The 115,343-nt window shown below is 67.0% G+C and carries 98 protein-coding genes and 2 tRNA genes (2 of these 100 running past the window's edge); 38 read left to right on the top strand and 62 right to left on the bottom strand.

The annotated features are described in order from the left end of the window. Positions 1-425 carry the 3' end of a biotin carboxylase N-terminal domain-containing protein gene (locus tag MJ603_RS09455; RefSeq protein ID WP_243063462.1) on the top strand. Its footprint begins 1,336 nt before the window's first position, so only the last 425 of its 1,761 coding nucleotides appear in the window; its start codon lies beyond the left edge, outside the window; the stop codon is at positions 423-425. Positions 426-600: 175 nt separating this feature from the next. Here MJ603_RS09455 and MJ603_RS09450 read toward each other — a convergent pair whose 3' ends face one another. Further along, the gene (locus MJ603_RS09450; RefSeq protein WP_243063461.1) at positions 601-1,458 is read right to left on the bottom strand and encodes a hypothetical protein; all 858 of its coding nucleotides are present in this window, start codon (positions 1,456-1,458) and stop codon (positions 601-603) included. A gap of 305 nt (positions 1,459-1,763) precedes the next feature. Continuing rightward, positions 1,764-3,197: an NAD(P)H-quinone dehydrogenase gene (locus tag MJ603_RS09445; protein ID WP_243063460.1), complete on the bottom strand. Its 1,434-nt coding sequence runs from the start codon at positions 3,195-3,197 to the stop codon at positions 1,764-1,766. Between the two features lie 141 nt (positions 3,198-3,338). Here MJ603_RS09445 and MJ603_RS09440 point away from each other — a divergent pair, with 141 nt between their 5' ends. Beyond that, positions 3,339-4,175, top strand: a complete 837-nt coding sequence (locus MJ603_RS09440) for a purine-nucleoside phosphorylase (protein ID WP_243063459.1) — start codon at positions 3,339-3,341, stop codon at positions 4,173-4,175. After that, positions 4,172-5,908, top strand: a complete 1,737-nt coding sequence (locus MJ603_RS09435; RefSeq protein ID WP_243063458.1) for a phospho-sugar mutase — start codon at positions 4,172-4,174, stop codon at positions 5,906-5,908. Before MJ603_RS09440 ends, MJ603_RS09435 begins: the two co-directional genes overlap by 4 nt. 55 nt (positions 5,909-5,963) lie before the next feature. Here MJ603_RS09435 and MJ603_RS09430 read toward each other — a convergent pair whose 3' ends face one another. The 10 genes from MJ603_RS09430 to MJ603_RS09385 form a co-directional block, all read right to left on the bottom strand. Continuing rightward, positions 5,964-6,236 carry a PTS sugar transporter subunit IIB gene (locus tag MJ603_RS09430; RefSeq protein WP_243063457.1) on the bottom strand — a complete coding sequence of 91 codons (273 nt, stop codon included), beginning with the start codon at positions 6,234-6,236 and terminating at the stop codon, positions 5,964-5,966. A 69-nt stretch (positions 6,237-6,305) separates the two neighbouring features. After that, the gene (locus MJ603_RS09425; protein WP_243063456.1) at positions 6,306-6,782 is read right to left on the bottom strand and encodes a PTS sugar transporter subunit IIA; all 477 of its coding nucleotides are present in this window, start codon (positions 6,780-6,782) and stop codon (positions 6,306-6,308) included. 106 nt (positions 6,783-6,888) lie between these two features. Beyond that, positions 6,889-8,034 carry an adenosine deaminase gene (locus MJ603_RS09420; RefSeq protein ID WP_243063455.1) on the bottom strand — a complete coding sequence of 382 codons (1,146 nt, stop codon included), beginning with the start codon at positions 8,032-8,034 and terminating at the stop codon, positions 6,889-6,891. A gap of 42 nt (positions 8,035-8,076) precedes the next feature. Continuing rightward, a complete protein-coding gene (locus tag MJ603_RS09415) occupies positions 8,077-9,360 on the bottom strand; it encodes a thymidine phosphorylase (protein ID WP_243063454.1) in 1,284 nt (427 codons plus the stop codon). Then, entirely contained in the window at positions 9,353-9,778 is a 426-nt protein-coding gene (locus MJ603_RS09410) for a cytidine deaminase (protein ID WP_243063453.1), read from the bottom strand. The genes MJ603_RS09415 and MJ603_RS09410 overlap by 8 nt, the downstream gene beginning before the upstream one ends. A gap of 65 nt (positions 9,779-9,843) precedes the next feature. Beyond that, on the bottom strand, positions 9,844-11,139 hold the full coding sequence (locus tag MJ603_RS09405; protein ID WP_243063452.1) for an ABC transporter permease: 1,296 nt from the start codon (positions 11,137-11,139) through the stop codon (positions 9,844-9,846). Further along, complete coding sequence (locus MJ603_RS09400) at positions 11,136-12,467, bottom strand: ABC transporter permease (protein ID WP_374230886.1); 1,332 nt, start codon at positions 12,465-12,467, stop codon at positions 11,136-11,138. The genes MJ603_RS09405 and MJ603_RS09400 overlap by 4 nt, the downstream gene beginning before the upstream one ends. Further along, positions 12,464-14,035: an ABC transporter ATP-binding protein gene (locus MJ603_RS09395; protein WP_243063451.1), complete on the bottom strand. Its 1,572-nt coding sequence runs from the start codon at positions 14,033-14,035 to the stop codon at positions 12,464-12,466. Before MJ603_RS09395 ends, MJ603_RS09400 begins: the two co-directional genes overlap by 4 nt. A 135-nt stretch (positions 14,036-14,170) precedes the next feature. Further along, positions 14,171-15,259 carry a BMP family protein gene (locus MJ603_RS09390; RefSeq protein WP_243063450.1) on the bottom strand — a complete coding sequence of 363 codons (1,089 nt, stop codon included), beginning with the start codon at positions 15,257-15,259 and terminating at the stop codon, positions 14,171-14,173. A gap of 149 nt (positions 15,260-15,408) precedes the next feature. Further along, on the bottom strand, positions 15,409-16,206 hold the full coding sequence (locus MJ603_RS09385) for an SDR family oxidoreductase (RefSeq protein WP_243063449.1): 798 nt from the start codon (positions 16,204-16,206) through the stop codon (positions 15,409-15,411). A gap of 77 nt (positions 16,207-16,283) precedes the next feature. Between MJ603_RS09385 and MJ603_RS09380 the strand changes: the two genes are divergently transcribed. After that, positions 16,284-17,168, top strand: a complete 885-nt coding sequence (locus MJ603_RS09380) for a sigma-70 family RNA polymerase sigma factor (RefSeq protein WP_243063448.1) — start codon at positions 16,284-16,286, stop codon at positions 17,166-17,168. 64 nt (positions 17,169-17,232) lie between these two features. Here the strand turns inward: MJ603_RS09380 and MJ603_RS09375 are convergent, their stop codons facing one another. Next, positions 17,233-18,351 (bottom strand): mannose-1-phosphate guanylyltransferase, encoded by a 1,119-nt coding sequence (locus MJ603_RS09375; RefSeq protein WP_243063447.1) that lies wholly within the window; start codon positions 18,349-18,351, stop codon positions 17,233-17,235. Positions 18,352-18,469: 118 nt separating this feature from the next. On the opposite strand from MJ603_RS09375, the gene MJ603_RS09370 reads away from it, so the two are divergent. Together MJ603_RS09370 and MJ603_RS09365 are read left to right on the top strand one after the other, a co-directional pair. After that, a complete protein-coding gene (locus tag MJ603_RS09370; RefSeq protein WP_243063446.1) occupies positions 18,470-19,615 on the top strand; it encodes a glycosyltransferase family 1 protein in 1,146 nt (381 codons plus the stop codon). A gap of 147 nt (positions 19,616-19,762) precedes the next feature. Further along, positions 19,763-20,893: a magnesium and cobalt transport protein CorA gene (locus MJ603_RS09365; protein ID WP_243063445.1), complete on the top strand. Its 1,131-nt coding sequence runs from the start codon at positions 19,763-19,765 to the stop codon at positions 20,891-20,893. Between the two features lie 3 nt (positions 20,894-20,896). On the opposite strand, the gene MJ603_RS09360 is transcribed toward MJ603_RS09365, so the two are convergent. The 3 genes from MJ603_RS09360 to MJ603_RS09350 all read right to left on the bottom strand — a co-directional run bounded on the left by MJ603_RS09360 (position 20,897) and on the right by MJ603_RS09350 (position 22,666). Further along, complete coding sequence (locus MJ603_RS09360) at positions 20,897-21,691, bottom strand: LLM class flavin-dependent oxidoreductase (RefSeq protein WP_243063444.1); 795 nt, start codon at positions 21,689-21,691, stop codon at positions 20,897-20,899. Positions 21,692-21,785: 94 nt separating this feature from the next. Beyond that, the gene (locus MJ603_RS09355; protein ID WP_243063443.1) at positions 21,786-22,244 is read right to left on the bottom strand and encodes an SRPBCC domain-containing protein; all 459 of its coding nucleotides are present in this window, start codon (positions 22,242-22,244) and stop codon (positions 21,786-21,788) included. Positions 22,245-22,285: 41 nt separating this feature from the next. Continuing rightward, positions 22,286-22,666, bottom strand: coding sequence for a helix-turn-helix transcriptional regulator (locus MJ603_RS09350; RefSeq protein WP_243063442.1), 381 nt, complete (start codon positions 22,664-22,666; stop codon positions 22,286-22,288). 282 nt (positions 22,667-22,948) lie between these two features. Between MJ603_RS09350 and sdhC the strand changes: the two genes are divergently transcribed. From sdhC to MJ603_RS09330, 4 genes are read left to right on the top strand one after another with little or no spacing between them, the layout of a single operon-like run. Continuing rightward, positions 22,949-23,377: a succinate dehydrogenase, cytochrome b556 subunit gene (sdhC, locus tag MJ603_RS09345; protein ID WP_374230885.1), complete on the top strand. Its 429-nt coding sequence runs from the start codon at positions 22,949-22,951 to the stop codon at positions 23,375-23,377. Next, the gene (locus MJ603_RS09340) at positions 23,374-23,826 is read left to right on the top strand and encodes a succinate dehydrogenase hydrophobic membrane anchor subunit (RefSeq protein WP_243063441.1); all 453 of its coding nucleotides are present in this window, start codon (positions 23,374-23,376) and stop codon (positions 23,824-23,826) included. The genes sdhC and MJ603_RS09340 overlap by 4 nt, the downstream gene beginning before the upstream one ends. A gap of 60 nt (positions 23,827-23,886) precedes the next feature. After that, positions 23,887-25,704, top strand: coding sequence for a succinate dehydrogenase flavoprotein subunit (gene sdhA, locus MJ603_RS09335; protein ID WP_243063440.1), 1,818 nt, complete (start codon positions 23,887-23,889; stop codon positions 25,702-25,704). Next, entirely contained in the window at positions 25,705-26,469 is a 765-nt protein-coding gene (locus tag MJ603_RS09330; RefSeq protein WP_243063439.1) for a succinate dehydrogenase iron-sulfur subunit, read from the top strand. Between the two features lie 70 nt (positions 26,470-26,539). Here the strand turns inward: MJ603_RS09330 and MJ603_RS09325 are convergent, their stop codons facing one another. Together MJ603_RS09325 and ptsP are read right to left on the bottom strand one after the other, a co-directional pair. Further along, positions 26,540-27,838, bottom strand: a complete 1,299-nt coding sequence (locus tag MJ603_RS09325) for a GNAT family N-acetyltransferase (RefSeq protein ID WP_243063438.1) — start codon at positions 27,836-27,838, stop codon at positions 26,540-26,542. A 34-nt stretch (positions 27,839-27,872) separates the two neighbouring features. After that, a complete protein-coding gene (gene ptsP, locus MJ603_RS09320) occupies positions 27,873-29,522 on the bottom strand; it encodes a phosphoenolpyruvate--protein phosphotransferase (protein ID WP_308220581.1) in 1,650 nt (549 codons plus the stop codon). Positions 29,523-29,671: 149 nt separating this feature from the next. Between ptsP and MJ603_RS09315 the strand changes: the two genes are divergently transcribed. The 10 genes from MJ603_RS09315 (at position 29,672) to MJ603_RS09270 (ending at position 38,885) form a co-directional block, all read left to right on the top strand. Then, positions 29,672-31,072 carry a YihY/virulence factor BrkB family protein gene (locus tag MJ603_RS09315; protein ID WP_243063437.1) on the top strand — a complete coding sequence of 467 codons (1,401 nt, stop codon included), beginning with the start codon at positions 29,672-29,674 and terminating at the stop codon, positions 31,070-31,072. A gap of 10 nt (positions 31,073-31,082) precedes the next feature. After that, complete coding sequence (locus MJ603_RS09310) at positions 31,083-31,919, top strand: exodeoxyribonuclease III (protein ID WP_243063436.1); 837 nt, start codon at positions 31,083-31,085, stop codon at positions 31,917-31,919. Between the two features lie 126 nt (positions 31,920-32,045). Then, the gene (gene trpS, locus MJ603_RS09305) at positions 32,046-33,056 is read left to right on the top strand and encodes a tryptophan--tRNA ligase (protein WP_243063435.1); all 1,011 of its coding nucleotides are present in this window, start codon (positions 32,046-32,048) and stop codon (positions 33,054-33,056) included. Positions 33,057-33,066: 10 nt separating this feature from the next. Then, positions 33,067-33,657, top strand: coding sequence for a GNAT family N-acetyltransferase (locus MJ603_RS09300; RefSeq protein WP_243063434.1), 591 nt, complete (start codon positions 33,067-33,069; stop codon positions 33,655-33,657). Then, entirely contained in the window at positions 33,654-34,385 is a 732-nt protein-coding gene (locus tag MJ603_RS09295) for an HAD family hydrolase (protein WP_243063433.1), read from the top strand. Before MJ603_RS09300 ends, MJ603_RS09295 begins: the two co-directional genes overlap by 4 nt. Positions 34,386-34,761: 376 nt before the next feature. After that, positions 34,762-35,883, top strand: a complete 1,122-nt coding sequence (gene ribD / locus MJ603_RS09290; RefSeq protein WP_243063432.1) for a bifunctional diaminohydroxyphosphoribosylaminopyrimidine deaminase/5-amino-6-(5-phosphoribosylamino)uracil reductase RibD — start codon at positions 34,762-34,764, stop codon at positions 35,881-35,883. A gap of 1 nt (position 35,884) precedes the next feature. Beyond that, positions 35,885-36,541 carry a riboflavin synthase gene (locus MJ603_RS09285; RefSeq protein WP_243063431.1) on the top strand — a complete coding sequence of 219 codons (657 nt, stop codon included), beginning with the start codon at positions 35,885-35,887 and terminating at the stop codon, positions 36,539-36,541. Then, complete coding sequence (ribA, locus tag MJ603_RS09280) at positions 36,538-37,923, top strand: GTP cyclohydrolase II (RefSeq protein WP_243063430.1); 1,386 nt, start codon at positions 36,538-36,540, stop codon at positions 37,921-37,923. The genes MJ603_RS09285 and ribA overlap by 4 nt, the downstream gene beginning before the upstream one ends. Further along, complete coding sequence (gene ribH / locus MJ603_RS09275) at positions 37,920-38,399, top strand: 6,7-dimethyl-8-ribityllumazine synthase (protein WP_243063429.1); 480 nt, start codon at positions 37,920-37,922, stop codon at positions 38,397-38,399. The genes ribA and ribH overlap by 4 nt, the downstream gene beginning before the upstream one ends. 60 nt (positions 38,400-38,459) lie before the next feature. Then, complete coding sequence (locus MJ603_RS09270) at positions 38,460-38,885, top strand: hypothetical protein (protein WP_243063428.1); 426 nt, start codon at positions 38,460-38,462, stop codon at positions 38,883-38,885. A 12-nt stretch (positions 38,886-38,897) separates the two neighbouring features. Here the strand turns inward: MJ603_RS09270 and MJ603_RS09265 are convergent, their stop codons facing one another. The 4 genes from MJ603_RS09265 to MJ603_RS09250 are packed head-to-tail and all read right to left on the bottom strand — an operon-like array spanning position 38,898 to position 42,031. Next, positions 38,898-39,383: a DUF2269 family protein gene (locus MJ603_RS09265; RefSeq protein ID WP_243063427.1), complete on the bottom strand. Its 486-nt coding sequence runs from the start codon at positions 39,381-39,383 to the stop codon at positions 38,898-38,900. 55 nt (positions 39,384-39,438) lie between these two features. Continuing rightward, positions 39,439-40,272: an ABC transporter permease gene (locus MJ603_RS09260; protein ID WP_243063426.1), complete on the bottom strand. Its 834-nt coding sequence runs from the start codon at positions 40,270-40,272 to the stop codon at positions 39,439-39,441. Beyond that, a complete protein-coding gene (locus MJ603_RS09255; protein ID WP_243063425.1) occupies positions 40,269-41,108 on the bottom strand; it encodes an ABC transporter permease in 840 nt (279 codons plus the stop codon). The genes MJ603_RS09260 and MJ603_RS09255 overlap by 4 nt, the downstream gene beginning before the upstream one ends. Continuing rightward, complete coding sequence (locus MJ603_RS09250; protein ID WP_243063424.1) at positions 41,105-42,031, bottom strand: ABC transporter ATP-binding protein; 927 nt, start codon at positions 42,029-42,031, stop codon at positions 41,105-41,107. The genes MJ603_RS09255 and MJ603_RS09250 overlap by 4 nt, the downstream gene beginning before the upstream one ends. 428 nt (positions 42,032-42,459) lie before the next feature. Between MJ603_RS09250 and MJ603_RS09245 the strand changes: the two genes are divergently transcribed. Next, entirely contained in the window at positions 42,460-44,502 is a 2,043-nt protein-coding gene (locus MJ603_RS09245; protein ID WP_243063423.1) for an ABC transporter ATP-binding protein, read from the top strand. A 43-nt stretch (positions 44,503-44,545) separates the two neighbouring features. Here MJ603_RS09245 and MJ603_RS09240 read toward each other — a convergent pair whose 3' ends face one another. Further along, positions 44,546-46,573, bottom strand: a complete 2,028-nt coding sequence (locus MJ603_RS09240) for a phosphoenolpyruvate carboxykinase (GTP) (RefSeq protein ID WP_243063422.1) — start codon at positions 46,571-46,573, stop codon at positions 44,546-44,548. 82 nt (positions 46,574-46,655) lie between these two features. Here MJ603_RS09240 and MJ603_RS09235 point away from each other — a divergent pair, with 82 nt between their 5' ends. The 3 genes from MJ603_RS09235 (at position 46,656) to MJ603_RS09225 (ending at position 49,495) form a co-directional block, all read left to right on the top strand. Further along, positions 46,656-48,107 (top strand): helix-turn-helix transcriptional regulator, encoded by a 1,452-nt coding sequence (locus MJ603_RS09235; RefSeq protein ID WP_243063421.1) that lies wholly within the window; start codon positions 46,656-46,658, stop codon positions 48,105-48,107. A gap of 84 nt (positions 48,108-48,191) precedes the next feature. Further along, positions 48,192-48,533, top strand: a complete 342-nt coding sequence (locus MJ603_RS09230) for a PadR family transcriptional regulator (RefSeq protein WP_243063420.1) — start codon at positions 48,192-48,194, stop codon at positions 48,531-48,533. Continuing rightward, positions 48,530-49,495: a hypothetical protein gene (locus MJ603_RS09225; protein ID WP_243063419.1), complete on the top strand. Its 966-nt coding sequence runs from the start codon at positions 48,530-48,532 to the stop codon at positions 49,493-49,495. The genes MJ603_RS09230 and MJ603_RS09225 overlap by 4 nt, the downstream gene beginning before the upstream one ends. 49 nt (positions 49,496-49,544) lie before the next feature. On the opposite strand, the gene MJ603_RS09220 is transcribed toward MJ603_RS09225, so the two are convergent. The 14 genes from MJ603_RS09220 to topA form a co-directional block, all read right to left on the bottom strand. After that, positions 49,545-50,330 (bottom strand): 3-hydroxyacyl-CoA dehydrogenase, encoded by a 786-nt coding sequence (locus MJ603_RS09220; RefSeq protein ID WP_243063418.1) that lies wholly within the window; start codon positions 50,328-50,330, stop codon positions 49,545-49,547. Between the two features lie 75 nt (positions 50,331-50,405). After that, on the bottom strand, positions 50,406-51,605 hold the full coding sequence (locus MJ603_RS09215) for a thiolase family protein (RefSeq protein WP_243063417.1): 1,200 nt from the start codon (positions 51,603-51,605) through the stop codon (positions 50,406-50,408). A 23-nt stretch (positions 51,606-51,628) separates the two neighbouring features. Continuing rightward, positions 51,629-52,495: a CHAD domain-containing protein gene (locus tag MJ603_RS09210; protein WP_243063416.1), complete on the bottom strand. Its 867-nt coding sequence runs from the start codon at positions 52,493-52,495 to the stop codon at positions 51,629-51,631. A 49-nt stretch (positions 52,496-52,544) separates the two neighbouring features. Continuing rightward, on the bottom strand, positions 52,545-53,834 hold the full coding sequence (locus tag MJ603_RS09205; protein WP_243063415.1) for an RNA polymerase sigma factor: 1,290 nt from the start codon (positions 53,832-53,834) through the stop codon (positions 52,545-52,547). A 1-nt stretch (position 53,835) separates the two neighbouring features. Beyond that, the gene (locus MJ603_RS09200) at positions 53,836-54,213 is read right to left on the bottom strand and encodes a YciI family protein (protein ID WP_243063414.1); all 378 of its coding nucleotides are present in this window, start codon (positions 54,211-54,213) and stop codon (positions 53,836-53,838) included. 105 nt (positions 54,214-54,318) lie between these two features. Continuing rightward, positions 54,319-56,547, bottom strand: a complete 2,229-nt coding sequence (locus tag MJ603_RS09195; RefSeq protein WP_243063413.1) for an MMPL family transporter — start codon at positions 56,545-56,547, stop codon at positions 54,319-54,321. A 112-nt stretch (positions 56,548-56,659) separates the two neighbouring features. After that, positions 56,660-59,005, bottom strand: a complete 2,346-nt coding sequence (locus tag MJ603_RS09190) for a D-alanyl-D-alanine carboxypeptidase/D-alanyl-D-alanine-endopeptidase (RefSeq protein WP_243063412.1) — start codon at positions 59,003-59,005, stop codon at positions 56,660-56,662. Positions 59,006-59,062: 57 nt separating this feature from the next. Then, positions 59,063-60,055 (bottom strand): Gfo/Idh/MocA family protein, encoded by a 993-nt coding sequence (locus MJ603_RS09185; RefSeq protein WP_243063411.1) that lies wholly within the window; start codon positions 60,053-60,055, stop codon positions 59,063-59,065. 118 nt (positions 60,056-60,173) lie between these two features. Further along, a tRNA-Thr gene (locus tag MJ603_RS09180) sits at positions 60,174-60,246 on the bottom strand. A 150-nt stretch (positions 60,247-60,396) separates the two neighbouring features. After that, positions 60,397-61,050 carry a TetR family transcriptional regulator gene (locus MJ603_RS09175; RefSeq protein WP_243063410.1) on the bottom strand — a complete coding sequence of 218 codons (654 nt, stop codon included), beginning with the start codon at positions 61,048-61,050 and terminating at the stop codon, positions 60,397-60,399. Positions 61,051-61,104: 54 nt separating this feature from the next. Beyond that, positions 61,105-62,637 (bottom strand): alpha/beta hydrolase, encoded by a 1,533-nt coding sequence (locus tag MJ603_RS09170; RefSeq protein ID WP_243063409.1) that lies wholly within the window; start codon positions 62,635-62,637, stop codon positions 61,105-61,107. Next, positions 62,634-63,821: a DNA polymerase III subunit delta' gene (locus MJ603_RS09165; protein WP_243063408.1), complete on the bottom strand. Its 1,188-nt coding sequence runs from the start codon at positions 63,819-63,821 to the stop codon at positions 62,634-62,636. The genes MJ603_RS09170 and MJ603_RS09165 overlap by 4 nt, the downstream gene beginning before the upstream one ends. A gap of 9 nt (positions 63,822-63,830) precedes the next feature. Next, positions 63,831-64,574, bottom strand: coding sequence for a dTMP kinase (gene tmk / locus MJ603_RS09160; protein ID WP_243063407.1), 744 nt, complete (start codon positions 64,572-64,574; stop codon positions 63,831-63,833). Further along, positions 64,571-67,492, bottom strand: coding sequence for a type I DNA topoisomerase (topA, locus tag MJ603_RS09155; RefSeq protein ID WP_243063406.1), 2,922 nt, complete (start codon positions 67,490-67,492; stop codon positions 64,571-64,573). Before topA ends, tmk begins: the two co-directional genes overlap by 4 nt. 313 nt (positions 67,493-67,805) lie before the next feature. Between topA and MJ603_RS09150 the strand changes: the two genes are divergently transcribed. Beyond that, positions 67,806-68,051 carry a hypothetical protein gene (locus tag MJ603_RS09150; RefSeq protein WP_243063405.1) on the top strand — a complete coding sequence of 82 codons (246 nt, stop codon included), beginning with the start codon at positions 67,806-67,808 and terminating at the stop codon, positions 68,049-68,051. 72 nt (positions 68,052-68,123) lie between these two features. Here MJ603_RS09150 and MJ603_RS09145 read toward each other — a convergent pair whose 3' ends face one another. From MJ603_RS09145 to MJ603_RS09125, 5 genes are all read right to left on the bottom strand, one after another. After that, positions 68,124-68,492: an Rv3654c family TadE-like protein gene (locus MJ603_RS09145; protein ID WP_243063404.1), complete on the bottom strand. Its 369-nt coding sequence runs from the start codon at positions 68,490-68,492 to the stop codon at positions 68,124-68,126. Next, positions 68,489-68,896 (bottom strand): TadE/TadG family type IV pilus assembly protein, encoded by a 408-nt coding sequence (locus MJ603_RS09140; protein ID WP_243063403.1) that lies wholly within the window; start codon positions 68,894-68,896, stop codon positions 68,489-68,491. Before MJ603_RS09140 ends, MJ603_RS09145 begins: the two co-directional genes overlap by 4 nt. 10 nt (positions 68,897-68,906) lie before the next feature. Further along, the gene (locus tag MJ603_RS09135) at positions 68,907-69,125 is read right to left on the bottom strand and encodes a DUF4244 domain-containing protein (RefSeq protein WP_243063402.1); all 219 of its coding nucleotides are present in this window, start codon (positions 69,123-69,125) and stop codon (positions 68,907-68,909) included. 148 nt (positions 69,126-69,273) lie between these two features. Beyond that, on the bottom strand, positions 69,274-70,242 hold the full coding sequence (locus MJ603_RS09130; RefSeq protein ID WP_243063401.1) for a type II secretion system F family protein: 969 nt from the start codon (positions 70,240-70,242) through the stop codon (positions 69,274-69,276). Between the two features lie 44 nt (positions 70,243-70,286). Continuing rightward, complete coding sequence (locus MJ603_RS09125) at positions 70,287-71,594, bottom strand: TadA family conjugal transfer-associated ATPase (protein WP_308220580.1); 1,308 nt, start codon at positions 71,592-71,594, stop codon at positions 70,287-70,289. Positions 71,595-72,007: 413 nt separating this feature from the next. On the opposite strand from MJ603_RS09125, the gene acs reads away from it, so the two are divergent. After that, positions 72,008-73,981, top strand: a complete 1,974-nt coding sequence (gene acs, locus MJ603_RS09120; protein ID WP_243063400.1) for an acetate--CoA ligase — start codon at positions 72,008-72,010, stop codon at positions 73,979-73,981. A gap of 23 nt (positions 73,982-74,004) precedes the next feature. Here acs and MJ603_RS09115 read toward each other — a convergent pair whose 3' ends face one another. Together MJ603_RS09115 and MJ603_RS09110 are read right to left on the bottom strand one after the other, a co-directional pair. Then, the gene (locus tag MJ603_RS09115) at positions 74,005-74,472 is read right to left on the bottom strand and encodes a RidA family protein (RefSeq protein ID WP_243063399.1); all 468 of its coding nucleotides are present in this window, start codon (positions 74,470-74,472) and stop codon (positions 74,005-74,007) included. After that, positions 74,472-74,630 (bottom strand): DUF4177 domain-containing protein, encoded by a 159-nt coding sequence (locus tag MJ603_RS09110; protein WP_243063398.1) that lies wholly within the window; start codon positions 74,628-74,630, stop codon positions 74,472-74,474. The genes MJ603_RS09115 and MJ603_RS09110 overlap by 1 nt, the downstream gene beginning before the upstream one ends. A gap of 305 nt (positions 74,631-74,935) precedes the next feature. Here MJ603_RS09110 and MJ603_RS09105 point away from each other — a divergent pair, with 305 nt between their 5' ends. The 5 genes from MJ603_RS09105 to MJ603_RS09085 all read left to right on the top strand — a co-directional run bounded on the left by MJ603_RS09105 (position 74,936) and on the right by MJ603_RS09085 (position 83,636). Next, on the top strand, positions 74,936-77,587 hold the full coding sequence (locus tag MJ603_RS09105) for a transglycosylase domain-containing protein (RefSeq protein ID WP_243063397.1): 2,652 nt from the start codon (positions 74,936-74,938) through the stop codon (positions 77,585-77,587). 12 nt (positions 77,588-77,599) lie between these two features. Beyond that, the gene (locus MJ603_RS09100) at positions 77,600-78,565 is read left to right on the top strand and encodes a metallophosphoesterase (RefSeq protein ID WP_243063396.1); all 966 of its coding nucleotides are present in this window, start codon (positions 77,600-77,602) and stop codon (positions 78,563-78,565) included. 104 nt (positions 78,566-78,669) lie between these two features. Then, the gene (locus MJ603_RS09095; RefSeq protein WP_243063395.1) at positions 78,670-81,021 is read left to right on the top strand and encodes a transglycosylase domain-containing protein; all 2,352 of its coding nucleotides are present in this window, start codon (positions 78,670-78,672) and stop codon (positions 81,019-81,021) included. Positions 81,022-81,119: 98 nt separating this feature from the next. After that, positions 81,120-83,462 (top strand): transglycosylase domain-containing protein, encoded by a 2,343-nt coding sequence (locus MJ603_RS09090; RefSeq protein WP_243063394.1) that lies wholly within the window; start codon positions 81,120-81,122, stop codon positions 83,460-83,462. A 100-nt stretch (positions 83,463-83,562) separates the two neighbouring features. Next, a tRNA-Pro gene (locus MJ603_RS09085) sits at positions 83,563-83,636 on the top strand. Between the two features lie 453 nt (positions 83,637-84,089). On the opposite strand, the gene MJ603_RS09080 is transcribed toward MJ603_RS09085, so the two are convergent. The 6 genes from MJ603_RS09080 to MJ603_RS09055 all read right to left on the bottom strand — a co-directional run bounded on the left by MJ603_RS09080 (position 84,090) and on the right by MJ603_RS09055 (position 91,338). After that, positions 84,090-84,710 (bottom strand): PadR family transcriptional regulator, encoded by a 621-nt coding sequence (locus MJ603_RS09080; protein WP_243063393.1) that lies wholly within the window; start codon positions 84,708-84,710, stop codon positions 84,090-84,092. Between the two features lie 13 nt (positions 84,711-84,723). After that, positions 84,724-86,685 (bottom strand): FAD-dependent monooxygenase, encoded by a 1,962-nt coding sequence (locus MJ603_RS09075; protein ID WP_243063392.1) that lies wholly within the window; start codon positions 86,683-86,685, stop codon positions 84,724-84,726. Between the two features lie 266 nt (positions 86,686-86,951). Then, positions 86,952-87,458 carry a GNAT family N-acetyltransferase gene (locus MJ603_RS09070; protein WP_243063391.1) on the bottom strand — a complete coding sequence of 169 codons (507 nt, stop codon included), beginning with the start codon at positions 87,456-87,458 and terminating at the stop codon, positions 86,952-86,954. Between the two features lie 213 nt (positions 87,459-87,671). Continuing rightward, positions 87,672-88,712 (bottom strand): LLM class flavin-dependent oxidoreductase, encoded by a 1,041-nt coding sequence (locus MJ603_RS09065; RefSeq protein ID WP_243063390.1) that lies wholly within the window; start codon positions 88,710-88,712, stop codon positions 87,672-87,674. A gap of 102 nt (positions 88,713-88,814) precedes the next feature. Next, positions 88,815-89,324 carry a hypothetical protein gene (locus MJ603_RS09060; RefSeq protein ID WP_243063389.1) on the bottom strand — a complete coding sequence of 170 codons (510 nt, stop codon included), beginning with the start codon at positions 89,322-89,324 and terminating at the stop codon, positions 88,815-88,817. A gap of 103 nt (positions 89,325-89,427) precedes the next feature. Next, the gene (locus MJ603_RS09055) at positions 89,428-91,338 is read right to left on the bottom strand and encodes a DUF4012 domain-containing protein (RefSeq protein ID WP_243063388.1); all 1,911 of its coding nucleotides are present in this window, start codon (positions 91,336-91,338) and stop codon (positions 89,428-89,430) included. Positions 91,339-91,642: 304 nt separating this feature from the next. Between MJ603_RS09055 and MJ603_RS09050 the strand changes: the two genes are divergently transcribed. Genes MJ603_RS09050 through MJ603_RS09035 form a run of 4 tightly spaced genes read left to right on the top strand, consistent with a single transcriptional unit; the run spans position 91,643 to position 96,159 of the window. After that, positions 91,643-92,857 (top strand): glycosyltransferase, encoded by a 1,215-nt coding sequence (locus MJ603_RS09050; protein ID WP_243063387.1) that lies wholly within the window; start codon positions 91,643-91,645, stop codon positions 92,855-92,857. Beyond that, a complete protein-coding gene (locus tag MJ603_RS09045) occupies positions 92,854-94,020 on the top strand; it encodes a hypothetical protein (protein ID WP_243063386.1) in 1,167 nt (388 codons plus the stop codon). The genes MJ603_RS09050 and MJ603_RS09045 overlap by 4 nt, the downstream gene beginning before the upstream one ends. 10 nt (positions 94,021-94,030) lie before the next feature. Then, a complete protein-coding gene (locus MJ603_RS09040) occupies positions 94,031-95,140 on the top strand; it encodes a glycosyltransferase (protein WP_243063385.1) in 1,110 nt (369 codons plus the stop codon). Next, positions 95,137-96,159, top strand: a complete 1,023-nt coding sequence (locus MJ603_RS09035) for a glycosyltransferase family 4 protein (protein WP_243063384.1) — start codon at positions 95,137-95,139, stop codon at positions 96,157-96,159. The genes MJ603_RS09040 and MJ603_RS09035 overlap by 4 nt, the downstream gene beginning before the upstream one ends. A 40-nt stretch (positions 96,160-96,199) precedes the next feature. On the opposite strand, the gene MJ603_RS09030 is transcribed toward MJ603_RS09035, so the two are convergent. The 4 genes from MJ603_RS09030 to MJ603_RS09015 form a co-directional block, all read right to left on the bottom strand. Beyond that, positions 96,200-97,900: an ABC transporter ATP-binding protein gene (locus MJ603_RS09030; protein ID WP_243063383.1), complete on the bottom strand. Its 1,701-nt coding sequence runs from the start codon at positions 97,898-97,900 to the stop codon at positions 96,200-96,202. Positions 97,901-97,967: 67 nt separating this feature from the next. Beyond that, positions 97,968-99,461: a sugar transferase gene (locus MJ603_RS09025; RefSeq protein WP_243063382.1), complete on the bottom strand. Its 1,494-nt coding sequence runs from the start codon at positions 99,459-99,461 to the stop codon at positions 97,968-97,970. 77 nt (positions 99,462-99,538) lie between these two features. Beyond that, positions 99,539-100,165: a low molecular weight phosphatase family protein gene (locus MJ603_RS09020; RefSeq protein WP_243063381.1), complete on the bottom strand. Its 627-nt coding sequence runs from the start codon at positions 100,163-100,165 to the stop codon at positions 99,539-99,541. Beyond that, positions 100,162-101,631: a polysaccharide biosynthesis tyrosine autokinase gene (locus MJ603_RS09015; RefSeq protein ID WP_243063380.1), complete on the bottom strand. Its 1,470-nt coding sequence runs from the start codon at positions 101,629-101,631 to the stop codon at positions 100,162-100,164. The genes MJ603_RS09020 and MJ603_RS09015 overlap by 4 nt, the downstream gene beginning before the upstream one ends. Before the next feature lie 169 nt (positions 101,632-101,800). Between MJ603_RS09015 and MJ603_RS09010 the strand changes: the two genes are divergently transcribed. Further along, complete coding sequence (locus MJ603_RS09010; RefSeq protein WP_243063379.1) at positions 101,801-102,661, top strand: class I SAM-dependent methyltransferase; 861 nt, start codon at positions 101,801-101,803, stop codon at positions 102,659-102,661. Positions 102,662-102,690: 29 nt separating this feature from the next. Here the strand turns inward: MJ603_RS09010 and MJ603_RS09005 are convergent, their stop codons facing one another. The 6 genes from MJ603_RS09005 to MJ603_RS08980 form a co-directional block, all read right to left on the bottom strand. After that, a complete protein-coding gene (locus tag MJ603_RS09005) occupies positions 102,691-103,371 on the bottom strand; it encodes a thymidine kinase (RefSeq protein WP_243063378.1) in 681 nt (226 codons plus the stop codon). A 26-nt stretch (positions 103,372-103,397) separates the two neighbouring features. Next, positions 103,398-104,018 (bottom strand): response regulator, encoded by a 621-nt coding sequence (locus tag MJ603_RS09000; protein WP_243063377.1) that lies wholly within the window; start codon positions 104,016-104,018, stop codon positions 103,398-103,400. Next, on the bottom strand, positions 104,005-105,165 hold the full coding sequence (locus MJ603_RS08995) for a hypothetical protein (protein WP_243063376.1): 1,161 nt from the start codon (positions 105,163-105,165) through the stop codon (positions 104,005-104,007). The genes MJ603_RS09000 and MJ603_RS08995 overlap by 14 nt, the downstream gene beginning before the upstream one ends. Continuing rightward, positions 105,165-106,367, bottom strand: a complete 1,203-nt coding sequence (locus MJ603_RS08990) for a sensor histidine kinase (protein WP_243063375.1) — start codon at positions 106,365-106,367, stop codon at positions 105,165-105,167. Before MJ603_RS08990 ends, MJ603_RS08995 begins: the two co-directional genes overlap by 1 nt. Before the next feature lie 117 nt (positions 106,368-106,484). After that, on the bottom strand, positions 106,485-107,576 hold the full coding sequence (locus tag MJ603_RS08985; protein WP_243063374.1) for an Rv2578c family radical SAM protein: 1,092 nt from the start codon (positions 107,574-107,576) through the stop codon (positions 106,485-106,487). 101 nt (positions 107,577-107,677) lie between these two features. Beyond that, positions 107,678-108,697, bottom strand: a complete 1,020-nt coding sequence (locus MJ603_RS08980) for a LacI family DNA-binding transcriptional regulator (RefSeq protein ID WP_243063373.1) — start codon at positions 108,695-108,697, stop codon at positions 107,678-107,680. Positions 108,698-109,148: 451 nt separating this feature from the next. On the opposite strand from MJ603_RS08980, the gene MJ603_RS08975 reads away from it, so the two are divergent. Further along, positions 109,149-110,882 (top strand): glycoside hydrolase family 13 protein, encoded by a 1,734-nt coding sequence (locus tag MJ603_RS08975; protein ID WP_243063819.1) that lies wholly within the window; start codon positions 109,149-109,151, stop codon positions 110,880-110,882. A 1-nt stretch (position 110,883) separates the two neighbouring features. Beyond that, positions 110,884-112,257 (top strand): ABC transporter substrate-binding protein, encoded by a 1,374-nt coding sequence (locus MJ603_RS08970; protein WP_243063372.1) that lies wholly within the window; start codon positions 110,884-110,886, stop codon positions 112,255-112,257. Positions 112,258-112,328: 71 nt separating this feature from the next. On the opposite strand, the gene MJ603_RS08965 is transcribed toward MJ603_RS08970, so the two are convergent. Continuing rightward, complete coding sequence (locus MJ603_RS08965) at positions 112,329-114,119, bottom strand: ABC-F family ATP-binding cassette domain-containing protein (RefSeq protein ID WP_243063371.1); 1,791 nt, start codon at positions 114,117-114,119, stop codon at positions 112,329-112,331. Between the two features lie 341 nt (positions 114,120-114,460). Beyond that, positions 114,461-115,343, bottom strand: partial view of a malate:quinone oxidoreductase gene (locus MJ603_RS08960; protein WP_308220579.1) — the 3' portion only. The gene runs 590 nt beyond the window's last position; the window shows 883 of its 1,473 coding nt (coding positions 591-1,473); its start codon lies beyond the right edge, outside the window — the gene reads right to left on this strand; the stop codon is at positions 114,461-114,463.

The raw sequence follows: 115,343 nt of genomic DNA, 5'->3' as shown, positions 1-115,343 counted from the left end.
TCGAGACGGAGTTCTCGAACGACCTCGAGCCGTGGAGCGGCGAGGCCGAGGACCAGCCAGATGCGGAGTCGCGGCACAGCGTGATCGTCGAGGTGGGCGGCAAGCGCGTCGAGGTCAGCCTGCCGACGAGGTTGCTGATCGCGGGCGGGCAAGCATCCGTCGGACACGCTCCGAAGCGTAAGTCGGCGTCTCACTCGATTTCCACCGCGACCGGCGATTCGATCACGGCACCGATGCAGGCGACCGTGGTGAAGCTCGCCGTCGGGGAGGGGGATCAGGTCGTCAAGGGCGATCTCGTGCTCGTGCTCGAGGCGATGAAGATGGAACAGCCGCTGACCGCACACAAGGACGGCACCGTCTCAGGCATCAACGCCGAGGTCGGCACGACCGTCTCGAGCGGTCACCTGCTCCTGAACATCGTCTGACCCGTCGCCGGCGTCGGTTCCCGGGCCCGCAACAGCGCCATTTGCGCTTAACTGCGCCACTCGTGCTGGCGCAGTTAAGCGCAAATGGCGCTGTTGCTGGGCGAGCGGACGCCGACGCCGACGCCGACGCGAGAACACGAACCGACGATCGAACGCTCGGGGTCGAAGAGCCGACTCAGCGGATCGTTCTGGGTCGACGCACGATGGGCAAGCCTGCATCCAGAAGGATGCGCCGCAGCGGTTCGCGATCCCAGGCGTCCGACCACTCCCAATGAGCCGGCGTCAGGCCGGTGCGGCGAATCGCATTGTCGCGTCGCTTCTCCGCCCGCACTCGCTCCTCGAGCGTGGCCGAGGACGGATGCTTCGGGTCGATGTACTTTCCCCACCCGTCGGCCTCGCCGACGGCCCGATAATCCGGCCAGCCGAAGTCTGAGTACACGGTCTTGCCGTCATTGAGCACGATCTCGAATTGCAGCTCGGGCTCCGGAAAACCGAGCTCGTCGATAGTGACGCGGCTCAGCGTTTCGAATGCACTCTCAGCAGCGGTTGTTGCAGCTACGAGTACGCCACGCACTCGGACGGACCCCCGATACGGCATTCGCTCCTGATGGGCCGCCATCAATTCGTCGAACGAGACGAGTGGAGGTTCCTTACCGAACCGATCGACGAGAAGCGCAGCGTCGATCATCGCCAGTGCGGTGACGAACGGTACCGTTCTACAGACCTCGATGAGAGTGTCGGCGATGGACGTCGTGCGTAATCCGTCGAGCTCGATGACCGTTTCGCGGCCGCGACGCGGGAGTTCGATCACACCATTTCGTTTGCGCCCGTTGTTCGCCGGTGACAGCAGATACACGTATTGCGGGACCGAACCAACGAGCGGCAGGCCGAGCCACACCGCGGCGGAGAGCCCTGCAAGCACCGGATCATTGCGAATCGAAGCAGCACCAGCCACCCGAGTCAGGTATTTGTCTTCACGGGAGAGCCCGCGATATTCCTCGACGCTTGCGTACACGCCACGTCGAAGACGCACGAGAGCTCCTTGGCGACTCGCGCCGCGCACTGCCGGATACGCGCCGACCCGATCGCGTTGTTCCGACACGACCAACGGCAAGCCGGAGTGATCTGATGGAAGCCTCATATCCCGAGCCTGGCCGACGAGGGGCGTCCCGAATCGAGTCACGCTCTTGGTCGTGGAATCCGCGACGTGCCGGCATCCTGTGGATGCAATGACGCCGAGACTGTATGCGCCCGCACGTCAACAGCGCCATTTGCGCTTAATGGCGCCACTCTGGCTGGCGCAGTTAAGCGCAAATGGCGCTGTTGTGAGCGGAGCGCTCACAACACGATGTGCATCGCGCGCGCGGCATCCGTGATGGAACTCGACAGCGACGGATACACCGAGAATGCCCGCGCCACCTGGTCGACGGTGAGGCGGTGCTCGACCGCCAACGTGACCGGCAGGATGAGCTCGCTGGCGCGAGGGGCGACGATCACCCCGCCGATCACGGTGCCGCTGCCCGTTCGCGCGAAGAGCTTGACGAAGCCGTCCTTGATGCCCTGCATCTTGGCCCGCGGGTTCGAGTTGAGCGCCAGCTTGTAGATGTCGCCCTGCGCGATGCCCTCTTCGATCTCGCGTTGGTTCCAGCCGACTGTCGCGATCTCCGGAATCGTGAAGATATTGGATGCCACATTGCGCAGTTCGATCGGCGTCACCGTGTCGCCGAGCGCGTGGAAGATGGCCGTTCGACCCTGCATCGAGGCGACGGATGCCAGCGGCAGCACATCCGAGCAGTCGCCCGCCGCGTACACGTTCGGCACCGACGTGCGGGCGACGCGGTTGACGCGCACGTGGCCGCTCGGCGTGAGCTGGATGCCGGCTTCTTCGAGACCGATGCCTGCCGTGTTGGGAATGGACCCGACGGCGAGCAGACAGTGGGAGCCTTCGACAGTGCGGCCGTCGGACAGCGTGGCGATCACGCCGTTCTCCGTGCGCTCGACCGTGTCGGCGCGCGATTTGGAGAGCACCGTCATGCCCTCCCGCTTGAAGACCTTCTCGAGCACGGCCGCGGCATCGGCGTCTTCGCCCGGCAGCACCCTGTCGCGGCTTGAGATCAGCGTCACCTTGGCGCCGAGGTACGTGTAGGCGCTGGCGAACTCGGCGCCGGTCACACCGGATCCGACAACGATGAGGTGTTCGGGCACGGTCGTCAGGGTGTACAGCTGCGTCCAGGTCAGGATGCGCTCACCGTCCGGCATCGCGGTCGGCAGCAGGCGCGGGCTTGCGCCGACCGCCACCACCACGGTGTCGGCCTCGACGCGGTCGAAGTCCGTTCCGTTGTCCTTCGAGGTGGACACGATGACGGCGCCTGGACCGTCGAGCCGTCCCTCGCCCGACACGATCCGCACACCGGAGTGCACGAGCTCGCTGCGCATGTCTTCCGACTGCTGACGTGCGAGGCCTAGGAGCCGCTTGTTCACGGCGGAGAGGTTCACCGCGACCTCTGGTCGGATCGGCTTGCCGCTCTCGTTGCGGGCGAAGAATTGCACGCCGAGGTCCGCGGCCTCTCCGATCGAACGGGTGGCATCCGCCGTGGCGATCAGCGTCTTCGACGGCACAACGTCGGTCATGACGGCTGAGCCGCCGACGCCGCCGCGCTCCACAAGCGTCACCTCTGCCCCGAGTTGGGCTCCCGCGAGGGCGGCTTCGTATCCGCCTGGACCTCCCCCGAGTACGGCGATGCTCTGCTTGCGCTCGAACTCAAAGGCCATACGTCCATTGTCGCAAACCCCGGGCGACCACGTGCGCCACCCGGATGCCCGTGCCTGCCGTGTGTTTGCGCCCAGAAGGGCACTTGCTCCAATGAGCGCGGAGGTCCGTCAGACGCCCCGGCGCTGTTTAGAGTGGTTGCCATGGCATCCGAGGACGCACCCAATCCGTTCGATGATCCGGCGGCCGATCCGTTCGAGATCGCGCGTGTCGCGGCCGAGCTGATCGCGCGGCGCAGCGGGGTCGAGCGACACGACATCGCACTCACACTCGGCAGCGGCTGGGGCAGAGCAGCTGACCTGATCGGCGAGACGGTCGCGACGATTCCGGCGACGGACATCCCCGGCTTCAGCCGCTCGGCCGTGCCTGGCCACGTCGGCACCATCAGGTCGGTGCTGCTGCCGAACGGCAAGCATGCCCTGGTACTCGGCGCCCGCACGCACTACTACGAGGGGCACGGTGTTCGGCGAGTCGTGCACGGTGTGCGCACCGCGGCCGCGACCGGGGCATCCGTCATGATCCTCACCAACGGCGCCGGCGGCATCAAGGAGACCTGGGGACCAGGCACACCGGCGCTCATCAGCGATCACATCAACCTGACCGCGGCATCCCCGCTCGAGGGTGCGACGTTCATCGACCTCACAGACCTCTACTCGCAGCGGCTGCGCGATATCGCACACGAGGTGGATGCCTCGCTCGACGAGGGCGTGTACGTGCAGTTCCGTGGCCCGCACTACGAGACGCCGGCCGAGGTGCAGATGGCGAAGACCATCGGTGGCCACATCGTCGGCATGTCGACGGCCCTCGAGGCGATCGCCGCCAGGCAGTCGGGCATGGAGGTGCTCGGCATGTCGCTGATCACGAACCTGGCGGCCGGCATCTCCCCCATTCCCCTGAGCCACTCCGAGGTCATCGAGGCGGGCAAGACCGCCGAGCCGGTGATCAGCGACCTGCTTGCACGCATCGTGGAGCGACTGTGAGCGGCGCCGACCACGCGAAGGCCGACGTCCTCGAGGCCGCCACGGCGTGGATTGCCGACGATCCGGATGCCGAGACCCGCGCCGAACTGCAAGCGATCCTCGATGAGGCGGTCGCCGGGTCGGCCGAAGCCGACGCCGAGCTGCATTCACGATTCGACACTCGTCTCGCATTCGGCACGGCCGGGCTGCGCGGAGAGATCGCCGCGGGACCGAACCGCATGAACCGTGTGCTGGTGGCGCAGGCCGCCGCCGGACTGGCCGCCTACCTGAACGAGCAGGCATCCGCAGGCACGACCCCGTCGGTGGTGATCGGCTACGACGGCCGCAAGAACTCGAAGGTCTTCGCCAGCGACACCGCCGAGCTCATGGCCGGTGCTGGCGTGCGGGCGATCCTGCTGCCGCGGCTGCTGCCGACACCGGTGCTCGCTTTCGCGGTGCGGCACCTCGGCACATCAGCGGGCGTAATGGTCACGGCGAGCCACAACCCCGCGCGTGACAACGGCTACAAGGTGTACCTCGGGGGTGCAGACGAAGGATCGCAGATCGTTCCGCCGGCGGACTCGCAGATCGCCGAGCACATCGAGCGCATCGCCACCGGACGTGTCGCAGACCTTCCCCGATCGGATGCCTACGAGACGGCAGACGAGTCCGTGGTCGACGCGTACGTTGCTGCGACCGCGGCCGTCGCAGGGCCACGTCCGCGTGGTGTCGGGTCTCCTGCCACCCCCGAATTCCGTTTCGTGTACACGGCGATGCACGGCGTCGGCTGGCAGATGGCACGCGCCGTCTTCGCCGCAGCCGGTCTCACCGAACCGCTCTCCGTGTCGCAGCAGCAGGAGCCGGACCCGGACTTCCCGACCGTGTCGTTCCCGAACCCGGAGGAGCCGGGAGCCCTGGACCTCGCCTTCGCACTCGCTCGCGACAGCGGCGCCCAACTCGTCATCGCGAATGATCCCGACGCTGACCGCCTGGCCATCGGCATCCCCGACGACTCGGCCGAGCAGGGGTTCCGGCGCCTGAGCGGCAACGACGTCGGCACTCTGCTCGGGTGGACAGCGGCGGAGCAGGCGGCCGAGGCGGGTCTCGATGGCGTGCTGGCGGCATCCATCGTCTCATCGCCCGCGCTGCGCGCCGTAGCGGATGCCTACGGCCTGCGCTTCGCAGAGACCCTCACCGGATTCAAGTGGGTGAGCCGGGTTCCCGCGCTCCTCTTCGGATACGAGGAGGCCCTGGGGTACCTGGTGAACCCGAAGACGGTGCGCGACAAGGACGGCATCTCCGCCGCGACAGTCGCGCTCGCGCTCGCGGAGCGACTGAGTGCCGATGGGCGCACGATCGCCGATCGGCTCGACGAATTCACGCGGCGGTTCGGCGCATATGCGTCGGATCAGATCTCCCTGCGCGTGACCGACCTCGACCGCATCGGCTTCATCATGGCCGCGCTGCGCGCGCAGCCGCCGGCCGAGGTGGCGGGCATTGCGGTCGAGCGCATCGACGACCTCAGCGCCGGCTCTGCCGACCTGCCGCCGAGCGACGTGCTGCGCATCGTGCTCGCGGACGGATCGCGCGTGATGGTGCGCCCGAGCGGCACAGAACCGAAGCTGAAGATCTACATCGATGCGTTCGACGACTCAGCGGGCGACGTGGAGTCACGCCGTTCCGCGGCGCAGGCGCGCGTCGCCGAGCTCGCCGAGGGCATGCGAGTGCTCACCGCGACCCCGCCGGTCGAGTAACTCGGCCGGAGGTGCCGCGACCTCGCTGGTCGAGTAGCGTGAGGCACCGAGCGAGTCAGCCCAGGGCCTCGTCGAGCTTGCGCTCGAGCTCGTCGGTGTCGAAGTAGTTGTCGATCACGACGATGTCGGCGTTGGTTGCCGGGATGCGCTCGACCAGTTCGGGCGAGGTCAGGATGACCTGGGCATCCGACGCCGTCGTCGCCACGCTCGCCACATCCGACGCGCTCACGTCTGCCGAGATTCCGAGCCGATCGAGCACGCGCTCGGCGTTGAGTTTCAGGATCGCCGACGTCCCGACGCCGGCGCCGCAGATCGCGACGATCTTCATGTGAAGCCTCCTTGGCGGTTCGCAACGGCGAAGCCGCGTGGTCTCGAGATGCTCGGCCCCGGCTGCCGTCTACAGAGCGGGTTGCGCGAGGTCGTCTGCGGCATCCGCGATGCCCAGCACGCGCCACACGTCGACCGCGCTCGTGGCGTTCGCGAGGGCCGGGATCGCCAGCGGGTCGTTGAACACGTTTGCGAGTTCCGCGACCGAGTTGACATGGGCATCCGGGGTCGCGACGGCCAGACCGACGACGACGCTGACCGGATCGTTGTGCGGATGCCCGAACGTCACCGGCGTCGCAAGCGTGACGACCGAGAGGCCGTCGGTCAGCACATCCGGACCGGGCCGTGCGTGCGCGAGCGCCAGGCCAGGCGCGATCACGATGTAGGCGCCGAACTCGTCGACGACCTGGATCATGCGATCCGTGTAGCTGGCACGCGTCGCACCCGATCGACGCAGTGCATTGCCGGCGAATCGCACAGCGGCACGCCAGTCCCCAGCGTGCACACCGAGGTCGATGGCAGCGTCGGGCAACGGCGGAAGCGACATGATCACAAGCGTATCGCCCCGTTGCTTCAAGGCTTGCTGAAAGCGCCCCTGCTGAGGCCGCCTGGGTGCGTGGTTCGCGCTGAGCGAACCTCGCACCCGGCGAATGTCACGCGGCGTCGAAGCCGGCCGACACCGCCTCTGCGAGATCCTCACGGTCTTCGACGGGCAGAAACGTCGACCGCGCCGCATTCAGCTGGAACGTCTCGAGGTCGTCGAGGTCGTAGCCGAAGGCGTCCGCAAGCAGCGAGAGTTCCCTGGTCAGCGTCGTGCTGCTCATCAGCCGGTTGTCGGTGTTGACCGTCACCCGGAATCCGAGCTGGTAGAGCAGGTCGAACGGGTGGTCGAGCAGATCGTCGCCCCACGCCTCGATCGCGCCGGTCTGCAGGTTGGACGACGGGCTCAGCTCGAGCGCGATCTCGCGATCCTTCACCCATTGCGAGAGGCGACCGAGAGAGACGTAGATGTTCTCATCGTCCTGCCGCTCGACCGTGATGTCCTCGGCCAAGCGCACGCCGTGGCCGAGACGGAGCGCGCGACCATCGATGAGCGCGCTCTGGATGCTCGCGAGCCCGTCCGCCTCCCCGGCGTGCACGGTGGACGGGAAGTACTGCTCTGCGAGGTAGTCGAACGCGACACGGTGGTTGCTGGGCGGGAATCCGGCCTCGGCGCCCGCGATGTCGAAGCCGACGACGCCGGCATCCCTGTGCCGGACGGCGAGCTGGGCGATCTCGAGGGCACGATCGGCGTGGCGCATGGCCGTGACGAGCTGGCCGACACGGATGCTCGAGCCGCTCGAGCGCACATCCGCCACGCCCTGCTCCAGGCCGCTCTGCACCGCCTCGACGGTCTGGTCGAGACTCAGTCCTCGGGCGAGGTGCTGCTCGGGCGCCCAGCGGATCTCACCGTAGATCACGCCGTCGGCCGCAAGGTCGAGCACGAACTCGCGTGCGACGCGGGCCAGACCGTCGCGGGTCTGCATGACGGCGGTCGTGACGTCGAACGTCTTCAGGTATTCGACCAGCGAGCCGGAGTTCGACTTCTCGGCGAACCAGTCGGCGAGCGCGTCCGGGTCTGTCTCCGGCAGGTCGAGCCCGATCTCATCGGCGAGTTCGACGATCGTGTCGGGCCGCAACCCGCCGTCGAGGTGATCGTGAAGGGACACCTTGGGAAGGGTCGCGACGTCGACTTCGTCGACGACGTAGGCGGACGTGGTACTCGGAGGTTCTGCGTTGCCGGGTCGGTCTGCGCTCATGAGTCAAGGCTACGGGTTGTGAGAATCACCTGCGAGTGCCTGTCAGCCGACGCGCTCGACGACCAGGGGACCGCGGGCGGGGGCGAAGTCCTCGATGTCCCAGGCGCCCTCGAGTGCCTCGATGGCCCGTTCGAAGCGCACCGGATCATCGGTTGAGAGGGTGAACAGCGGGCCCCCTTCGACGACGGATTCGCCGACCTTGGCATGCAGGTCGATGCCCGCTGCGTGCAGCACGGGATCCTGCTGCCGCGCGCGACCAGCACCGAGGCGCCAGGCCGCGATGCCGAAGGCCAGCGCGTCCTGACGCGACACCACGCCCGACCGCGACGCCGTGACCACGTGAGTCTCGCGCGGGTGCGGCAGCGGGGCATCCGGATCGCCGTCCTGCGCGCGGATGAGCGCACGCCACGAGTCCATCGCCCGGCCCGAGCGGAGCGCCTCCTCGACGTCGACGTCCGGCTGACCGGCAAGGCGCAGCATCTCGCGCGCGAGTGCCACGGTGAGCTCGACGATGTCCGCCGGTCCCCCACCCGCCAGCACCTCGACCGACTCGCGCACCTCGTTCGCGTTGCCGATCGCACGCCCGAGCGGGGCATTCATGTCGGTGAGCAGGGCGGATGTCGCGACTCCGGCATCCTGCCCCAACTCCACCATCGTGCGCGCCAGCTCGCGGGCCTTGTCGAGGTTGCGCATGAACGCGCCGGAGCCGAACTTCACGTCGAGCACGAGGGCGCCCGTGCCCTCCGCGATCTTCTTGCTCATGATGGACGACGCGATGAGCGGGATCGCCTCGACGGTCCCCGTGATGTCGCGCAGCGCGTAGAGCTTCTTGTCCGCCGGTGCGAGACCCGGTCCCGCGGCGCAGATCGCGCCACCGACATCCCGCAGCTGAGCGAAGAGCTGCTCGGTCGTCAGCGCCGCGCGCCAGCCCGAGATGCTCTCCAGCTTGTCGAGCGTTCCACCGGTGTGACCGAGCCCGCGGCCCGACAGCTGAGGCACAGCGACGCCGAAGGATGCCACGAGCGGCACCAGCGGCAGCGTGATCTTGTCGCCGACCCCTCCTGTCGAGTGCTTGTCGACCGTCGGCTTGCCGAGATCCGCGAAGCTCATCCGCTCTCCGCTGGCGATCATCGCGAGCGTGAGGTCGCGGATCTCGCGCCGCGACATCCCGTTCAGCAGCACGGCCATCGCCCACGACGACATCTGTTCGTCAGCCACGTAGCCACGCGTGTAGGCGTCGACGAGCCAGTCGATCTCGGGCGTGGACAGCTCGCCGTGGTCGCGCTTGGTGCGTATGAGGTCGACGGCGTCGAACGATTCAGGCATGAAACTGCTCCAGATCGCGGGGGCCGAAGGCATCCGGCAGCACCTCGTCGATGGTGCGGATGCCCGACACGGTCTCCAGCAGCATGCCGGGCACCGAGTGCTCGTAGAGCAGCTGCCGGCAACGACCGCACGGCATGATCACGTCACCCTCGCCGTTGACGCACGTGAACGCGACGAGCTGACCGCCGCCGGTCATGTGCAGGATCGACACCAGCGAGCACTCGGCGCACAGCGTCAGGCCGTAGCTGGCGTTCTCCACGTTGCAGCCGGACACGATGCGCCCGTCGGTGGCCAGCGCGGCGGCCCCGACCGGATACCGCGAGTAGGGCACGTACGCCCTTCCCATGGCGCTCTCGGCTTCGGAGCGCAGTGCTCCCCAATCGACGTCGCCCGAGAAGGGCGTCGTATCGTCACTCATGAGTCGGTCGCTCCTGTGCGTCTTAGTGGCTGCGCTTCGATATCACGCAGGTCGTGCCGGCATCGTCACGACTTGATGTAGGGCTTGCCGGATGCCGCCGGCCCGCGCACGTATCCCACGAATCCGGCGACCGCGAGGATCGTCACGACGTAGGGCAGCATGAGCAGGAACTCGCTCGGCACGGGAGACCCGACCGCCGCGAGGGTGTACTGCAGGTTGCTGGCGAAGCCGAAGAGCAGCGCGGCGAGCGTCGCTCTGATCGGATCCCATCTGCCGAAGATCACCGCCGCGAGGGCGATATACCCCTGGCCACCCGTCATGTCTTCGCTGAACGACCCGACAGAGCCGAGTGTGAAGTAGGCGCCACCGAGTCCGACGATGGCTCCGGCGAGCGAGACGTTCCAGAAGCGCGTGCCCGTCACGTTGATGCCGACGGTGTCTGCGGCTTGCGGATGCTCGCCCACCGACCGCAGGCGCAGTCCCCAGCGTGTGTGGAACAGCCCGATGTAGACGGCGGCGACCGCGATGTACATCAGGTACACGATGATCGACTGGTCGAACAGCACGGGCCCGATGACCGGGATTGCACTCAGGCCGGGGATCGGGAGGGACGGAAGCAGCGGCGGGTCGTTGAGGAACGACGCATCCTTCGCGAGCACCTGGCTGTAGAAGAAGTTCGTCAGCCCGAGCACGAGCACGTTGATCACGACGCCGACGATCACCTGGTCGACGTAGTACTTGATCGCGAACGCCGCGAGAATGAACGACACGAGCACGCCGGCGACCACGGCGGCGACCAGGCCCAGCCAGACGGATCCGGTCATGCTCGCCACGACGGCGGCGAGGAACGCACCGGCGAGCAACTGACCCTCGATCGCGATGTTGACCACTCCGCTGCGCTCCGAGATCACGCCACCGAGCGCGCCGAAGATGTACGGAACGCTCAGGCTGACGGCCCCGAGCAGCAGGCTGGTGATCGGCAGCGGCCGCGAGTTGTCGCCTGCAGCCCAGGTGAGGAAGGCCACAACGAAGATGAACGCGAAAACGCTCGAGTACCAGAGCGGAACCTTCGCGAACCGCGCGAGCAGCCACCAGCTGAGCGCCGCCATGGCGGCGAGCAGGGTCGTGAGGATCACGCAGGTCAGGGTGGTCGGCACCACGAGCTGAGGGAGGCTCGGCGCGATGCGTCCGCCGGCGAACGTGAATGTGGTGTCTCCGCCGCGGCGGAAGACGATGAAGAGCACGATCGACAGCAGCGCGACGATCGAAAGGGTGATCGGGGTCTTCCAGCTCTTGACGACCGTTTTCTCGAGGACGATCGGCGCGGCATCCGGAATGGTGTGATCGGTGGTGGTGGTCACTTGGCCGTCGCCTCCTCAGCGGTCGCGGTGGGAGCAGGTGTCTTCGTGCGCGGCTTCGATCCCGGCGTCGGCAGCCGGAAGATCGCACGCACCAGCGGCGGCGCCGCGATGAAGAGCACGATCAGCGACTGCACGACGAGCACGATGTCGATCGGGATGTTGTTGGCCGCCTGCATGAGGAATCCGCCGGCCTTGAACGCGCCGAACAGCACACCGGCCACGAAGATGCCGATCGGGCGCGAGCGTCCGAGCAGGGCCACCGTGATGGCGTCGAACCCGATGCCGGCGTCGATGCCCGAGCTGAAGCCTCCGGTCGTCGTGCCGAGCACCTGGTCGACCGCAGCAAGGCCGACCAGGCCGCCACTGATGACGAGAGCCCAGATGATGACCGACTTGACGCTGATGCCGGCGACACGGGCTGCGTTGGGGTTCTCACCGACGGCCCGGAACTTGAACCCGAGACTCGAACGCTCGAGCAGCCACCACACGACGATGGTGGCGGCGATCGAGATCACGAAGCCCCAGTGGAGTTGATACTGCGGACCGAACAACGGCGGAAGAATGGCGTTCGGCAGGATCGCGGGCGACTTCGGGTTGTTGGTTCCGTGCTCTTGGAGAGCGCCGGGCGTGCGGAGCAGGTAGGAGATGAGGTAGAACGCGATCCAGTTGAGCATGATCGTCACGATCACCTCGTGCGCTCCGGTGCGCGCCTTGAGCACACCGGCGATTCCCGCCCAGATCGCTCCGCCGACGAAACCCGCGACGATCGCGACGATGAGGTGCAGCACGGGAGGCAGGTCGAATGACCAGCCGATCCAACCGCAGAACGCGGCCGCGATCAGCATCTGGCCCTGACCGCCGATGTTGAACAGCCCGGTGCGGAAGCCGAGGCCGACACCGAGCCCGGCGACGATCAGCGGAGTGGCGTAGGTGAGCGTATCCGTGAAGGGACGGATGCCGGCCGAGAACGTCGGCCTGCCGAAGTTGTAGATCGCACCCTGGAAGAGGGATGAGTACGCACCGGACACGACGTTCCAGATCGCCTGGAAGGTGTCGCCGGGACGCGAGAAGAAGTATCCGGCCGCCTGCTGCACGCCCGGATCGGTCACCGCGATCAGGATCGCGCCCACGATCAGCGCGAGCACGACGGCGAGGATCGAGATGACGAAGCTGCCGCCGAGGATCTGGCGGAGCGCGTCGTTCCAGCGATTGTCGTTCGGGTCGTCCGGCGGGACCTGGGAGCCGGTCTCCAAGGCGACGTCCGCCGAGCCTGCGGCTTCGGTTCCAGTCTCGGCCGCGGATGCCTGTGCGCCGCTGTCGTCGCTCACGCGGCCTCTCCTCTCGTGCCGGACCGACCTTCGTCATCGTGGGGATCTGGCGCTGGACCGTTGGGGTCGTCGGGCTGCTCGCCGGCCATCATGATGCCGAGTGTCTCGCGATCGGTTCCGCCGGGGACGATGCCCACGATGCCGCCGCGGTACATCACCGCGATGCGGTCGGCCAGGGCGTCGACCTCGTCGAGTTCGGTCGAGACGACGATCACCGGAATGCCGGAGTCGCGCGCCTGCACGATGCGCTTGTGCACGAACTCGATGGAACCGACATCCAGTCCGCGGGTGGGTTGAGCAGCCACCAGCAGACGCAGGTCGCGGCTGAGCTCGCGTGCCAACACGACCTTCTGCTGGTTACCGCCAGACAGCGTGCCCACCGCCGTGTCGATGCTCTGCGTGCGCACATCGAATTCGGAGACCTTCTCGGCGGCGAACGTGGAACGGAAGCCGAGCTGCAGGGTGCCGCCCTTGACGAACGGCGCGCTGTCCGAGCGGTCCAACATGAGGTTCTCGGCGATGGAGAACTCTGCCACGAGTCCGTCTTCGTTGCGGTCCTCAGGGATGAAGCCGACGCCGGCATCCAACACGTTGCGCACGCTCAACCCGGAAAGCGGGTTGCCGTCGAGTTCTATCTCGCCCTCGACGTGTTGCTGGAGACCGAGCAACGCCTCCGTCAACTCGGTCTGACCGTTGCCCTGCACTCCGGCGATGGCGAGGATCTCGCCGGCCCGCACCTCGAAGCTCACGTCGTTCACGACGAGCTGTCCGATGTGATCGATCACGGTGAGCCCGCGCACCTGGAGGGCGGGGTCGCCCGGTCGCGCCGCCTGCTTCTGGACGGTCAGTTCGACGGAGCGGCCGACCATGAGGGACGCCAGCTCGGCGTTGCTTGCGGTGGGCGAGGCTTCCCCCACCACCTTGCCGAGGCGCATGACGGTGATGCGATCGGCGACCTCGCGCACCTCGCGCAGCTTGTGCGTGATGAAGACGATGGCTGTTCCCGCGTCGCGGAGCTGGCGCATGATCGTCATCAGCTCGTCGGTCTCCTGCGGAGTGAGCACGGCGGTCGGCTCGTCGAAGACGAGCACCTTCGCGTCCCGCGACAGTGCCTTGATGATCTCGACCCGCTGCTGCACGCCGACGGGGAGGTCTTCGATCAGTGCGTCGGGATCGACATCGAACCCGAACTGCGCCGAGATCTCGCGCACACGCTTACGCGCTTCGTTCAGATTGAGGAAGCCTGCGAAGCCGGTGCTCTCGTGGCCGAGCATCACGTTCTCGGCGACCGTGAACACCGGGATGAGCATGAAGTGCTGGTGCACCATACCGATGCCGGCCTTCATCGCTTCGCCCGGGCCCTCGAAGTGCTGCACTTCGTCGTCGAGCAGGATCTCGCCCTCGTCTGCCGGCAGCAGCCCGTAGAGCACGTTCATCAGCGTCGACTTGCCTGCGCCGTTCTCGCCGAGGATGCAGTGGATCTCGCCGGGTTCGACGGTGAGCGAGATGTGATCGTTCGCCGTGAGGGAGCCGAATCGCTTCGTGATACCGCGAAGTTCGAGCTTCATAGGGGTCAATCTACCTTTCGGCGTTCTCGTCATTGAGAACGGGATGGAACAGCTCCCTGAGCGAGCGCAGCGAGTCGAAGGGCACGAGCGTGCGCCCTTCGACTCGACTGCGTCTCGCTCAGGAAGCGGGACTTATCAGGACTTCGGCGACGCCGGCGACGTGACCTTGATCGAGCCGTCGATGATGCCTGCCTTGATCTTGTCGATCTCGGAACCGAGGCTCGAGTTCACCTTCGACGCGAAGTCGTGGAACGGGGCGAGTCCGACGCCGTTGTTCTTCAGCGTGCCGACGTAGGGCGTGTTGGAGAACTTGCCGGCCGCCGACTGCTTGATCACGGCGGAGGTCGAAGGCTTGATGCCCTTCATGACCGAAGTGAGCAGGATCGAACGCACCGTCTTGTCCGTGTTGTAGACATCGGCGTCGACACCGATCATCGAGATGCTCTTGCCCGAGGTGTTCGCCTCGTCGATCGCCTGCGCTGCCGACTGGTAGATCGGGCCGCCGACCGGCATGATCACGTCCGCGTTCTGGTCGATGATGCCCTGCGCCACCTGCTTGGCGGTGTCGTTGGCGTCGAATCCGCCGGTGAAGGAGCCCTTCTGGCTGTCGACGTTCCAGCCGACGACCTTGACGTCCTTCTTCTTCTGTTCGTTGTAGTACTTCACGCCATCCACGAAGCCGTCCATGAAGATGGTGACGGTCGGGATCTGCATGCCGCCGAACGTGCCGACGACACCGGTCTTCGAGAAACTCGCGGCGGCGTATCCACCGAGGAACGCGGCCTGCGCCGTGTCGAAGATGATCGGCTTGACGTTCGCCGCGACGATCGAATTGTCGTCGATGATCGCGAAGTCGGTGTCCGTGTTCGCGGCCGCCGCCTTCTTCGTGCCATCGGCCAGGTTGAAGCCGACCGTGATGATCAGGTTGCAGTTCTGATCGATCATGCTGTTGATGTTCGGCGCGTAGTCGCTCGCCGTCTTCGACTCGGCTGTCTTGTAGTTCGTGCCCAAGGACTTCGCGGTCTCGACGAGCCCCTCGTACCCGAGCTGGTTGAACGAGTGGTCGTTGAAACCGCCGTTGTCGGAGACCATGCACGGCAGGAACTTGGATGCGGCCTTCGTCGTCGAACTGCTCGACGGCGCCTGGCCACAGCCCGCCAACAGTGCCAGCGCACTCGCTGCGGCAAGTCCCGCCAGCGCTACCTTGCGAACTTTGGATGTCACGTTGTCCTCCACATTGCAGATCTGCGCGAGCGCGCGAGACGTCGATGAGACGTTACTCAAAGTTACGAACCGGCCGGATCACGGTGCGAAGTTCTTAACGTCGCCGTTACCATCTTGTTTCATTCGAGCATCATGGGACAGCCGGATGCTCAGATGAGCGAAGACGGACTCTCGTCATGAGCTGCCGCCATCAGCTCGCCGACGAACTCGCGCCAGGTGCGCTCCCCTCGCTGAGCACCGCCTGAAGCGAGGTTCTCGCCGGAACGGTACGCGCGGCCGATCCCGCCGGGAAGGCGAATCGGCAGGCTGGGGCGGCGGCGACCGCCTGTCGTCTGCACGTAGGCATCCGTGAGTTGCCGAATGTCGAGCACTTCCGGTCCGGCGATGTCGGCGACCCTCCCCGCCGGAGCATCGAAGGCAATCTCCGTCAGCCGATCGGCGACCTCGTCGACGTGTACCGGCTCGAAACGCAGGCCCCCGGGTACCGGAAGCAGCGGGAGTTTCGCCATTCCGCGCACGACCGGGAGCACGAACTCGTGCAGCTGCGCGGCTCGCAGCACCGTCCACGGCACGCCCGACTCCGCGATCGCCTTCTCTGCCAGCGCTTTGGCACGGAAGTAGCCGATGGGCATCCGATCGGCACCGATCACAGAGATGAGGATGAGGTGCCGCACGCCGGCACTCTTCGCCGCCCTCGCGAGGTTCCCGGCCGCGACATCGTCACCCTTGGCGCCGCCGGCGAGATGCAGGACGACATCGACTCCGTCGAGCGCCTCCGCGAGTCCACTCCCCGCAACGACGTCACCTTCGACATGCTGTATCCCGGGTTCGCTCGCACGAGGATGTCTGGAGAGGATCCTCACTTCGCGTCCTGCTTGGCGGAGCTTCGGCACCACGTGGCTGCCGATGGTTCCCGTTCCGCCCGTCACGAGCAGAGGTGCGTTCATGGTCGTCGTCCTTTCGTGTCACAACCGAGGTCGTTCCCTCGTCGACACACCGACGATCGACACCGAGGAGATGTGACATGACAGACCGAAGGATTCTTGCGCGGCGGTTCGAGACCGAGCGGCCGCGGCTCCGAGCCATCGCCGCTCGGCTGCTTGGCGGGTCAGCAGATGCGGACGACGCCGTGCAGGAGACCTGGCTGCGCCTGGAGCGCGCGGACGTCGATGGCATCGACAACCTGGAGGCATGGCTGACCACCGTCGTCTCCCGCGTAAGCCTTGACGTGCTGCGCTCGCCGCGACGCACCCGCGAGCACTCCTGGCAGGTCGAAGAGTGGCGGGACGAACCTGTCGCTGTCGCGGCGGACCCGGCAGAGCTCACGGCCGAGAGCGATCAGGTGAGCGTTGCGCTCCTGGTGCTTCTGGAGACTCTCAGTCCAGCAGAGCGGATCGCATTCGTCCTGCACGACGTCTTCGGGCGCTCGTTCAACGAGATCGCTGCGGTGCTCGAGCGTTCACCGGAGTCCGCGCGGCAGCTCGCCTCACGTGCGCGCCGGAGGCTACGCGGTGCCGAGGAGCCCGCGCGACCGACTCGTGAACGCGGCCGACGCATCGTCGACGCCTGGCTCGCCGCGGCTCGAGACGGGAACATCGCCGCACTTCTGAACCTGCTCGACGACGGCGCGGTGCTTCGGGCCGACTACGGCACCACGATGCAGTTGGTCGAGGGTGCCCGATCCATCGCCGAGCAGGCGGTGCTGTCAGGCCGCCTCGCCGCGCACTCGACGCCGATCCTCATCGACGGCCTGCCCGGCGTCGCGGCCGTGATGAGCGGCCACGTCGTCTCGATCATGGCCTTCGACATCGACGGCGACCGGATCGTGGGACTCGAGGTGCTCGCCGATCCGAAGCGCCTGGAGGAGTTGGGCGTGCAGAACGTCGTCTCACCTCCGTCGGGCCGGTGAGCCGCAACCCTACGCACCTCGCTGGTCGAGTAGCGGGCGCTATCCGATCAGCGGTGGGTCGCGGCTAGAGCACCTCGGTCGAGCCTGTGAGCCGCAGCGCTTCGACGACGGCCTTGACCCGCTGGGCGTTCTCGCTGGTCGTGACGAGCAGGGCATCGGGCGTGTCGACGATGACCACGTTCTGAATGCCGATCAGGCTGATCACGCGATTGGTCTGGCTGACCACGATGCCGCTGGAGGCATCCGACAGCACTCTGGCGTTCTCGCCGAGAATGGCCAGATCGGATGCCCGCCCTCCGCTGTTCAGCTTGGCCAGCGATGCGAAGTCGCCCACGTCGTCCCACGCGAAATGTCCGGGCACGACGGCGAGTTTTCCGGCGGCGGCGGCGGGCTCGGCGACCGAGTAGTCGATCGCCACCTTCTTGAGCGTGGGCCAGATGCGGTCGACCGCCGGCCCCCTGGCCGCCGGGTCATCCCATGCCTCGGCCAGTTCGAGCAGACCGGCCAGCAGCTTCGGCTCCGACTTGCCGATCGCTTCGAGCAGCACGGACGCCTTCGCGATGAACATGCTGGCGTTCCAAAGGTAGTCGCCGCTCGACAGATACCCGGTCGCGGTCTCCAGGTCGGGCTTCTCGACGAACGACGTCACGCGCTTGGCCGATCGCGCGCTCTCGATGTCGAGCTGCTCGCCGACGTGGATGTACCCGAAGCCGACGGCGGGCTCGGTCGGCTGGATGCCGATCGTGGTGATGTAACCGGCGCGCGCTGCAGAAACCGCCTCGATGACGGCCGCGCGGAACAGCGGCTCGCTGCCGATCACGTGATCCGCGGCGAACGAGCCGATGATCACGCCCGGTTCACGACGCTCGAGGATGGCGGCGGCGAGGCCGATGGCGGCCGTCGAGTCGCGCGGCTCGCTCTCGAGCACGACGTTCGCGTCGGCGAGAGCAGGGATCTGACTCTCCACTGCCGCGCGATGCGCACGCCCCGTGACGACCATGACGCGCTGAGGCCCTGCCAGCGGCGAGAGGCGATTCCAGGTGGCCCGTAGCAGGGTCGAACCCGATCCGGTGAGGTCGTGCAGAAACTTCGGCGCATCCGCTCGGGAGAGAGGCCAGAGTCTGGACCCCACCCCGCCGGCAGGGATGACGCAATAGAAATCCCGCAGGGGCAATACGCTCATGCCCCTCAGGATAGGCGGATGCCTGGCCGGTGGCGGCACCAGAACGGACGCACGAACGACCGGCCGGGTTCAGCGGTGGTTCACCTGGCCGCCACGACGGCTTTCTACCGTTCGTGTCATGAGGGTCGCCATCGTCAGCGAGAGTTTCCTCCCGACCGTGAACGGCGTCACGACGAGCGTGTGCCGCGTTCTCGACGAGCTGGCCAGAGCTGGCCACGAGGCAATCGTGATCTGCCCAGGACCGAACGCGCCGGCCGACTACGCCGGATTCGCCGTTCACACCGTTCCTTCGATCGCCTACCGACGGTTCCCGCTCGGCATGCCGAGCCCGCACGTGCAGCAGCTGCTTGCCTCCTTCGCACCCGACGTGCTGCACGCGGCGTCGCCGTTCCTGCTCGGGGCACAGGCTATCGCGGCGGCCGGAAGGCTGGGCGTCGCCACCGTCGCGATCTATCAGACGGATGTCGCGGGCTACGCCAAGCGCAACGGCCTCGGCCTGACCACGAACATCGCCTGGCGTTACGTGCGGTGGGTGCACAACGGCGCCGATCTCACGCTCGCGCCGTCGACGGCATCCGCCCACGATCTCGCCCAGGCGGGAGTGCTGCGCGTGCGCAGATGGGGCCGTGGTGTGGACATCGAGCGCTACCACCCCAACAACCGCGCCGCCGCCGACACGGTCGCACTGCGGGAGCTGCTCTCGCCCGACGGCGAGGTGGTCGTCGGCTATGTCGGCAGGATCGCGCCCGAGAAGCAGGTCGAACGGTTCGCTGCGCTGCGGGGCATGGACGGCATCCGCATCGCCATCGTCGGCGACGGACCGAGCGAGGTCGCGGTTCGCAAGACGTTGAAGCGGATGCCCGTCTCCTGGCTCGGCCGACGCGGCGGCCGCGACCTGGCGACGGCGTACGCCGCGATGGACGTCTTCGTGCACACCGGCACCGAGGAGACGTTCGGCCAGACGGTGCAGGAGGCGCACGCGACCGGCATCCCGGTCGTCGCACCGAACGCCGGCGGGCCGATCGACCTCGTCGCGCACGGTGTCGACGGGTTTCTGATCGAGACCGATCGCAGGCTGCGCGACGCGGTGCAGACCCTCGTCGACGACGGAGGACTGCGCAGGCGCATGGGCGAGGCGGGGCGGCGGGGCGTCATCCAATCCTCATGGTCGGATGTCTGCACGGGCCTGTTCGCGCACTACGAGGCGGCGATCGCGCATCGGGCGGCCTCCGGTCGACGCCTGCAGCGCGCACTCGACCTCTGATCCGTTCCACCGACGCCGGTCCTCTGACGCTCTTCCTCCGGCACCGTCGGGAGGGCGTCGTCTCGCCCGTCTCGATCGGGCTTAGGGTGTCACGGGACGTTCGCACGTCTCAGCAACACTCCCGTTGCCGCTGAACGGAGGCGAACCATGGCCGAACGCAGGCGCCGCGTCATCCCCCTTCCCTTCATGCAGCGATCGCGCCCGGCCACGCAGCCCGTCGCGCCTTCGGCTGCCGAGGCGAACCCTGTCCCCGCTCGCAGCACGATCGTGGACTCCGCCGTCTACGCGAACGGCAAACGTGTCTCGTCACCGACGACGCTCGCCGCCACGTATCGGTCGCTCCACGAAACGCCCGACGGCGTCGCCTGGATCGGCCTCTACCGGCCGAGCGAAACCGAACTGCACTCGCTCGCCCACGAGTTCAACCTTCACGAGCTGGCGGTCGAAGACGCCATCAGCGCACACCAGCGCCCCAAGCTGGAGCGTTACGACGACGTGTTGTTCGTCGTGCTGCGCGCTGCGAACTATCTGGACGTGCCGGAGGAGGTCTCGTTCGGCGAGGTGCACCTCTTCGTCGGGCCGAACTTCGTGATCACCGTTCGGCACAGCGAGTCGCCAGACCTCTCGCAGGTGCGGCACCGCATGGAGCACGATCTGGACCTGCTCACGCTCGGGACCCAGAGCATCCTGTACGCCATCGTCGATGCGATCGTCGACGGCTACGCCCCCGTCGTCTCCGGACTCGCCAACGACATCGACGAGATCGAGAAGCAGGTGTTCGACGGCGACGCGAACGTGTCGCGACGCATCTACGAACTGTCGACGGAGGTGATCGACTTTCAGCGGGCGACGCATCCGCTCAGCGATGTGGTCGAGCTGCTCGAGCTGGGCAGTCAGAAATACGGCGTCTCACAGGAGCTGCAACGCAATCTGCGCGACGTCGCCGACCACCTCACGCAGGTCAACGAGCGGGTGGACGACTTCAAGCGGATGCTCCGCGACATTCTCACGGTGAACGCCACGCTCGTGAGCGAGCGGCAGAACGCGCGCATGACCGACCTCTCCGAGAACGCGAACCGGCAGGGCGAAGAGGTGAAGAAGATCTCGTCGTGGGCGGCGATCCTGTTCGGTCCGACGCTGATCGCCGGCATCTACGGCATGAACTTCAAGCACATGCCGGAGCTCGCGTGGGAGTTCGGATACCCGTTGGCGGTCGCGCTGATGGCGCTGACCAGCGTCATCCTCTACGTCGTCTTCAAACGCCGGAACTGGCTCTGAACCTCAGCGGCCCTGAACCTCAGCAGCTCTGATCCGTTCGGCGGCCGCCTCGATGAAGCGCAGGTGGTCGTCGACCGAATCGCCTGGGGCGATGACGCGCAGCACGACCTCGTCGACGGCGTCGCGGTAGAGGCGGATGCCCGCCTCGAACGTGGTCGCATCGAGCACCGTCTGCTGCGGTGCGATGCCCAGCCGCGCGAAGTTCGCGGCGTACGCCGGGTAGCTGCCGTATCGAGCTGCCTCCTCCGCGAGCCTGGCCGACGCCGTGGCCTCCAGCGCGGTGCGTACGTAGAGCGCGACGTGGGCGCCGGGTGCCCGTCCGTGCGCCTCCTGCGCCTGCCCCGTCGCCGCATCGGGGGTGAGCCAGCTCAGCAGCACGCCGTCGGCCTGCTGGGCGCCGAGCTGGCGCATCTTCGGGCCGAGCGCGCCGACGAGAACGCGTGCTGCGAGTCCCTCGTGCAGCGCAGCGACGGCCTCGCCGACGAGAGCGAGCGCTCCGCGGCGGGCGGCACCGGATCCGATGCCGAGCACCACACGATGTTCGGGAAGCTCGGCACGTTGCACGGCGGCGACGATCGCGTCGGCGTGGCGGCGATCGACGGGGATGACGCCGGTGGCGAGGGCGAGGCTGGTCGTGGCATCCGCAGCGGCCTCGAGTGCGGCGATGGAGTCACCGCCTGGGGTGTCGTTGACCCACAGCGAGCGGAACCCCGCCTGCTCGACCGCCGGTGCGAGGCGGGCGATCGCGTCGGGGCCGAGTGTTCCGGCCACGCCGATGGAGACATCCCCTTGAGTCATGCTTCGAGCATGCACCACGTGCCGTGACCTGGCTGCCACCCGGCGAACCCCGTCTCGACGCAATCGTCGCAGTTGCTCTGACGGCGAAGAGTGCCTAACGCGCGAGGGTCTCTCCGAGAGCGTCGAGCTGGTGCGAGATGCCCTGCGTGCGGTACTCGGGCTTGTCCTCGCCGTCGAGATAGATGCCATGTTCGGTCAGCAGCAGTCTGGTCCCCGCGTCGTCAGGCAGGAACTCGACGGAGGTCAGCGAGACCGAGATGCGGGTGTCGCCGCGGAGCATGTGGTTGAGGTAGACGATGCGCTCGTTCTGCACGATGTCGCGGTATTCCGCGACGTAGGTGTAGTCGTTGCCATCGGGGGCGCTACTCCGCACGATCTCGTGGCCGCCGATACTGAAGTCGAGCGAGTAGTCGGACCCGTCGCCGGGCTCGCCGCCCAGGAACCAGCCGCGCTTCGCCGTCTCATCCGCCCATGCGGCGAAGACCGCCGGTGCCGAGGCCGCGTAACGGCGCTCGAGAACCATCGTGTCGTGGGTTGTGAATCGTTCTGGCATAGTCGTTTCTCCTATCGATCTTGCGTGTCGTGGCGTTGTGCTCAGTGTTTGCGACTCGGTGCTTGCCGCTCGGTGCTTGCCGCTCTGTGCTCGTTGGCCGCCGTACCCTGCGCCCCGCCGAGGTACTCCCCCAGCCGGTCGAGACGCTGGTTCCAGTCGGCTCGGCGCGCCTGGAACCAGGACTGCGCCCGGTCGAGGGCGTCCAGATCGAGACGGCAGGTGCGCACACGTCCGGCCTTGGTGCTGCTCACGAGTCCGCTGGCCTCGAGCACCTGCAGGTGCTGGATGACGGCAGGCAGAGACATCGGCAGCGGCCTCGCGAGCTCGCTGACGGATGCCTCCCCCTCGGCAAGCCGTTCCACGATCGCTCGACGACTCGGGTCGGCGAGGGCGTGGAACACGTCATCCAATTGGTTAAGCACTCACTTAACTAATCATGATGCCGCTGCCTTGTCAACGCCCGAGTTCCGCGCGTCCGCTGGCACGTGTTGTCGCATCCAGACGTTGTGGGCGGCAATAAATGACAGCGGAGCGCCTCGTCTCGCCGGGGACCGGCGCGCACATGCAAACTGTCTCGACATCGAGACAGTTAGGCTGCCCTTGGAAGCGAGTGGCGTGGCCGGGACGTAGACTGATTCGCGCGCCGAATCCGCGTGTGATCACGCCGAGTGAGGCGCTCGCGCACCGTACTTGACCAGGGAGGGTTGTCCGTGCCAGCAGAAACGGCAGACACTCTCGAGCCGACCAAGAGTCGGCCCGGGGGAACGCTGTATCGGGGTCGTGAGGGCATGTGGTCGTGGGTGCTGCATCGCATCACCGGTGTGGCGATCTTCTTCTTCTTGCTCGTCCACATTCTCGACTCCGTGGTTCTCGGCATCAGCCCGCAGGCGTACAACGCGGTGATCGGCACGTACAAGAACCCGATCATGGGTCTCGGTGAGACCGCGCTCGTCGCGGCGATCGCCTTCCATGCGCTCAACGGCATCCGCATCATCCTGATCGACTTCTGGAGCAAAGGCGCCAAGTACCAGAAGGTCATGTTCTGGACCGTCATCGTGCTGTGGGTGGTTTTGATGCTCGGCTTCGCTCCCGTGCAGTTGCACAACGTCTTCACCGAGGGGAGCGCTTCGTGACCACGATCGAGGCACCTCGTACCCCGTCGCGCCCCGCACGCTCGAAGGGCGTGAACTGGGAGAAGTGGGGATGGCTGTACATGCGCGCCTCCGGCGTGCTGCTGGTCGTGCTCATCTTCGGCCACCTGATCGTCAACCTGGTGCTCGGCGAGGGCATCAAGGCTGTCGACTTCGGATTCGTCGCCGGCAAGTGGGCCGATCCGTTCTGGCGGATCTGGGACGGTCTGATGCTGTGGCTCGCGCTGATCCACGGTGGCAACGGCATGCGCACGATCGTCAACGACTACGCGCACAACCGCACGATCAACCGCACTCTGAAGCTGCTGATCCTGGCCGCTGTGGTCATCCTGATTCTGTTGGGCACCTACACGGTGACGTTCTTCGACCCGTGCCCGTCTGGCGCGCCGGCGAACCTGCTGCCCGACTTCTGCTCGACCATCACCAAGTAAGCCCGACGGCACCGCACCTCCGACGGCGCACAACGAACCGAAAGCTACGGAAACCCCCACGTGACTGAACAGATCGCAGACGGAGCCGTGATCGACGGCGTGCACTATCACCAGTTCGACATCGTCATCGTCGGTGCAGGCGGCGGCGGCATGCGCGCCGCGATCGAGGCCGGACCGCACGCGAAGACGGCCGTCATCTCCAAGCTCTACCCCACGAGGTCGCACACGGGTGCGGCGCAGGGCGGCATGGCAGCTGCACTGTCGAACGTGGAGGAAGACAACTGGGAGTGGCACACCTACGACACTGTCAAGGGCGGTGACTACCTGGTCGATCAGGATGCCGCGGAGATCCTCGCGAAAGAAGCGATCGACGCGGTCATCGACCTCGAGAACATGGGTCTGCCGTTCAACCGCACGCCGGAAGGCAAGATCGATCAGCGTCGGTTCGGCGGTCACACGCGTGATCACGGCAAGGCGGCCGTGCGCCGTGCCTGCTACGCAGCGGACCGCACCGGCCACATGATCCTGCAGACGCTGTTCCAGAACTGCGTCAGGCTCGGCATCAACTTCTTCAACGAGTACTACGTGCTCGACCTGCTGATGACCGACGTCGAAGACGCGGACGGAAAGACGCAGCGTCGTCCGTCAGGCGTCGTGGCATACGAGCTGGCCACCGGCGAGCTGCACGTGTTCCAGAGCAAGGCCGTGATCTTCGCCACCGGCGGATTCGGCAAGATCTACAAGACCACGTCGAACGCGCACACGCTGACCGGAGACGGTGTCGGCATCGTGTGGCGCAAGCAGCTCCCGCTGGAAGACATGGAGTTCTTCCAGTTCCACCCGACCGGGTTGGCCGGGCTGGGCATCCTGCTCACCGAAGGCGCCCGCGGCGAGGGCGCGATTCTGCGCAACGGCACGGGCGAGCGCTTCATGGAGCGCTACGCGCCGACGATCAAGGACCTCGCGCCGCGTGACATCGTCGCCCGCAGCATGGTGCAAGAGGTGCTCGAGGGGCGCGGCGCCGGCCCGAACAAGGACTACGTGCTGCTGGACTGCACCCACCTCGGCGCGGAGGTGCTGGAGACGAAGCTGCCCGACATCACGGAGTTCGCCCGCACGTACCTCGGTGTCGACCCGGTCGTCGAGCCGGTTCCTGTGATGCCGACGGCGCACTACGCGATGGGCGGCATCCCGACCAACAACAACGCCGAGGTGCTCATCGACAACACGACTGTCGTGCCCGGTCTGTACGCGGCGGGCGAGTGCGCGTGCGTGTCCGTGCACGGCTCGAACCGCCTCGGCACCAACTCGCTTCTGGACATCAACGTCTTCGGCAAGCGCAGCGGTCGCAACGCGGTCGAGTACGTGAAGACGGCGGAATTCGTGCCCCTGCCCGAGGACCCGGCCGCGGGCGTTCGCGACCTCCTCGACGGCCTGCGCAACTCCACCGGCACCGAGCGCATCGCGGCGATCCGCAAGGAACTGCAAGACGAGATGGACCGCAACGCGCAGGTGTTCCGCACCGACGACACGCTCGCCGCTGTGACGGAGACCATCCACGGCTTGCGCGAGCGTTACCGCAACGTGCAGGTGCAGGACAAGGGCAAGCGGTTCAACACCGACCTGCTCGAGGCCGTCGAACTCGGCTTCCTGCTCGATCTCGCCGAGGTCGTCGTGTTCTCAGCACGCAACCGCAAGGAGAGCCGCGGCGGCCACATGCGCGACGACTTCCCGAAGCGCGACGACGAGAACTACATGAAGCACACCATGGCCTACCTCACCGGCGACCCGCACTCGTCGAACGCGGCTGACCACATCAAGCTCGACTGGAAACCCGTCGTGGTCACTCGATACCAGCCGATGGAGAGGAAGTACTAGATGTCCACCGCCGTCGCTGACGCCCCTGCACCCGAGGCTCCCGCGCCGATCAAGTCGTTCGTCGTGACGCTGATCATCCGCCGCTTCGACCCCGACGTGGACTCCGAGCCGCACTGGCAGGACTACGACGTCGAGATGTACCCGACGGACCGCATCCTGGATGCCCTGCACAAGATCAAGTGGGAGCAGGACGGTTCGCTCACGTTCCGCCGCTCCTGCGCACACGGCGTCTGCGGATCGGATGCCATGCGCATCAACGGCCGCAACCGCCTCGCATGCAAGACGCTGATCAAAGACCTCGACGTGCAGAAGCCCATCTACGTGGAGGCCATCAAGGGCCTTCCGCTGGAGAAGGACCTCGTCGTCGACATGGATCCGTTCTTCGAGTCGTACCGCGAGGTGCAGCCGTTCCTGCAGGCCAATTCGGCGCCGCCGGAGGGTAAGGAGCGCATCCAGTCCGTCGCCGACCGTGCCCGCTTCGACGACACGACCAAGTGCATCCTGTGCGCAGCGTGCACCTCCAGCTGCCCGGTGTTCTGGACAGACGGCCAGTACTTCGGCCCGGCGGCGATCGTGAACGCACACCGCTTCATCTTCGATTCGCGCGACGACGAGGCGCAGGTGCGTCTCGACATCCTCAACGAGAAGGAAGGCGTGTGGCGCTGCCGCACGACCTTCAACTGCACGGATGCCTGCCCCCGCGGCATCCAGGTCACGCAGGCGATCGCCGAGGTCAAGCAGGCGATCATGCGAGGACACCGCTGAGCAACCCTGCTGGCCGAGTAGCGCGCCGAGGCGGACGCTACTCGAGACCCCGTCGATCAGCGAGAGGCCGTCAGTACCAGAAGCTGAGGTGCGGCGTGGTGTCTGCACGGAAGGACGCGTCGAAGCGCGACAGAGAGCCTGGCCGGTGCTCGACGACCCGGCCGGCACGCGCCAGTGTCGTCGCCTTCGCGCCGCCGAGGTAGAGAGCGGAGAGCGCGGCGACGTTCATCGTCAGGTCGGGCGAAGCATCCGTCGCGGTGACGATCGCCGAGCCGCCGTCGCTCACATCGAGTCGGAAGGTTCCCCGCGCGAAGGACAGGTCGTCGGTGACGCGGATGACCAGCGACGCGGGAGGGCCGTAGGTGCGGGCTTCGAGCGCTGCCTTCACGTCGAGCACGCGCAGCCAGTGGTGGTCGTGCAGCGTGACGGAGGCCGCGCGGATGTCGCGAAGCATCCACAACACCGCCTCGTCCGCTGAAGCGACGTCGTACCGCACCTTCGCGACGAGATCGAGTTCGACGAGGAACCGCCACATCGCCGCATACGCGTCGTCGGTCGCTGCGCGGAGATAGCGCACGTCGACCGTGTGCTTCGAGAAGTCGCTCTTGTTCTCGACGAGCTTGTAGACGGCGAAGCCCTGGGGCTCGCCGCGCTCGTCGTCGTAGCGCACGGCGCGCAGCGAGGCGCTCTGCTTGTCGCGGTCGCCGACCGTGCCGACGAGACTCCCCCACAGGTGCTCGTCGAGCGCGAAGTCGCCAGGGGTTGCCCGGCGCGCTCGGTCGGCCACGTCGCGTGCAGTCTCCGCGAGCGTCTGCAGCGAGACGAAGCCGATGCGTCCGGATGCCACAGGCCCGCTCCATCCCGCCCGCTTGGTGTCGATCGTGAGGTCGCCGACCTGCGTCGCGGGTCCGAACCCGAAGCGACCGTAGATGGTCGCCTCCGACACCGTGAGCGACGCGACCGGCACTCCGCCGGCCACCGCGGTACGCAGCTCGGACTCGAGGAGCGCGCGGGCTACGCCACGTCGGCGATGGGTGGGTGCGACGGTGACGGAGCTGATCGCCCAGGCGTCGACAGCGCCCCCAGGCACAGTCAGCTCGTCGACCCAGCTCGCGACGGTGGCGACGGGGATGCCCGGCTCGGGAATGGAGGCATCCCACACGCCCGTCGTGCGGCGGTATGCGGCCAGTCGCTGGTGCTGGTCGATCGTCTCCTGCTCGGGCCGGCGGTCGTGGAATCCGCGATAGTCGGCCTCGTCCCAGTTTGCGAGCGCCTCACGATCCGAGGTGTCGACAAGGCCGAGCCTCAGGCCGTCGGCCGCCAGCCGTTCGGCCGACTGCTGGTCGATGGGGAAGGTCCGTGCATCCATCCGTCCAGCCTAGGGTCGCCGGTGCCGGTAATGCTCAGGCCAGGGCTTCGGCGACGACGGCTCGGGCTGCGGCGGCGCTGGTCTGGGTCAACGTGCGCTCCGCGAGTTCGCGGGCACGCGCCAGGGTGACGCCGGCGAGGGCCGCCCGCACATCGCCGATCGCGCCTGGCGACATCGAGAGGTCTTCGGCGCCCAGACCGACGAGCACGATCGCCATCAGGGGGTCGGATGCCGCCTCACCGCACACGCCGACCGGTGTGTGCGACGCGTGGCCGGCATCCCCGATCAGCTTGATCAGGCGGAGCACCGCCGGATGCCACGGGTCCTGATACTGCGCGACCAAGCCGAGCATGCGGTCGGCGGCCAGCGTGTACTGGGTCAGATCGTTCGTACCGATGCTGACGAAATCGCAGAGTGGAACCACCTGGTCGGCCAGCACTGCGGCCGCGGGCACCTCGACCGTGACGCCGACGGTCCCCAGGCCGAGCGAGCGCGCCAGGCTGACGAAATAGGCCGTCTCGTCGACATCCGCGACCATCGGCGCCATCACCCAGAGCTCCGCGCCGGTGTCGCTCTGCGCGCCGACGAGCGCAGTCAGCTGATCGCGCAGCACGTCCTCGTGCTCGCGCAGGGCGCGGATGCCTCGACGCCCCAGCGCAGGGTTCTCCTCGTGCGTGTGACCGAGGAAGGCGAGTTGTTTGTCGGCGCCGGCATCCAGCACGCGCACCACGACCTTGCGACCGGCGAACGCGGACATCAGGTCGCGGTAGCGAGAGCGCTGGAGCTCCACCGACGGCGCACTGCGGGCATCCAGGTACAAGAACTCGGTGCGGAACAGGCCGACGCCTTCAGCCCCGAGGGCGACAGCGGGTGCGGCTTCCTCGGGCGATCCGACGTTGGCAAGCAGCGGAACGGGCGTTCCGTCGGAAAGCGCGCCAGGGGTGAGCGGGCGCGGGGCAATGACCCGCCCTCCGCGCTCGGCGGCGACGGCCAACGCGGCGAGGTCGGGATCGGTGACCACCTGGCCCGACTCGGCATCGACGATGACGGTCTGCCCGTTCACGATGACGTCGCTGCCCGCAGCTCCGACGATCGCGACGATGTTCTTGTTACGCGCCAGGATGGCGGTGTGCGACGCGTTGCTGCCGTCGCGCGTGACGAGCGCGAGCACCTTCGACAGGTCGAGGGTGGCGGTGTCGGCGGGCGCCAGATCGTAGGCGACGAGAACGAACGGGGTCTCGGACTGCGGAACGGCCGGAAGAGCCACGCCGCGGAGCCGCGCGATGACGCGACGGGCGACATCCCGGACATCCGCTCCGCGCGCTGCCGGGTTGTCGCCGAGGCCTTCGAGCACCCGCGCATAGCCCTCGTAGGCTTCGTACACGGACCGCTCGGCGGTCTTGCCGTCGCCGACCCGCTGCCTGATGTCATCGACGACGGCAGGGTCCTGCGCCATCAGAGACTGCGCCTCGAGGATGCCCTCGGCATCGCCGCCCGCGCGACGCCCGAGATCGACGAGCTCGTCGGTGACGGCGGTGAGCGCCTCCTCGACGCGGGCGTACTCGTCGAGCGCCTCCAACTGCGACTCGACGTCCGGCGGCTCACCGATCGGGTCGGGCATGCGCAGCGCGGGACCAACGGCGATGCCGTGCCCGACGCCGATGCCCGTGATCTGGGTCGACACGGCATCCAGCCTATGCCGCTCGACGCATGCGTTCGCAAACGAAGCGGTGCGAACGCCTCTATCGCGGTTACGCCGCTCAAGGACTCAATCGGGTTGCCTGAGCGAGCGAGCTCGCTCAGGCAACCCTCAATCGCCCCTAGGCTGAAGCCGTGGCCCGGCGGAACGCGAAGTCGACGGATGCCCCGCCCGAGGTGCGCGCGGACGACGCGGCCACGGGGGAACAGGCATCCGTCATCGGTGCGCAGGAGCAGCATCGGGTCGAGCTGCTGAAGGCCGAGGCCGCCCGAGAACGCGAGCAGCTCACGGAACGCATCGAGGAGATCGCGGATCCGCTGAGGGACAGGCTGCGCGGACCGGTCAGCAGGGTGAACGGCTGGTGGCAGTGGGTGAAGGCACTCAAGCCGTATCGGGTGTGGATCCAATTTTCATACAACGACGGCAACCTGCGCACGGCCGGCATGTCCTACCAGTCGCTGTTCGCGATCTTCGCCGCGCTCTGGGTGGGATTCTCGGTGGCCGGCATCTGGCTGACCAGCAATCCGAGCCTGATGAACGCGCTGGTGGACATCATCAACGATGCCGTTCCTGGGCTCATCCAGACCTCCACCCAGGACGGAGTCATCAGCCTGGATGCGTTGGACAGCCTCAGCACCACGTTCGGCTGGACGAGCGCGATCGCCCTGGTCGGTTTGCTGTGGACCACCGTGGCGTGGCTGTACTACACGCGCCAAGCGGTGCGCGCCATGTTCGACCTCGACCGAGACACCCGCAATTACGTGCTGCAGAAAATCACGGACTTCGGACTCGCGATCGTGTTCGGGATCGTGCTGATCGTGTCGGCGACGGTATCGGTGGTGACAACCGAGGCGCTCACATCGTTCCTCGGCCTGTTCGGCATCTCATCGGGTTCGTTCTGGAGCGACTTCCTCTACCGCGTCATCGGTTTCACCGTTTCGATCGCACTGAACTTCTTCACGCTCGCCGCGATGTACCGCGTGCTCTCGCGAGTCCTCATTCCATGGCGCTCGCTCGTGGTGGGACCGCTTCTCGGCGCCGTTGCGCTGAGCGCCCTGAGCGTCGTCAGCAGCCTCATCATCGGCGGCGTCGGCAAGAACCCGCTGCTGGCGACGTTCGCCGTCTTCGTCGGCCTGCTGCTCTGGTTCAACTTCATCTGCCGCATCATCCTGCTGGCCGCGGCGTGGATCGCCGTCGGCATGTTCGACCGCGGCCTCGAGCCCCGCAGACTCACCCCGGAGCAGCTCGCCTACGAGCGAGCGGTGGCCGAACGCCAGGCGCGCCTGCTCCTCGCCCAGACGCAACTGCAGCAGGAAGAGGCCAAAGCCGCGGCGCTCCGCGGACTCTCCAAGTGGTTCGCGAACCGCCGGGTGCGGGATGCCCGCGAAGCTCTGCACAAGATCGAGAACGAACCGGCTCCGAGGCCCCCGAGGAAGCGCAGTTGGTGGGCTGACTCCGGACCGTACGATCCGGGCACCGGCGCGCAGGCGCCGGTCGGTCGTCGTCGCCGCGGGAGCGTCGGGGGCGCCGACTAAACTCGGGCGCATGCCTTCTCGCCCCCTGCGTATCGCGACCGTCAACGTCAACGGCATCCGCGCGGCCTATCGCCGCGGCATGGCGAACTGGCTTGACGGGCGCGGGGTCGACATCCTGGCGATCCAGGAGGTGCGGGCCTCCACCGACGATCTCACCGGGCTGCTCGGCGAGGAGTGGGACGTGCTGCACGACGCGGCGACGGCCAAGGGCCGGGCCGGAGTCGCTCTGGCGAGCCGCGGCAAGGCATCCATTCACCGCGTCGAGCTCGGTGAAGAGGAGTTCGACACCGCCGGCCGCTGGCTCGAGGCCGACTACGAGGTCGACGGATCCATCGTCACCGTGGTGAGCGCCTACGTGCCGTCCGGCGAGGCGGGCACGGAGAAGCAGGTGTACAAGTACCGCTTCCTCGATGCGATGGATGCCCGCATGAAGGCCCTCGCCGAACACGACCAGCTCGCGGTGGTGATGGGCGACCTCAACATCGGGCACCGCACCCTCGACATCAAGAACTGGAAGGGCAACGTCAAGCGCGCTGGGTTCCTGCCGGAGGAACGCGCGTACCTCGACCGGTTGATGGGCGCCGAAGGCGACGAGCACTACAACGCCGGTGCAGGCTACGGATGGGTCGACCTCGGACGCCGCAGTGCCGGGGAGGTCGACGGCCCGTACACCTGGTGGACCTGGCGCGGCCAGGCGTTCGACAACGACATGGGTTGGCGCATCGACTACCAGCTCGCCACGCCGAAGCTCGCGGCCAAGGTCGCCGACTACACCGTCGACAAGGCTGCAACGTACGATGAGCGCTTCTCCGACCACACCCCGGTCGTCGTCGACTACACGCTCTGACCCACCACCAGCAACCAGCACCGATCGCGAGACTGCACGCCCGCGGCGAAACAGAGGGTATTACCCACCGTCTCGCCGTGGAGATGCAGTCTCGCGGAACACCAAGCGGAACCAAGAGAGACCTCCATGAGCAAGCCACGTCTGTTCTCCGGCATCCAGCCGTCGAGCGATTCGCTCCACCTCGGCAACTACATCGGCGCCCTGCTGCAGTGGCGGGAACTGCAGAAGGACCACGATGCGTTCTTCTGCGTCGTCGACCTGCACGCCATCACCGTGGCGCAGGATCCCAAGGAGCTCGCGGAGAAGACCCGCGGGTTGGCAGCTCAGTACATCGCGGCGGGCATCGACCCGACGGTGTCCACCCTCTTCGTGCAGTCGCACGTGCCAGCGCACGCCGAGCTCACCTGGGTGCTCAGCACCATCACGGGGTACGGCGAGGCGAGCCGGATGACTCAGTTCAAGGACAAGTCGACGCGCTACGGCTCCGACGCGACCAGTGTCGGGTTGTTCACGTATCCGGTGTTGATGGCGGCGGACATCCTGCTCTACGACGCAGAGGTGGTGCCGGTCGGCGACGACCAGCGCCAGCACGTCGAGCTCACGCGCGACCTGGCCGAACGCTTCAACTCGCGCTTCGGCGAGACGTTCGTGGTGCCGAAGGCGATCATCCAGAAGGACATCGCCCGCATCTACGATCTGCAGAGCCCGACCGCGAAGATGTCGAAGTCGGCCGAGTCGCCGGCGGGACTCGTTCTGCTGCTCGACGAGCCCAGCGTGACGCGCAAGAAGATCATGCGCGCCGTCACCGACACCGACGGCGTCGTGCGCTTCGACCGCGGGGAGAAGCCCGGCGTCTCGAACCTGCTGGCGATCTACTCCGCCATGTCGGGTCAGTCGATCGAGTCGGTCGCGAACGAGTACGACGGCCGCGGCTACGGCGACCTCAAGAAGGGGCTCGCCGACGTGGTGATCGGCGAGTTCGAGCCGGTGCGTGCGCGCGCGCTCGAGCTGCTGTCGGACCCGGCCGAGCTGGACCGGCTGCTGGCGGCCAACGGGGATCGGGCCGCCGAGGTGGCCGAGGCGACGCTCGCCAAGGCGTACGAGCGGGTCGGATTCCTGCGCCGCGTGCGGCTGTAGGCGGCGTGGCGTGGAACCGGTCATCCTCCGCACCGAGCGACTGACGCTCAGCACGCCCGTTCCCGTCGATCGTCCGCGGGTGTACGAGTACTGCCAGGACCCGCTCTTCATCGACTACATGACGCTGCCGTGGCCGTACACCGCCAATGACGCGGTGTTCTTCCTCGAGTTGCTGGTTCCGAACGGATGGCGCGACGAGCGCGAGTTCACCTGGGCGCTTCGCGAGGCGCCCGGCTCTCCCCTGATCGGTGTCGTGGGCATGCGCGTGCAGCCAGAACCGCGCACGCTCGACGTGGGCTACTGGCTGGGCGCACCGCACAGGGGCAACGGCTACATGGTCGAGGCCGTGCGGCGTGCCGTCGAGTGGGCGTTCGACACGCTTCCCGTCGACACCGTGCTGTGGGAGTGCGTGGCCGGCAATCATGCCTCGGTCCATGTCGCCGCCGCATCGGGGTTCGCCTACAGCGGCGAGGCGCCGGCGCGCCTTGCGATGCGCGACGGCGGGCATCCGCCTGCCTGGCACGGCGAACTGCGACGCGGTGCAGACGCCGCAAAGGCCGCGGCCACGTGGCCGGCCGAGCTGCTCGGGGTGACGCGGTGACGGGCATCCGTGCGGTGCTCTTCGACCTCGACGACACCCTGTTCGCGCATCGAGGCGCCGCGGCCGACGGGATCGTGGCTCACGCGCGTTCGCTCGGGCGCCCGTACGACGTGACGGATGCCGCAGCCGAGGCATCCGCGTGGCATGCGCTCGAGGAGCACCACTACCACCGCTACCTCGCCGGCGAGGTCGATTTCGACAAGCAGCGCTGGCACCGAGCGCGCGACTACGCGGCACGGCACGGCGTCTCCCTGCAACCCGACGATGCCGCCTCGTGGTGGACGGCATACTTCGAGCGCTACATCGAGCACTGGCGGCTGCACGAGGATGCCTTCCCCTGCCTCGACGAGCTCGCGCAGATCATCCCCGGTGTGCACTTCGGCATCATCACCAACGGAGAGCTCGCCTTTCAATTGCGCAAGATCGACGCCATGGGAATCCGCGACCGGTTCGAGACGATCGTCGCCTCAGGCGACGTCGGCGTGACGAAGCCCGACGCCCGCATCTTCGAGCTCGCGTGCGAACGCCTCGGCGTGAAACCGCACGAGGCCGCATACATCGGCGACCGACTCGGAACGGATGCCGTCGGTGCGGCTCGCGCCGGCCTCACCGGCGTCTGGATCGACCGGTACGACGCCATGGTGTCCGAGGAGGAGCGGTCGGCGGCCGCCGATCTCGGCGTCATCCGCATCACGGGCCTCGCCGAGCTGCCCGCCCTGCTCGCGTAGCCCGCGCCGCGAGCACACTCGTTCGGAGGATGGTCTAGGACGACCGCGTGTGACGCGGGAATACGACGCCTCCGTGCGCGTTTCTGTAGGGTGTACCTAGTGCTCCGGGGTCGGTGAAAGTCCGAACCGGCGGTGATAGTCCGCGAACTGAGACACGAGAAGACCGAGAGGTCGAGACGTGTCGAGGTTGAGCCGGTGGAATTCCGGCACCGACGGTGATGGCACGTCAGCGAAGGCTGTTCGTGGCAGAGTCCGGATGGGAGGCAGCACACGTACGGTTGCGCAAGCATCCGTACAGTCGGCAGCGTTCGACAACCCCGGGGTCCGCCCCGCCGGCCAACAGGTCGGCAGGTTCTGGATCGACGAAAAGACCGGGATGACCGACACAGGCGACGCACTGAGCGTGTCGACGACGTATGGGCCGACCATGCGCCGCGCGCTGCAGCTCGCCGCGCTCGGTCCCGACCGCGGTGTGAACCCCCGCGTGGGCTGCGTCATCCTCTCCCCGGCCGGCGATGTCCTCGCCGAGGGCTGGCACCGCGGAGCCGGAACCGCCCACGCCGAAGTCGACGCCCTCTCCAAACTCGCACCGGGCGAGGCCGCGGGTGCGACGGCCGTCGTCTCCCTCGAACCCTGCAACCACACCGGCCGCACCGGTCCGTGCAGCGTGGCCCTCATCGATGCCGGCATCTCCCGCGTCGTGTACGCGGTCGACGACCCGGGCCACGCCTCACGTGGCGGAGCGCAGCGGCTGCGCGAAGCCGGCGTCGACGTGATCGATGGCGTCGAAGCGGATGCCGCAACCCGCTTTCTGCAGGACTGGCTCACCGCCGCGCGCCTCGGCCGCCCGTACGTCACCCTCAAGTGGGCGAGCAGTCTCGACGGACGCACCGCGGCAGGCGACGGCACAAGCAGATGGATCACCGGCACGGCGGCCAGACAGCACGTGCACGAGCAGCGGGCGGCATCCGACGCGATCGTGGTGGGCACCGGCACAGTGCTCGCGGACGACCCGAGTCTCACGGCGCGCGGCGACGCCGGCGAGCTGATGGCCGATCAGCCCGTTCCCGTCGTTCTCGGCGACCGGGCAGTGCCGCAGGATGCCGCCGTGCGCAGGCATCCGCACCCCCCGATCTTCTTCCCCGGCCACGATCTGAGCGCGGCGCTCGTCGAACTGCGCGAGCTCGGCATCCGCACCGCCTATGTGGAGGCCGGTCCGACTCTGGCGAGTGCGTTCGTGCGCGCCGGACTGGTCGACGAGCTGCACGTCTACCTCGCGCCGACACTGCTCGGCGGCCCGCACACGGCGCTGACCGACATCGGCGTCGACACCATCACCGACCAGCTCGCCCTCGACCTCGACCGGGTCGAGCGGCTCGGCAACGACGTGCTCGTCGTTGCGCGCACTCCGTCCCCGGCCACCCTCGATGACGCCTCGCTCATCGAGACGGCGCGAGCCGAGGCATCCAGCACAGCATCCATCCGGCAAGGAGCGTGACATGTTCACCGGAATCATCGAAGAACTCGGCGAGATCATCGCCGTCGACAGCACAGCAGACGCGGCGCGGATCACCGTGCGGGGACCGCTCGCCGTCGACGGCGCGAAACATGGCGACTCCATCTCGGTCAGCGGCGTCTGTCTCACCGTCGTCGATCAGGGCGAAGACTGGTTCACGGCCGACGTGATGGCCGAGACGCTCGTGGTGAGCACGCTCGATGCTGCAACCGTCGGCACTCGCGTGAACCTCGAACGCGCGGCGCTGGTGGGCGACCGCCTCGGCGGCCACATCGTGCAGGGACACATCGACGGCACGGCCACGGTGCTCTCGGTCACGCCGGGCGAGGCATGGCGCGTGCTTCGGTTCAGCCTGCCCGTTGAGCTCGCCGCGCTCGTCGTGCGCAAGGGGTCCATCGCGGTCGACGGGGTCTCGCTGACGGTCTCGGCGGTGAGCGACGCGGATGCCTCAGCACAGTGGTTCGAGGTCTCCCTCATTCCCGAGACACTCGCGGCCACCACGCTGGGCGAGCGCGCCGTCGGCGATCTCGTGAACATCGAGACGGACATCCTGGCCCGCCACGTCGAGCGGATGCTCGCCATTTCGGGAACAGTGCGCACCGAGCACGATGAACTCTCCGACGTGAGGAGCAACGCATGACGCTGGCAACCATCCCCGAAGCGCTCGAGTCGTTGCGCGCCGGTCGCCCGGTGCTCGTCGCCGACAACGAGAGCCGCGAGAACGAGGGCGACGTCATCCTCGCCGCCGAGACCGCGTCGCAGGAGTGGATCGCCTGGACGATCCGCCACACGTCGGGCTTCATCTGCGCACCGATGCCGAACGAACTGGCCGACAAGCTCGAGCTGCCCGTCATGGTTGTCGACAACGAGGACTCGCGCGGCACCAACTACACGATCACCGTGGATGCCGCCGATCGACTCTCCACCGGCATCAGCGCGTCCGACCGCGCCCACACGCTGCGCGTGCTCGCCGACCCGTCTTCCACGCCACGCAGTCTGCACCGGCCGGGCCACATCGTTCCGTTGCGCGCTGTCGACGGCGGTGTGCGCGAGCGCGATGGCCACACCGAGGCCGCGGTCGACCTGCTCAAGCTGGCAGGGATGACGCCGGTCGGCGCGATCTCCGAGGTGGTCTCGGACGACGGCGAGATGATGCGGCTGCCGGAGCTCATCGAGTTCGGCGAGCACGAGGGTGTTCCGGTGATCACGATCGAGGCTCTGATCGCCTATCTGCAGGAGTTCCACTGGGACGCCTCGCTCGACCCGGTGGCGCCGATTCCCGAGTCGTCGCGCGTCATCTTCGAGGTCGAGACGACCGTGCCGACCACGCACGGACCGTTCCGCATGCGCGCCTACCGCGACCGCACGACGGGCGCGGACCACGTCGCGATCATCGCCGGCGACCCGCAAGCGTCAGGGGCGCTCGTTCGCGTGCACTCCGAGTGCCTGACCGGTGAAGCGTTCGGGTCGCTGAAATGCGAGTGCGGTCCTCAGCTGGATGCCGCACTCGACACGATCCAGCGCGACGGAGGCGTCGTCATCTACCTGCGCGGCCACGAGGGCAGGGGCATCGGCCTGATCAACAAGCTGCGCGCCTACCGGCTGCAAGAGGAGGGACTCGACACCCTCGACGCCAACCTCGCTCTTGGGCTGCCGATCGATGCGCGGGACTACGGGGCGGCATCCGCGATTCTCGCCGACCTCGGCATCCACTCCGTGCGGCTGCTCACCAACAATCCCGACAAGGTGAGGCAGCTCACCGAGCGCGGCGTCACTGTCGAGGAGCGCGTGCCGCTCATCGTGGGGCTCGGCGCGCTCAACGAGCGCTACCTGGCGACCAAGCGCGACCGGCTCGGCCACCTGTTCCCCGTCGCGGACTCCGAACTTCCAGAGCTCGACGACGATTTCGAGCAGGATGCCGCGGCCAGCTCCGACGACGAGCTGATCGCCCATCACGTTGCGGCGCACGCCCCCTCGGGCGCCGACCACCAGATCACCGACGAGAAAGGCACGACCCGATGAGCGGAGCCGGCACACCGGAGAACGAGAAGCTGGATGCCACAGGGCTGAAGGTGGTGGTCGTCGCCGGCACCTGGCACACCGTCATCACAGACGGCCTCATCGCGGGGGCCGAGCGCGAGCTGACGGCATCCGGTGCGACGTGGTCGCTCGTGCGCGTTCCCGGCAGCTTCGAGCTGCCGGTGGTGAGCAAGGCTGCGCTGGAGGCGGGGGCGGATGCCGTGGTCGCCCTCGGCGTGATCATCAGGGGTGGGACGCCGCACTTCGAGTACGTGTCGTCCGCGGCGACCGACGGACTGACCAGGGTCGCCCTCGACACGGGTAAGCCCGTCGGCTTCGGAGTGCTCACGCTGGACGACGAGCAGCAGGGCATCGACAGGGCGGGACTGCCCGGCTCACAGGAGGACAAGGGCGCGGAGGCCGCGCACGCCGCGCTCGCCACAGCGATCGTGCTGCGCGAGTTGCGTTCCGCCGCGTAGTCCCGACGGCGCTCGTCGCGGCAGAGCCGTCAGGAACCGTCGGGGCCATAGGGTGACGGTGTGAACAGGACGCGAGCCGTGGTCTTCTGGACCGGAGGAATCGTGGTGGTCGCCGCCTTCGCGATCGCGGCGATCATCGTGGTGTCGCGTCCGTGGGCGTGGAGTGGCACGCTCAAGGCGGCCGAGTACAGCCAGTCTCAGGCCGTGCCCGGTTTCGACGACACGACCCACGACGTGACCGATCGGGCTGACCTCACGGTGCTGCAGAGGGTGCTGCACGACGACGGGTGGCATCCAGGCGACACGGAACATGCCGCGAGCGGATGCGCCGGCGGCATCGCGACGCACCTTCGGTTGACGCTGACCGACGGCACGAAGACGAAGCTGACGACCTACCTGTGCGGCGGAGACAACGACGCCCTTGCGAAGGACATCACGCAGATCGTCTCCGCCTGGCGCACGGGAACGTTCATCGGCAGCAAATAGGAGCGGCGGGGGCTACGGCTTCCAGACCATCAGCACGACCACGACGACCAGCAGAAGGCTGGCGATGCCACTCGTGCCGGCGATCGCTCCGTACCCGGCCGTCTTCGCCGGCGCCTCACCGACAGCGGAGGGGTCCTCCGCCTCGACCGCGACCTCACCGTCGAGCGCGTCCGCAGCGCGGCGCATCGCCGGAACCACGACGAACAGCGTGAGGCCGAGCGCGATCACGTAGAAGACCAGCGACAGCCAGATCCACGTGGATGCGATCGTGACGTGGTACTTCGGGTCGGAGAATCCCATCGCACCGAAGCCGAGGATGACGACGAGCAACGACAGCAGGCTGAAGATGTTGGTCGACGATGCGAGCGTTCGCACCTGACCTGTCGCGCCTGCTCTGATCGCGCGCATCGCGGTCATCGGAAGAATGGCCATCGGCCCCACGATGAAGACCGCCGCCACGACGTGCAGGATGTCGAAGATCACTTGCCCAACGTTCATGCCGCCAGCCTAGCGGTGTCGATTTGTCCGCCGGGCGGGACCGGCGGACGACGACTCAGTCCAGGAAAAGTCTGCGCAGACGGCGGGTGGTGAGGATCATGCCGAGGGTCGCCATCACCGCGAGATAGAGCACATGCCACAGGATGCCGACCGTCACCGCCCCTGTCGTCAGTGAGCGCACGAGTTCGACGCTCTGCCACAGCGGCAGAGCCTGGATGACCACCTGAACGCCCGGCGGGTACACCGAGAGCGGATAGAACGTCGCCGACAGCAGGAACATCGGCAGCATGATGAAGTTGATGATGTCCATCTGCTGGAACGACTTCATGTAGCTCGTGATCCCCATGCCGAAGCTGGCGAACGCCAGAGCAACCAGCAGCACGGCAGGCAATGCGAGCAGCGCCCACCACGACAGGTTCAGCCCCACCGCCTGCATCACGATCAGGAAGGCGACTGCGTAGGCACCGCCGCGCAGCAACGCGAGCGAGATCTCGCCGACGGCGACGTCGAGCGGGCCGAGCGAGGTGGCGAGCATCCCTTCGTACAATCGCGCGAAGCGGATCTTGAAGAACACGTTCCAGGTGGAGTCGTAGACCGCGCCGTTCATCGCGGCGGTCGCCAGCAACGCCGGAGCGATGAACGCTGCGTATGAGATGTCACGGCCGTCGCCCGCTGTGACGGTACCGACGAACGACCCGAGCCCGATGCCCAGCGAGAGCAGGTAGAACACCGGCTCGAACACGCCGGAGACCACGACGAGCCAGTTCGTCGACTTCGTGGCGCGCCATCCGCGGTACATCACAGCGCGGGCGTTGCCCGCGTACAACGACCCGATCGGCCTGCGCCGCACGGATGCCGGCTGTCGCGTCTCGACACCGGTGCCGGTCACGAGCTCAGCCTCCGCTTCGCGATGTGGCGCGACAGCATCCAGAACGGCACGATGAGCACGAGCAGGAAGAGCACGTGCACGACGATCAGCCACGCCGGCACCTGTGCGCCGTAGGAGACGATGCGCGCCAACTGCGTGCCGTGCCAGATCGGCGACAACCAGCCGATCCATTGCAGGTAGATGGGCATCGCCGTCAGCGGGAAGAATGTGCCGGAGAACAGCGTGAGCGGCAGTAGCACGAAGCGCATGAGCATGGCGATCTGACCGGTGTCCTGCTGAATGGTCGCCACATATGCCATCACAGGTATGCCGAACGCCAGGCCGACGAGCGTCGCGATCAGCACGGAAAGCACGGCGGTACCGGCCGGTGCCGCACCGAACAGCAGCATGAACGCCCAGTAGATGGCGCTCGTGGCGACCAGGCGCACGGTCACCGCGATGACCATGCCGTCGATGATCTGGCCGGGAGTGATCGGCGAGGAGCTGATGCCGATGAAGGTGGGGTTCCACTTGAACCCGAGCATGATCGGGTAGGTGAGCTCCTCGGATGCCACGGTGACGGCGGCCGAGCACAGCAGCGCCGGGGCAACGAACTGGAGGTAGCTCACGCCGTCGACAGCATGAGGTCCGAGGTTCGCACTGACCAGAGCACCGAGCCCGACGCCCATCGCGAAGAGGTAGAGCAACGGCGTGCCGACGGCACCGACGAGCACGGTGGAGACATACGAGCGCATCACGCGCAGCCGATGCTCCGCCACGTACCACGCACCGAAGCGTCGTGGCTTGACCGCCGCCCGCTTCAGCGCCTCGCTCTCGGGAAGCCTGATCGTGGTCATTCGATCAAGCTCCTTCCGGTGAGCCGCAGGAAGACATCCTCGAGGCTGGATCGGCGCACGAGAGAGGTGAGCGGGCGGATGTCAGCATCAGTAAGCGCCGCGAGTTCGGCCTCGCCATCGGCGGTGTAGATCAGCACGCGGTCGGGCAGCGCCTCGACCCGGTCGCCGACGTTCTTCAACCGCTCGGCCATCGATGCGTTGTGGTCGGCACCGAAACGCAGCTCGAGCACCTCGCGCGTCGAATACTCACGGATCAGTGACGCCGGAGTTCCCTCCGCCATGATCACGCCCTTGTCCACGACGACCAGGCGGTCGCAGAGCTGCTCGGCCTCATCCATGTAGTGCGAGGTGAGCACGAGCGTCGTGCCCTCCTCTTTGAGGCGGAACAGCCGGTCCCAGAGGATGTGCCTGGCCTGCGGGTCGAGACCGGTCGTCGGCTCGTCGAGCAGCAGGATGCGCGGGTCGTTCATCAGCCCACGCGCGATCGTGAGCCGTCGCTTCATGCCGCCGGAGAGATCGGTGACCTTCGCCTTGGCCTTGTCTTCCAGCTGCGCGAAGGCGAGCAGGTCATCGGCCTTGCTGCGCACGTGCGCGGCCGGCAGCCCGAAGTAACGACCGTAGACGATGAGGTTCTCGCGAACCCGCAGCTCCTCATCGAGGTTGTCGGACTGCGGCACGACGCCCAGCTGCGAGCGGATCTCGGGACCGTAGGCATCCGGGTCGAGTCCGAGGATCTCGAGCCTGCCACTCGTGCGGGTCGACACCGCACCGATCATGCGCATCGTGGTGGACTTGCCGGCCCCGTTGGGTCCGAGCAGACCGAACGACTCCCCCGGCGCCACCTCGAACGAGATGCCGCCGACCGCCGTCACCTCGTCATACTGCTTGACGAGGTCGGACGCCACGATCACCGGGGAAGACACGATGAACAACGTAACCCAGACGGGCGACAGGCTGTGTTCTCGTGCGCGCCGGTCTCGGCCCGGCGCGCCGCTGTGGGCCGAGCGGGCGGCCCACGTCCGGCGCCGTCGACGCCGCCGCCTCGAAGAGCGTCTTACGTCCTCAGACAGGCGCGGTGTGGGGTCGACCGTGCCGAAAATCGGAGTTCCGACGCGACACGCCGCGTGAGGCGGACAACATGCCGCGGATGTCCGCAAATCTCCGAAGTCCGGCGCGGCGGCGAGATGTGAACACAGCAGGTTGGATCGGGATGCGGGAGTTGGGCGCCAGCGCGGACGGATGGGGACGCGGCGCGAGCAGCACCGCTGCGCACTCCCTCTCCGCTTGCTCTCCCTCGCCGCTCGCAGGCCGGATTGATAGCCTTCCGTAGCCCCCGTCGACTGGAGTTCCGATGAGTTCCCCCACGCCCACACGACGCAGCCCGTTCGGCAGGCCGAAGAAGGATGAAGGCCCGCGCGCCACGTTCCGGCAGCTGCTGCCGTACATCTTCGAGCACAAGAGAGCCATGACCCTCGTGGTCGTGCTGAGCGTGCTCGGAGCCGCTGCCAGCCTCGCCCAGCCGCTTCTGGTCAGTCAGGTGATCGGCATCGTGCAGGGAGGGAAAGCTCTCGGCGGCCTGGTCTGGGCGCTCGTCGCGCTGGTGGTCGTCTCCGGCCTGATCTCCGGCTACCAGCACTATCTGCTGCAGCGCACCGGGGAGAACGTCGTGCTCTCCTCCCGCAAGCGACTCGTCGCTCGCATGCTCAACCTGCCGATCAGCGAGTTCGACGCCCGGCGCACCGGCGACCTCGTCTCGCGCGTCGGCAGCGACACCACTCTCCTGCGCGCCGTGCTCACGCAGGGTCTCGTCGAAGCGATCGGCGGTGCGCTCACCTTCATCGGCGCGCTCATCGCGATGCTCATCATCGACCCGGTGCTGCTCGGGCTCACCGTTCTCGTGATCGCCGTGTCGATCGCCGTCGTCGTGCTGCTCTCAGGGCGCATCAGGATCGCCAGCCTCAAAGCGCAGCAGAAGGTCGGCGACCTGGCGGCATCCGTCGAGCGAGCGATCAGCTCGGTGCGCACGATCCGTGCAGCAGGGGCGACCGACCGCGAGATCGACATCATCGATGAGGATGCCACCGGCGCCTACCGCATGGGCGTGAAGGTCGCGAAGATCTCGGCGCTTGTCGTACCGGTCGCCGGTGTCGCGATGCAGGTGTCGTTCCTGGTCGTGCTCGGCGTCGGCGGATACCGCGTCGCGAGCGGCGCCATCACGGTGGCCAGCCTGGTGGCGTTCATCCTGTTCCTGTTCATGATGATCCTGCCGCTCGGCCAGGCGTTCGGAGCCTTCACGTCGGTGAATTCGGCGTTGGGCGCGCTCGGCCGCATCGAGGAGATCATCGCTCTTCCCTCCGAGGATGCCGACGACCTCCCCGCCGATCAGCGCGCCATGATCGTCGGCCCGGCGAATGCTGCCGTGAATCCGGATGCCCCCGCCATCGCCTTCGCCGACGTGCACTTCTCCTACCCCGACGCCGTGCTCGCCGCGCGGGCAGCACTCGATGCCGACTCGAGCGAGCAGACGCCCGGGCAGACGGCGGTGCCCACGCGCGGTCGTCACACGGGTGCGGTGCCGACCGTCGGGTCGACGGCGGCGGACGCGGTGGAGGCGTTCGAGGGGCGCGACGTCGTCGCGGAGGCCGAAGCCGCGGCGGGCGCGACGCGCGAGGTCTCGGTGAGCGGGCTGACGGCATCCGACTCGGCGCACGAAGAAGGAGTGCTGCACGGGGTGAGCTTCACGGCTCAGCGCGGCAAGCGCACGGCTCTGGTCGGGCCGTCCGGCGCAGGCAAGAGCACGATCCTCGCGTTGATCGAGCGCTTCTACGACCCGACGTCGGGGGCGATCTCGATGGGCGGGTTGAACATCCGTTCGGTCGACAGAGCGAAGCTCCGCGCTCAGATCGGCTACGTGGAGCAGGATGCCCCGGTGCTCGCCGGCTCGATCCGCGACAACCTCACCCTCGCCGTGCCAGACGCCACCGACCAGCAGTGCATCGACGTGCTGCACGCGGTGAACCTCACGGATGTGCTGGAGCGCAGCCCCCTCGGACTGAGTGCGCCGGTGGGCGAAGACGGTGTGATGCTCTCCGGCGGCGAGCGCCAGCGGCTCGCCATCGGACGGGCGCTGCTCGCGGCACCGCCGATCCTGCTGCTGGACGAGTCGACGTCGAGCCTCGACGGACGCAACGAGCAGCTGATGCGCGAGGCGATCGACGCGGTCGCGGAGAACCGCACGCTGATCGTCATCGCGCACCGGCTCTCGACAGTCGTCGATTCGGACCAGATCGTGGTGATCGACAAGGGGCGCGTGATCGGCACCGGCACGCACTCCGAGCTCGTGGAGACGACGCCGCTCTACCGTGATCTGGCGAAGCACCAGCTCCTGGTGTGAGGGCGCTCCCTCTGTCGAAGCCGCACCCTCTCCGCTGGTCGAGTCAGCTCCGCAGGCGATAGCGCAGAGAGCTGAGCTCCGCGGTGAGCGCCGCAGGCGCGCGAGCGCCGAAGCGGCCGAAGAAGTCCTCGGTGAGGTCGCACTCGGCCAGCCACGCGGCCTGGTCGATCTCGAAGAGGCGGTCGACGGCATCCGTGTCGAGCTGAAGGCCTTCGAGATCGAGGGATGCCCGCGCCGGCACCCTGCCGATCGGGGCGTCCACCGCGGCCGCCGTGCCCTCCAGCCGGCCCACGATCCACGCGATGACGCGCATGTTCTCGGCGAATCCCGGCCACAGGTACGAACCGTCGCCACCCTTGCGGAACCAGTTCACCTGGAAGATCGCCGGTGCGTTCGCACCGAGCCGCTCGCCCATCGTCAGCCAGTGCGCCCAGTGATCGGCCATGTTGTAACCGCAGAACGGCAGCATCGCGAACGGGTCGCGGCGCAGTTCGCCGACCTCGCCCTCGGCCGCGGCCGTGCGCTCCGACGCGATCGTCGCCCCCAGGAACACACCGTGCCGCCAGTCCCTGGCCTGCAGCACGAGCGGGACGTTCGTTGCGCGCCGTCCGCCGAAGACGATGGCGTCGATGGGCACGCCCTCAGGGGCATCCCAGTCGTCGGCGATCGTCGGGCATTGCTCCGCCGCGACCGTGAAGCGCGAGTTCGGGTGTGCGGCCGGGCGTCCAGAATCCGGCGTCCAGTCCTGGCCCTGCCAATCGGTGAGGTGCGCAGGCGGCTGGTCGGTGAGTCCCTCCCACCACACGTCGCCGTCGTCGCGCAGCGCGACGTTCGTGAAGATCGTGTTGCCCCAGAGCGTCTCGACGGCAGAACGGTTCGTGGACTCCCCCGTCCCGGGCGCGACCCCGAAGAAGCCCCGCTCCGGGTTGATCGCGCGGAGGCGGCCATCGGCATCCGGCTTCATCCAGGCGATGTCGTCGCCGACCGTCTCCACCTGCCAGCCGGGCAGGTGCGACCGGAGCATCGCAAGGTTGGTCTTGCCGCACGCTGACGGGAACGCCGCCGCGATGTGGTGCACGCGTCCCGTCGGCGACGTGACCTTGATGATGAGCATGTGCTCGGCGAGCCAGCCTTCCTCCCGCGCCATCTGCGACGCGATGCGCAGCGCGAAGCACTTCTTGCCGAGCAGCGCGTTGCCGCCGTAGCCCGAGCCGTACGACCACACCTCGCGATCCTCGGGAAACTGCACGATGTACTTCGTCTCGTTGCACGGCCACGCGACATCAGGGCGGCGGATGCCCGTGGCATCCACGAGCGGGAACCCAACGCTGTGCACCGTGCGCACCCACGGCGACCCCTGATCGATCAGGTCGAGCGCGCCGCTCCCCATGCGCGTCATGATGCCCATCGACACGACCACGTAGGGGGAATCGGTCAGCTGCACGCCCAGCTGCGAGATCGCGCCTCCCAGCGGCCCCATCGAGAACGGGACGACGTACATCGTGCGGCCGCGCATGCTGCCGGCGAAGACGGTGTCGAGTTCGCTGCGCATCGCCTGCGGCTCACGCCAGTTGTTCGTCGGACCCGCGTCGTGCTCGTGCTCCGAGCAGATGAACGTGCGGGCCTCGACGCGGGCGACGTCGGCCGGGTCGGTGCGTGCAAGGTAGCTGCCGGGACGCCACTCCGGATTCAGCTTGATCAGCTGCCCGCTCGCCAGCTGCAGCTTGAAGAGCCGGTCCGCCTCGCGACGAGAGCCGTCGCACCAGACGATCTCGTCCGGCTGGGTCAGCTCGGCGATCTCGGCCACCCAGGCGGCCAGCCCCGCGTCGGTGGTGCCGCCGCCCCGCTGGTCGAGTAGCGCGCCGGAGGCACGCGTGTCGAGACCATCCCCGGCAGGCGCGTCGGGGTCTCGATACGTGTGCGAACTCAGCTCGCGCACTACTCGACCAGCGGGACCAGCAGCGCCAGTAGGGGGCGCGACGGTCTCGAGAGGAGAAGCCGGGCGAGAGCCGGTGCCCTCGGCATCCGCCCGGCTGGACTTAGGGGTGCGTGGCCTCTGGAGGATCGTCATGACTTCACTCTGAAGCTAGATGAGGCATCCGCTCGGGGAAATCTCGCGTGAAGAATCGTTGTTCTTTTGCTACCGTGAACGAATGGACGCCGACGCCGCCGACATCGCCACGATCGGCCATCGCATCAGACACTTTCGCACCGCAAGCGGTCTCACGCTCGAGCAAGTCAGCTCGCGCGTCGGGATGTCGCAGAGCCAGCTGTCGATGATCGAGAACGGCAAGCGCGAACCGAAGCTCACGACCCTGCAGTCCATCGCCACCGCGATCGGCGTCGACCTGGCATCCCTGCTGATCGCCGAGCCGCCGGACGAGCGAACGGCCTACGAGATCGAGCTAGGCAAAGCTCAGAAGTCCCCGTTGTACACGACGCTCGGGCTGCCCTCCGTACGGCCGACGAAGGGCACGCCGACCGACACGCTCGCGGCTCTGGTCGGGCTGCACCGCGAGTTGGCCCGCCAGGCGAGCAAGGCCATCGCCACCCCGGAGGAGGCCAGGCGTGCGAACACCGAGCTTCGCGAGTGGATGCGCGGGCAAGACAACTACCTTCCAGAGATCGAGCGGCTCGCCGAGGAGCACGTGAAGGCGTCCGGCCACCTCTCTGGCGCGCTGACACATCGCGAGGTGAGCGTGATGGCGAAGCGACTCGGCTTCCAACTGATCTACGTCGACGACCTGCCGAACTCGACCCGTTCCATCACAGACCTCGAGAACGGCCGCATCTACCTGCCGCCCGCCTCGATTCCTGGCGGACACGGTCTGCGCTCGATGGCGCTGCAGGCACTCGCGCACCGGGTGCTCCGGCACGAGCGCCCGACCAGCTACGCCGAATTCCTGCGGCAGCGCATCGAGATCAACTATTTCGCGGCGTGCTGCCTCATGCCGGAGAGCGCCGCAGTCGCCTTTCTGCAGACCGCGAAGAAGGAGAAGGACCTGGCCGTCGAGGACTTCCGCGACGCGTTCGGCGTGACGCACGAGACGGCATCCCTGCGACTGAGCAATCTGATCACGGCGCACCTGGGCATCAGCATGCACTTCTTGCGGGTCGGCGAGGACGGCGCGCTCTACAAGGGCTACGAGAACGACGGCCTCCCGCTGCCCACCGACGTGACGGGCGCCATCGAGGGTCAGCTCGTCTGCGCGAAGTGGAGCGCGCGCAGCGCCTTCGCGCAGACGAACCGCACGACCGAGCTGTACCAGTACACCGACACTCCCGCCGGCACCTACTGGTGCGCGACGCAGACCGGTCGAGCGGATGCCGGCAGCTTCACCATCACGATCGGCGTTCCGTTCGCGGATGCGAAGTGGTTCCGCGGCCGCGAGACCACTGTTCGCGCGGTCTCGACGTGCCCCGATCCTGCCTGCTGCAGAACGCCGGATGCCTCGCTCGAGTCCACGTGGTCCGACAGATCGTGGCCGAGCGCACGGCTGCACGCGCACATCCTCTCGCCGCTGCCGACCGGCGCGTTCCCCGGCGTCGACGACACGGAACTGTACGCGTTCCTCGACGCGCACTCCGGACCGCTCGGGGAATAGCACCACCGTCGCCACGGACGGCGCCTGCCTAGGGGAAGCACGAGTGTGTTGCAATAGTGTGTGACTCTCACTATGGTGAGTCACATGGAGATAGATGACACTACTGCGGGACACCTGCAGGAACTGCGCCGAGGAACCGTGGTGCTGGCCTGCCTGCTGAGCCTGCGTGTCCCGGACTACGGCTACGCCCTGCTCGAGCGGCTCGAGACGCTCGGCTTCGCAACGGATGCCGGAACGCTCTATCCCTTGCTGCGCAGGCTGGAGAAGCAGGGCTTCCTCAGCAGCAGTTGGAACACCGACGATGCGCGGCCGCGAAAGTTCTATCAGACCGGTGCCGCCGGGCTCGCCCTCGCGCAGACCCTGCTCGCCGATTGGTCTGCCATCACCGAATCGATCCGCACGCTGACTTCAGGAGACGAATCATGACCACCATTACCGACCGTTACGTGTATGCCGTCGGACGACGCGTACCGAAGCATCAGCGCGACGAACTCGAACTCGAGGTTCGGGCGCTGGTGACCGACACCATCGAGGCCAAGCGCGAGGAAGGGGCCTCCGACCCCGAACGCGACGCCATCATCCAACTCGGCGATCCCGAGCGCCTCGCTGCCACCTATACCGACCGTCCTCTGCAGCTGATCGGTCCGGCTCTGTTCCCCGCCTATCGACGCACGATGGTACTGCTCTACAGCCTCGTACCGCCGATCGCGGTACTGGTGATGGTGGTCGTTCAGGCGTTCGCCCGCGACGACATCGGCGACATCATCGGCAGCGCCATCGCCTTGGCCATCCAAGTGTGCGTACACGTGGGGTTCTGGACGACACTCGTTTTCGTCATCCTCGAACGGGTGCCGCGCGAGGGACGCGGCATCGCGGACTGGACGCCGGACATGCTGCCGGATCCCGACGCGGGCGAAAGGGGACTCGACCGTGGGGGCCTGATCGGCGGCATCCTGTGGGGGGCGTTCATCATCGCCGCCGTGTTCTGGCAGCAGTTCGCATCACCGATCCGCACCGCGACCGGGGACTCCGTCCCGGTGCTGAACCCACAGCTGTGGACGTTCTGGCTGCCCTGGATCATCGTCGTGATGGCACTCCAGGTTGTGTTCACCGTGTTCGTCTACTCGCAGCGGCGGTGGACCTATCCACTGGCGCTCGGCCGCATCGTTCTCGACGTCGCCTTCCTGGTTCCCGTTGCATGGCTCGCCCTGACCGGCGGACTGCTCAATCCAGCGTTCTTCGCCGCCGTGCACTGGCCGCAGGGAGCGGATGCCGCCGGCTGGCTCGGCATCCTCATCGCCGTCATCGCGCTTCTCGGAGTAGCCATCGAGATCGTGAGCGCGCTGCGAGACGCCGCGAAATCGCGCACCACGGCATCCGTCGCCTGAGGCGCAGCACCCTCACCGGGTATCCGGGCAGAGGTCACGGCTCAGGGTGCTACTTCGGCTGCATGCGGATGGCGCCGTCGAGGCGGATGACCTCGCCGTTCAGCAGCGGGTTCTCCACGATGTGGCGCACGAGCGCCGCGTACTCCGCGGGCGTGCCCATGCGGGACGGGTGCGGAATCTGCTCCTCGAGCGACCTCTGCACCTCTTCGGACATGCCGGCCATCATCGGAGTCTGCATGATGCCGGGAGCGATGGTCATGACTCTGATCAGCAGCTTCGAGAGGTCGCGTGCGATCGGCAGGGTCATGGCGGCCACGCCGCCTTTCGAGGCGGAATACGCCGCCTGCCCGATCTGCCCGTCGAACGCTGCGACGGATGCCGTGCTCACGATCACCCCGCGCTCCTTCGTAGCCGGAACGCCTGGCAGCGACTGCGACTCGATCGGCTCGTTCGCCGCCATCGCCGTCGCCGTCAGGCGGATCACGTTGAACGTTCCGATCAGGTTGATGCGGATGGTGCGCTCGAACGACGCGAGGTCGAGGGGCCCCTGCCGGCCGACTGTGCGACCCGCGGTGGCGATGCCGGCGCAGTTGACGGTGATGCGCAACGGCGCCAGCGACTGCGCGGCGTCGACGGCCGCCTGCACCTGCTCCTCGTTCGTGACATCGGCCGGCACGAATTTCGCGCCGAGCTCTGCCGCAACCTGCTCGCCGGGAGACGAGGGCAGGTCGACGATGACCACCTTCGCGCCCGCCGATGCCAGGACCGTGGCCGTCCCCTTGCCGAGGCCCGATGCTCCGCCGGTGATCAGCGCACTACATTCCTGAATCTGCATATGTTCCTCCGAGGTGGTGGTTCTGGTGGGTGCCCTTCGACTCGGCTTCGCCTCGCTCAGGGAGCTGGACGCGGCTCAGAGACGCTCGATGATCGTGGCGTTCGCCATGCCGCCGCCCTCGCACATGGTCTGCAACCCGTAGCGGCCTCCCGTGTGTTCCAGACGCGCGAGAAGCGTGCCGAGCAGTCTCGTGCCGCTGGCCCCGAGAGGATGCCCGAGCGCGATAGCCCCGCCGTCAGCGTTCAGCCGGTCGGGATCGGCATCGAACTCGCGCAGCCACGCCAGCGGCACCGGCGCGAACGCTTCGTTCACCTCGTAGGCGTCGATCTCGTCGAGATTCAGCCCCGACTGCTTCAGGATGCGCGCGGTCGCCGGCATCACGCCCGTCAGCATGTAGAGCGGGTCGCTTCCGGTCACCGCGAACGAGTGGAACCTGGCGCGCGGCGTCAGCCCCAGCTGCTCGGCCCGCCTGCTGCTCATGATGAGCGCCGCGGAGGCTCCGTCAGTCAGCGGAGAGGAGTTGCCCGGCGTGATCTTCCACTCGATCTCGGGAAAACGCTGCGCCAGTCGGTCGGTGCGGAACGACGGGTTCAGCCCTGCGAGACCCTGCGCCGTGGTGGACGGTCGAACCGTCTCGTCGACCGACACGACGCGGGTGCTGCCATCGGCATCCGGTGCGGCCACGGGAACGAGTTCGCGGTCGAACTCCCCCGCTTCTGCTGCCTCAGCGGCGAGGCGGTGCGATCGCGCGCTGAACTCGTCGAGCTCGTCGCGGCCGAACCCGTACTTCTGCGCGATCAGCTCGGCCGAGACGCCCTGGCCGACGAGACCGTCCGGATAGCGGGCGGCGATCGACTCGCCGTACGGATCGCGTCCGATGGTCGACAGCCCGATCGGCACCGCGCTCATGGATTCGACGCCGCAGGCGATGACGACATCCTGAACGCCCGCCATGATCGCCTGCGCGGCGAAATGCGCCGCCTGCTGGCTCGATCCGCACTGCCGGTCGATGGTCGTGCCCGGCACGTGCTCGGGGAATCCCGCAGCGAGTGCCGCATTCCGCGCCGTGTTGAAGGACTGCTGCCCGACCTGGCCGACGCATCCCGCGATCACGTCGTCGACCACTCCAGGATCGAGGTCGCTGCGTCTCGCCAACTCGGCGAGCAGCCCGCCGAGCAGGTCAACGGAATGGATGCCGCTCAGCGCGCCACCTGGTTTGCCGCGCCCGCTCGGGGTGCGCACGACATCGATGATCACGGCTTCTTCGGCGGTCATGCCACCAGCCTACGGTCGTCGCCCTACCCGAGTCGTTCTGCTGCTCTCCCGATGGCCGAGACCAGCACGTCGAGGCCGATCAGTCGGTCACCGGCTTCCCTCTCGATCGACTCGGCGAGGTCGCGCACAGTGGCCGATGAGGCGTCCTGCGAGTGCGTTGACCACGAGCGCAACTCCCCGGCCAACAGCACGGCATCACGGTGATCGCCCAGGGCATCCTGCACCGCTTCGGCGGTGGTGGCGAGAGCGGATGCCCCGTGCACGTCCTGTTGCACGGCCTCTGCCGCGTAACGCACGCGTCTCGCTGCTTTGCGCACCGCGTGAAGATCGTCGAGGTCACTGGTGGAAGCCGCGAGGTCAGCAGCTCTCCCCACCGCGCGGCCAGCGCGCTGCAGCGAACGCCGGGCGAGGGTCGTGACGGGTCCGGCAGCATCCAGACCTGCGGATGCCTGACCGACGAACCCGCGCAGATCGGCGAGCAACGCGCGGTGGCGCGGGGAGTCCACGACGTCGAGAACGGCGGCTCTCGAAAGGACAGCAACCGCCGATGCGTCATCAGCGAGCCTGTGCAGTGCCGCGCCGGCGATCTCGCCATCGGCCGCTTCCCAACGCTCGCGCAGCGCCGCAGCACGTACCTCGTCGTCACGGGCCGTCCCGAGCAGGTCACCGAGCTCGGCGAGTCGCGACCGAAGCGCGCGACGTGCGCCCGGCTCGAAGACGCCCGAGTAGACGGACAGGATGCTGCGCATTCGTCGCACCCGCGTGCGTGCTTGATGAAGCGCATCGAACGCGTTCACACGGATACCGCCCTCGAAGCCCTCGAGTTCGGTCACCGCCGTGACCATGGCGCGCGTGAGAACGTCTCGCGCGATCGCCTGCTCATCCGGCACGGTCGCCCCCTATGCCACGCCGAGTCACGCCCGGTCAGGCGCTGCCAGCCTACGACTCCGAACGCGAGCGACGCCGTTCGAGATGCGCCCGCAGCACGGGATCGGTCGTGAGCGAGATGGCACGATCGTAGGAGGCATCCGCCTCGTCGCGACGGCCGAGCGCAGACAAGAGGTGCGCCCTCGTCGCCCACGCCGGCTGGAATCGCTCCATGCCCACATCGCCGATGGCATCGAGCGCTGCCAGACCGGCCGACGCGCCGTCGGCGTCGGCGATCGTCGCGGCGAGCGCGACCCGCGCGCCCAGCGTCGGGCGCATGCCGACGAGCACCTCGTGCAGACGCCGCAGGGCGACAGGGTCGACGTCGATGCCGTGCGCGCGGGCGTCGTGTGCCGACTGGATCGCGGCCTCGAGCTGGAATCGGCCCACGACACCGAACCGGCTCGCACGCAGCAGCAGGTCTTCCCCGCGGGCGATCAGTGCGGCATCCCAGCGCTCCGGATCCTGCTCGTCCAGCGGAACGAACTGACCCAAGGCGTCGAGTGCCGCGCCCTGTCGCGCCGCAGACAGATGTAACAGCGCGTCGAGGCCGAGCACCTCCGGCTCCTGTGGCAACAGCTCGGCCAGCAGGTCGGCGAGCGCGAGCGACTCCGCGGACAGCGATCCCCGCTCGATCACGCCGGCGATCGGTCGCCATTCGATCGCATAGGCACCGTAGACGGCTTCGAGCACCGGCGGCAGCCGTGCCGGCATCGCACGACGATCGGGAACGGCGAACGGGATGCCCGCAGCCCTGATCTTGCGCTTCGCACGCACCAGCCGGCCCGTCATCGTCGGCTCCGGCACGGCGAATGCGACGGCGATGCGCCGCGCATCCAACCCCAGCACGGTCTGCAGCATGAGGGGTGTGCGCACGGACGGGTCGATGGCCGGGTGCGCGCACACGAACAGCAGAGCGAGTCTCTTGTCGGGGATCTCGTCTGGCTCCGGTGCATCGTCGATCGCCGTGGCAGCGACCGGAGCGGTCGCCGGGGCGGCGTCGGTCTCGTCGTTCAGCGGCACCGAGGTGCGGAACGCGGCCGAGCGATAGCGATCCTTGAGCCGGTTGCGGGCAACGGTGAGCAGCCACCCCTGTGGGTTCGACGGGATGCCAGAGGCCGGCCACCCGCGCACGGCGCGCTCGTAGGCATCCGCCAGCGCGTCCTCCGCAGCGGTGATGTCGCGCGTCTCGGCGGCGAGCACGGCAAGGAGCCGGGCGTGGTCCCGCTCGACAACCGCGACGAGGCGGTCGGCGCCCGATGGCGCCTCCTCCGCGTCGTGCCGCTCCGCGTGCTCGTCCACGTCAGGCGTCGGGGACCCAGGTGCCGCCGATCGTGTGGATGCCCACCGGCCGCACCTCGAGTACGCCGTAGGTCGCGCCAGGGCACTTCTCCGCCCAAGCGAGGGCGGCATCAAGATCGGGAACGTCGAGCACGAAGACTCCGGCCAGCTTGTCCTTCGTGTCGGCGAAGGGCCCGTCCTGCACCTCCAACGAGCCGCCCCGCAGGGTCACGGTGGTCGCGGTGTCGCTGGCCTGCAGAATCTCGCCGGTGATCAGCACGCCTGCGTCGTCGAGCGCCTTCACGTACTCCCCGAACGCCACCTGCATCGCTTCGACCGCCTCCTGACTCACGTCGACATCGCCGAGTTCGGGGTTGTTGAGCACGAGTGCGTATCGCATCAGATTCTTCTTCCATTCGGCGCCGCCCGGTGCGACGCGCCCACCACGATGACGATCGAGTCGGCGCCCGACCGACCATTGCAGCGCATTCTCCTCTCAGCGGTTTCACGCGCCATCGCGGACCGGCTCCTTCTCGGGGTCGGACGCCACGGTCGAGGCATCCGTGCGCCAGAGCTTCGACGGCCACCAGATCGCCCTGCCGATGTCGTACGAGAGGGCCGGCACGAGCAGAGAACGCACGATGAGCGTGTCGACGAGCACGCCGAACGCCACGATGAACGCGATCTGGGCGAGGAACAGGATCGGGATCACCCCCAACGCCGCGAACGTCGACGCGAGCACGAGACCCGCCGACGTGATCACGCCTCCGGTGACGGCGAGCCCGCGCAGAATGCCTTGACGCGTACCGTGCAGCAGGGTCTCCTCGCGCACTCTGGTCATCAAGAAGATGTTGTAGTCGATGCCCAGTGCAACCAGGAACACGAATCCGTAGAGCGGCACGGCCGGGTCGGCGCCCGGGAACCGGAAGATCCCGTTGAAGACGTACGCGGAGACGCCGAGGGATGCCGCGAACGACACGACCACCGACAGCACGAGCAGCACCGGCGCCAGCACGGCCCGCAGCAGAAGCATCAGGATCAGCAGGATCACGACCAGCACGATCGGGATGATCGTGTTGCGGTCGTGCAGCGACGCGTCGTTCGAATCGATCGCCACCGCAGTGACGCCGCCGACCAGGATGCCGTCGTCCACCTTGGTCAACGACTCGCGCAGCGCGCGCACGGTCGTCTCCGCAGCAGCCGAGTCGGCGGCGTGCGTGAGCGTCGCCTGCAGCATGACGTCGCCGCTCACGACCGTCGGGCTCGGTGCCGGGGCGCCGGACGCACCCGTGCCGGGCGCACCCGTGCCGCCCGCACCCGCATCGCTCGCGCCATAGGCCTGGATGCCGTCGTGCGTGACCTGCGCGGCGCCGCTGGGAGCATCCTTCGCCACGACCGCGACCGACGAGACGCCGGAATCATCGAGAAGAGTATCCGCCATCTTCTGCAGCTCGCTCTTCGGCCCGACGACGAGCGCCGGGCTGCCCGATCCGCCGGGAAAGTGGTCGACGAGCACGTTCTGCCCGTCGCGCGCCTCGGAGTGTCCGAGGATGAGATCGCTCTGCGGCACGCCGTCCGCCTTCAGCTGCAGGAGCCCGGTCGCACCGGCCAGGAGTGCGATGGTGCAGACGATCCAGATGATGCGCGGCGCGCGACGGATCCAGCCGGCGACGCTGGCCCACAGGCCATGGGCATCCGGCCCGACCGGCTGAGCATGCGCCGATCCGTACCTTGGGCGCACCGGCCAGAACGCGGAGCGGCCGAAAGCCAGAAGCAATGACGGCAGCAGCGTCATCGCTGCGAGGAACGCGAACACGATGCCGATCGCTGCGACCGGACCGAGCGCCTTGTTCGAGTTGAGGTCGCTGAACAGCAGACAGAGCAGGCCGACGATCACGGTGCCGGCGGATGCCGCGATCGGCCCGAGCGCCCCCCGCAGCGCCGTCCAGGTAGCCGGCCAGCGCCGCTCCTGATCACGCAAGGCTTCTCGATATCTCGAGACGTAGAGCAGCGAGTAGTCGGTCGCCGCACCGATCACCAGGATGAACAGGATGCCCTGCACCTGCCCGCTCAGCTGCACGATGCCCCACTTCGCGAGCCACCACACCAGGAGCAGCGCGACACACAGCGCGAACATCGAGGTGGCGAGCACCAGGATCGGCAGCAGCGGCGACCGGTACACGATGACCAGGATGATGAACACCGCTGCCAGCGCAACCCCGAGCAGGATTCCGTCGATGCCACCGAACGCCGCGACGAGATCGGCCGTGAACCCGGCCGGCCCCGTGACGTAGACGTCGACTCCGTGAGGCGTGCTGCCCTTCAGATGCGCGCGGAGCGCCGCCACGTGCGTGTCGAGGTCGGAGTCGTCGGCGATCGGCACGAACATCTCCGCAGCAGCGTCGTGCTTCGACGTGATCGGCGGCGAGACGTCGCCGTCCACGCCGCCGAGCTTCGCGATCGCCTTCGCGTCGTCCGTGATGGCCGAGAGGTCCTGGTCGGTCAGCCCTCCGGCACGGTGGTAGACGATGATCGCCGGAACGTCATCGCTGCCGCTGAACTTCGCCTGCAGGTCGGCCACCTTCGTGGCATCCGCGCTGGCGGGAAGGTAACTGGCCTGATCGTTGCTCGACACCTCGCTGACGCGCCCGAAGAACGGGCCACCGACACCCGCCAGGGCGAGCCAGACGACGATGAGCACGGCAGGGAGCACGATTCGAATCCAACGCGGCACCGGTCCATTCTGCCGGTAGGCATGAGCGCGGCCCACCCGTTGACAACCGTCAGCGGCTCAGGCGACGACTCGGATGGGTTGTGATCGCGGCTCTGCCGCTCACCAACTTCGATCAGTTATTCGACAGATTGTTGCCGCACAGGTAGAACGCCGTCGTCAGGTCGTCGATCGCCGACAGTGCAGCGTCGTCGCCCGGAAAGTTCAGCGCGTAGACCGCGAAGGTGAGCGTCGTGCCGTCCTGGGCATGGATCACCCCTGCGAGCGTTCTCGCCGTGTTGATCCAGCCGGTCTTGGCGTTCACGTGCCCATCTGCCTGAGACGAGAAGGAGCCGTCGAACCGGTCGTATCCGGGACCGAGGGTTCCGGTCTGACCCGCGATGGGCATCCCGTCGTAGATGGCGCCCAGCGAACCCTGACGATTGACCACCTTGACCAGGAACCTGGTGAGATAGGACGCCGGAACCTTGTTGTCGGCGCTGAGACCCGAGCCGTCGGCGAAGTACAGGCCCGTCTCGTCGATGCCGTAGGTCTCCAGGCCCTTCAGCGTTCCGGCGTTGATGGCCGCGAACGTGTTGCCGGCGCCCGTCTTGATCGCCACCAGGCGGGCGAGCTCCTCCATGATCGTGTTGTCCGAGTAGGTGAGCGCCTGCTCGGCGAGCGCGGAGACCGGCTGCGAGAGCACTTGGCCGAGCTGCTTGGCTCCCGCCGGCGCCGTCCCCTGGCTGATGGAGATGCCGCCGCCGAGGTCGTTCACGAAGTCCTGTGCTGCGCGACCGACGGGGTCGGTGCTGCGAGGGGACTCGACCGCGGTCGGATCAGCCCTGTCGCCGTCGACCATCAGCGCCGTCATGTACGGGGTCGAACCCTCGACGACGCGCTCCTCGTTCTCATCCCAGCTCGGCAGCCAGACCGGTCCGCCGAAGAGCGACGTGTCCACGACCACCGACGTGATCGGCTGACCGGCGTTCGACGGGTCGGATGCCCATGCCTGCTTCACCTGGTCTGCGAGAGCGTCGAGGTGCGGCGCTCCCGTATAGAACGAGTTCTGACCGGTGGGCAGACCTGACAACGTCACATCCCCGCCGCCGACGATGACGACCTGGCCGGGCTGCGATCCCTTGACCACTGTCGTCGGCACGCGGTAGTCCGGGCCGAGGATGCTGAACGCCGCCGCAGCGGTGAGCATCTTCAGCACGCTCGCGGTCGGTGCGGGATTCGAGCCGTTGCGGTCGTAGAGCACCTCGCCGGTCGAGGCGTTCATGACCTGGGTCTCGAGGGTGCCGAAGCCGGAGTTCGACGCATAGGAGTCCACCGAACACGTACGGATCTTGCTCGGCGCAGCCGCCGGTGACGCCGTTGGACGCACGGTAGGTTTCACTGTCGGAGTCGCCGACGTCGTCGGGGTCGAGGTCGTTGCTGCGAGCGCCTGAGCGGGCGACGTGGCTGCACCGATCGCGAACGAGATTCCGCTCAATACGACGACGCCCGCGGCGATCGCCGCGATCAGCCAGGTGCGCGGGTTCTTGCGAATGAGCATCAGGATGCCCGCGAACGGCCCGTCGGACCCGCCGTGGCCTCGTCCGCCCCAGCCGCCGCCGGAGCCGCCGCGTCCGCCAGAGCCGCTGCCGCGTCCGCCAGAGCCGCTGCCGCGGCGACCGGAGCCACCACTGCGCTGCACGCCGTCCGCTCCCCCGGAGTTGCTGTCTGCCGCCAGCCCGAGCAGCTGCGTCGCCTCGGTGCTGGACGCCGTTTCGGACGGCACGGCCGACCGAGGCTCCGGCTCAGGCGCCGCGCCGAACGCGGACGACGGGGGCGTGATGAAGGCAGTCGTCGGCGCCGCATCGAAAGCCGTCGTCGGCGCATCGCCGAAGGCCGTCGTCGGTGTCGCGTCGAAGGCCGTTGTCGCTGCAGTCGGCGGCGCATCGGACGCAACGGGCTCTGCTGCACCGAAGGCGACGGCCGGTGTCGCGTATGGCTCCGTGGCTGGGGGGAAGTTCGCGGCTGTCGGGAGGATCGACGTCGCTGCCGGGTCGGCATCCGAAGTGTCGGCATCCGACGGGCTGTCGAACCAGGAGAACGACGCAGGGGTCTGGGGCTGCTGCGGCTCGACGGGCTGCGGATCGGCGGGCTGACGTTCAACGAAATGAGGCTGCACCGGCTGAGGCTCCACTGACAGCGACTGCTGCTGCTCGGCCGCCGGGGGATCGGTGAGCCACGGCAGCACGGGTGCGGATGCCGGCTGCGCCGGAATCGTGTCTGCGAAGGCCGGAGCCGCGGGTGCCTCAGGAGTCGATGCCGCCGGCGCACGATACGGAAGTCCGCCGTCGTCCTCCGGAACCACGGGGTTCTCCTGCGTGGCGTCGCCGAACAGCGCGCTCAGGCCGAGCGCATCGAAGGCCGAATCTGCGTGGTCGTCGTCACGACCGTCACGGCGCGACCGGGGGGAGTCGTCGTGCATTCGGATGAGTGTACTGATCCCACCTGTGAGCACACGTCCCCGCAGAGGTGAACACTCTCAGACGCCGGGCCGCTCCTGCGGATACACCAGGCCGATGCGCTCCCGCACGGCGTCCATGGTCCGCATGATCGACACCGATTCCGCCTGCGGCATGATCGGGCTCTCAGTCTCTCCCGCTTCGATCAGCCGCTCGGCCTCACGCGCCTGGAACTGCTTGCCGCCGCCGACGATGCGCGTCTTGTACGCCTCCGTCACCTCGCCGTCGTGGGTGATCACCCTGAAGCTCGTCGGCGCGTACCAGACGGAGTCGATCTCGATGCGGGCATCCGTTCCGAGAATCGTCGCGGTGTTCGTGCCGGGCAGGTCGAGGGCGCAGCGAGTGATCGCGAGCGCGCGATCACCGTAGCCGAAGACGGCGTCGGTGGCGGCATCCGCGCCGGTCGGGCCGAAGCGAGCGGATGCCTGCACAGACTCGGGCGCGCCGAAGAGCATCGACGCGAACGAGATCGGGTAGACGCCGAGGTCGAGCAGCGCACCGCCGCCCAACTCGAGCGCGTTGATGCGGTGCTGCGGATCGCTCGGCAGCAGTTGCTCGTGGTCCGCCGCGAACTCCCGCAACTGTCCCAGCGTGCCGTCGGCGATCAGCTCGCGGATGCGCTCGACGTGCGGCAGGAACCTGGTCCACATCGCCTCGAGCACGAGCAAGCCCTTGCTCTCGGCCAGTTCGACGACCCGGACCGCCTCGGCGGCGTTCAGCGTGAACGGCTTCTCGACGAGCACGTGTTTGCCGGCGTTCAACGCCAGTTCGGCGCCAGCGGCGTGCTCGGGATGCGGGGTGGCGATGTAGACGATGTCGACGTCGGGGTCGGCGACGAGGTCTTCGTACGAGCCGTACGCCGTGTGGATGTCGAACTCGTCGGCGAAGGCATCCGCTCGCTCCTGAGTGCGCGACCCGACCGCGACGATCCTGTGCCCGTCATCGACGAGATCCTTCGTGAAGGTGTGGGCGATGCCACCGGTGCCCAGGATGCCCCATCCGATTTCGCTCATCGCTCCCCCTGGTTGATTCGCCGCGCGTGCGCGCTCTCGCCAGAGTACTGAGCCCGTCACCGCCGAACCACCGAAGAGCACGAAAGAGGGCCCCTCATGGGACCCTCTTTCTCTTTCGAGCCGCCTGTGGGAATCGAACCCACGACCTTCTCATTACGAGTGAGACGCTCTGCCGACTGAGCTAAGGCGGCGTGACGCGATCGCCCGCGCACACAGCAAGCTAGCTTACCGGATGAGGAGTGCGCGTCCGACCATCTCGGACGACGTCGGCACGTGGGGCGCGCAGCGTCGACGCTGCGTCAGTGATCATGCGTCAGCGGCTCCAGATCAGTGACTCCGTATCAGCGACTCTCGATCAGCGACTCGAGCTCGTCGAACGTCTCGACGAGCCGATCGTCGAGCGCGCCACGGCCACCGTGCTCCGCCCAGCACGACCAGGCGTGTTTGATGGCGGCGAACGCAAGGAACGCCACCAGCCTTGCCCTGGAGTGCAGCCTCTCCTTGTCACGGGACAGCGCCGGGTCATCGCGAACGAGACGCTGCTCGGCGATCTCCACCAGCTCCTGCTCGAGCTGACGCATGTTCGCCATGCGGAGCGTGAAGAGATAGGGATGCTCGCGCAGCAGCTTGCGCCGCATCGTCTCGATGTCGGCTTCATGGGGGTTGGGCGCGTCGTCGATCGACGAGAGGAGCAGGTCGCGGATGCCGTCGAGCAGCGACTGCCGAGGTCCCGCGTTGATGAACCGCTCGATCGCCGGCTCAGTAGGCGTGGCCGGAACGTCGCCGATGACGGCGGCCTCTTTGGTCGGGAAGTAGTTGAAGAACGTGCGAGGCGAGATGCCCGCATCGTGACTGATCTCTTCGACCGTGACACCGTCGAATCCTCGCTCCAGGGCAAGGGTCAGCACCGCACGCTGGATGGCGTTGCGCGTGGCGATCCGCTTGCGCTCACGCACCCCGCCCTGCACGGTGTCGGAGGGGGTTACGACGGTCACCCCTCCATTATTGCAGTGAGTGCAAAGTGCCGTCGAACCGTTTTGTACAGCCGTTCAGCACTCCGGATCGGTCTTCGGAACGGTCCCACTCACGAAGAACCCGTCGACGGCGTTGTTCACGCACGAGTTCGACTTGTTGTACGCCGTGTGTCCGTGCCCGTGGTACGTGATCAGGTGCCCGCTGTCGAGCTGGCTCGCCAGCGCTTTCGCCCACTGATACGGCGTCGCCGGATCGCCCGTCGTGCCGACCACGAGGATGGGCGCAGCCCCGGCGGCGTGGATCGGCGCTTCGGTGCGGGTCGGTTTGTACGGCCATTGTGCGCACCCGATGTCGCCGTACGACATGTACGGCCCGATCACGGGTGCAGCTTTGGTCAGTTCCGCGGCCTGCGTGCGCATGGTCGCCGGGTCGGCATCCACCGAGTAGTCCAGGCAGTTGATCGCGGTGAACGCCTCCGTCGAATTGTCGGAGTAGGTGCCGTCCGACGACCTGTCGTAATACCCATCGGCAAGGATGAACGCCACCCGGGCGCTGCCTGCCATCACATCATCGAACAGCTTGTCGAGGGCACTCCAGGCTGTCGAGTCGTAGAGCGGGTAGATGATCGCGGTGACCATGGTGTCGGCACCGAGTTCACGGCCGTCGGAGTTCTGGATCGGACTGGCGTCGAGGGATGCCAGCAGCTTCGAGATCGTCGAGAGCGCATTGTCGACCGAGCCGGAGAACGGGCATCCCTTGCGCGTGAGACAGTCGGTCAGATACGCGCGGAGCTCCTGCTCGAACCCCTCGGACTGTCCGAGGTTCACCTGGAAGTTCGTCGATGCCGGATTGAGCGCCCCGTCGAGCACCATGCGCCCGACGCGCTTCGGGTAGAGGCCGGCGTAGGTGGCGCCGAGCAGCGTGCCGTACGAGTACCCGAGGTAGTTCAGCTTCGCGTCACCGAGCACAGCGCGCATCAGATCGAGGTCGCGCGCGGCGCTCGTGGTTCCGACCTCGCCGAGCAGGGCGCCCGTGTTGTCCTTGCACGCCGCGGCGAAGTCGGATGCCTCGCGCGTCGAATCGGCGATCCAGGCATCCGAACCGCGCATGCCGGGCGTGATGCCGAAGAGATAGGAGTCCATCTGCTTCGCGTCGTAACACTTCACCGCGCTCGACGCCCCGACACCACGCGGATCGAATCCGACGATGTCGTAGTGCTCCTGCAGGTTCTTGTCGACGGCGTAGCTGAGGGAATCGCGCACGAAGTCCACACCGGAACCACCGGGACCACCGGGATTGACCAGAAGCGAACCGAGCCGCTTACCAGTGGCGTAATGCCTGATCAGTGCCAGTTTCACGCTGCCCTTGCTCGGGTTGTCCCAATCGAGTGGAGCGTTGATGTCGGCACACTGGAACGAGCCGCACGTGCTCCAGTTGATCCGCTGCCCGTAGAACGGCGCAAGCGCCGAGGAGACCTTGTCGGGATGCGGGGTCGACGTCGCCGGAGGTTTCGCCGTGGGGAAGCATCCGCTCAGGGTCGCAGCGAGCACCGCGACCACCGCGACGACCGCGCCCGTGCGCCACCAGTGGGGCCTCCTGGCCGTCATCGAATCTCCCTCTCAGCGCCCTCTGGGCTTCTCGGTCTGCGTGCCGCGACGAGCATCGCCTCGATCGCGAGCGCGGGTGCGACGTTGCCGTCGATGCGCTCACGGGCCTCTTGAATGGCATCCATGGTCGCCAAGGTCTGAGCGGCCGTGGATGTGCGTGCCGAGGAGCGCAGCCGCTCCCCCAGCTCGGAGTTCACGAGCTCGATTCCCGCGCCGAGTTGCAGCACCAGGATGTCCCGGTACAGCGACAGCAGGTCCGTCAGGATGCGATCGATCCCGTCGCGCAGGCTGCGCGTCGCCCTGCGTTTCTGGTCGTCCTCGAGCTGCCGCAGTTGGCCGCGCAGCTGCATGGGCACCGTGCCGCCCTCGTGCACTCCGAGCGATTGCAGCGCGTGGGCCCGCTCTTCGGCGTCCCTTTCGTCGGTGATGGCCTTGGCGTCGGCGCCAGCGACCTCGATGAGCCGGGCTGCCCCTGAAATGACGTCGGCGACCGAGCGGATGCCCAGCGCGATTTCGAGCGTCTCCTCGCGTCTCTCGCGCGCCTCGTCGTTCGTCGCGAGTCGATGCGCCATGCCGATGTGGCTCTGCGCGTGCCTGGCGGCGCGCTCCGCGATATCGGCGGGCACACCATCGCGTCGCTCGATCAGTTCCGCGACGTCGGCGACCGACGGAACGCGCAAGCGAACCGTGCGCACCCTGGACCGCACCGTCGGCAGCAGATCGGCATCGCTCGGCGCGCACAGAATCCAGACCGTGCGTTCCGGCGGCTCCTCGAGCGCCTTGAGCAGCACGTTGGACGTGCGCTCGGACATCCGATCGGCATCCTCGATGATCATCACGCGAAAGCGGCTGACCGACGGGGAGAACTGCGAGCTCGACACCAGAGCGCGCACCTCGTCGATCGAGATGATGACGCGCTCGGTGCTCAGAATGCTCAGATCCGGATGCGTGCGTGCGAGCACCGCACGCGTCGTCGCCTCATCGCCATCTGCGCCGGCCGGGCTGAGCAACGCCGCGGCGAACGCGAAGGCGAGATTCGACCGTCCAGACCCCGGCGGGCCCGTGATCAGCCAGGCGTGCGTCATGGCGGCGGATGCCGTACCGTCAGCCGCCGCCCGCAAGGTCCGGATCGCCTCCGGCTGCCCCGTGAGGTCGTCCCACACCGACGTCTGAACTACAGGCATGCTTCGACGCTACAGGGAACGGGTGTCGGTGCCGTGCGCTGGGGCAGCGGCAGTGTCCCGTGGAACGTCGCCCGCGCCTGCAGCGCCGCCGTGACGGGCGAGGAGTCCGTCCACGTGTTCGGCGATCCGAGTAGCGAGCGCTTCGGCGGGTTCAGCGCCGTTCACCACGAAGAACCGGTCCTTCTCCACCTCTGCCAATGCCAGGAACGCCGTGCGCACCCGCGCATGGAACTCCGCGCCCTGAGCCTCCAACCGGTCGAAGCGCTTGTTGGCGGCGTCGAGGCGGGCTCGGGCGTCCGCTTCGTCGATGTCGAGCAGCACGGTGAGGTCGGGCAGCAGCCCCTGGGTCGCCCACAGCGACAACTCGCGCACTTCGACGGCGTCGAGTTCGCGCCCGACGCCCTGGTAGGCGACGGACGAGTCGAGGTAGCGGTCCTGCACCACGATCGTTCCGGCCTCGAGGGCGGGTCGCACGACGGTGGCGACATGGTGCGCGCGGTCCGCCGCGTAGAGCAGTGCCTCGGCGCGGGGGACGATGTCGCCGCGGTGGTGCAGCACCAACTCACGGATCTCGTGGCCGACATCCGTGCCGCCCGGCTCCCTGGTGTGCAGCGCGGTCAGCCCCTGCTCGATCAGGTACCGATAGAGAAGGGATGCCTGGGTCGACTTTCCGGAACCGTCGCCGCCCTCGAACGTGATGAAGAGCCCGCGCTCGAGGATCGCATCGCCTGCCCGAGGTGCCGCGTCGGTCACGACTCCGCGCCGCTCGATCCGGTGGCCTTGCGTGCGGGGGCCTTGCGTGCCGGGGCCTTGGCCGCTGTGGTCTTCCTGGCCGTCGTGGTCTTCGCGGTCGCCCTCGCCGTGCTGGTCTTCGCGGTCGCTTTCGCCGCAGTCGTCTTCGTCGTGCTCGCCTTGGCGGCAGTCGTCTTGGCCGCAGGACGCTTCGTTCCAGCGCCACGCTTCACCGGACCCTTGGCGCGCTTGTCGGCGAGCAGCTGTATCGCGCGCTTGAAGTCGACTTCTTCGACGGTCTCACCGCGCGGGATCGTCGCATTCGTCTCGCCGTCGGTGACGTACGGGCCGAACCGCCCGTCCTTGACCCTGATCGGCTTGCCGCTGACGGGGTCTGCCTCGAACTCCTTGAGCGCGTTCGATGCCCGGCGCGCGCCGTACTTGGGCTGAGCGAACAGCTCGAGAGCCCCTGCGAGGTCGATGTCGAAGATCGCGTCTTCGCCGGTCAGCGATCGGGTGTCCGCCCCCTTCTTGAGGTAGGCACCGTATCGGCCGTTCTGGGCGAGGATCGGCTCACCGGTCTCGGGATCTTCGCCGACTGTGCGCGGCAGATCGAGCAACTTCAGCGCGGAGTCGAGATCGATGCTGGCCGGGTCCATGCTCTTGAACAGGGATGCCGTGCGAGGTTTCTCGACTGCCTTCGACGCTTTCGCGGCCTTCGCCTTCTTCTTCTTCGCCGGCGCAACCTCGCCGGTCTCGAGGTCGACGACCTCGTCGACGGCATCCGTGATGTCCACCGTGTCTGCGACCGGAGCGATCTCTGCGTCGACCTCGGTGACGTACGGGCCGAATCGACCGTCCTTGACCACGACGAGCTTGCCGTTGTCGGGGTTGACGCCGAGCTCGCGGTCGGACTGCACCGGCGCGTCGATGAGCTCCCGCGCCTTCGCCACGGTGAGTTCGTCGGGCGCCAGCTCCGGCGGGATGTTGACCCGGCGCGGCGTCGCATCCGCCGCAGCACCCGGTTCCGCCACCTCGAGATACGGACCGTAACGGCCGATTCGCAGAGTGATGTCGTCGGCGATGCGAACGGAGTTGATCTCCCTCGCATCGATCTCGCCCAGATTGTCGACGACGGTGCGCAACCCGCGGTGGCTGTCGCTGCCGAAGTAGAAGCCCTTCAGCCAGGTCGCGCGGGTCTCTTCGCCATCGGCGATGCGGTCCAGGTCGTCTTCCAGTTCCGCCGTGAAGTCGTACTCCACGAGGTCGCCGAAGTGATCCTCGAGCAGACGGACCACAGCGAAGGCGATCCAGTTCGGAATGAGCGACTGACCCTGCGCCGTCACGTAGCCGCGATCCACGATGGTCGAGATGATCGCCGCGTACGTCGACGGACGCCCGACACCGAGCTCCTCGAGTCGCTTGACAAGGCTCGCCTCCGTGTAACGCGGCGGCGGCGTGGTCTCGTGTCCTTTCGCCTCGACGTCCTGCACGAGGAGCGTCTGGCCCTCCTTCAGCGGAGGGAGCTTGGCGTCGGACGCCGCGGCATCCGCGTTGCGCTCCTCGTCGCGTCCTTCTTCATAGGCCTGGAGGAAGCCGCGGAACGTGATCACGGTGCCGCTCGCGGTGAACTCGGCGATCGTGCCGTCGAGGGACCCGGTGTGCACACCCGCCTCGATCGTGACCGAAGCGGTCTGGCCCTTGGCGTCGGCCATCTGAGATGCAACGGTGCGCTTCCAGATCAACTCGTACAGCCGCAGGTCGTTGCCGTGCAGAACGGATGCCATCGACGCCGGCGTACGCCAGGACTCGCCGGCGGGGCGGATCGCCTCGTGAGCCTCCTGAGCGTTCTTGCTCTTGCCCGTGTACGCCCGCGGCTTGTCGGGGATCGACTCCGCCCCGTACAGGGCGGTCGCCTGCGACCTGGCAGCGTTGACCGCCTGCGTGGACAGCGACGGCGAGTCGGTGCGCATGTAGGTGATGTGGCCGTTTTCGTACAGCGACTGCGCGACGCTCATCGTCTGCCGTGCGGTGAAGCGCAGCTTGCGGGCCGCTTCCTGCTGCATGGTCGAGGTGGTGAACGGAGCGGCGGGGCGCCGCGAGTACGGCTTCGTCTCCAGCTTCGTGACGACGACGGTGGTGCTCGGTGCGATCACGGCATCCGCGAGAGCTCGAGCGGACGACTCGTCGAAGACGGTCGCCTTACCGGTGAGCTGTCCGCGGTCGTCGAAGTCGCGACCGGAGGCGACCCTCTGGCCGTCGACCCTCGCGAGCCTGGACTCGAAGGCGGCCTCGTCTGCCGCAGGCGCGAACTGGGCGATCAGGTCCCAATAGGATGCCGCGACGAACGCCATCCGCTCCCGCTCGCGATCGACGATCAGCCTTGTCGCAGGGGACTGCACCCGGCCGGCGGAGAGACCCTGCCTCACCTTGCGCCAGAGCACGGGTGACACCTCGTACCCGTAGAGACGGTCCAGGATGCGCCTGGTCTCCTGTGCGTCTACGAGCGCCATGTCGAGGTCGCGCGTGTTCTCACGAGCGGCCTCGATGGCCTCCTTGGTGATCTCGTGGAACACCATGCGCTTGACGGGGACCTTCGGCTTGAGCTCCTCGAGCAGATGCCACGCGATGGCCTCGCCCTCGCGGTCTTCATCAGTGGCGAGCAAGAGCTCATCGGCGTCTTTGAGAGCGCGTTTCAGGTTCGCGACGGTCTTGCGGGCTCGATCGGACACGACGTAATACGGCTCGAAGTCGTTGTCGACGTCGACACCGAACTGCCCGAAGGCGCCGCGCTTCTTCTCCGCCGGGATGTCCTTCGGCTCGATGAGATCGCGGATGTGTCCTACCGAGGCCTCGACCGTGTAGCCATCACCCAGGTACTTCTTGATCGAGGTGACCTTGGTCGGCGACTCGACGATGACCAGCTTGTTTCCTGGCACCTGTCTCCTTATTCCAGTGCTGAATCCTGTCGGACCTGCAATGCAAGTCATGTGCGTGAATCGGCTGTCGCTTCAGACCGGGCGCAGCATCACTGCGCCTGCCGATCGCCCCCGCTTTCGCCCCCGATGAGGGCCTGCAACTCGCTCTTCAGCTAAGCCGCGCCGCTCATCAGGCACACCATACACACGTTCTCCGCTGGACTGCCTAATCTTCGATCGGAGTCGGCATGGCGGAATTCCTGGTGTATTCGCGCAGCGCATCGGGCGCGTGCGCCGGGGTTGACCCCCGGAGGAGCAAGGGGACAATGGCCATATGGGTACTTCATCGAGCGGCGCATATACCGCGAAGCTGACCGACGGCCCACTCGAGGGTAAGACCGTCACAACCGACTTCCTCGACTCGGGAGAGCCGCAAGCGAGGTTGGAGATTCCTGCCTCGTCCGGCGCGAAGCGGTACGTCTATACACGGTCCGGAGGACTCGAATACGCGTCGGACTCCGCACACTCCGACCGTCCTTCGGCCGTCGACTACCGGTTCATCGAGGCACTCTTCGATTGATCATCCGCGCATCGATCTTCTGCGCATCGGTCCGCTGCGCAGAAGTCCTTCGCGCGTTGTTCCCCAACGCCGTCATCGGGCGGATGGCGGTCCGGCTCGCGCCCACACGGTGATCGGTACGCCGGCGACCGTCCAACTCGCGCTGACCACGGCATCCAGACCATCGATCGTGCAGGACGCGAGGGTTGCGCCATTGAGCGCCGCAGCTCGTCCCGCTCGATCGCAGGGATAGCCTGAGACTCGCCCGCTGACGGCATCCGCCGCGGCGAGCGCGGCCGTGTCAGCTGCGGCGGCAACGTGCTGCTTGGCAGCCAGCAGGCCGCACACCCCGATCGCGGCGAGGCTGACCACCAACAGCGCCGCGAGCAGTCCGACCACCGCAACGGTCGCCGAACCACGCTCGTCGCGGCCGGCTGTACAGGCGACGGCACGCCCGGTCATTCGTCGCCTCCCCCGCTCGAGACGGCCTCGTCGTCACCCAATGCACATCCCTTCCCTGTCACACTCATCCCCGTCAGAGAAGCCGGCCCAGCGGCACCCTGACGGGCGGTGACGCAGACGTAGTCGCCGCTTCGGTCCACGGACACCGAGGCACTGCCGACTGCAGCGATCATGTTCCCGTCTGCCGTACCGACCGCATCGCCGCGTGCGATCGATCGTGCGCCGTCGGCGGCCGCGTCGGTGAGCCTGGCCTGCTGGACCACCACCTGCACAGCACCGAGGCAGAACGTCAGCACCAGCAGAATCGCCGGCACGATCGCCACGAATTCCGCCGTCACGCTGCCGGTTTCCGCGCTCGGCTGAAGCATGCGCTCGCGCGGCCGCGGTGCGAAGACCGATCGCATCGCGCGCACGTCAGTTCGCCACCGTGAGCGCGCGTCTGATCAGGTCGGTGAGGATGCCGCGTACCTCGTCGCCACGCAGAATCAACACCAGCATCCCGGCGAATCCGACGGCGGCCATGGTTGCGACCGCGTATTCGGCGGTCGCCGAGCCGCTGTCGTCGATCCCGAGATTTCGCAGCGCGATGAGGAATCTGCTCTGCTTGAGGGAGACGGATCGTGATGAGCGCATGGGCTTCTCCTGATTCATGAGGTACGAAAACGTGTTCGTGAGCGACGGAACGACCCGATCGCCATGAGAGCTGCTGAGTCGATCCGATTCGAGCCTGCTCCGAGGGCGAAGACCGTGTTGCCACCGTCTGCTGATCGGTGCGGAGCCATCAGAGTCCGCCGATTGTGGACGACAGGATCGACAGCACCAGCGGTGCAACCGACAGCAGCATGAAGGCAGGCAGCACACACACGGCGAGGGGCGCCATCAGGCGCACCGCGAGCGAAGCGGATGCCTCTTGCGCCCCGCTCCGCGCGTCCCGTCTCGTCTGGTCCGCCTCGGCGCGCAGCAGCTCGATGGAGCCCACTCCGGCGCGTTGCGCGAGCGCGAGCACGGGCTGCACCGCATCGTCCGACGGCGGGGCGAGATCGAAGTCGGCGCAGGCATTCGTCGCGTGCGCGAGGGCCGCCGGAACGGAGCCGCCGCCTGCCATCGCCATGGCGACGAGTTCGAGGGCAAGGCCGGGCATCGTTTCGCGAGGGGTGGCGCGCCGCACCAGGGCACGATTCCAGGCGTTCGCGACGAGCATGAGGACGATGCCGGCGATCAGGCATCCGATTCCCGCGGCCGTCGCGAACAGCACGTGCAGCGTGTCGAACCCGAGTCCTGCGCCGAACAACAGTCCAACGACCGGCAATGCGAGCACCGTGCGCGCCGTCGCCCTTGGCCCGGCCAGGGCCGCGTTCCGGTCGCGTTGCGTCTGACCCACATCGCGGAGTGCTCCGGCCAGTACGCGCAGCGCGTCGGCCAGCGGCGTTCCCGATTCCGTCGCAACTCTCAGGGCCGCGCCGAGGCCGAACCACGCGCTCCGCGTCGCATCGTCGGTCTTCCGTCTGCGATCGACGGTGCCGGCAGCCGTCGCGCGATCGACCGCGGACGCGATCGCCCTTGACACGTCCGCGCCGCGGGACGCAGCCATGGCCGCGCTCGCGACGATCTCGGCCGTCGTCACGATGGATCCGCGGTCGCGTCGCACGGCCGTCGACGACTCGGAAAGGTATCGCCAGGCTGCCGTCGGCGGCACGCCCGCCGCCAGGAGCACCGCCAGACGTTGCGCAACATCGGCGACGGCTTCCACCGGTGGACGCTTGGCGCGCGTGCGATCGGCACCCGTTCGCGCGCTCACGGTCCCAGTTCCCGAACGGTGAGTCGTCCGCCCGGATCGCACCTCAGCGTCGCGCAGCCGGCAACCGAGCGGATGCCCCGCTCGCGATGCAGATGCACCACCAGATCGAAGGCGCTCACCGCCTGTCGCGCGAGCGCGGATGCGTCCATGCCCGCGAGCGCACCGAGGGCCTCGAGCCGGGCGGGTACGTCGACCATCGAGTTGGCGTGCAGCGTGCCGGCGCCGCCGTCGTGACCGGTGTTCAGCGCGGACATCAACTCGCGTACCTCGGCGCCGCGGCACTCGCCGACCACCAGGCGATCCGGTCGCATTCGAAGTGCTTCGCGCACGAGACGGTCCAGTCCGATCGCGCCGGCGCCCTCGAGGTTCGCCTGTCGCGATTCGAGGGCGACGACGTGCGGATGTCGCACGTGCAGTTCGGCGACATCCTCGATGCACACGATGCGCTCGTGCTCGGATGCCCGCGCCAGCAGCGCGGACAAGAGGGTGGTCTTGCCGGAGCCGGCCGCGCCCGTGATGAGAAGGTTCACGCGATCGCGAACGGCCTGTTCGAGACGAGCGCGATGCGCACCGAGCATGCCTGCGGCATCCAGCTGCTCGAGGGTGAATCTGACCTGCCGCGGCACCCGGATCGACACGAGGGTGCCCGTCGTCGAGACCGGAGGAAGCACGACGTGGATGCGGATGCCTCCCGCGAGCCGAACGTCGACGCACGGGTTGGCTTCGTCGACATGGCGACCGCCGAGGGCGACGAGGCGAACGGCGATCGCGCGCAAGGACCGCTCGTCGCAAGACCACGACGGATCGTGAACGGCGCCGGCCCCGGCGTCGAACCACAGTCCGAACCGACCGTTGACGAAGACATCCGTCACGCCGTCCGCGGCGACGTACGGCGCCAGCGGCCCGAATGCGGTCCAGTCGGGAGCGGATGCCTCCGTCAGCGTTCCTGTCCATTCGTCGTCGACCGCCGTGGGTCCCCGTCCCGCGAAAGGAGTTGATGCTTCTGCCTCGCCGGTGTCGGGCCACGCTCCGTGTCCCCCGCGGGTACCCGGCATGACACTCGGCCCGTCTCCGTCCCTATTCCCGTCGCCGAAGTCGAAAGGGAAATCGCCGTCTCCGCCGTTCCTGCCGCCCGCAGCCGAGACGAATGACGGCCCGCCATGGGTGCGGAGTCCATGGACCGCATTGCACTCTTCGTCTCCGGGGAGAAGGTCCCGTCCGGCGCGCGGCGGCTCCATTCCGACGTCCTCTGGCGTCGGCACGAAGGGCACCGACGAGGATCGTGCGCTGATGAGGACCGGCATGGGGCGACGCTACGAGCACGAATCGTGACTCGAGGCGCGAATCGGCCGTTCAGTGGAGGGCCGGGACATCGTCACCCCTGTGGAGGACGAGCCGCGCCTGATCAGTGCGTGTTGGAGCCGTGAGTTAAAAGCAAGGGGCGGCACCTATTGGGGGGAACAGGTGCCGCCTCAGCGACGAGGGATTGGGGGGAATCACGCTCGCCGCACGCCAGAATTATCATTCGGCCGATCGATAGTGTACGCCATCGGAGGGGTTGCGCAAGAGGGTTTTTTCACACCGATGTTTAAGTGCGTCGACGGCCTGAGAGAGCGGTTACCCGACACGCGCCGTCGCACGAGTGGGCGGCCAACCGGTATCGTCGTCTGCGTTGTGCCAGCCGCCCCTTGACACACCTCGCGAAGGAGCGAAATCCATGTCCTCAGACACGATCGACAACCTGTTGCACGAGTCGCGCCGGTTCGCGCCCGACCAGGAGTTCGTCGCGAATGCCGTCGCGAGCGCCGAACTCTACGAGGAGGCAGCGCAGGACCGCCTCGGATTCTGGGCGAAGCAGTCCCGCGAGCTGGTGCACTGGCACAAGCCGTTCACCCGCACGCTCGACTGGACTAATCCGCCGTTCGCCAAGTGGTTCGACGACGGTGAGCTGAACGTCGCGTACAACTGCCTCGACCGCCATGTACTCGCGGGCAACGGCGACCGGGTGGCCATCCACTGGGAGGGTGAGCCCGGCGACTCCCGCAGCATCACTTACGCCGAACTGACGGCGGACGTGAAGCGGGCGGCGAACCTGCTCACGAGCCTGGGCGTGCGCGAGGGAGATCGCGTGGCGATCTACCTGCCGATGATCCCCGAGGCGGTCGTCGCGATGCTCGCCGTCGCGCGCATCGGTGCCGTGCACTCGGTCGTGTTCGGCGGGTTCAGCGCAGACAGCCTCCGCTCGCGCATCGACGACGCGAACGCGAAGCTCGTCATCACCGCGGACGGCGGATACCGCAAAGGTGCCGTCTTCCCGCTCAAGAACGCCGTCGACGCCGCACTCGCCGACGGCGGAACCAACGTGCAGAACGTTCTCGTCGTGCGCCGCGGCGGAAACGACGTGGAGTGGGTCGAGGGACGCGACCTCTGGTGGCACGAGGAGCTTCCGCAGGTCGACGCCGACCACGAGGCGAAGCCGTTCACGGCCGAGCATCCGCTGTTCATCCTCTACACGAGCGGCACGACCGGAAAGCCGAAGGGCATCGTGCACACGTCGGGCGGCTACCTCACGCAGGCCGCCTACACGCACAAGAACGTCTTCGACCTGCACCCCGAGACGGATGTCTACTGGTGCTCGGCGGACGTCGGCTGGATCACCGGACACACCTACGTCGTCTACGGACCGCTGGCGAACGGTGCAACACAGGTGATGTACGAGGGGACGCCGGAATACCCGCAGGCGGGCCGCTGGTGGCAGCTCATCGAGAAGTACAAGGTGAGCATCTTCTACACGGCGCCGACGGCCATCCGCTCGTTCATGAAGCAGGGCCGTCAGATTCCGCAGCAGTACGACCTGTCGTCGCTGCGCGTGCTCGGCTCGGTCGGCGAGCCGATCAACCCCGAGGCGTGGATCTGGTACCGCGAGGTCATCGGCGGCGACAGCACCCCGGTGGTCGACACCTGGTGGCAGACCGAGACCGGCGCCATCATGATCTCCGCCCTGCCCGGCGTGACCGTCACGAAGCCCGGAAGCGCTCAAGTGCCATTGCCCGGCATCTCGGTGGATGTCGTGTCGGATGCAGGCGTGTCCGTCGGCCCCGACGAAGGCGGCCTTCTCGTGATCACCGAGCCGTGGCCGTCGATGCTGCGCGGAATCTGGGGTGACCCGGATCGCTACAAGGAGACCTACTGGGCGAAGTTCGGCGACACGTACTTCGCTGGCGACGGCGCCCGTCGCGACAAGGACGGCGAGATCTGGCTGCTCGGCCGGGTGGATGACGTGATGAACATCTCAGGACACCGACTCTCGACGGCCGAGATCGAGTCGGCGCTCGTCGCGCATCCGTTCACGGCGGAGGCCGCCGTGGTGGGGGCATCCGATGAGACGACGGGTCAGGCCGTCGTCGCCTTCGTGATCATCAAGCAGAATCAGCGCGAGTCCGCAGCATCCATGGATGTCTCCGCCGAGCTGCGCAAGCACGTCGCCCAGCAGATCGGCGCGATCGCCCGCCCGCGCGACATCTACGTGGTGGAGGAGCTTCCCAAGACCCGCAGCGGCAAGATCATGCGCCGCCTGCTGCGCGACGTCGCAGAGGGACGCCCGGTCGGCGACACGACGACGCTTGCGGACACCACCGTGATGTCGATCATCACAGAGAAGCTCACGGGCCCCGCGCCCGCGGAGGACTGAGGACGAGGGGCCGCGAGGAACCCCTACTCGAACGCGACGACGAGCTCCACCTCGACCGGGGCATCCAGCGGCAGCACCGCGACGCCGACCGCCGACCTGGCGTGCTTGCCCGCGTCGCCGAAGACCTCGCCGAGCAGGAGCGATGCGCCGTTGACGACGGCAGGCTGCCCCGTGAACGACGGGTCGGATGCCACGAATCCGGTGACCTTGACCACCTGCGTGACGCGGTCCAGCGAACCCAGCACCGACTTCACGGCGGCGAGCGCGTTGAGTGTCGCGACGCGGGCGAGCTGCTGCGCGTCATCCGCGGGGACGAGCCCGTGCCCGTCGCCCACTTTGCCCGTCGCGGGCAGCGCGCCCGAGACCATCGGCAGCTGTCCGGCGGTGAAGACGAGCGAGCCGCTCACGAGAGCCGGCACGTACGCGGCGACGGGAGGAACGACATCCGGCAGCTCGATGCCCAGCTCCGCGAGCCGCGCCTCCGCACCCATCAGGCTTCCTCCACCGGACGCTTGAAGTAAGCCACCAGGCCGCCTTCCGGCCCCGTGATGACCTGCACGAGTTCCCAGCCCTCCGAGCCCCAGTTGTTGAGTATCGCTGCCGTGTTGTGCACGAACAGCGGCGCGGTGATGTACTCCCAGCGACGCATCTCTTCCTCTTCTCTCGTCCTCGGCGGGTGAGAGCCCGCCGTTGGTCGCGCGAGCGACGCGTCCCAAGGCAATCCCATCACGGATGCTTCGCGCAACATACAGCGCGTGATCGATCTCGGGGCAGGCATCCGACGACCGCAGGTGTGCGTCTCCTGTGAGCGGGGTGGGAAACGGTCGGATGCCTGACAACCGCACAGCAGGCGCCGGCAGCTCGTCCTCCCCAGGTGGTGAACGGGCGCGACTGTATCCAAAGTGGGTACGCCTGGTGCGGGTTTTGCCAGGTTCTGCCGATAGCCTGATTCGCATGTCTGCCCGAAAACCCACGGCTAGAGGTGCGCTCGGCGCCCTCGGCGCATTCATTGGAATGAGTGTCGTCGCCGGCCTTCTTGTGACAGCTGCGGTGACCCCGGCGATCGCCGTCACCGGCATGGCCGCGAACGACGGAATCGGCGCCTTCGACGGCCTCCCCGAGTATCTGCAGATCGAGGCACTCCCCCAGAACTCCACCATCTACGCCACCAAGGGCGGCAAAGAGGTGCCGATCGCCACGTTCTATTCGCAGAACCGCGTCGAGGTCGGCTGGGATGCGATCTCCCAGGTGGTCAAGGACGCGGCCGTGGCAACGGAGGACCCGCGCTTCTATGAGCACGGCGGCATCGATCTCCAGGGCACGGCCAAGGCCATCGTCCTGACCGGGCTTCTGCACAAATCCACCGCGGGTGGCTCGTCGATCACGCAGCAGTACGTGAAGAACGTCAAGGTGCAGAAGTGCGAGAAGCTGAACATCGTCGTTCAGAACTCAGACGCTGCGAAGCAGAAGAAGTTGCAGGCAGCGCAGGACAAGAAGTACGAGACCTGCTACAACGACGCCACCGATCCCACCATCTCCCGCAAGCTCGAAGAGATGAAGCAGGCGATCGGCCTCGAGAAGAAGTACTCGAAGAACGAGATCCTCAACGGATATCTGAACATCGCCGGGTTCGGCGGTTCGGTGTACGGCATCGAATCCGCCGCCCGTTACTACTTCGGCGCAACAGCGAAGACGCTCACGCTGCCGCAGGCGGCGACGCTGGTGGCGATCCTCAACAATCCGTCCAACCTGCGCATCGATCAGGCCAAGACGGTCAACACGGCGAACAACGCCGACAACGGCTTCAAGCTCACGCTCGCCCGCCGCGACTACGTGCTGCGCAGCATGTTGAAGGCCGACAAGATCACGAAGGCACAATACGAGGCAGCGGTTAAGACGAAGATCGAGCCCAAGATCACGCCGCAGCCCAACGGCTGTGAGACCGCGGCCAAGTATCAGGCTGCCTACTACTGCGATTGGGTGCAGCACCTGATCCAGGACGACACCAGCCTGGCCAAAACCGCCGACGAGCGGGACGCGCTGCTTCGAGCAGGCGGACTCAAGATCTACACCCCTTTGAACCTCGACCTGCAGGCGGTGGCACAGAACTCACTGAGCGCCGTTGTGCCGGGTTCGATGTCGGGCGTCGCTCTGGGAGGATCGAACGTCTCCGAGGAGTTGAACACGGGCCGTGTCGTCACGATGGTGCAGAACACCAACTACACCGCGACCTCGTCCACTGATCCGAACTCAACGGGCGTCAACTTCAACACCGACTTCGAGGACGGCGGCTCCGGCGGGTTCCAGACCGGATCGACGTACAAGGCGTTCACGCTGCTCGAGTGGCTCAAGGAGGGCCACTCGATCAACGACTACGTCAATGCGCCGACATCGACCACCACGTTCGCGGCGAACCGATGGCACACCACCTGTCCCGACACCTCATGGACCTCGAGCTGGTCGGTGGGTAACGACACGGCGGGCGAGGGCGGCAACATGAGCGTTTCCACCGCCACAGCCGAGTCGGTCAACACCGCGTTCGCCGTGATGGGAACTCAGCTCGACCTGTGCGGCATCCGTCAGACGGCACTGAACATGGGAATCCACCCGGCGAACCCCTACACGGTGGACGCCAACGGCAAGGAAGTGCCCAACGTTCTGCTGGGCAGCCCCGCGACGATCCTCGGAACGAACGACCTGTCGCCGCTCACGATGGCCACCGCCTACGCGGGCATCGCCAACGGAGGCAAGTGGTGCACGCCGGTCGGCATCGACAAGATCCTCGACCCGAGCGGCAAGGCACTCCCTGTGACGCCCACCAAGTGCACACAGGGTGTCGACGCGAACGTGGCCGCCGGCGCGATCCGTGCGCTTCAGGGCGTGCTGACGGGTGGTACGGGTACCCTGGCCAACCCCTACGACGGCATTCCGATCATGGGCAAGACGGGTACCACCGACGACGCTGCACAGAACTGGTTCGTCTCCTCCACCACCAAGGTCGCGCAGGCGACCTGGGTGGGCCAGACGCAGCAGACCGACGGCAACTGGGTGAACTTCGGCAATCTGTACCTCAACGGGTACTACGGCCGCGACGCAAAACTCTATGTCGCAAAACCGATCATCGCCGCGCTCAACAGCGTGTACGGCGGCGGCGCCTTCCCGCAGCCCACCGGCACCGTGCTGCAGGCCAAGCAGATCACCGTGCCCGACCTGACAGGCAAGTCGCCGGCAGATGCGCAGAGCACCCTGCAGAGCCTCGGCCTGCAATATCAGGACGGTGGTGCGGTCGATTCGGCACAGCCGGCAGGCACGGTGGCGAGTACGAACCCGGCCGCCGGATCGACTACGGGCATCGGCGCATCTGTGACGGTGTACACGTCGAAGGGCAACCAAGTCGCGATACCCGATGTGAGCGGCAAGAAGGCATCCGATGCCGAGAAGACGCTCACGGACGCAGGATTCAACGTGAATTACAACGGTGATCCTGAAGCCGTCGTGACAGGAACCGATCCGCCGGCCGGCACCGCGGCAACCCCGAACACCAAGGTGAAGCTGTCGGTGAAGGATTCCGGGAAGAGTTCCGATCCCCCCGCCACCAATGGATAGGGGCGACGCCTGATGGCCCGGCGACGTGGCGCGAGTGCGATCGGAACGGTCGCACTCGCGCTCGGCGCGGCATCCGTGGGCTCGCTGCTGTGGGCATCCCTTGTCGAGCGGCGCTGGTACGCACTGCGTCAGGTGGGCGCACCCGTGCTGCCGGTCGGAGCGAAGCCCATGCGCGTGCTGCACATCAGCGACTTGCACATGGCGCCCTGGCAGCGTGACAAGCAGGAGTGGATCCGCTCGCTGGCGGCGTTCGCCCCCGATCTGATCGTCGACACCGGTGACAACCTCGGACACGAGCGCGGTTTCGAGGGCGTCGAGTACGCGCTCGAGCCGTTCCGCGGCATACCGGGCGTCTTCGTGAACGGGTCGAACGACTATTACGGGCCGACGCCGAAGAACCCGATGAAGTACTTCAGCGGTCCGTCGACGGTGCACGTGAAACCGTCGAACCTCGACACCGGAGAGCTCACCGGGTTCTTCCGCGACGACCTTGGATGGCTCGACCTGAACAACACCGTCGGGGAGCTCACCGTCAACGGCACGCGGCTCGAATTCTTCGGTGTGGATGACCCGCATCGCAACTTCGACCGCCTCGACACCGTCACCGGCGCGCTCGACGAACTGCGGGCATCCGAGGTGTCGGATGACGCGCCCACCGTGTCGATCGGCGTCGCGCACGCTCCGTACCGACGCATCCTCGACTCCTTCGTCACCTACGGCGCCAGCATGATCTTCGCCGGCCACACGCACGGCGGCCAGGTCTGCGTACCGGGATATGGGGCGCTGGTGACCAACTGCGACATTCCGCGACGCCAGGTGAAGGGTCTGAGCATGTGGACGCACGCGCTGCGAGTCGCCTACCTGAACGTGTCCGCGGGTCTCGGCACCTCGATCTACTCCCCGGTACGTTTCGCGTGCCGGCCAGAGGCGACGCTGCTCACGCTCGTGCCGCGCGAGTCCACGCACGACGCGCGCTGACCTGCACTGACGGGCATCCGCTCGGATCAGATCGACAGCCGATTCTGAAATCAGGCATAGCCTTCGTGCACGATAGGGCCAGAGTGGCCACCTAGCCTTCCCAAGTGACTTCGAAACGCATCCTGGGGGCTCTTGGCGCTTTCGTCGCGATGAGTGCGGTTGCCGGAGTTCTCGTCGCCGCCGTGGTGACTCCCACCGCGGCGGTCGCGTCCCTGGCTGTCAGCGACGCGACCGACACCTTCAACGGCCTCCCCGACTACCTCGCCCTTCAGCCCCTCGACCAGACCAGCACCTTCTACGCCACCAAGGGCGGCAAAGAGGTGCCGATCGCCACCTTCTACGCGCAGAACCGCGAAGACGTCTCGTGGAAGCAGATCGCACAGACCGTGAAGGATGCCGCGGTCGACACCGAAGACCCCCGCTTCTACACGGAGGGCGGCATCGACATCTACGGCACGATCCGTGGCGCACTCGCGACCTCGTCGGGCAGCGACGTGCAGGGCGGCTCCTCGATCACACAGCAGTACGTGAAGAACATCCTGGTTCAGCGCTGCGACGAGCAGGATCAAGTCGATCCCGATGCGTCCGCGAAGGTGCAGGCCAAGCAGGAGAAGGTCTTCGAGCAGTGCTACGCGGATGCCGCGGGCGTGACGGTGTCGCGCAAGATCCAGGAGATCCGCTACGCCGTCGGCCTCAGCAAGAAGTACAGCAAGCAAGATATCCTGCAGTCCTACCTGAACATCGTCGGATTCGGCGGTGAGATCTACGGCGTGCAGGCCGCGGCGAAGTACTACTTCGACGTCGACGCCGATCAGCTCACGCTGCCCGAGTCCGCGACCCTCGTGGCCATCCTCAACAACCCGAACTACCTGCGCGTCGACGACCAGGCGATCAAGCCGGATTCGTCGGCACAGGACAACGATTCGAAGGACGGCTTCGCGGCGACCAAGGAACGCCGTGACTACGTGCTGCAACGGATGCTCGTGCACAAGTCGATCACCGAAACTCAATACAAGAAGGCGGTCGCGACCCCGATCACTCCGAAGATCACGTCGACCCAGTCCGGATGCCAGTCGGCCGTCGCCTACGACGCGGGATTCTTCTGCAACTACGTCGAGCACGTGCTGCTGCAGGACCCGACGTTCGGCAAGACCGCCGACCAGCGAGAACTGAAGTTCCAGCGTGGTGGCCTGAATGTCTACACGACGCTCAACCTCGACCTGCAGAACACCGCGCAGAGCGCGCTGAGCACGTGGGTGCCCGCTACGGATACCGACGTCGACATCGGTGGAGCGAATGACTCCGTGGAAGTCGGAACGGGCCGCATCGTCACGATGGTGGAGAACAAGGCGTACGACGATGCCGGGACCGGTGACGCATCCACCACCGCGGTCAACTACAACACCGACTACGACTACGGGGGCTCGGCCGGCTTCCAGACCGGATCGGCGTTCAAGGCGTTCGACCTCGCAGCCTGGCTCGAGGCCGGTCACACCGCGACGGAGGACATCGACGCGCACTACTCCGGATACTCCTTTCCCTTGGACGAGTTCACCGCGTCGTGTCAAGGCGGGCAGCTGAGCGGGAGCCCGTACCAGGTGTACAACGACGAATCCTCCGAGGGCGGTGAGATGAGTGTGCTCAACGCGACAGAGGAATCGGTGAACACCGCCTTCATGCAGATGGCGACCCAACTCGACCTGTGCGACATCGCGAAGGTGGCAGAGGCGCTCGGCGTGCATTCCGCATCGCCCCAGACGAACCCCTTCCAGATCGTGCCGTCGATGGTCATCGGCACGAACTACATCTCGCCGCTGACCATGGCCACCGCCTACGCCGGCATCGCGAACAACGGCATGTTCTGCACCAACATCGCCATCGACAAGATCACGACCACCGCCGGCGAGAACGTGGCGGTTCCGAAGTCGACGTGTACCCAGGCCATTCCGGCGACGGTCGCAGCAGCGATGGCGTGGACGCTCGAACACGTCATCACCGACGGCACGGCGACCAGGGCCGAACCGGATGACGGCACGCCGATCCTCGCCAAGACCGGCACCACCGACAACTACGAGCAGAACTGGCTCGTGACCTCGAGCTCCAAGGTGGCCAACGCCATCTGGGTCGGCCAGATCTCCGGCTCGGATGACCTGCAGTACTACGACTACAACGGGTCGGAATTGGCGAACGCCAAGTTCTATGCGGCGCGCACGATTCTGCAGGCCCTGGACAGCAACTACGGGGGCAGCGAGTTCACCACGCCGCCGAGCACGCTGTTGTACGGATCGTCGGAGTCCACGACCCAGAACAACTCGACGACCGGAGGCGACACGTCGAACGGAACCGGTACGGGGACGGGCTCCGGAACTGGCACGGGCACCGGGACGAACCCGCAACCGACAAGCTCGCCATCCCCGAGCGCGCCGGCGACGAACCCGCCATCGACGGGCGGTTGAGCCGCGTAAGGCGCGTGCTCGGAGCATCCGTCGCCCCGTAATGCGAACACCGGCAGCCAACACGTCCGAATCGGCCGGGGCGAGCGTAGCCTCGGATGGTGACTTCACCTGGTCGGGCTCTGGGGGCTCTCGGAGGCTTCATCGCGATGAGCGCGGTGGCCGGCATTCTCGTCGTCGCCGCCATCACGCCGGCGGCCGCCGTGACATCCTTGGCCGTCAGCAACGCCACGGGCGTGTTCGACGGCCTTCCGGATTATCTGGCGCCGCAGCCGCTTGATCAGACGACCACTTTCTATGCCAACAAGGGTGGCAAGCAGGTGCCCATCGCGACGTTCTACGCGCAGAACCGCGAGGACGTGGCGTGGGATGCCATCTCCCAGTCCGTCAAGGACGCCGCGGTCGCGACGGAGGATCCTCGGTTCTACAGCGAGGGCGGCATCGACGTGTTCGGCACAGTGCGCGGGGCGCTGTCGACGGCCGCTGGCAACGACGTGCAGGGCGGGTCGTCGATCACGCAGCAGTATGTGAAGAACATCCTCGTGCAGCGTTGCGATCAAGAGGATGCGGTCGATCCCGATGCGGCGGCCGACGTGCAGAAGAAGCAGCAAGCCAAGTTCGAGGCCTGCTACAAGGATGCCGCCGGAGTGACCGTGCAGCGCAAGCTGCAGGAGATCCGCTACGCGATCGGGCTCGACAAGCGCTACAGCAAAGACCAGATCCTGCTCAGCTACCTCAACATCGTCGGGTTCGGCGGGCAGGTGTACGGTATCCAGGCTGCGGCCGAGTACTACTTCGACGTCGACGCGAAAGACCTGACACTGCCTCAGGCCGCGACCATGATCGCGATTCTGAACAACCCCAACTACCTGCGCATCGACGACCAGTCGATCAAGCCGAGCGACAACGCCCTCGACAACACGTCGAAGAACGGGTATGCGGCGGCGAAGGATCGCCGGGACTACGTGCTGAGCCGGATGCTCCACAACCACTCGATCACGAAGACCGAATACACGCAGGCGGTCGCCACGAAGATCGTGCCGAAGATCACACCGAAGCAGTCCGGATGCACGAGCGCAGTCGCCTACGACGCCGGCTTCTTCTGCGACTACGTCGAGCACACTCTTTTGGAGAATCCGGTTTTCGGTAAGACGACCGACGATCGGGAGGCGCTGTTTCAGCAGGGCGGGATCAACGTCTACACGAGCCTGAACCTCGACCTCCAGAACGTGGCGCAAGCGGCGATCAGCAGTTATGTCCCCCCGGACTATCCAGGCCTGGACCTGGGCGGGGCGAACGTCTCCATGGAGGTGGGAACGGGGCGCGTCGTCACCATGGTCGAAAGCAAGCAGTACAACGACAGCGCTGATGCACCGGCCGGCACGACAGCGGTCAACTACACGACCGACAGCGATTACGGAGGGTCCAACGGCTTTCAAGTCGGTTCGTCGTTCAAGCCGTACGACCTGATCGCCTGGCTCGAGGCGGGCCACACCATCAACGAGACGGTCAATGCCAACGTTCATTCGTTCCCCGAATCCGAATTCGCCACGTGCGGCGACGGATTCGGCAACGTGGTCTGGCCGGTCGCGAACGATGAGTCGTCCGAGGGCGGCTACATGTCGGTGCTGCAGGCGACTGAGGACTCGGTCAACACGGCATTCGCGATGATGGCGACGAAGCTCAACCTCTGCGACATCTCCAATGCTGCCCAAGCACTTGGCGTGCACCCGGCGAACCCAGCGCCCCCGCCCGACGGCAACCCGTGGATCATCAACCCCCCGATGGTGATCGGCAGTGGCAACTACATCTCGCCGCTCACGCAGGCGGAGGCGTACGCGGGCATCGCCAATGGCGGCAAGACATGCACGCCGGTGGCGATCGACAAGATCGTCGACAATGATGGCAAGTCGCTTCCCGTGCCGAAGACCGTGTGCAAACAGGCGATACCGTCCAATGTGGCCGCGACAGTCACGTGGGCGCTCCAACATGTGCTGACGAACGGCACAGCGGTCGGGGCGAACCCGTATGACGGAATTCCGATCATGGGAAAGACCGGCACCACTGACTACGCACAGGAGAACTGGCTGATCACCTCGACGACGAAGGTGGCTCAGGCCACGTGGCTCGGTTTGATATCCGGTGCACTCGATACTGATCTGCACTATGTCTACCTGAACGGCCAGCAGGCGAACAATGCGAAGTTCCCGGTCGTGAAACAGATCCAGACGGCGCTCGACCAGGTCTACGGTGGAGCCCCGTTCATCGCCCCCGACCAGAACTTGATCGGCAGATACACACCGCCGCCGCAGCCGAAGACGACTGCACCGGCCGCGCCGGCTCCGACTCCCGGAAAGCCGGGAAATGGAGCAAATCCGCCCGGGCAGAACAAGGGCACGACCGGCGGCGGAACATCCACCGGGGGCACCACGACTCCGCCGTGATCCTCACACGTGGCCGACAGGATGCCCGCTCCTACAGCCCGCATCGTGGTCGTCCGGCCATCGGCCAGCGTGTATTCTTATGGAGGCCTTTCGGGGCTATCGGGGTGTGGCGCAGCTTGGTAGCGCGCTTCGTTCGGGACGAAGAGGCCGCAGGTTCAAATCCTGTCACCCCGACGTTGTGACATGAAGAAGGGGCCGGTCGAAAGACCGGCCCCTTCTTCATGTCACAACTCGCGTGTGTCAGTCGGCGGTAGCGGTGGGCGCACCCCGACGTTGCGCCGCAGAGAGAGCAGCCGACTACACGACCAGGCTGACGAGTCTTGGCGCGCGGACTATGGCTTTGATTGTCTTGCGTCCGTTCAGCGCTCGAATCACTGACGGTTCATCCAGAGCGGTTGCGAGCAAATGGTCGTCAGCAATGTCCAGGCGGACAGTCATCCTGGCGCATACCGCAGCGTCATTGGTCGCGCCGCGGTTCACGTGTGCTCCTTTCGCGACGTCACAGGCATTTGAGCGAACCCGCGCTGTCCGATTGCACGACCGCGCCCATGAACTCATGCCCCTTCGGAGAACTTTCGATGCGACCGCTCCAGATCACGGACTCGGAGCGTGAGTGATGAAGTCCGGTCAGCATGTCGTGTCATCTGCACGGCCGGGCGAAGACTCCTCTGGTGCCTGCCAGGTCAGGACGCCGCCGCGGATGTCTTGCAGGACTTCAGCAAGCCAGGCGGCCTCGGCCTCAAGGTTGCGGGTGCGATATTCGTCTTCGAGCAGATAGACGCGCGGGACGTCCTCGAATCCGACCCGTTCGGCGCGCATCGCCTCCAGCGTGGTCTCGATAGTGATGATTCGGGCCGAGATCAGCCCGGCTGCGGCATCCGGACCGATCATGGTGAGCACGGAGAGCGCGGCGGGGAACTGGGGGAACTCGTCGGGGAGTCCGGTCACCATCTCGGTCAGCCAGTCGACCGCGACCTGCCTGCCAGCGGCTGTGATGCTGTACACGCGGCGCTCAGGGTAGTTCTCCGAGGTATCCCGCTGGGTGGTGTGGTCGACGAGGCCCCGGGCGGTGAGCCGGTCGAGGATCTGGTGCAGGCTGGTGCGCTGTCGCACGTTCACGACCTTGGCCTTGCCGCGTTCCTTGATGAGCTTCTGCATCCGGTAGACGTGCATCGGCTCTTCGATGAGCATGCCGAGGACGATCAGGCCAAGCGCGCTTGGTCGCATGGTGTTGGAGGGGGCGGTCATGTTCACAGCCTTGTCACCCTTCTGCATGTGCCGTGGATCCCAGCACTTCGCCTATCGCGTCGCGGACCGCTTCTGCGTTCAACTCCGAGGCGCCTGCGATCCAGGCTACGTATCCATCGGGCCGGATCAGGGCGGCGCCCGCACCCTTGGGCAGCGCATCCGGGTCGACTTGTTGCACCCTGACGCCCTCGGCGTCGAGTTCCTGCCGCCATTCGTCGGCGTGGTCGGCCACAGCCAGAACGAATTCCGTTCCGGTCAAGTCGAGGAGGCTCGTCTTGTGAGCGGTGTCGATCCAGGTGTGCGGCATCCGGGCACCGGGCTCGGCGACGTCGGCCACCGCGTCGGCGAACGGGAATGTTCCGGTGGCGCCGAGAACAGCGCCGGAGTGGTAGCGCTGACCGAAGGTGCAGACGATGTCGTCGACATCGTCATCGGGCCCGCCGCTGAATCGCGCCGCTTGGCGACGCACGGTGAGATCGGCGAGTGCCTGTGCGACGGGCCGACGTTCGGCCTCGTAGCTGTCGAGCAGCACAGGGTCAGCGCGTCCGTCGAGGACCGCGGCGAGCTTCCAGGCGAGGTTATGGGCATCTTGAATGCCCGAGTTGGCTCCCATCGCGCCGGCCGGCGGCCAGACGTGGGCGGCGTCGCCGACCAGGAAGGCGCTCTGGTGCCGGTATGCAGCAGCAACCCCGACCGCCTGCTGCCACGGTGTCACGTCCACGACTCTCACCGGACGGTCGCGGTCGCCGACCGCGGTGCGGATCAGGTCGACGCATTTGTCCGTGTCGAACGAACTCAACGGAGTCGTGGTCGGGTCGAATGTGAGTCCCAGGCTCCACCGATTCGGATCGGCGGTCGTGGTGAGCGAGGCGAACCCGAGCTGCTGGTTGAGTACGATCCAGAACAATGCGCGCCGTTCCACCAGATCGTCCAGGTCGGCGTCGAAGATGATGCTAACCCAGTCCTGCGCCTCTTGCGGTCCGTCGCGTCCGATGCCCAGCGACTCGCGAATGCCGCTGGCGTATCCGTCTGCGGCGATCAGGTAGTCGCAGCGCACCCTGCGGGTCGTCCCGTTCGCCAGGTTCCGCAGGGTCGCCTCGGCGCCGGTGTCGTTGACAGTGACCTGCTCGACGGCGACGCCGCGCTCGATCCGCGCACCCCACTCACGTGCTTGATCGGTCAGTACCGGCTCGACAGTGTTCTGATCGGCCATCACGAACCGGGCGGGACTGATCGCCTCCAGTCGAGGATCCGGCTCCGGATCGAACAACCACTCCCACGGTTCCGACAGTGAGGCGCACCGGGCGACTCCTGCGTCACCGGCAAACGGGGCGGACAGCTTCTCCACTTCACGACTCATCCCCGCCGCGCGGTAGAGCTCCATCGTGCGTTGGTTCACCCCGCGCGCCCGCCCCTGCACGCCGGGCTGGTCATGGCGATCCACCATCAACGCACGGATCCCGTTCTGCGCCAGGAACATCACCATCGCGGTGCCCGCGTATCCGCCGCCCACGACCAGCACCGCAACGTGCTCGACCTCGGTGGCGCCTTCCTGTCCCCTCAGCTCCCGCAGTCGTTCCCACGAGGTCAAATCGTCCAGGACCGCGACACCGCCGCGATGAATACGCACCTCGCTGCCTTGAGCACTTCCGAGGACCGTCAGCGTTCCAGCCCCGTTCTCGCCGTGACCCCACCGGTCCTTGAACGTGCCCTTGCCGGACCACTCGACCTCGTTCCTCACCTGCGTTCCGTCCTCGACGAGCAGGATCAGCGTGGTCTCCACCAGCTCGGCCGTGACGGTGACTCCGGTGAATCTGCGACATGCCTCACGAAGGTCGAGGACGATCCGGGAGCGGTCGGCTCGGACGGTGTAGCGGCGTGTGGCGGACCACGCGCCCAGGCGCCGCAGCCCCTCCCGACTCACATGAATGCTGGTCTCTGATCGGCCCGCGCGGGCCGCGATTTCTTCGATCATGGACTAGTTATATCATAACTAGTGTGTATTGCTACTTGAACGACATCGTGATGTGCCGGCCGTTGGCCGTGCTCTCTCGGCAAGATCACGCGTCGAGGAAGGCGGTGTGCGCTCGGCGCATCGGTGAGAGCAACGGGCTGGTTGGCTCATGTTTGGGCGAACGCTGAAGGCAGCCAGGATGACCAGGCTCGCGATCGCAACGAGCGCGAAAGTATCGCACCACGATGTCTCACCGGCACGGGTGATGCCGTGAACGAGGCCCGCGGCTACGTCCGATCTCCCAGCTCGTGCACCCAGGTGTTGAAGGTCAGTGTGCCACCCCGCCATGGCACGGTGTGCGAGCCGGCACGGACGAACCCGGCGGCACGGCACACCGCATTCGACGCGAGGTTATCGACACTCGGAGAAGCGATGAGCAGCGCACGATCGCCACGCGCTGCCACGATCGGAATGATCGCCTGCAGGGCCCGTGTAGCGATACCGCGCCCCTGAAATGCAGGCAGGACGTGCCAGCCGAGTTCGTATGCGGCCACGCCCTCATGCTCGACAGGCCAGTACCCGATGCCTCCAGCTCCCACCTGATCGGCATCGACCCGATACCACCACCCGAGGTCCTCGTCCCAGTAGCCAAGGTACTTGGCATGACGCGCAACCACCTGTTCATCGGTCTCGGGACCACCAAGGAATTGGGTCATCGCGGGCGTATTAGCCTGCTCGAGCAGTGGGAGATCGTCCTCCGACCACCGAGCAAGGGTCACCGAAATGGCAGTCACTCCTTGCTCGATCGGATGCTGGTCTCTGATCGGTGAGCGCGGAGACGTCCCTTCAGCCATTGGATAGTCATATCATAACTAGTGGTGATATGGCTACACGATGGGTCGAAAGGATCCATCGCGTTGCATCCCATCGCCGGTCCGCGTAATCGCTCCACACCGCAAGTCTCACCATGCACCGTACGGAAGCCCCGCTTGCCGTACGGCGGATCGTCAAATCTGCGGTGTATCGGACGGCGCCGACGGGAAGAGCTCGGCGACGATCTCGAGGGAGCGGGCTCGGGCATCCGATTCGGCGGCGCCGGAGGCGATCATCAGCTCGTCGGCTCCAGTGGAGTGCAGCAGAGACGCAAGCCTTTCGCGCACGACATCCGGCGTGCCGAGCGCCTGCCGTGCGTTGCGTTCTGCGATGAAGTCCAGCTCCAACTGGCTGAATTCGTATTTCGCGGCCTCGTCGACGGACACCGGCTCCGGCTTCTGTCCACGTCGCATCTGCAGGAACGACAGCGCGGACGGCAACGATTGGCGGCGCACCTTCTCCGGGTCGTCATCCGCCACCACATTGACCGCGATCATGGCGTGCGGCGCCTCGAGCGTGGCGCTCGGCTGGAACCGGTCTCGGTAGAGCGCGAGCGCTTCCTCGGTGTGCTCACCGGCGAAGTGGTGCGCGAACGCGAACGGCAGCCCGAGCGCTGCGGCGACCTGGGCGCTGTAACCGCTGGAGCCGAGCAGCCATACCTCGGGCTGATCACCGAGTCCAGGGACGGCTCGCAGACCCGCAAGCGGGTCGTCCGGCGCGAAGCCGCCGGTGAAGAAGCCGAGCAGGTCGAGGAGCTGTTGCGGAAAGTCTTCGGCACCGAGGGCATCCGGGCTGCGGCGCAATGCTGCAGCGGTCGCCTGATCGGTGCCAGGCGCGCGGCCGATGCCGAGGTCGATGCGGTCGCCGTAGAGTGCGCGCAGCGTGCCGAACTGCTCCGCCACCACGAGCGGGGCGTGGTTGGGCAGCATCACTCCCCCGCTGCCGACGCGGATACGCTCGGTGCGAGCGGCGATCGCCGCAATCAGCACAGCCGGAGCGCTGGACGCGACCGCCGGCATGCCGTGATGCTCTGCCACCCAGAAGCGCCGGAACCCGAGCGATTCGGCGACCTGGGCGAGACGGATGCTGCCTGCGACGGCATCCGCGTTGGTCTGGCCGGCACCTCGGCCGGCCAGATCGAGGACGTTGAGCGGTACGCGGCGAAGTTCGGTCACAGTTGATTCAACCGCAACGCGGCCGAACTATTTCCGTCGCCGCCGCCCAGGTCCACGATGCCGATGGCCTCCAGTGGTCGCGATGGGTGGCTGGCGATCGCCTCAGTTGTTGATCCGCTGGCGCCGCACGACGATGCGTACGAGCACGAATGCCGCACCGATCAGCACCAGTCCGGCGGCCGTCCAGACGATCAACAACGGCACGGTCGAGCCGGTGTCCGCCACCTGCGAACTCGACGAGCCACCGCTGACGACGTTCGACGCCGGCGACACGATGGTGAACGTCTCGACATCGACGTTGCCCGATTCTTCACCGGTGGACGTCACGGTGTACGTTCCGTTCGCATTCGACGGCAGCGCCAGACTGGCCGACGACGAGCCGTCGGCGGCGGCAGTCGTGGTGAAGGGTCCCGACGTCACCGCGGTGCGGAACGCAGCGGCAGTGACCGTCGTGTTTCCGCTCACCGTGATGTCGATGACCTCACCTGGCGTCCACGTAGCACCGGCGCATCCGATGGTGACCGTTGAGCCCGCCACCGGCGAGCCGCTGACCCCACAGGCGATCGATGGAACATAGCCGGCCGCATTGGCGACCATGGGAACTGCGAACACTCCCAGAACGGCAAGCGCGACGACAGCAAATATTTTCCGGATCATCGAACATCTCCCCCGAGTCAGACCGCGTCAGATACGGTCCCGTTCGATCCTGACTCGTTCAGTGTAGGACCCCGTTGCACGTAACCGAAAGGGTTGACAAAGAAACCTCTTGGGTCATAGGCGTCACGAACGCACCGACGGAAGATTTCCTGATCGGACGTGATTTTTCCTCAACTCCTGCAAAACCCGCACCCCGTGGGGAGACTTCGGTGCGCAGCGGGTTGAGGAGCGCGGCCGTGACCGCATTCGATCCCGCATGACGCGTTCCGGATGCCGTGTTCTGCGCGGTGTCCGCATCCGCCAGAAACTCGAAGCGAACGGTCTTCGACTCTCCCGGCGCGAGTTCGATCGAGTAGCGGGAGACCGAACGGCCGGCGTCGATCGCGGCGTTGGCCGGAACATCCTGCGCGTCGACGGTGGTACCCAGCCACGCGGACCGCGCCGGACCATAGACCGCGATCTGCGTCGCGATGTCGCCCGGCTTCACCCCGAACTGGCCGCCTCCGGTGACGTACGACGGGAGCGATGTGGCCGCATTCTCAGGAGCGGCGTTCGTCAGCGTCACGGCGACCGCGAGATTCGCCTTGCCGTCCGCCCGACACATCGCCCGGCCCGTTGCCACCTTCGCGCGCAGGTAGTAATCCATCTTTGCGCCCGTCGCGTCGTTGAGGTAGATGCCGAACGTCGGATCCTTCTCGCTGCTGGCGGGCAGGCCTCCGGCGAGTGAGGTCTCGGCGAGCTGCTTCTGCTCGTCTGCATGCGCGCTCCAGACCAGAATGCGTCCCTCCGCCCCTGCACGCATCAGCGCCGGAAGCATCGCGCCGGTATTCGCGGCCCCGTCGGTGGCCGCCTGGAACACGGCAGTCGCGGCGTCGGCGAAGAACGCGTTCTGCTGGTCCACCGGATACTTCGCGTAGCTGTCGCTGAGCAACACCTTCACCGCGTTGCCTGCCGCAAGCACCTCGCCGGTGGGCAGGGTCACGGGCCCCGTGGCCTTCAGAAGATAGCTCAGAGCGATCGGATCGACGGAGATGACTCCGTCGACCTGCTGGCCGGTCGTCTGCTGCCACAGAGCGCGTGCCAGCGATCCGCTGAGGTCGAACTGCGGGGGCAGCGTCACGTCTTGGATGTAGCGCCCGGGGAGTTCGCCATAGAGGGCGAGGGTGGACTTCGGAAGCAGCCGCGTGGCATCCGCCGCGGCGGGAAAGGTGTTCGATGACGCCTGCTGCGTCATCGTGATGGTTCCGTGGTCGACGTGCACGACGGCCAGGGCACCCGGAATGCCACCCGTCGACCGCAGTTCGGCGTTGTTCTGGAACAGCAGCAGATAGTTCCTCGGCCCCGTGGAGCCGAGCATCTGCGGAAGCAGTCGGGCGGCCCTCTGCACAGCGTCGGCAGTGACCGCCGCCTTGCCGAGCTGTGCTCGCAGAGTCGTGATCGCGTCGCGCACGTCTGGCATGGTCCCCCCGACGTCGATCGCGTCGGCGCGTTCCGACGCAGTTCCGAGCGCTCCGGATGCCTTCGACAGCGTGGTCGCCGCGGCCGCGAGCACCCCGGTGTCGACATGATGCTGCTTCGGCGTGAAGTCGGCGGGCGAGAGCCGGCCGGCGAGGGTCGCGAGTGGCGTGACCGCGCCGTCGGCGGCATCCGCCATCACGTCGGATGCCTTGCGTGCGGCCACAAGGTTCGGTCCAAGCAACGGCACGGCCTCCGCTGCACGCCAGAGCGAGTTGTTCGCGTCGCCGCGTGCACGATGGGTCGCGGCCGTCACATCGGATGCTGCGGTCTTCGCCTCGCCGAGGGCGTGCGAAGCGTCGCCGGAGACGAACGACGACTGCAGCTTCGAGAGGTCCGTTGCGGATGCCTGGAGCTGATGCTGCACGTCGAACACGAGCATCCCGAGGTAGACGCCGAAGCACACCAGCGCGACGACGAACCCGCCGATGAGCCATCCGACGGTCGCGCGCATGCCACGTCGTCGCCTTCGTCCCCACGGCATGTGGACCATTCAAGCACCTGACAGGGCACTCGCAATGGGGTAGCGTCTGAAGCGTCGTACGGGGATCGTCCGCAGGGGTGAGGCGGAGTTCACTTCCCGGCAGCGACCGCTGATCGTCGGGGGTAAGCGGTGAATATTGCGTCGCGTTCAAGGCATTCGCGGGGGCCGTCAGCGCCGCCGCCACGATGTTCCATCGGGAGGCGGACCGCAGGGACGGTGCACTCGTGACGGTGCTGCCCGACCTGGCAGCGGCGACGTCGGAGTAGGCGGCCGGGTGCGAGCAGTGAAGTCGACACGAGACGCGGCCGTTCCATCGGTGCCGACCGATCGCGCGCGCGAGAGCAAGTCGCCCTCTGCGCCGATCAGGGTCGTTCACGTTGTGGAGTCGTTCGGCTCCGGCGTCAAGAATTCCGTGCTGAGCTACGTGGCGAACACGCCCGACATCGAGCATCACCTGCTCTGGTCGACGCACTCCGACACCACCGTCGACGAGCAGGATCTGGAGCCGTTCGCCTCGCATCAGTTCCTGCCGGCCGGACACGCCGCTCGGGTTCGCGCCGTGAGAACCGCCGTCAAGAGGTTGGGAACTCCCGTCGTGCATGCGCACTCCAGTTGGGCCGGAGTCTACGTGCGCTTGGCTCTTCGGCACTCGCACGAGCTGTCGATCGTCTACACGCCACACGGCTACTCCTTTCAGCGGCAGGACCTCCCCGGTGTCGCACGTGCGCTGTTCCGCGTTGCCGAATGGGTCCTGTCGTTCAATACGACGAAGGTCGCCGCGTGCGGCCAACACGAAGCGCGTCTGTCGGAGTGGCCGTTCAAGCATCCGTCGATCAGCGTCGTGCCGAATGTCTCCCACGATTCGGGACCGATGGCGGACCCTGTGCAGACCGAACCAGATGACATGCGGCCTTCCGATGGTCCGGAAGCGGGCGATTCCGGTCCGCCGGAAGGGTCCGTGGTCGTCGGCGTCGGCCGCCTCTGCAACGCGAAGGACCCGACCTTCTTCGCCGAGAGCATTCGAGAGTTGCGCGCTTCGGACCCCTCTGTTCGGGCTGTGTGGATCGGCGAAGGGGACGACCATTACGCGCGGGACCTGCTCGATGCCGGCGTCGAGATCACCGGCTGGCTGAGCGCAGACGAGACCTGGCAGGTACTCAGCGGATCAACGGTGTACCTTCACACGGCCCGCTGGGAGGGATTCCCACTCTCCGTGCTGGAGGCCGCGTCTGCAGGCCTTCCCATCATCGGGCGCGACATCGGCGCTCTTCGGGATGAAGGGTTGCCGCTCCTGTTCTCCGAGCCGCGCGAGATCGTGGACATCTGGACCCGTTTGGGCGACGACGACGAGCGTCGAGCGGCTCGCGAGTTCGCCCGCCGCTTCGCCGAGTCGCACAGCGACGCCCGTCAGGCGGACGCGCTCCATGTCATGTACCGAGGGCTGCCGTCGGTCGCGGCGCAGGCATCCGTCGGCGGGAGTCGGCGATGACGCTCGTCGAGCAGCCGTCGAGGGGGCGCGCTGCGACCACGATCGGCGACTATCTGGTGGCCGTGGCAGCCATCGCCGGATACGTGATCGTCGCCTCCAGGCAGACGATATTGCCCGCCAGATTCTCGTTCGACGGCGATCGCATCCACGCGATCGCACTCGGCACCGGCTCATCGTTGGGTGACAAGGCGTTCGGAAATGTCGCGTGGGTGTACGCACAACTCGACCTCGCCTCGCATCCGCTCACGGCCGGGCTGGTCGGCTACAGCGCATTCCTGGCGATCGTGGTGGCCGTCTGGGCGCGCATTCGTCGGAATGACCCGAGCGTGCTGACGATTTTCGTGGCAGGCACGTCCATCCTCTTCGGTGCTGTCTACCTCGGCTACTACTCCAAGGACGTCTGCATTCTTCCGATCGTCGCGGCCCTGCTTTTCCTGCCGAGGCGGTGGTGGGCCGACATCGCCGTCATCGCGATGATGCTCGGATACGCCGCCTGGTTCCGCTCGTACTGGCTACCGGTCGCCGTCTTGTATGCGGCGTATCGCGTCGTGCGCATCCAGCGTCGATCGCTGTGGTTCATCGTGGTGTCGATCGCCCTCACCGTCATCGCGCTCGGCCTCGTCATCTACGTCGTCTACGGAACGGCACCGGATGTCTACCGCTCGACGGTGAACGACACACGCACCCTCGACCCGAATGCGCAGTCGATCATCACGCCGATCCTCACATTCGCCGAGCCCTGGTCCGGCCTACTCAACAACGTGCTCACCGCGTTCTTCCTGCTGGTGCCGGTGCCGCTGCTCTCCAGCGGCGGTGGCCTGTACTACGTCGCGATCACCATCGTGCTGACAGTGATCTGGACATCCACATACATCGGTATGGCGAGGCTGCGCCGAGTGGATGCCGCGCAACTGAAGCAGGGGGCCCTCACGTCCGCGGCCCGTGCCGCAGCGATCCTGCTCGCCTTCCTTTGCGTTCAGGCGCTGTTCGAACCGGACTACGGCTCTGCCGTGCGGCACGTGACGCCGCTGCTGCCCGCTGCACTGCTGGTGTGCGGCACGACATTGCGAGCGCTGCCACGTCGCACCAAGCAGGGATTGGAGAGGATCGATGAGGGAATGACTACCGGGCAACCCGACGAGCGCGTCAGGTCGGTGCCCTGAGGTGCACATCATGTTCGTTGCACAGGCCGTGCACGGCGGCGGTGCCGAGGTCGTGGTGTGCAGGTGGTCGAACCGGCTCGTCGAACTCGGGCATCAGGTCGACGTGGTCACGACCGATCCGAAACTGCAGGACGCGCAACTCGATCGGCGGGTGACCCGCTTCCGCCTGCGCGAGGCTTCGGCGTTTCGGAAGGTGATCGCGTTGCGGCGGCTGGTCTCGAGGCGAGACCCGGACGTCGTCATGTCGCACCTGACACGGCAGAACGTGCTCCTTCTCGCATCGATGGCCACCTTGTCGCGTGCGAGAAGACCAATGGTCGCGATCGAAGAGCACAGCGTGCTCAGCCTGATCTCCGGATCTTCCGTCGCCGGAATCGGCGGCAGGTTCCTTGCTCGAACGTTGTACCCCCGCGCAGATCTCGTCATCGCCGTCTCCCATGCCACGGCGGCGGACCTACTCAGGTACGGCGTCGACGCCGACACTGTGCGAGTGGTCGCCAACCCACTTCTCGAAGACGGTGAGCTTGCATCACTGCCACGCGTTCCCGACGGAGCGAAAGCGGGAACTCACCCGCTCCGCTTGATCGCGTCGATGAGACTCGTGCCCCAGAAACGGCCCATTCGTGCTCTCGAGGCCACCCGAGAACTGCGCAACAGGGGGTACGACGCTCGGCTCGTGTTCTTCGGAGCCGGGCCTCTGCTCGAGGAGATGCGCACGGCATCGCGGGCAATGGATGTCCCCACGGAGTTCCGTGGCTGGACGGAGAGCTGGACCGAGGCTTGCGAACGAGAAGACATCGTCCTGCTCCCGTCTCGAGTCGAGGGATTCGGCAACGTCCTCATCGAAGCAGCGGCAGCCGGGCTTCGTGTCGTCGCTCCGTCGACAGCACTGGGAGTCGCGGACGCGGTGGTCCCCGGCGTCACCGGCGAACTGGCACTGACAGCCTCGGCATCCGACCTGGCCGACGCTGTCGAGCGCGCCATGAAGCTCGAGCCGCCGAGCCTGCCGGCATGGCTCGATCGCTTCAGCACGAGGGAGAGCACGGACGCACTTCTCGCCGTGCTCGCATCCCGGCCCTCGGCACGAGCATCCAGCACACCGGAAGGAAGCACCGAATGAGGATCCTCGTCGCCTCGTGGTCCTTCGCGCCGTCCGTCGGAGGCGTCGAGACCACCGCGGATCTCTTGGCGCGACACTTCATCTCTCGGGGCCATCAGGTCGTGGTGGCAACTGCGATCGGCGCCGAGGATCACGTGCATCGGCCGTACGCCGTCATCCGACGTCCGTCACCGTGGCGGCTCGCTCACCTCGTCGCCACCTCCGATGTCGTGTTCCACAACGCGATGAGCGTGAAGATGGCATGGCCGCTGCTCTTCATCAGACGACCCTGGGTTGTCGCCGTTCGTCTGTTCTTCGGTGACGAGCCGAGCAGGCGCGAGCGGGTGCGCCACGTCGCCCATCGCTACGCCCGCCTGATCGCCAACAGCCAGGCCACAGCGGACGACCTGCCGTATTCGTCGACGGTCGTGCGCAACGGTGTACGCACAGAGGTCTTTCGCGTGTCGACTCCCCCAAAGGATCGCGATCCCTGGCGCATCATCACCGCCGGCCGGCTGGCACACGTCAAAGGCTTCGATCTTCTCATCGAAGCGTTCGCCCGCCTGAGACTCGAAACCGGCAGAGGCGAGTTGACGCTGGTCGGGGACGGTCCCGAACGCGAGAATCTTGGGCGGCTGGCGGACGCTCGAGGAGTCTCCGAGTACGTGCACTTCGTTCCAGCACTGGCACAACACCAACTCGCGGAGCAATTCAATCGGCACGCCGTCGCCGTGATTCCGTCACGGTGGCGGGAGACGTTCGGCAACGTGGCCCTCGAGGCCATCGCCAGCGGATGCGCGGTGATCACCACATCGGGCGGCGGCCTCCCCGAAGCGGTCGGCGCCTGCGGGATCCTCGTTCCTGAGGCGACGGCGGATTCGCTCTACGAGGCGATGCACCGCGTCGTCGGACAGAAGGCACGCATCGCGCGGATGCTCGAGCACCGCGAGGAGCACGTGAGCTCGCTTTCGTCTGACGCCATGGGAGACGGATATCTCGCGGTCCTCGACGAAGAAGTGTCCCGACGAGCGCGACGATGATCATCCGGCCCATCCGTCCGGCCAGGGCGGCGAACACGACCTAGCTCGGCTGCCGTACCTCCGCGGGAAGAAGAAGGCCGCCGCGCATCGCATAGGTACGGTCGGCTTCACGTGCGACGGTCGGCTGATGGGTTACGAGCACCGCGATCATGTGCGGCTTCAGCAGCCGAATCGTCTCCACCACTTCCTGCTCGGTCTTCGGGTCGAGGGCACTCGTCGGCTCGTCGAGAACCAGCAGATCCGGCTTCTTGAGCAGAGCCCTGGCCAGCCCGATCCTCTGTCGCTGCCCGCCGGAAAGGTTTCTACCGTCCTCGTGGATCTCGGTCATCAGCCCGTCGGGAAAACGCACCGGCTCGAGCAGCAGAGACGCCATCCCGATAGCCGAGTGGATCTCTGCCTCGGACGCATCGCGATAGAACCGCACGTTGTCCGCGACCGTCCCCGGTATCAGGCGGACTTCCTGAGGGAGGTAGGCGATGCGCTCGTACCAATCGCGGTCGCGAACGGTCTCCACCTCGATGTCGTTGACGAGGTAGTCGCCGCTCCTCGGCTCCACCAGGCGCAACAGCACCTTGAGGAACGTCGACTTGCCCTCGCCGGAGGCGCCCGTGATGGTGATGAGCTCACCGCGGGAGGCACGAAAATCGCTCGGCTTCAGCTGCTGGTCGTGCTCGCCATAGCCGTATGTCACCCCCCGCAGCTCGATGTCGTGGATGCCTCCCAGGCGGTCGCGCCCCCAGACGACGTCGTCAGGAGGGAAGGAGGCGATGCGCGACGTCACACTGACGGCGTGCACGGCCAGTTCGTGCAGATTCTGCGAATCCGACTGGATGTTCTGCACGTACGAAAGCGATCGCACGAGGAGCAAGGCGATCACCGCCACGGCGCTCACTGCACTCGGCGACACGAGAAGAACCACCCCGAGGACCGCCAGAGCGAGAAGCAGGATCGACACTCGGAAGACGATCGGCGAGCCTCGCCAGATCATCCGACTTCGCATCCAGGAGCCTGCTATCTCGTGGATTCTCTCGTCAGCCGCCTCCTCCACCTTCTCTCGGACTCCGAACACCTTCGCCTCTGTGCCCAAGCGGGAGACGATCGAGACGAAGCCCGCCAACGAGGCATTGGCGTGCACCCACGCGTTGTTCGATCGAAGGTTCATCCGGGACAAAGGAAGGAAGAGCAGCGCAAGCAACGCCCCCATTCCGATGAGGCTCATGGCTGCGATCGGCGACACGAAGAAGGCGGCAACCACGAGCATCGCCAGATTGACCGCGTTCGCGGCGACATTGCCGGCGAAGATGAATCCGTCGGCGGACCGCGCGATGCCTTGAGAGGCCAGCTCCTGCATCTCGCCAGGCGGAATGTTGCTCTGCCCGCTCACCGACGTGAAGAGGAATCGGTGCAGAAGAAGCCGACGCAGGCCGATGGATCGGCGGTTGGTCTCACGAAGAATCAGCCAGACGGCTCCGACCTGCATGACGATCGTCAGCACTCCGGCGACGATGCCGGCCACGATCGTGGCTCCCAGGCTGGACGGCATGAAGGGGACGCGACTGACGACGCTGCTCTGCGCCCCGCCGAGTGAAAGAGTCCCGACCTGCACGATGAAGATGAGCAGGAGCGCTTCGCTGGCACCTCCCACGACGCTCAGCGCAGCAATGGCGGCAAGCGTCCGTTTCGATGTACCGCGCAACAACTGCGCCAGGGATGTGCGGCGAATCGTCTGTCCAAGACCCATGTACCTCTCCCGTTACGTCACGGTCCGCCGAGCACATCGGCATACACGCCGTGTGCCATGAAGTCGATCAATACGCCCCAGCCCGGTTGAGCACGGCCCGCAAGGTGCGCCACAGTACGACGACGTCACCGGTCAGCGACCAGTTCTCGACGTAGTAGAGGTCCATACGAATGGCTTCCTCCCATGCGACGTCGGAGCGTCCGCTCACCTGCCAGAGCCCGCTGATACCCGGCTTGAGAAGCAGGCGACGGTAGTCGCGACCGTGATAGAGCGCCAGTTCAGCCGCGCGCTGTGGGCGCGGCCCGACCAGGCTCATCTGTCCGAGGAACACGTTGAAGAGCTGGGGCAGTTCGTCCAGCGAATAGTTGCGAAGGAACTCGCCGATCGGCGTGAGCCGCGGGTCGTCTCGCACTTTGAACAGTGGTCTGTCGTCGGTGCCCTGGGCTGTGAGGAGGGCGGAGAGTGCAGCATCCGCTCCCGGCACCATCGAGCGGAACTTGAACATCGAGAACTCGCGACCTCCTGTGCCCACCCGACGTTGCACGTAGAAGATGCCGCCCTTGCTCGTCGTCGCCACCGCGATCATGACGGCGACGATCACGGGCGAGAGCACGCAGATCAGCAGGAACGACCCGATGAGGTCGAAGCCCCGCTTCGCGACGAGTTTGCCTCCGGTGTACCGGGGCATCTCCACGTGCATCAGCGGCAGGCCTGCGACGGGACGGGTATGGATGCGCGGACCGCCGACATCGATGAGACTCGGCGCGACGATCAGGTGCTCACGACCCGGCTCGAGGCTCCAGCTGAGTTCGCGGACCTGGTCGGGCGAGAGGTCGTCTGCCCCGGCGATCACGACCGTGTCGGCGCCACTGAGCCGCATGGATCGCGGCACGTCGTCCAGTCCACCCAACACGAGCGCGTCCGTCGAAGCATCCCTCTCGCCGTGCGGAACGCACACCCCGACCACGCGGTAGCCGCTCTGCGGAGATCGCCCGAGTTCGCTCACGACATGCGCGACATTGGCCGGCGACCCGGCGACCACCACGCGCGACATGTAGTGACCGGCGACCCGTTTCGCGACCAACCATTGACGCGCCAGCCACCTGCCCAACAGCAGAAAGACGAGTCCCAGTGGAAAAGCGAGCAGCACGTAGCCGCGCGCGATGTCGATCCGGAACAGAAACGCGACGATCGCGACGAAGCCGAAGACACGTACCGTGGCATCTGCGACGAGTCGGTACTCGCCGCTGCCGGAGCCGACTTCTCGATAGCCGCGGGTGCCGTACACCGTGAGTGCCAGCATCCAGATCGCCACGATGACCACGGAGATCACCGTGTAGCTGAGGACGAGCGCACCGCGTCCCATGTCCCGGAACTCGACGTCGCTCGTTCCGAACCCGAACCAGGCGATCTGCACCCCTGAGACCACCCAGGCGAGCACGATCAGGTCGATCAGCACGAGCCGTGTCGCATAGCGGACAGGCCATGGGCGCCATGCGCCCGGATCGCGACGCGGACGGGCGTTGTTCCACCCGGCGACTTGCCCGACGTGGTCGACCACGTAACCCCCAGCGGGTGCGGCACTCCCCGAATGTGCCGACGCCCGTTCTCCACCGTAACCCGAGTGGGCCCAGACCTCTAGGCCTCCAACGAACCCCTGCGGTCGGAGAACTCGGCCTCGACGACGACGTCGGGTGAGGTCGGGCGTTGCCGCGCCGAATCCGCCAGAGCCGCCGCGATCACTTGGGCGGCATCATCGAGTACGGCTGCAACGCGCTCGTACTCGCTGGCTGGACGTCCGATCGGGTCGGCAACGTCGTCGTCGGCCTCCGGCTCTGCAGCACGCTCCGCCGCAACGGATGCCGCCAGCCGCTCCAGTGTCGGCGTCGCGTCGCGAGGCATCCGCTGAGCCAGCCGCGCGAACTCCTTCATCGTGAAGGTGCGCCGCACCGCGCCAGGCACGCTGCGCACCGTGTCTGCTCGGATCGCCCGGGTCGCTGTGAGTACCAGATCGGCGGACAGCACCATCTGCTCGGTCAACTGACGGGCGCGGTGCGGGACCGCGGAGCCGACTCGCGCGATGACCGCAGTGCGGGCATCCGCCGTCATCGGCGATCCGACCTCCGCGAGGATGCCAGCGCTCTCCACGACGAATCCGGGGACGTCGCCGAGGCGAGCGCGCAGCAGTTGGGCAGCCATCGGCGAGCGGCAGGTGTTCCCGGCGCAGACCACCAGGACACGGAACGGCTGCAGTGCTTCCGTCATCGTCCGTGCCGGCCGGCCAGACGCGAGCCGTCGGGGCCGAACCCGTCATTGCGTTGTGTGGCCGCCGGTGTGACCGGCGTCTCCGTTGACTCGGTCGAGTATCCGTAGCCGTAGCCGCTGTACCCGTACAGGCCGTATCCGTAGGCGTCGGGTCCCTTCGTCGGCAGCATGGTGATGACGATACCGGCCAGTCGTGCTCCCACGTTCGTGAGGGCGGAGACCGAGCCCTTCAGTTGCGCCTTGCGCGTGCGGCTCGCGGCGACCACGAGGAGCGTGTTGCCGACCGTTCTGCCGAGCACGGCGGCATCCGTCACCGGCAGGAGCGGGGGCGAGTCGAACAGCACGTAGTCGTACATGCCCTCCACCCGCTGAATGAGGCTCGCCATCGCCTGAGATCCGAGGAGTTCGCTCGGGTTCGGTGGCACCGACCCGGCAGGCAACGCTGAGAGGGATGTCTTTCCCCACGGTTGCACCACGTCAGACAGTTCGGCCCTGCCGATCAGCACATCCGTCAGGCCGACAGCACCCTCGATCCCGAGATAGTGCGCAACGCGCGGCTGGCGCAGGTCCGCGTCGATCACGAGCACGCGATTTCCGGCATCGGACAAGGCGATCGCGAGGTTGACGCACGTGGTCGTCTTGCCCTCGTTCTCGATGGACGACGAGATCACGAACGTGCGGGCGTCCGCCCCGACATCGAGGAACTGCAGGTTCGTGCGCAGTGTGCGGAACGATTCGGCACGTGCACCACGTGGGTCGGCCTGCACGATCAACGGTCGCGACGTCGCCTTCGCGTCGTAGACGATTCCGCCGACGATCGGGACGTCCGTGATCTGTTGAACGTCGCGCTCGTTGCGCACCCTGGTGTCGAGGGTCTCCCTCATCAGGGCGATGCCCCCTCCGACGACAAGGCCGATGATCGCGCCGAGGAGCACGTTGAGCCAGAGCTTGGGGCTGGATGGCGAGTCGGGCACGTTCGCGATCTGCACGCGGGTGAGCTTCACCGGAGAGACCGACCCCTTGCCGTTCGGCGTCTCGAGCGCTTGCACCGTCTTCGACAGGCTCGCGGCGGTCTGATTGGCGATCCAGGCGGATTGAGTGGCCTTCGTCGAGATCGCCGTGATGTCGATGATCGTCGTGTTGGCCGGCGACGACGCCGAGACGCGCGTCGAAAGCTGCTCTGGCGTCATGCGCAGGCCCAGCTTCGCCGCGACCGGTGCCAGCACGACCGGCGTGTTCACCAGGTCGGCGTAGGTCTGCACTCGCTGCTGCGTGAACGAGTTGCCCTGCACGAGATCCGCCACGTTGTCGCTCGCCTGCGTCGAGACGAAGACCTTGGCAGATGCCTCGTACCGCGGCGTCGCAAGCAACGAGTAGGCGGCGGCGACGATGACTCCGACGAGCGTGAGCGCGACGATGAGAATCCACTGCTTGCGCAGCACTCGCACATAGCCCCGCAACTCCATGGAAGCCGCCTTCCCCCGTGAGCCATGGTGCCACAGGGATTGCGGTGGCCGCCACGGTACCGAGTAATGACATGTCGGCCATTCCTTGGCTATCGACTGCGTTTGTGAAAGCCTTCAGACACGCGGATGCCCGTTGTTCGATCTGAGTCGCCCACGAAGGAGCCAGACGATGTTGCCCTCGATCAAACGACTGAACTCGAAGACGTTGGTACTGCTGGGCGCAGTTGTCGGTGTCATTCTGATCGCTCTCGGCATCGTCGTCGCGAGCCTGACACAAGACCTCACGTTCCTGGTGATCGCTCTGCTCGTTGTGGCGATCGAAGCCACCGCCATCGGCGTGCTGCTCGTGCGAATCGGGCTGATCACGATGTCGGTCTCCACCCGCTGGCAGACCGCGATCGATACGAACGCCCTGCTCCAGCTGTACCAGAACTTCTCGCCGACGAGCCCGATGCCATCGCCTGGCGGAGTCGCCGCTACCCCGCGCACGCTGTATTACCTGGCATCGGTGGCTTCGGAAATACCGGCGGGTCACACCGTGGTCGAGTGCGGCAGCGGCATCTCGACGCTCTGGACGGGGCTGGCACTGAAGAAGAGCGGCCGGAACGTGCGGCTCATCTCGTTGGAGCACCTCGAGGTCTACGCCGAAGAGACCAGAAGGAATGTCGACGCCCTCGGGCTCTCCGACATCGTCGAGGTGCGAGTCGCCCCTCTGACGGAGCAGGCGATCAACGGGGTCCGGTATCAGTGGTACTCGGCCGACGCCCTCACCGACGTCAGCAATGTCGCCCTGTTGTTCGTCGACGGTCCTCCCGGCACGGTCGGGCGTGACGCGCGGTTCCCTGCGGTCCCTCTGCTGGCATCCGCCCTCGACGACGGGGCTCGCATCGTGCTGGACGACACCGATCGCAAGCACGAACAAGAGATCGCAGACAACTGGATGGCTTCGGCGTGGTCGGGTGCGACGCTCCGCAAGCTCACTGCGACGGATCGGTCGACGGTGTTCGAGTTCTCCCGATCCGACTCCTGACGTCGCATCTCACGCAGGTCGGATGACACCTATGTGAAGTCCGGGTCCGGCTCGCTCTCGTAGGCGACAGCCGAGCCGGTCAGCGGCCAATGCCTGCGACCATTGTTGAGCGTGCCGCCGCTCTCTTGCAGATAGCAGGCACCGCACAACGACTGGTAGACGACGTCATCGCCATCCTCGATCGCCACCTGATCTCCGTCGAAGACGAAGACGCCGTTGATCGTGCGCGCATTGAAGATGGCTTTGCGTCCGCATCGGCAGATCGTCTTCAACTCTTCGAGGCTGTGCGCGACCTCGAGCAACCGCCTGCTGCCGGGGAACGCGACGGTCTGGAAGTCGGTGCGGATGCCATATGCCAGAACCGGAATATCCTCGAGAATCGCAATGCGCAGCAGGTCGTCGACCTGAGCCTCTGTGAGGAACTGGGCCTCGTCGACCAGCAGGCAGCTGACGTCTCTGCCGAACCTCGAGATCGTGCGCTCGCGCTGGATCTGGAAGCGGTGATAGAGGTCGGCGACGGCGTCGATCACGAAGTCGGCGTCACGCGTCACGCCGAGCCTGGAGACGATGCCCGCGTCGCCCTTCGTGTCCACCGCCGGCTTGGCCAGCAGCACACGGTGACCGCGCTCCTCGTAGTTGTAGGCAGCTTGCAGGAGCGCAGTGCTCTTGCCGCTGTTCATCGCCCCGAACCGGAAGTACAGTTTCGCCACCCCGCCATCGTATGTTGAACGACGGCCTAGCTGAGATACCCGTCCTCAGCCGCACGGCTGGCCAGCTCGGCTCTGGTGCTCGTCGGACGCCCGGCGCGACCGTACTTCTCGCGAACCCGTCGAAGGTACGTCTTCGCCGTCTCGAACTGCACGTTCATCGCTGCGGCGACCTGCGACGTCGAGTTGCCGTCCACATACAACAGCAGCGCCATGCGCTCTCCATCGCTGAGCTTCGGCTTGGTACTGACCTGCGGGTCCGGTGAGAGGCCCATCACCGACTTGGCGACAGCCATCACCTCGCGAACGGGCTGCGCTTTGGAGAGGAAGGCGAGCGCCCCCGCTCCGAGGCATCGTTCGCGTTCCTCCGGGGTGTCGAGCGCCGTCAGCACGATCACCGATGCCCCCGCCGCTCGGCACGTGCGCACTCGGGCCTCGATGGAGACCTTTTCGCCGAGGTTCAGATCCATCAGCACGAGATCGGTCGGGAATGCCGGCGAGTGCACCAGCTGCACCCACGTGGGAGCGGCGACAGCGAGCTCGAACAACGGTTCGTGGTCGCGGATCCAACTCGACAGACTGTCGAGAAGCACCTCGTGGTCATCGAGGATGCCCACCCGCACGCGCGTGCGCACCTCACGCTGGATCAAAACCGAACCTCACCGTCATGCTCGAGCCGGCTTTCGTGGTCATGGCGTCGCCGCTGAGCGATCGCAGAACGCTGAAGAACGGTCGGGTCGCCCTGCGCAGACGACGCCATTCGCTCACGCCATACAATCGCAACTCGAACCCGGCGCGCTCCGATGACTCGACCGTCGGCGTGCGGGTCAGGCTGATCGCGGTGTCAGCAGGATCGATCAGCCCGAGGCGCACCAGCTCGATGAGGCACGCGCTGATCGCCGCACGCTCGCTCGCCGGCACCCGCTGTGCGAGGTGCGCCGGATCGTTGACGGCATTCGGCTTCATGCCGGTCGTGGCGGCGAGCCGATCGAGCCAGGTGCTCCTGAGCTCTTCGATGGCATGTTCCCTGAGCTGCGCCGCCGTGCGCGCGGCCGCTTCGATGTCGGCCTGCGTCACGCTTCCACGGGCTGCGATGGATGCCAGCAGCGGCAGTGTGGTCCGCTTCAGTTCGGCGACCTGCGCACGGTGCAGAGCGACTTCCTCGAGCAGGCGAAACTCCGGCCCCAGCCCTGCCATGCCTGCGCGCGAGGACCTCGTCCATTCCGCGGCGAATCGACTGATAACGGCTCCGCATGTGGCGGCGACGGCGGCGAGCACGAGCACGGGAGTCGCCGCGACGACGACATACACGTACGGCGTGTTGATGATGTGCAAGGAACCGGTCTGCTCGGCGGCGAGCACACCGACCACCAGGGCGCCCAGTGCGCCGAGAACGATCAGCTCCAGCGCGGGGCGGAGCCAGAGCATCCCGAGCACGATCAGGCCGACGCCGATCTGCCCCCAGTCGTCTTGGACGAGGCGGTTGTGCCCCCAGGTCGACACCGCAGAGAGCACCGACGCGAGCACGGTCATGCCGACGACCAGGACGGCTGCCGGCCGGCCGAGGCGGGCAATGCTCGGATGCGCGGCGATCGCCAGCACCACGGCGGCGGCGAACAGCATCCCCACGGCGACGACCGCCAGCTCCGGTCGAACGATCTCGTTCCCGTGGGTCACGCTCTGGATGACGGCGTAGCCGACGGCCACCGCACCCGCGAGAGGCGCGAGAAGCCATGCCGCAGCGGCTCCGATCGGATCGAAGCGGCTCGGAACACGGTCCAGAAGGCTGGAGCCCATCAGAGGCTGCCCCCTTCGGCGGTCGGCACGACCATCAGCACGGATGTGCCGGCCCCTGCCCTGGAGAAGACCGACACCGAGCCGCCGACTCGTTCCACCCTGTCGATCACTGACTGCAACAGGCCCATGCGGTCGTTGTCCTCGCGGGCGAGGAGGGAGACGTCGAAGCCGCGGCCGGCATCCACCACGACAAGCGATACCTCGTCATGCGATGCGGAGAGCACGACCTCTGCCCTGGATTGCCCGGAGTGCTTGAGCACGTTGACCAGACACTGCCTCGCGGCGAGGCCCATGGCGCGCCTCGCCTCAGACGAGAGCGCCGAATAGGGGCCCCGATCGCCCGACACATCGACGACGAGACCGGAATCCCGTGCGTGATCGATCGCCCGCGCCAGATCGCTCTGCCGCCATTCGACGTGGTCGGCGGCGTCGAGCCGATCGCCTGCGCGGTGCGGTGCGGTCGTCCAATGGCTGATGTCTGATTCGAGCCGTTCGCGCAGACTCGGCACCAGGGGACCCGGCTGTGTCGATGCCAGTGCCGCCAGCTCGCTCAGAGTCGTGTCGTGCAGTTCGGCGCGCAATTCGGCTGCCACTTCGAGGCGCAGCTCGTCGACGTGCTGTTCGCGCAGGGTCCTCAGGATCAGTGCGTGGGCACCTCGGTACGATCCGCGCGTGATGCCGTTGAACAGCAGCAGCGCCATGAAGAGGATGTAGGCCGCCAGCGAGATCGAGTCGAAGCGGAATTGCCGTCCGGCGACCAGCGCAGCGGCGAACACCGCGAGGTCACCCAGCGCATAGGCCGCAGTCGCCCAGAGCACGCCGACGCGCGTGTCCTGACGCGATCCGCCGATCAGCATCAGTGCGACCAGCGGCAAGGCGACGACGAAGAGGTCGGTGTTCGTGTACGAAGCCGTCTGCTGCAGCACGGCCACCGTGTAGGCGAACGTGGACAGGCATCCGACCACGGCATAGGCGCCCATGACGACGCGGTTGCCGGTCGCCATCACGACGATCAGGAGCACGATCATCGGCAACAGGCTTCCCGCCGCCCACCACCGCACTCCTCCCACCACGAAGAAGCCCGGCGCGAGCACGGATGCCAGGGCCGCGGCGAGACAGATCAACGCGGCAACCTGCGTCGACGTGGCGATCGCACGGTTCCCGGCTTCACGCGCCACCTGGGCGGGCACCCCGAGAGACATCCTCAGGATTATGACACGGTGACGGGTCGACGTGTACCCCTCTCTCGTACCCCGATCTTCACGGATGCGCGACCTGTTCCTGTGGATGGCTCCGGTGCGGCATCGAGCAGAACCGAATCAGAAGAGCGTGAGGCGCTCTTCGGGTACGACCGATGCGGGAGCCGGTTCTCCCGCTAGCCGAGTCCGTTCACCGTTGTCGTCGCGCATCACATTCAGTGCAGCGGACCGCACGCCGCCCGTCACCGGATCTTCCTCGCCGCGTTGCAGGCCGTGCGCGGTGATCAGCGGTTTGATGCGGGCGGCCAGCCACTTGCGGTAGTCCACCGGGGCGTAGGCCTTCGTCGCGTACATCGCCTCGTACTTCGGGACGAGCTCGGGATGCTCGCGCTCGAGCCACAGCATGAACCACTGTTTGACGCCGGGGCGCAGGTGAAGCGCCGTGTAGAGAACCGAGGTGGCACCGGCATCCTTCGCCGCGGTCAGCGCCGCGTCGAGGTGGGCTCGCGAGTCGGTCAGGTACGGCAGGATCGGCATCATGAAGACGGAGCAGTCCATTCCGTGTTCTCGCACTGCGCGCACCGTCTCGAGCCGTGCTTTGGTGCTCGGAGTTCCTGGCTCGACGGACTTCTGCAGCTCGTCGTCGTACACCGCGATCGACATGGCCAGGTCGACCGGGACCCGGGTGGCGGCATCCGCGATGAGATCGAGGTCGCGACGCAACAGGGTGCCTTTGGTGAGGATGCTGAACGGCGTTCCCGACTCGGCGAGCGCCGAGATGATCGACGGCATGAGCGCGTATCGGCCCTCAGCACGCTGATAGGGATCGGTGTTGGTGCCGAGTGCGACCGGATGCCTGCCCCAGTTCGGCTTCGCGAGTTCCTTGCGCAGCACCTCGGCCACGTTGACCTTGACGATGATCTCCCGATCGAAGTCGGTGCCCATGTTGAGCTCGAGATACCGGTGCGTGGGTCGGGCGAAGCAGTAAATGCATCCGTGACTGCAGCCCCGATACGGGTTGATGGTCCAGCCGAACGGCAGGGCTCCGCCGCCGCCCGGCACCTTGTTCAGAGCGGACTTCGCGAGCACCTCATGGAACGTCACGCCGGCGAAGTCGGGGGTACGCACCGAGCGCACGAGGTTGTTGAGCTTGGCGAGGCCGGGGAGGGCATCCGTCTGCTCAACCGAGATCTCCTGCCCGCTCCACCGCATACTTCATTCGAACTCATTTTCGAGTGAAATGCAACCCGCATCCGCGGGTGTGTCGGCTATGTATCCAGACCGGCCGCGCATCCGCACATCCACGTCCGGAGCTACCGCGACCGCTGCGCCGGCCCGGTCGACTCGCGAGGCACCAGGTGCACGGGCAGGACGACCGGTTCCGTGGGGCGCGAACCCTCGATCTCGTCGAGTACGAGGCGCACCGCCTCGTCGGACTTCGCGACGACATCCTGCGCGATCGTCGTCAGCTTGGGGGTGACATACGAGCTGAGGTCGATGTCGTCGAAGCCGACGACCGATACATCGCCCGGGACGCTCGCTCCGGATGCCCGCAGCCCTTCGAGCAGGCCGGCCGCGAGGATGTCCGCTGTCGCGAACACCGCCGTGGCATCCGGATGCCCGCGCACCAGCCCCCGCCCGAGCTCGACGCCCGCCGCGTACGAGGTGTCCGCCACGACGTCGCGCGAGGCATCCCACCGCAGTCCGGCCTTCTCCTGCGCCGCGACGAATCCTGCATGACGCTGTTGCACCACACCACTGGCGGCGAAGGCCGGGCCGGCGAACACGATGCGCCGGTGGCCCAACGAGATCAGGTGCTCGGCCGCCAGGCGGCCACCCTCGAAGTCGTTCGAACGCACGCCGGTCGTGACGACATTCGGCGAGTAGCTGTCGAGGGCGAGGATCGGCGTCTCCCCGACGGCGGTGAACGAATCGACATCCGCATCGACGAAGCCGAGCAATATCACGCCGTCGAGGTTCCATGACTTCACCGCCTCGAGCACCTCGGACGGCCTCGCCACACCGCGCAGCAGCAGGTGATAGCCGGCCTTGCGCAGCCTCCGTTCGAGCAGACCGAACATCGCGGCGTTGTGCGGACTGACCATCAGGCTGTCCTCGTCCGCGGCGGGCACCAGCAGACCGATCATGCGCGACGCGTTCGCCGCGAGCGACCTCGCGGAGGCGCTGGGCACGTAGCCCCGGCGCGCGACGATCTCCTGTACGCGTTCGATCGTGGACTCCGAGACCCTCCCGCGGTTGCCGTTGATCACGTTCGAGACGGTCATGACGCTGACGCCGGCCTCATCGGCGATGTCCTTGAGCGTCACCCGCACGGTGTCCCCTTCTCTGCGCTGTGTCTGCGCTCGTGGCCGCGAACTCGTTCCATCCGCCGCTCAAAGTACCGCGAATACAACGCCGAGCGACGGCATCCGGTCCGTCGACGGCGCAGCGCTGTACCCCGCGGCCTCCCTCGGCGGATGCCACGGGATCGCGCTTGACAGCCGTCACGAAGTGGCTCTATCGTCAACTCCCAGTACGGCAAGTGTAGCGCTAAACCTTTCGGCGGACTCCCCCACGGGCGTGTGGGAGATCGCCCCTCCGATCGCGCCGAATGCGCGAGGTCCGACGCCGAGCGGCGCTCGAGGCGATCGGCAGGGGCGGTCGCCGAAAGGGTCAGGGTCGCAAGGGCAAGTCGCTGCACGCCCACCCGAAGAGACCTCGCCCCGAGAGAAAGAACACGACGACGTGACGATCACCGATGACGCACCGGCCGACGGCTCCACGATGGCCGAAACGGTGGGCGAGGCGACGACCGAACGGATCGGCGACGCCGACTGGTGGCGCACCGCGGTGGTTTATCAGGTGTATCCACGCAGCTTCTCCGACTCCGATGGCGACGGCGTCGGCGATCTCGCCGGCGTGCGAGGCCGGCTGCCCTACCTTCATGAGCTCGGCGTCGACGCGATCTGGTTCACGCCCTGGTACTCCTCGCCGCTGGCCGACGGCGGTTACGACGTCGCGGACTACCGCACCATCGACCCGGTGCTCGGATCGCTCGAGGAGGCCGAACTGCTGATCGTTCAGGCGCGCGAGTTGGGCATCCGCACGATCGTCGACATCGTGCCGAACCACGTCTCTGATCGGCACGCCTGGTTTCAGGATGCCCTCGCCGCAGCTCCCGGATCGCCGGAGCGCGACCGGTTCTGGTTCCGCCAGGGACGGGGCGTCGACGGCAGCCTGCCGCCCACCGACTGGGAGTCGAGCTTCGGCGGTGGTACGTGGACACGAACGACGGACCAGGACGGCACACCCGGCGAGTGGTACCTGCATCTCTTCGCGCCGGAGCAGCCCGACCTCAACTGGCAGAACGCCGACGTACGTGCCGAGCACGAGGACGTGCTGCGGTTCTGGTTCGATCGCGGAGCTGCCGGCGTGCGCATCGACTCTGCCGGCTTGCCCGTGAAGGACCCCTCGCTCCCCGACATGCGGGGCGTTTCCGGATACGGCGCCGGCGAGCATCCACACCTCGACAGAGACGAGCTGCACGACATCTACCGGGCGTGGCGACGCGTCGCCGACTCCTACGACGAGCCCCGTGTGCTCGTCGCCGAGGTCTGGCTGGCCGACGCGGATCGCTTCGCCGCCTACCTGAGGCCGGACGAGATCCACACCGCCTTCAACTTCGACTTCATGACCGGCCCGTGGCGAGCGGATGCCGTACGCGCCGTCATCGACGCCACCCTGCGCAGCCACGCGCCCGTCGGCGCACCGGCGACCTGGGTGCTCTCGAACCACGACATCACCCGTCCGGTGACGAGGCTCGGCCGGGCGGAAACGTCGTTCTCGTTCGACGCCAAGCGTTTCGGCACTCCGACCGACCGCGCTCTGGGAGAGCGTCGGGCGCGAGCGGCTGCACTGCTCGCCGCAGGCTTGCCCGGCGTGCTCTACGTGTACCAGGGCGACGAACTCGGCCTGCCGGAGGTGGAAGACCTGCCGCGGGAGTCGATCACCGATCCGATGCACTTCCGTTCAGGCGGCGTCGACCCCGGCCGCGACGGATGCCGTGTGCCGCTTCCCTGGACGTCCACCGGCAGCGCATTCGGCTTCTCGCCCGACGGTGCGTCCACCACGCCGTGGCTCCCTCAGCCGCGGGACTGGGGTCCGCTCAGCGTGCAGGCGCAGTCGCAGGATCCGTCGTCGATGTTGTCGCTCTACCGCAGCGCATTACGGCTGCGTCGCGCCGAGCCGGCGCTCCGCAGCGAGCGCTTCTCGTGGGTGCCGCAGCGGGCATCCGGTGTTCTCTCATTCGCCAGAGGGGACGATCTGATCTGCATCGTCAACTTCGGGCCGCACGATCACGCGCTCGAGCCGGATGCCGACATCCTGCTCGCCAGCGCCCCACTCGTCGGCGGTGCCCTGCCGCCCGACACCGCGGTATGGCTCCGTCGCAGACCGGGCGCCGCGCATCCAGCACCACCCGAAACAGCACTGCACCCAAGTGATCAACAGAGGAGTTGACATGTCCAACACGTTCCGCAGAGCGGTGGCGATCTCGGCGGCGGCCGCGATCGCGGCGCTCGGCCTTGCCGGATGCTCGTCGTCCGGCACCAGCACCCCCACCGACGGCAAGGTGACGATCACTGTTGCCGAGGACGTCGGCCTGCAGCCGGCCGCCAAGAAGGACATCGAGAACCGCGTCGCGAAGTTCGAGAAGAAGTACCCGAACATCACGGTGAAACCGCAGGAATACAAGTGGACGGCGACGACCTTCTCCGCCCAACTGGCGGGAGGCACGCTGCCGAACGTGTTCACCGTGGCGTTCACGGACGGCAAGGGGCTCATCCAGCAGCACCAGGTCGCGGACATCAGCAAGGAAGTAGCCGAGTACCCGTGGGCGAAGAAGCTCAACTCGTCGGTGGTGAAGAACGGTGAGGACTCCAAGGGTGCGATGCTCGCCGTGCCGATCGCCGCTTACGGCCAGGCTCTCCACTACAACCGGGACCTGTTCACGAAGGCCGGGCTCGACCCCGACAAGCCTCCGACCACCTGGGCGCAGATCCGCAAGGATGCCAAGCAGATCTCCGAGAAGACCGGCCAGGCCGGCTACGCGACGATGACGAAGGACAACACGGGCGGCTGGACCCTCACCACGATGGCGTACGCGCTCGGTGGGCGTGCCGAGAGCGGCGTGGGCGCCAAGACGAAGGCGACAGTGAACTCGCAGGCGTTCGTCGACGCGCTCGATCGGCTGCACGACATGCGCTGGAAGGACGACTCCATGGGATCGAACTTCCTCTACGACTGGAACGGCATCAACCAGGCGTTCGTCGCCGGCCAGGTCGGCATGTACGTCTCAGGTGGCGGCAACTACTCGTCGCTGGTCGCGCAGAACAACATCGACCCGAAGATGTACGGCGAATCCGTCGTGCCGTTGCAGGGCGAGGATGCCGGTGCGCTCGGCGGCGGAACGCTCGCGATGGTGAGCACCAAGTCCACTGCAGCTCAGCAGGAGGCATCCGTGAAGTGGATCGACTACTTCTACATGGAGAACCAGTTCGATCAGAAGACGGCGACGTCGACTGCGAAGGCCCAAGCCGACGACAAGCAGGCCGTCGGAGTGCCGCAGGTGCCGGTCTTCGACAAGGCGACCTACGACAAGTACATGGGGTGGATCGAGCCGTACGTGAACGTGCCGGTCGACCAGTTCAAGTACTACACGGACAAGGAGTTCGAGCAGCCGTTGCTCGCTGAGCCCGCCGAGAACACGCAAGACCTCTACGGCGCACTCGACCCCGTCGTCCAGGCGGTGCTCACCGACCAGAACGCCGACATCCCCACGCTGCTCGCTGCGGCGAACGCCAAGGTGCAATCGCTGCTCGACGCGGCGCAATAGCGCGCCGCCACCCCCGCCGCCGCCCCGCCCCGCCGGTCCCGATCCGGGCCACCAGGAGGGCGGGGCGACCACTACCCGATCGGCAGAGGCGCGAGGGGGAGCTCGTCGCCGGACCAGCGGCGGCGCAACCAACGGTCGTGGCTCGCCACGACCACCGCTCCCGGGTAGCTGCCGAGAGCATCCTCGAGCTCGCCGGCCAGCGTCAGCGACAGATGGTTCGTCGGTTCGTCGAGCAGGAACACATGCGGCGGCTTCGCGATGATCAGCGCAAGCGCGAACCTGCGCTGCTGCCCGACCGAGAGCGCTCCGACCGGGCGATCGAGATCCCGCGGTGCCAGCAGCCCGAGCGAGGTGAGCGGAAGCTGCTCCGCCCGCCGCTCCCCCAGCGCCGACCGGTACAGCGCCCGCGGGGTCGCGGCAGGGTCCGCGAATCGCACGTCCTGCTCGAGCAGGCCGACGCGCAGCGCCTTGCGCCGCGACACCGTGCCGGAATCCGGCGTGATCGTCCCCGCCAACAGCCCGAGCAGCGTGGATTTGCCGGCGCCGTTCGGGCCGGTGACCAGCAGCCGGGTGTCGGGCTCGATGCGCAGGCGGTCGACGCGCAGGCGGTGCTCGACCCGCGCATCCGTCACCTGCAGCAGGGTGCCGGCCGAGTCGTCCAGCGCGTGCGATCCGCTCGGGATGCCCGCGAAGCTCAGCAGCGCAGGCGGCTTGCGCACCTGGTCGCGTTCGAGCTCGTCGAGGCGTCCCTGCGCGTTGCGCACCCGGCGCGCGATCTGCGCGTCGACCCGCTGCCCCTTGAAGACGCCGATGAACTTGTCGTTGTCGCGCGGCGCCCTCGGGCTGTGCGTGGCGCGGGCGGTCACCGCCGTGGAGTGGCGCAGCGCGTTCAGCTCGTCCTGCTCGTCGCGGTACTGCCGCTCCCAGCGCTCGCGCTCGCCAGCCTTGTGCACGAGGTACGCCGTGAACGCGCCCTCGCCGGTGGATGGAGCGCCGAACACGGTCGCGCCGTTACCGGATGCCTGCACGCCGCTGCCGCTTCTCCCCGCGTCCGCCGCCGGCGAGTGACCGCCGAGCGCCGCACGCGATGGGTCGAGGTCCACCAGCGTTGTTGCGACCGCGTCGAGGAACGCGCGATCGTGGCTGGCGAACATGACCGGACCGCTCCACCCGACCAGCTGTCGTTGGAGGAACTCCACTGCGTCGTCGTCCAGGTGGTTGGTCGGCTCGTCGAGCAGCAAGGCGTCCGGTCGCCGCAGAAGCAGCGCCGCCATCGCGAACCTGCTGCGCTGGCCGCCGGAGACCTCGCCGAGCGTGCGATCGAGCGGGATGCCCGACACGCCCAGCCCCGCGAGCACGCGGTCGCGCCTCGAGTCGGCTGTCCAGACATCCGCTCGCTCGGCTGCGGCGAGCGCCGCGTCGTAGCGTTCGGATGCCTGCAGCAGCTGCTCCGCGTCGGATGCCTCCCCGAGCGCGATGCCGGCGGCATCCAGCTCGCGCTCGATGGCGCGCACTTCGGCGAGCGCCTGTTCGACGAGCGACGCGAGCGTGTCCCGAGGTGCGAACCGCACCTCCTGCCAGAGGAATCCGGTGCGCGCCGGGCGCGAGATCGAACCCTGGTCGGGCTCCTCCGCGCCGGAGAGGATGCGCAGCAGCGTCGATTTGCCGACGCCGTTCTCGCCGATCAGTCCGACGCGGGCGCCGGGCGGAACCGTGAGCGAGACATCCGTGAGCACGCTGCGTTCCCCGTAGCTGCGGGAGACTCCCTCGGCTCGCAGATGATCGGCGACCACGGCGGGAACACGGTCGGCGTCGACGGGCGACAGGGCTGCTTCGGTGGGTATGGATAGGGAACGTGGCAAGGTGGAGCCGCCTCTCTGGCGAGCTCGCCGAAGCGAGCGGGAGCTCCCGCCGGGCGTTGGCATCCGAGGTCAGAGCCGGTCGGGCCATGCCGGAGAGCGCAGGCGAAGTGCCTGGTTCACCTCGGTGGTGACCGGTCTTCGTCGGGTGCGCTGCGGTGCAACATCGATGTGTCGCGAATCCGCAGGGGTCGAGCCTCGTGCGCGGGACGAAGGTGGTCACTTCTTCATAGCGTCGACCACTGTAGCAGACGTCTCAGCCTCGCTGAGCTGGGAGATCTCGCTACGCGTCCGCTCTGCGGGCGCTACTCGATCAGCGTATGAGGCGTGGTACGCGGGGCAGCTCAGCCTTCGAGGCCCAGGGCCTTCGACGTCTCCGCCTGCACTCGTGCGGCCGCTTCCGGCCGGTCGTTCAGCGTGGTGCCCATGGTCGGAATGAGTTCGGCGAGCTTCGGCTCCCACGTCGGCCACTGCTGCGGGAAGCACTTCTGCAGCACGTCGAGCATGATCGGCACGGCCGTCGAGGCGCCGGGCGATGCGCCGAGCAGGCCGGCGATCGATCCGTCGGATGCCGCGACCACCTCGGTGCCGAACTGCAGCACGCCGCCGTGCTGGGCATCCTTCTTCATCACCTGCACGCGTTGGCCCGCGGTGATCAGCTCCCAGTCCTCGCCCTTGGCCGTCGGCATGAACTCTCGAAGTGCCTGGACCTTCTTGGCACGTGAGGCGAGCAGCTCGGTGATCAGGTACCTCATCAGCGGAATGTTGTCGCGCGCGACGGCGAGCATCGGACCGAGATTGCCCGCGCGAATCGAACCGGGAAGGTCCCACCACGAGCCCTTCTTGAGGAACTTCGGGCTGAACCCGGCGAACGGGCCGAACAACAGGGATGCCTCGCCGTTCACCACGCGCGTGTCGAGGTGCGGCACGGACATCGGCGGGGCGCCGACAGCGGCCTTGCCGTAGACCTTGGCCTCGTGCTGGCCCACGATCTTCGGGTTCGTGGTGCGGAAGAACTTGCCGCTGATCGGGAATCCGCCGAAGCCGTTGATCTCGTCGATGCCTGAGGACTGCAGCAGATGCAGCGCGCCGCCGCCCGCGCCGACGAACACGAATCGCGCCTCGACACTGTGCGGGGTGTTGCCGACGGTGTGCTTGACCCTGAGGCGCCAGGTGTTCTGCCTGGTGCGACGGATGCTCTTCACGCGGCAGTTCAGGTAAAGCTCG

The sequence above is a fragment of the Humibacter sp. RRB41 genome (genome assembly GCF_022761015.1).
Taxonomy (GTDB): Bacteria; Actinomycetota; Actinomycetes; order Actinomycetales; family Microbacteriaceae; genus Humibacter.
Note: the sequence above shows the minus strand (reverse complement) of the source record. Positions and strands in the feature narration are given on the sequence as shown.

Bases quoted from the DNA above. Each gene is read 5' to 3' on its own strand.
- MJ603_RS09445 (WP_243063460.1), bottom strand. From the start codon at position 3,197: ATGGCCTTTGAGTTCGAGCGCAAGCAGAGCATCGCCGTACTCGGGGGA.
- MJ603_RS09440 (WP_243063459.1), top strand. From the start codon at position 3,339: ATGGCATCCGAGGACGCACCCAATCCGTTCGATGATCCGGCGGCCGAT.
- MJ603_RS09430 (WP_243063457.1), bottom strand. From the start codon at position 6,236: ATGAAGATCGTCGCGATCTGCGGCGCCGGCGTCGGGACGTCGGCGATC.
- MJ603_RS09425 (WP_243063456.1), bottom strand. From the start codon at position 6,782: ATGTCGCTTCCGCCGTTGCCCGACGCTGCCATCGACCTCGGTGTGCAC.
- MJ603_RS09420 (WP_243063455.1), bottom strand. From the start codon at position 8,034: ATGAGCGCAGACCGACCCGGCAACGCAGAACCTCCGAGTACCACGTCC.
- MJ603_RS09415 (WP_243063454.1), bottom strand. From the start codon at position 9,360: ATGCCTGAATCGTTCGACGCCGTCGACCTCATACGCACCAAGCGCGAC.
- MJ603_RS09410 (WP_243063453.1), bottom strand. From the start codon at position 9,778: ATGAGTGACGATACGACGCCCTTCTCGGGCGACGTCGATTGGGGAGCA.
- MJ603_RS09395 (WP_243063451.1), bottom strand. From the start codon at position 14,035: ATGAAGCTCGAACTTCGCGGTATCACGAAGCGATTCGGCTCCCTCACG.
- MJ603_RS09385 (WP_243063449.1), bottom strand. From the start codon at position 16,206: ATGAACGCACCTCTGCTCGTGACGGGCGGAACGGGAACCATCGGCAGC.
- MJ603_RS09380 (WP_243063448.1), top strand. From the start codon at position 16,284: ATGACAGACCGAAGGATTCTTGCGCGGCGGTTCGAGACCGAGCGGCCG.
- MJ603_RS09375 (WP_243063447.1), bottom strand. From the start codon at position 18,351: ATGAGCGTATTGCCCCTGCGGGATTTCTATTGCGTCATCCCTGCCGGC.
- MJ603_RS09370 (WP_243063446.1), top strand. From the start codon at position 18,470: ATGAGGGTCGCCATCGTCAGCGAGAGTTTCCTCCCGACCGTGAACGGC.
- MJ603_RS09365 (WP_243063445.1), top strand. From the start codon at position 19,763: ATGGCCGAACGCAGGCGCCGCGTCATCCCCCTTCCCTTCATGCAGCGA.
- MJ603_RS09360 (WP_243063444.1), bottom strand. From the start codon at position 21,691: ATGACTCAAGGGGATGTCTCCATCGGCGTGGCCGGAACACTCGGCCCC.
- MJ603_RS09355 (WP_243063443.1), bottom strand. From the start codon at position 22,244: ATGCCAGAACGATTCACAACCCACGACACGATGGTTCTCGAGCGCCGT.
- MJ603_RS09330 (WP_243063439.1), top strand. From the start codon at position 25,705: ATGTCCACCGCCGTCGCTGACGCCCCTGCACCCGAGGCTCCCGCGCCG.
- MJ603_RS09325 (WP_243063438.1), bottom strand. From the start codon at position 27,838: ATGGATGCACGGACCTTCCCCATCGACCAGCAGTCGGCCGAACGGCTG.
- MJ603_RS09310 (WP_243063436.1), top strand. From the start codon at position 31,083: ATGCCTTCTCGCCCCCTGCGTATCGCGACCGTCAACGTCAACGGCATC.
- trpS (WP_243063435.1), top strand. From the start codon at position 32,046: ATGAGCAAGCCACGTCTGTTCTCCGGCATCCAGCCGTCGAGCGATTCG.
- ribD (WP_243063432.1), top strand. From the start codon at position 34,762: ATGACCGACACAGGCGACGCACTGAGCGTGTCGACGACGTATGGGCCG.
- MJ603_RS09285 (WP_243063431.1), top strand. From the start codon at position 35,885: ATGTTCACCGGAATCATCGAAGAACTCGGCGAGATCATCGCCGTCGAC.
- ribA (WP_243063430.1), top strand. From the start codon at position 36,538: ATGACGCTGGCAACCATCCCCGAAGCGCTCGAGTCGTTGCGCGCCGGT.
- ribH (WP_243063429.1), top strand. From the start codon at position 37,920: ATGAGCGGAGCCGGCACACCGGAGAACGAGAAGCTGGATGCCACAGGG.
- MJ603_RS09265 (WP_243063427.1), bottom strand. From the start codon at position 39,383: ATGAACGTTGGGCAAGTGATCTTCGACATCCTGCACGTCGTGGCGGCG.
- MJ603_RS09255 (WP_243063425.1), bottom strand. From the start codon at position 41,108: ATGACCACGATCAGGCTTCCCGAGAGCGAGGCGCTGAAGCGGGCGGCG.
- MJ603_RS09245 (WP_243063423.1), top strand. From the start codon at position 42,460: ATGAGTTCCCCCACGCCCACACGACGCAGCCCGTTCGGCAGGCCGAAG.
- MJ603_RS09240 (WP_243063422.1), bottom strand. From the start codon at position 46,573: ATGACGATCCTCCAGAGGCCACGCACCCCTAAGTCCAGCCGGGCGGAT.
- MJ603_RS09235 (WP_243063421.1), top strand. From the start codon at position 46,656: ATGGACGCCGACGCCGCCGACATCGCCACGATCGGCCATCGCATCAGA.
- MJ603_RS09230 (WP_243063420.1), top strand. From the start codon at position 48,192: ATGGAGATAGATGACACTACTGCGGGACACCTGCAGGAACTGCGCCGA.
- MJ603_RS09225 (WP_243063419.1), top strand. From the start codon at position 48,530: ATGACCACCATTACCGACCGTTACGTGTATGCCGTCGGACGACGCGTA.
- MJ603_RS09220 (WP_243063418.1), bottom strand. From the start codon at position 50,330: ATGCAGATTCAGGAATGTAGTGCGCTGATCACCGGCGGAGCATCGGGC.
- MJ603_RS09215 (WP_243063417.1), bottom strand. From the start codon at position 51,605: ATGACCGCCGAAGAAGCCGTGATCATCGATGTCGTGCGCACCCCGAGC.
- MJ603_RS09200 (WP_243063414.1), bottom strand. From the start codon at position 54,213: ATGCGATACGCACTCGTGCTCAACAACCCCGAACTCGGCGATGTCGAC.
- MJ603_RS09190 (WP_243063412.1), bottom strand. From the start codon at position 59,005: ATGCACGACGACTCCCCCCGGTCGCGCCGTGACGGTCGTGACGACGAC.
- MJ603_RS09185 (WP_243063411.1), bottom strand. From the start codon at position 60,055: ATGAGCGAAATCGGATGGGGCATCCTGGGCACCGGTGGCATCGCCCAC.
- MJ603_RS09170 (WP_243063409.1), bottom strand. From the start codon at position 62,637: ATGACGGCCAGGAGGCCCCACTGGTGGCGCACGGGCGCGGTCGTCGCG.
- MJ603_RS09165 (WP_243063408.1), bottom strand. From the start codon at position 63,821: ATGCCTGTAGTTCAGACGTCGGTGTGGGACGACCTCACGGGGCAGCCG.
- MJ603_RS09150 (WP_243063405.1), top strand. From the start codon at position 67,806: ATGGGTACTTCATCGAGCGGCGCATATACCGCGAAGCTGACCGACGGC.
- MJ603_RS09145 (WP_243063404.1), bottom strand. From the start codon at position 68,492: ATGACCGGGCGTGCCGTCGCCTGTACAGCCGGCCGCGACGAGCGTGGT.
- MJ603_RS09140 (WP_243063403.1), bottom strand. From the start codon at position 68,896: ATGCGATCGGTCTTCGCACCGCGGCCGCGCGAGCGCATGCTTCAGCCG.
- MJ603_RS09135 (WP_243063402.1), bottom strand. From the start codon at position 69,125: ATGCGCTCATCACGATCCGTCTCCCTCAAGCAGAGCAGATTCCTCATC.
- MJ603_RS09125 (WP_308220580.1), bottom strand. From the start codon at position 71,594: ATGCCGGTCCTCATCAGCGCACGATCCTCGTCGGTGCCCTTCGTGCCG.
- acs (WP_243063400.1), top strand. From the start codon at position 72,008: ATGTCCTCAGACACGATCGACAACCTGTTGCACGAGTCGCGCCGGTTC.
- MJ603_RS09115 (WP_243063399.1), bottom strand. From the start codon at position 74,472: ATGGGTGCGGAGGCGCGGCTCGCGGAGCTGGGCATCGAGCTGCCGGAT.
- MJ603_RS09110 (WP_243063398.1), bottom strand. From the start codon at position 74,630: ATGCGTCGCTGGGAGTACATCACCGCGCCGCTGTTCGTGCACAACACG.
- MJ603_RS09105 (WP_243063397.1), top strand. From the start codon at position 74,936: ATGTCTGCCCGAAAACCCACGGCTAGAGGTGCGCTCGGCGCCCTCGGC.
- MJ603_RS09100 (WP_243063396.1), top strand. From the start codon at position 77,600: ATGGCCCGGCGACGTGGCGCGAGTGCGATCGGAACGGTCGCACTCGCG.
- MJ603_RS09080 (WP_243063393.1), bottom strand. From the start codon at position 84,710: ATGACCGCCCCCTCCAACACCATGCGACCAAGCGCGCTTGGCCTGATC.
- MJ603_RS09075 (WP_243063392.1), bottom strand. From the start codon at position 86,685: ATGATCGAAGAAATCGCGGCCCGCGCGGGCCGATCAGAGACCAGCATT.
- MJ603_RS09055 (WP_243063388.1), bottom strand. From the start codon at position 91,338: ATGCGCGCGACCGTCGGATGGCTCATCGGCGGGTTCGTCGTCGCGCTG.
- MJ603_RS09045 (WP_243063386.1), top strand. From the start codon at position 92,854: ATGACGCTCGTCGAGCAGCCGTCGAGGGGGCGCGCTGCGACCACGATC.
- MJ603_RS09040 (WP_243063385.1), top strand. From the start codon at position 94,031: ATGTTCGTTGCACAGGCCGTGCACGGCGGCGGTGCCGAGGTCGTGGTG.
- MJ603_RS09035 (WP_243063384.1), top strand. From the start codon at position 95,137: ATGAGGATCCTCGTCGCCTCGTGGTCCTTCGCGCCGTCCGTCGGAGGC.
- MJ603_RS09030 (WP_243063383.1), bottom strand. From the start codon at position 97,900: ATGGGTCTTGGACAGACGATTCGCCGCACATCCCTGGCGCAGTTGTTG.
- MJ603_RS09020 (WP_243063381.1), bottom strand. From the start codon at position 100,165: ATGACGGAAGCACTGCAGCCGTTCCGTGTCCTGGTGGTCTGCGCCGGG.
- MJ603_RS09015 (WP_243063380.1), bottom strand. From the start codon at position 101,631: ATGGAGTTGCGGGGCTATGTGCGAGTGCTGCGCAAGCAGTGGATTCTC.
- MJ603_RS09010 (WP_243063379.1), top strand. From the start codon at position 101,801: ATGTTGCCCTCGATCAAACGACTGAACTCGAAGACGTTGGTACTGCTG.
- MJ603_RS08995 (WP_243063376.1), bottom strand. From the start codon at position 105,165: ATGGGCTCCAGCCTTCTGGACCGTGTTCCGAGCCGCTTCGATCCGATC.
- MJ603_RS08990 (WP_243063375.1), bottom strand. From the start codon at position 106,367: ATGTCTCTCGGGGTGCCCGCCCAGGTGGCGCGTGAAGCCGGGAACCGT.
- MJ603_RS08985 (WP_243063374.1), bottom strand. From the start codon at position 107,576: ATGCGGTGGAGCGGGCAGGAGATCTCGGTTGAGCAGACGGATGCCCTC.
- MJ603_RS08975 (WP_243063819.1), top strand. From the start codon at position 109,149: ATGGCCGAAACGGTGGGCGAGGCGACGACCGAACGGATCGGCGACGCC.
- MJ603_RS08970 (WP_243063372.1), top strand. From the start codon at position 110,884: ATGTCCAACACGTTCCGCAGAGCGGTGGCGATCTCGGCGGCGGCCGCG.